Raw genomic sequence first — 115,343 nt, 5'->3', positions numbered from 1 at the left:
GGTTCCTATGAAGAGGCTGTGGAACAGTATGAAAAACGTCTTGTGAGCCGCATGGGCTGGCTGGATAAGCATATAGATGCCCTGTATTCTTACAGCCATGAGTCTGTGAACAAAAAATTTAATGATTAATTATCGTAAATGATAGCCTAAAACACGCTTTAACGGAGGAAACATACTTTGAAGAAATTTTTGATCGGGGCTGTTTCACTGATCATACTGGTTCTCTTTTTGTATACGGCATATTACCAGTGGGGAGTTTATGTTGATCTTCATCCCGGTAAAAAGGCGGATACCTTTACGTCGGTGAAGGGAAAGGAAATCCTGGTAGATGAGGGAAAAGGGATGGAACCCTTTGAGATTAAGGGCGTGGATCTGGGCGCCGGAATCCCGGGACATTTTGCCACGGAGTATGCCATTGATAAGGAAACGTATATGAGATGGTTCGGTATGATCCAGGATATGGGAGCCAATACCATTCGTGTGTACACCATCCTGTCCAGTGATTTTTATGAGGCCGTGTATGAATACAACAGGAATAATCCAAACCCTCTTTATATTATCCATGGGGTATGGGTCAATGATTATATACAGAATTCACACGTGGATGCTTTTGACGATTCATTTTTGAAAACCTTTAAAGAAGACTGCCGGACCCTGGTTGATGTGATCCACGGCAGAAAGAAGATGAATCTGGGATACAGCACATCCAATGCCAGCGGTTCTTATACAAAAGATATTTCACAATGGGTGCTGGGCTATATCCTTGGAGTGGAGTGGGAAGATGTGACCGTGGCTTATACGGACCATATGCAGAGACAAAAAAGCGCCTATCAGGGTGAGTATATGTATACAACAAAAGACGCCACACCTTTTGAGGCCATGCTTGCGGAGGTGGGGGACCAGATCATCATGTACGAGAGCAAAAAGTATAAGGAACAGCGCCTTGTGGCCTTTTCCAACTGGCCCACAACGGACCCCATGGACTATCCGGAGGAGATAAACCAATTGTTTATGAAATGTGCAAAGGTGGATGTGGAGCATATTGCCTCAACAGACAAATTCCTTTCAGGACAGTTTGCGTCCTACCATGTGTATTCCTATTATCCGGATTATCTGAGCCACTATGATTCTTGGAGAGAGGAAATACCATTTGCGGACGATTATCTTCAGGAGGATGGCAGTTATAACACATACGGCATATATCTTGAGATGCTGAACCGCCATCACACGATGCCGGTTGTCATTTCCGAATTTGGAGTGCCAACGTCCAGGGGCAGGGCACAGCTTGATTTTCACACGGCACGTTCCCAGGGCTACATGTCGGAGAAGGAGCAGGGAAATGCCCTGGTGTCCAGTTATCAGGATATAAAAAAAGCGGGCTGCGCAGGGAGTGTTATTTTTTCCTGGCAGGATGAATGGTTCAAAAGAACCTGGAATACCATGGCAAATGTGGATCTGACGAAGACTGCCTACTGGAGTGATTTTCAGACAAACGAGCAGTTTTTCGGTTTGCTGTCCTTTGATCCGGGGGAAGATGAGAGTGTCTGTTATACGGACGGGGATACAGCGGAGTGGAGCGGGGATGATGTTCTTTCAGAAAACGGGGAATACGCCTTATCCATGAAATATGATGAAAAGTTTATCTATTTCCGGGTCCACAAAGAGAATTTGGATCTTGAAAATGAAAAAATCTATATTCCTCTGGATATCACACCCAAGTCAGGAAGCTATTATGCGGAAGGTGAGGATGTAAAATTTAACCGTCAGGCTGATTTTCTGGTGGTACTGGACGGCAGGGAGAACAGCCGTGTCCTTGTGCAGCAGCGTTATGATGTTTTCCGTATGGTGTACAGTGAGGCATACGGGGAGGAGAATCCGTTTTTTGAGCCGCCGGATAAGGATACGCCTGTATTTGACAAGATCTATATGGCGCTTCAGATCGGCAATGTGAATGCGTCAGAGGAGGAAGACAGGATGTCAGAGAAGTTTGAGACAGGAAGGCTTACCTATGGCAATGGTGATCCCTATGATCCGGAGTATAATTCCGTGTCAGACTTTATTGTAAATGGGGATGATATTGAACTGCGGCTTCCCTGGGATCTGCTGAATTTCTCCAATCCATCCCAGATGCAGATCCACGATGATTATTATGAGAATTATGGAATAGAAAACCTGTCTGTCCGGGGAATCTATGCCGGGATCGGAACAGAGAACGGGAAAGACAGCAGGATCAGCATGGAATGGAAAGAGCTGAAGGGATGGGGAAAGAACCCGGCTTACCATGAACGGCTGAAACAGTCGTATTATATGATGCAGAATATCTGGAACAAATAAGAGAACACGGAGGAGCAGACAATGCATGTACTTTCAATTAAGCCGGAAGTGATCCTATATGTCTATATGGCAAGCTGTATTGCTGTCCTTGTGTTTAATATCCTCTATATTTTTATTGATAAGTATAAAGGACGGCGTCTGGAACATCAAAGGCTGGAGATGGTAGATGAAATCACCGGACAGATACAGCAGATGGAAAACGGCAGCCCTGCACAGGAGGACTATTTTTCTGGGTTGGTCCGCAGGCTCAGAAAACTGGAAAAACTGAGAGCCTTTGAATTTTCCATGGAGGAGATACAAAGGCGTATGCCAAATGCGCGGACGGAAAAGTACCTGGAGCATATGCGCAGGGTTTTCCTGGAACTGGTACCTGTATATGAGAAGAGAGATGAGATTGAACAGGCCTATTTTGCCAGCCTGGTAGAGAAATTCGGAATAGACAAAGGCCATGCCGGATATGACGGTCTGATGGATTTTATGATTCGTATGATTGTCAATAAGGGCGTGTATGTCAGGGAAAATGCTTTGAAGGCCCTCTATATGATGGGAAATAAAGAGGCAGTGCTTGCCGCGTGGGAGAAAATGGAGGATAACGAAATCTATCACAGCAAAAAGCTGCTGACAGACGGCCTTCTTAAATTCACCGGTGACAGGGGGGAGCTTGCCCGCCTTTTGTTTGGGCACAGGGACAGATTTTCACCCCGCCTGATACTCCCTGTCATGCAGTTTATCCGGTTCCTGGGTGAGGACTTTCGGGAAGAGTTCCTGGAAATTGCGGGTAAAGAGACGGAAGACAAAGAACTGCGCTTGGAGGCTGTCCGTTATTTCAGAAAATATCCATATGAGCCGGCACGTGAAATGCTGCAGCGCTTTTTGCGGTACCATGAATTTCTGGATTGGGAATATGCCGCAGTTGCGGCTCAGGCGCTGTCATCTTATCCGGGACCTGATACAGTGGATTGTCTGAAGGAAGGACTGAAGGCTTCTAACTGGTATGTCAGGCTGAACAGCGCGGATACACTGATCGTTGGGCTGAAAATACAGAAGAAGGATTTATTTGACGTGTATAACGGACGTGACCGTTACGCCAGAGAGATCCTGAATTACGTCACAGAGAAAATAGAGATCAAAGGCCAGGAAATGGAGCTGAAGGAGACAGATGTTTGAATTTGTTAAATATTTTTATACGGTTGTGGGCGTCTTATTTGTCATTTACCTGCTGGGATATTCTACATTTCTGATCGCCTCTGTGATCGCCGGTTCCCTTGATCTATATAAAGAGAACAAAAAAAGAAGGTTTTACAGTGAGATCAACCATGACTATTATGTCCCGGTGACTATTGTAGTTCCGGCATATAATGAGGAGGTCACGGTTGTGGATACCGTAAAATCCCTGCTTATGATGGATTACAAACTGTATGAAATCGTGGTTGTGGATGACGGGTCAAAGGATGCCACAACCCAGGTGCTTTTGGATGCCTTTCATCTGAAAAAGGTAATGCGGCCCATAAACCGTCAAATCAAATGCCAAAAGGAGCGGAATGTATATGAAGCGGTGGTCAACGGAATCAGTATCACTTTGGTCCAAAAGATAAATGGGGGTAAGGCAGATGCCCTGAATATGGGAATCAACGCGTCCAGATATCCGTATTTTATATGCATGGATGCTGACAGTGTTCTGCAGAAGGACTCCTTAAAATATATTGTCCGCCCTGTTTTGGAGGATGATACCGTTGTGGCAGTCGGCGGCCTGGTAAGGATATCTAACTGCGCGGTGCTCAGTGAGGGGGAACTGGTAGACTACCACATGCCCTGGAATCCCATAGTCGGAATGCAGATATTGGAGTATGACCGTTCCTTCATGGCCTCCCGAATCCTTATGGACAAATTCAACGGAAACCTGATCATATCCGGCGCCTTCGGTCTTTTTAAGAAAGATATGGTTGCCAGTGTGGGCGGCTATGATGCGTCTACCATGGGAGAGGATATGGAATTGGTTGTAAAGCTTCACGCTTTTTGCCGCATCAATAAAATACCTTACGGCATACGGTATATACCTGACGCCATTTGCTGGAGTCAATGTCCCTCCAGTATCGGTGACTTAAAAAAGCAGAGGCGGAGATGGTTTCTGGGACTTTTCCAGTGCTTAAATAAACACAGGAGAATGTTCATGGCACCGGAATTCGGAGTGGTGGGGTATATTTCATATCTGTATTATCTTCTGTATGAATTATTATCACCATTTATAGAATTATTTGGACTTTTGACGATCCTGATGGCATATATGGTGAATTTGATCAATGTGCCATTTATGATAATGTTTTTTTTGATTTACGCCCTCTACGGTGCAGTTTTGACCATTACGGCGTTTTTTGCCAGAATATATACGCAGAACATCAAGCTTTCGGTGTTGGATGTGGTGAAAGCCATCTATCTGTGTCTGGCAGAGAGTGTGTTTTTCAGATTTATACAGGCGTTCACGAGAATGACCGCGTTTTTGGGGTACAAGAAGAAGAAAAATGTATGGGGTCAGATCAAGAGGCAGAAGATACAACTCAACCAGATTGGTGAAGAAAAGGGGAAAACAGGAGATGAGAAGTAGGATGACAGGAAAAATAAGCAGACAGATCAAAATTTGTCTGGCAGCACTTGTGCTGGCTGTGTTTTTTTTCACGCCCTCTGTATGCCGGGCCGGGAATGAGATATACGTGGCCGGTATGCCGGAGTCCTGGCCCTTTGAATTTTATGATGAAAAAGAGGAGACTTACCAAGGAGTGCTGCCGGAGCTTCTGGAGGAGGCCGGTGAAGCTGCGGGTATTGGAGTAAAGTATATAAAGCCATCTAAAAAGGACAGGCGCCTGGATCTGGCCGGGAACATACAGGCAGATGCTGTTTGGACACTGGGCCTTACGGAAGATGAGATAAAGGATGCCGGACTTAAAAAGGGCCGGGATCTGATCCTCTATGAGGAGGACGGAAAAGAGAAATCTATCAGTCTTGCCTATACAAAAAGCATGGAAACAGCAGATATTGAAAAATTGGAAACATCATTTCAGAATATAGATACAGCAAAAATACAGGGTGCATATGCCGCTTACGCCGCAAAGGGTGACAGTTCTGCGGGGAAGGCGAACGGGTATCTTTGGATCATTTTGGGACTTGTCATTTTTTCTGCATGCATTCTTGTGATCTTTCCGGCTTTCTTTTTGAAAAAGAGGCATCAGATGGAGCTGATGGCTTACAGAGATGATGTTACAGGCAGGGATAACCTGACCTCCTGGAAGCAGAAGTTCTCAAAGTATATTGTGGAGGAGAACAGGAACCGCTATGCTGTGCTCTTTCTGTATGCAGGTATTGATGTGGTGAGCCATATATACGGGTACAAGGAGGCAGAAAATGCGCTCCAGCTTATCAGTGACACCTGTGAACCTCTTATCAAACAGGAAAAAGAGGCTTTTACCAGGTTTAATGAATTCTATTATGTATTCTTTGTAGAGTATACTGGAATCGAGAAACTGAAAGAGCGGATCAGGGACATGCAGGAGAGCGTGGCTGAGGAGTTTAAGAAAAAGGAGAAGAAGTATTTTCTGGAGCTGCACACAGGTATTTACAGAATGACCAGTGTGGATGAAGATCCGCTGAAGACCATACAGTTCAGTGAAGTGGCCATGGAATATGCCAGGATGCATGTCCAGGATTATGCCCTCTATGACGAATATGTGGAGAGAGAGACCATATCCGGTTATGCTATGGAACATGAGGCGATCCACGGACTGATGCACCAGGAATTTATCATGTATCTGCAGCCCATGGTTTCTCTGAACAGCGGAAAAATATGCGGTGCTGAGGCACTGGTCCGGTGGCAGAATCCCAACCGGGGACTTTTAAGGCCAAATGAATTCTTAAATGTCATGAAGCGGAAACAGCTCACAGGAAAGATGAACATAGAAATCTACCGCCAGGGCTGTCAGTTTTTAAAACAAGAGGCAGAGAAAGGAAACTGTCTCAGACTGCTGTTTAATTTTACTGTTGAGAATATTGGGGATGAGCAGTTTGCAAATCATCTGGACGCCATAGCGGAACAGTATAAGATCCCGAGAAAACAGATTATAGTTCAATTGAACCAGATGGTAGAGATGAGCCAGTCGGATATTTATGTAAAAACAATAAAACAGCTCAGAAAGTTTGGATTTGACGTATATCTGGCGGGTCTGGAACTGGACCGCGTATTCTTCAATTATCTTTACTGCGGGATCAATGGTATCAAGCTGAGACAGGAAATGATCAGTGAGATCCATAAGCCGGAGGGAAAAGTGGTTGTGAGAAGCGTGGTGGAATTATGCAGAAAGCTGAATTTGGAGGTCCTCTGTGTGGGAGTGGAAAGCGAAGAACAGGAAAAATTTCTGAAAGACCTTGGCTGCACCATGGTCAGTGGATTCCGCTATTATTATCCTGTCAGCCGGGAAGTGTTTTCAGAGCTTGAGGAAGATAAACAAGCAGGATCATGAAGTTTTGCCAGCAGCCATTAAGATACTTAGTATCAAAATGACACCTATACCACTTTTAAGTGCGCTCTTGTGAGAAATAGAAGTGCCGTTTTATAATGAAAGAAAGATAAAGCAGCATTCTCACAGATCAGGGAGTGATCCTTCCCTGTGATACATGCATAGGAGATCGGAGGTGTTTTTGTGGGACTTTTGGAGGCTTTGAACCAGAGGGAAGAGAATGGGGAGGAGCGTCTGTACCGGGAACTGCGAGAAGCAGAATCCGTTGTTATCGGAGCAGGTGCGGGGCTTTCCACTTCGGCAGGATTTGTATATGACGGGAACAGATTTAGGGAAAATTTTCACGATTTTGAGATAAAATACGGATTTCATGATATGTACAGCGGCGGCTTTTATCCTTATAAGAGTCTGGAAGAATATTGGGCCTATTGGAGCAGATATATTTGCCTGAACAGATACAGGGAGTCGCCAAGAGCCGTGTATGCAGATCTTCTGCAGGTTGTAAAGGATAAGGATTATTTTGTTTTGACCACCAATGTAGACCACTGTTTTCAGAGGAGCGGATTTGATAAGAAGAGGCTGTTTTATACACAGGGGGATTTTGGACTGTGGCAGTGCGCTGTGCCGTGTCATAAGAAAACATATGATAATGAAGATGTGGTAAAGCGTATGGCTGCAGAGCAGAAGGATATGCGGATTCCCGGGGAATTGATCCCTCTCTGTCCTGTCTGCGGAAAGCCTATGACCATGAATCTGAGGGCAGACAGTACCTTTGTGGAGGATGAGGGGTGGCATGAGGCGTGCGGGCGGTATGAGCATTTTTTAGAGAAACATAAAAACAGCAGGGTCCTATTTTTGGAACTGGGATGCGGGATGAATACTCCCGGGATTGTAAAGTTCAGCTTTTGGCGCCTGACCAGTGAGTGGCCGGGAGCGTTTTATGGGTGTATCAATCTGGGGGAGGCATATGCGCCTCAGGAGATAGAGAGAAAGTCGGTCTGTATCAGTGAAGATATCGGCCGGGTCCTGGCAATATGGAAAGGAAGAATGGAAGATGAAAAACAGAGAGATGACGCAGGAGGAACGCTTAGATTATCTGATTCGCTACCTGTGTGAGGAGTCTGTCCAATACCGGGGTCTCAGAGTGGAAAAAGCAGAGCGGCGGGCCACATTGCGTTCTCTCATGAATATCCGTATGCCCGGACCGGTTTCACAGAAGTTTCGGGAAATACAGGATGTATTTCTGCAGCAGGAGGCAGCGGAAAAAGGGATCGTAAAGGTGGAGACGATTCCATCTGTCCGGGAGGCATATGGGACGACCGGGAAGAACAGCGGGAGGATTTTCCTTTGGCAGGGAGATATCACAAGGCTTTCCGCGGATGCTATCGTAAACGCGGCAAACTCCCAGATGCTTGGATGTTTTGTACCTTGCCACGGCTGTATTGACAACGCTATACACTCTGCGGCGGGCCTGGAGCTGCGGGAGGAATGCAGTGAGATCATGAAACGGCAGGGTCATGAGACAAAAACAGGAGAGGCGGTGATCACCGGAGCGTATAACCTGCCGTGCAGATATGTACTACATACAGTGGGTCCCATTGTCTATGGAAAACTAACAGACAGCCACTGCCGGCAGCTTGTATCCTGTTACAAATCCTGTCTCAGCCTGGCAGAGGAGAAAGGGCTGGAAAGTGTGGTGTTCTGCTGCATATCCACAGGAGAATTTCATTTTCCCAATGATAAGGCGGCAAAGATCGCGGTAAGAACAGTGGAGGAATATCTGGAGAACAGCCGGATAGAACGGGTGGTCTTTAATGTGTTCAAGGATGAGGATCTTCATATATATGAGGAGATTTTTGGAAAGTTATAGCTTATGGATTGACGGAACCGTCTGCCTGATAAAGGGCAGGCGGTTTTTTGTGAAATAGGGGGGAATTACTTAGTTGTCAAAAATTTCCATAAATTTTTTCTTACTATACGAAAGAAAGAATATATAATATAATTTTTTTAGATAAAAGATTGTAACTATTCAGTAGGTCTGCGCATTTACTGCGCTGACCGTAAGAAAATGTTCAGCAGCCAGGCAAAAATCCCATCGCCAAAGGCGATTTGTACGGATTTTTGCTCGTAACTGTAGGGGTACTGAACAGTTACAAAAGATTTATAAATTTCTAATGCGCATGGAGATTTTTAAATAATAGAAAACTGTTCACGCCCTCAGTAAGTGCCCGGAATCATGATACCGGGAGACAGAAGCGGGGGGCCGGATAATGAAAAAGGAGAAAAGGTATGAAAAAAAGATTTAGCATGCTGTTGGCAGCCGGTACGGCAGTCAGCCTTTTGTTGGCGGGATGCGGTGGAAATTCCCAACAGTCGGAAAAAGAGGATGCAGATGAAGAAGTAAAAACAGAGAGCAGCGAAACAGATAAGAAAGAGGAGGAAGTTAAAAATTCCGGGGAGGCTGCAAAGATCACATTCTGGGATATGATGTGGGGGGAAGCCGGAGTATATGACGTAGCTGCGGAAGCGCTGGTGGACCAGTATAATCAGGAAAATCCTCAGGTGAAGGTAGAGTATCAGAGTGTCCCATGGGATAATTACTACCAGACATTCCTCACTGCCATTACCAGCGGGACAGGTCCGGATGTGGCCACTGCAGGTTCCCAGACGCCAATGCAGTTTGCAACTATGGGAGAGATCATGCCCCTTACCCCCATCGTGGAGAAATGGCAGAGTGAAAAGGACCCTGTACTGGATGATATGATGGAGGGGATTCTGGAAACAAATAAGCTGGAGGATGACTATATCGCGCTTCCGTGGCAGTGTGATACCAGAGTTTTTACATATCGGACGGATATGTTCAAGGAGGCTGGGATTGAAAAGCTTCCCACTACCTGGGAAGAATTTCTGGATGTGCTGCGCACATTGAAGGAGAAAAATCCGGACGTCTTTCCCCTGGTGACAGCCGGGGATCTGGGCGGAGCACAGAATATTATGATGTATCTGACTGTGGGAAATCAGGTGGGGCCTGTAACAGCGGACGGCAAATCAGACTTCACATCTCCTAAGATACAGGAGTGTCTGGAATTTGTTGCTGCCCTTATGGACGAGCAGTTGATTCCTGAAGCGACCATCAGCTATAAAGACGCTGACGCACAGAAACTCTTTTATTCCGGACAGGCAGCTATTTTTTACGGAAGCCCTGTCACAGGATTTTTCGAGGATGACAATCTGAAGGATAACCTCAGTATACTTGATCCTATGCAGGGGCCTTCAGCGGACAAACCACAGACGGTGTATTGGGCCAACAGCATCGCTGCATATAATAAAGACTCCGAAAATGCGCAGGAGACACTGAACTTTGTAGAGTGGTGGGTGAAAAATTCCAAAACTTTATTCACAGAGGGAAAGTGCGGTAAAACACCTGTCTTAAAATCCATCACATCTGATACTTATTACGAAAATGCTGTATTAGAAAAGCTTGTGAATGAAAAGATCATGCCGACTTTTGTACATGCAACAGAGCCGATCCAGAATTTTTATCCGGCCTTTGGACAGATTAATGGAGAGCGTTATCTGGGAAACGCGGCCCAGAAGGTTTTGAGCGGCAGACGGGATTATGAGGCAATCCTGGAGGAGGACAACGGAAATGTGGAAGCTGCACTGGAGCTGCAGGCGGAATAGCCGAGACTAACTGTTCAGCCTTCTGCTGTACTATGAGGTGCTGCCCTGCAAAAGCAGGGCAGCCCTGAGGCAGCCTTTAGTAAAGGGAGTATAACTATGCAAAAAAAGAAAAAGTCTAAGCGTCTTGGCTATCTTATGCTTTTGCCCGCCCTGGCAGTTATTCTGCTGATTCAGATTTATCCGTTTTTAGACGGTTTTAAGCTGAGTTTTACCAACAGCAACCTGTTAAGTCCGGGAAAAGAAAAATTCATAGGGCTGCAGAATTATATTGACATTCTTACAAAAGACAAAGAATTCTACAGTTCACTGGCATTTTCATTTATCTATGCCATATCTATTGTCATATTCAGCTATATTCTGGGAATGCTGATCGCCGCTCTTTTGAATATGAACATGAAAGGACGCGGAATATACCGGGCAGTCATACTGATGCCCTGGGTCATAGCGCCTATGGTCATGGCTGCAAACTGGCTCTGGCTCTTAAATGACCAGTTCGGTCTGATCAACCATGTGCTCATGGAGCTTAAGATAATAGAGAAGCCTATTTTATTTTTAACGACCAGATATATGTCACGCTTTACGGTCACCATGATAGGCGTATGGAAGAACCTGCCATTTATGACTATCACCCTGTTGGCGGGAATGCAGGGAATACCGGGAGAGCTGTATGAAGCGGCCAGGATTGACGGAGGAGGAAAGATAAAAAGCTTTTTATACATAACACTTCCGTCTCTGCGCTCCGTCTCCAAAGTTTCAGTCACACTTCTTTTGATATGGGCCTTTAATGGTTTTGAGAATATCTTTCTGCTCACAGAAGGAGGACCGTCCGGCAATACCATGGTACTTCCCATATATGCCTACAATACGGCATTTTTCAGGTCAAAGATGGGATATGCATCCGCGGCCTCGGTACTGATGCTTTTGTGTATGATCATATTGTGCCTTATCAATCAAAAATTCAGCAGGGATAACGAGTAGGAGGCGGCAGGATGAAAAAAGCGGTTTCAAAGACAATTATGTATCTCATCACATTTGCAGTATGTTTTCTGCTGGCACTGCCGGTCATATCCATGTTTGGCACATCTCTTAAGACAAAGACCATGGCAATGAGTGACCTGGGAATGTTCCCGAAATTTCAGGACGTGTATCTGGGGAATTTTAGCAAGGTACTTCATGTTGAATCCTTTGTGAAAAGTATTTTCAACAGTATATTTGTGTCAGTTGCTGCCATGATATTCTGTGTGTTGATCGCTGCGTTTGCTGGATATGCAATTTCCAGATTCAAGGGAAAGATATTCAGCGGATTTATAGGACTTCTGCTTGTGCTCCAGATGCTGCCTATGATGCTGACACTGATACCCATGTTCATGATATACAAAGGACTGGGACTGAATAATACACATGCCGGTCTGATCGTGGCATATATTTCCTTTTCTCTGACATTTGCCATATGGCTGTTGAAAGGTTTTTTCGACTCTGTGCCCATGGAATTGGAAGAATCCGGTCTTATAGACGGCTGCAGCCAGTTTCAGGCATTTGTGAAAATTATTCTGCCCATATCCAAACCGGGACTGGCCACTGTTGCGATTTTTACCTTTGTGCGCTCATGGAATGAGTACATGATGGCAAGAATATTGATCCAGACAGATGAGCTGAAAACCATCAATTTAGCACTACAGAAATTTGTACAGGAGAATCTGGTGGACTGGTCACTTCTTTCCGCCGGCGCGGTGATAGCAACAGTGCCGACTCTTTTATTTCTTTTGTTTGCACAAAAATATCTGGTACAGGGACTGATGGCCGGAGCAGTCAAGGGATAAGGAGGAAAAGAGCAGGCATGAAAGAGCATTGGAAAAAAGCTGTAAACAGGATGATCGAAGGTGTGCGCAGGATGGGGCTGCAGAAACGATTTCTGCTGCTTGTGGTTTTTGCGGTCATTTTTCCTCTGTTTTTTCTGGAGACAGCAACATTTTTTTCCGTGCGCCGGGTTTTTCAGTTGAGTAATTATGAGAATATGCAGCAGGAATTGGATTCCTATAATGTGCTGGTGAATAACCGTCTCAGAGAGTACAGCTCTGTGGGAAACAAGATCGCAACCAGCCTGTATACCATCAAGATGCTGGAGAAAACATCAAGTGATAAACAGTTGGATGACTTTATACAGGCCAATGAATATGACAAGCTTCTGGATGAGTGGACCGGTGAGCTGGATGATTATATAGCTGTGGAGGTTATCAATAAAAGGGGCTTTATAACTTACAAGCCATATCAGTTTACTGACAGTTGTCTGGAGGAGAGTACACTTTTTTCCCACATCATGCGCCGGGAAGAGAGACAGGTATGGCTTGGAGCATTTAACTGGGAGAATATGGACAAGTATTCATCTCCTCCCAGTAAAAAAAACCTGCAGTACCCCTTGATCATTTCTACAAAAGTAAAAGGTGCGTACTCATCCGATTATCTGGGATGTGTGAATCTGTATATTGATCAGTTTTTGCTGTCGGACTTATTGTCTGAGGTTCTGAATTACAGGGAAAAGACAAGCTCCCTTTTTTCGGAAGAGGAGCTGTTTTTTATTGACAGCAGCGGCAAGATAATCTCCCATAAAGATTCCGGACAGATTGGGAATCAGATTGAAAAAGAGCTGAAAGAAAATCTGGAACAAAATGAAATAGATCGTCCGGAATCCAAGATCGTGTTTTTAAATGAAGGGAGAGATAAAAAGCTTGTTTTTTATTCCGAGTCTGAACTGACCGGTATGCGCATGGTTGCCCTGGTGGACTATAAGGAGTTCTATCAGGTGATCAATCAGATCTTTGAGACAATGGTGCTTTTCAGTATGCTTGTGCTGGGAATCGCGGGTATTGTTTCCTGGCTGTATTTTATCAGTGTCAAAAAACCCATCGATCATATTGTGACGGGGATGAAACAGGTTGAGAAGAACAATTTTTCTGTGGTGGTGGAGGACGCCGGGAAGGATGAATTAAATTATCTCACTCAGAGGTTTAATAAGATGGTAAGCCGGACCGGAGAATTGATCCAACAGAAGATCAGTATGGAGACGGAGAAGAAGGACGCAGAGCTGCGTGTGCTGGAGGAACAGATCAATCCTCACTTCCTCTATAATACACTGGATATGATCAACTGGATCGCATTTGAGAGGAATGACGAAAAGACCTGCCATATCATAGAGTCTCTGTCTGAGTTCTATCGGACCGGACTTAACTCCGGAGAACGGATCTATACGGTGGGACAGGAGATAAAGCATGTGAGTGCTTATATTGAAATACAGAAGGAACGTTATCAGGGAAAAATACAATACCATTTCCAAATCGAGGAAGAGACCTGCCCATATGAGATGGTAAAAGTTGCGCTGCAGCCCCTTGTGGAAAATGCCATTGTCCATGGGATCATTCCAAAGGGGAGCAAGGGTAATATATGGATCACTGTGAAGAAGGTACATAATGAAATCCTTTTTCTGGTAACCGATGACGGCCTGGGACTGGGGGCAAAGCAAAAGGACGGGGAGCAAACCGGAAAAGCAAGTTATGGTCTGCGGAATGTGGATGCCAGGATCAAGATGTACTTCGGTGAGGATTATGGGGTCAGGCTTGAACCCGGAGAAAACGGATGCGGCGCAGTATCTGTTATTAGGATACCTGCAAGAATGGGAGGGGACGGAAATGAAGATTTTATTGGTGGATGATGAATACTATATTTTGAATGGTCTATATCAGTTGATTCATGCACGTTTTCCGGAACTGGAGATTTTTACAGGGGATTATGTGACGAAGGCCAGAGAAATTCTGTACAGGGAAAAGCCGGATATCCTGATCACAGATATCAGAATTGCAGAGGAAAACGGACTGGATTTTATCAAAAGCATAAAAACGGATTTTCCCCAAATGCATGTGTATATCATCAGCGGATACAGTGAATTTGAATATGCGAAGACAGCCATTGAGTTAAATGTGAGATATTACATTTTGAAGCCGATTAACCAGAAGAAAGTGGTGGAGCTTGTGCGGCAGTCCATGGAAGAGATCGTACAGGAGAGGACCCGCAGGGAAAATGAGATAAAGACACTGGTCCTGGCTAAGAAAAAGGTGGTCCTTGACATGATACTTGAGGGTGGCTGTTCAGAAGAACTGCAGGAGGAGGTAAAGAGACTTGGACTTGCATCTTTGTTTGCGGGATATCGTGTGGTAAATATCAGCATCAAGGAATATTGGACGATCGCCACGTATTCCCGTTCTGTACAGTTGTCCAATTTGAAGATGTTTATACGCAACAAACTGGATGACATATTACGGGAGGCAGCAGAGGACTGTTACCTGTGTATAGAGGATGAAACGGGGAATTATACTCTGATCACAGGGGTGGGAGAAGAGATATTAAATGCGGTTCTGGAGCAGATTTACGCTGTGATCTATGAGGATTTCAGACTGTATACAGAATTCCAGGTGAGCAGCAGGTATGAGGGAGAATTGAATTTTTACGCGGCATACTGTGAATCCAGAGGAATAGGAACAAAGGCGTCCAGACTGCTCTTTTACAGCGGAAGTGAGAGCCGGATCGTCAAGGAACTGGAAAAGATCCGGTACAAAGCAGTGGATACCATGGAACAGGAGAACTATATACAACTGGCCTCTCTGATAGAGCTGATGACAGTCCGGTTCAGCAGGGAATATGCAAAGAATCGTGTGGTACAGAATTTTTCCAAAGAATTGTACAGAGACATTGTAAGTTATCTCAGGGCAAAGATGGCAGAAGCTCATATTGATTTTAATTATGAGCCGGCGGATGTGAGCGCTGACAGTACAGAGTATGGAAGGAAGAAGCTTGCGGATGCATACACTGCGCTGGCGGAAAATCTGAGGACCTGCCAGCAGCAGATGAACGCCAGGAAAAACAGGGAGATGATCAAAAAAGTTATCACCTATATGGATGAAGATATCAGCCGCGCATCCCTGGACAGCGCGGCAGATTATGTGGATACAACACCTATATACCTAAGTATTATATTCAAAGAAGTAGAAGGAATCCATTTTAAAGAGTGTCTGATACAGAAAAAAATAGAGAGGGCTAAGAGGCTGCTGGAGGATACGGATCTACATATCTACGAAATCGGTGCGCTGGTGGGATACGCGGATATAAAGTATTTCAGCAGGATGTTCAAGCGTTATGTGGGGATCAGCCCTCAGGAGTACAGGAATCAAAGTGAAGAAAATAAGGAGGAACACAATAGATGAAAACAGGGGTTTTTACAGTGAGTATGCCGGAATACAGTCCAAAAGAGGCTGTCCGGATATTAAAAGAACTGGGATATGACGGAGTGGAGTGGCGGGTGGCGCCGGTGCCGGAAGAAAAGAAGGAAAATATTGCGTATGAGGATCGGTACTGGCAGGATAACAAATGTACTTTGGATATAGAAAAAATAGAGGAGACAGCAGAGAGTGTAAGGCAGATGTGTGATGCTTATCAGATCTCTGTATTTGGACTTACCACTTATCTGAAGCCTCATGAACACAGGAGGATTGAGAGCGTTTTGAGGGCGGCAGCGATTATGGGGTGCAGTCAAGTGCGGGTATTTACTCCTGATTATGACGAGACAAGAAACTGTGAAGAGCTGTTTTGTGAAACCAGGAAAAATGTTGAAATCCTGGAAGCTCTTGCCGGCAAATATCAGGTAAAAATCGTATTTGAAATCCATATGGATAACATTCTGGCCAGTGCAAGTGCGGCCAAGCGGCTTCTTTCAGGATGCAGTCCTGACTATATCGGCGTGATCTTTGACCCTGGAAATCTGGTGTATGAGGGGTATGAAAACTACAGAAAATCATTTGAGATGTTGGGAGATTTCATTGCCCATATACATATTAAAAACGGAAGGCTGGAACCAAGCGGAACAGACAAGAACGGGATACAGCAGTGGAAGAGAACATGGACGCCGTTGAAAGAGGGTAGCGCGGATTTAAAGAAGCTGTTTAGCGTCATGAAGGATATGGAATACAAGGGAAATGTATCAGTGGAGGATTTCTCCAACCAAGAAAATACATATGACAAACTGAGACACAATCTGGAATATCTGCGCTGGCTGATGAAGGAGGAGAAGGTCTGATATATGGGATATGAGAAAATTTCGGGATTTACAGATGAGATCAGCAGCCATTTGGAACAACAGCTTACAGGTGCTGAAAAGGCAGGAATATCTTATCTTGCGCTGCGAAATATAGACGGAAAAAACATCTGCAACTATACACCAAAAGAGGCTGAAAAAACAGTGCTGCCCTTGTTGAAAAAATATGAAATGAAAGTGTCATCCATAGGTTCTCCCCTTGGGAAAATTCCGATCGAAGATGATGAGGCGTTTGAAAAACAGATGGCGCTGGCGGAAAATGCGGCACATATAGCGGAGATATTGGAATGCGGTTATGTTAGGATATTCAGCTTTTATATTCCAAAGAAAGACTCCCACTCCAGGTGGAGCGAATGTGCTGCAGATAAAGTGGGCAGGCTGTCGGAGGTGTTAGGAAAGTACGGCATAACCGCTTTGCACGAAAATGAAAAAGAAATATACGGCGATACCAAAGAACATTGTCTCGAATTGCTAAAGAAAGTGAACAGCCCATTTCTGAAAGCTGCCTTTGATTTCGCGAATTTTGTGCAGTGCAAAGAGGAACCGCTGAAAGCGTATCAGTTGCTGGAGCCATATGCTGTCTATTTCCATATCAAGGATGCAGAGTTTGAAACGGGTGACACGGTTGTGTGCGGACAGGGAGACGGCTGTATTGAGACGATTCTTAAGTCCGCGCTTGAAAAGGGATATAATGGATTTCTTACATTGGAACCTCATCTTACAAGGTTTGAGGGACTGGATTTGCTGGAAAGAAGGTCTGTACGGGAAGTGATCAGAGAAAATAAGGCGGAAAGTGGATTGGAAGGATTTTGTATGCAGTATGACGCGCTGGATCACATCCTTAAGAGAATAAACAGCAGGAAGAAAATAGGGGGAAAGGATTATGAGAGCCGATAAAATATGTGCATATGAAAAAGGGAAGGTCAGACTGGAGAAGTGTCAGGTGAAGACACCGAAGGATAATGAAGTTCTGGTAAAAACATTATTCAGCACAATTTCACCGGGTACGGAGCTTGCGTGGCTGAATCACATGGAGAATACTCCGGGTGAATATCCTTATGATCCGGGATACAGCTGCTGCGGCCGAATAGAGGAACTGGGTAGCAGCGTATCCGGTTTTCAGACGGGGGATTTGGTTGTGTGCAATCAAATACATTGTTCCCGGTTTACCATAGAAGCAGAAAAATGTACGAAATTACCTCAAGGGATAAATCCACGGGAGGCATCCGCGTTCAGACTGGCTTCTATTTCTTTGCAGGGGATCAGGAAAGCAGAGATTCAGTTGGGGGATAATGTGGCTGTTCTGGGTCTTGGGCCTATTGGAAATCTGGCGGCACAGCTTGGATTCTGCGCTGGGGCAGGCCGTATCACGGGCTTTGATTTTGTAGAATGGAGACGTGTGCTGGCAGAGAGATGCGGCATTACAGGGACAGAGGAAAGCGGAGAAAAAGAAGAATTTGACAGTGCTTTTGATGTTGTTATCGAAGCGACAGGGGTCCCTCAGGCTGTCAATACAGCGTTCAAAATGGCAAAGCCTCTTGGAAGGGTGGTACTTTTGGGTTCTACCAGAGGAAATACTGACGGTGTCAATTTTTATCGGGATGTACATAGAAAGGGAATCACTGTTGTGGGTGCCCACGAAATGCACCGGGCACAGAATGAGAGAGATCAGTTCGGTCATTTCAGGAGCCATAAGAGAGATGAGGAGACCATTGTGGAACTTCTTGCACAGAGGCGGATCGTATTGGATCCCCTCATCAGCGAAAATGCAGAACCCGAAAACGCACAGAACATATATGACAGACTGCTCAGTAAGAAAGAACCGCTGATGCTGGCTGCATTTTGCTGGGGAGAGGAATAGGAGGTATCCATGGGAAAATTGGGTTTTGGGGTAATTGGATGTGGATTTATAGGAATGCTTCATGGACAGGTCATTGCCTCACTGGATGGGGCCTGTCTGGCAGCAGCCGCAGACAGTGATGACAGTAAAACAGAGGAGGCGGTCAGAAGATGGGGATGCAGGAGCTACAGGGATTACCATGAGATGCTGCAGGACCCGGAGGTTCAGGTGGTTTCTGTCTGCCTCCCGTCAGGGATGCACAGCAAAGTCACCATAGAGGCTGCCCGGGCTGGAAAGCATGTAATCTGTGAAAAGCCCATTGACACGGATGCTGCCCGGGCACAGGAGATGGTAGATACCTGCAGGGAATGCAAAGTAGAACTGGGGATCATTATGCAGCATCGTTTTGATAAGCCCATCGTGCTGTTAAAAGAAGCAGTGGCTCAGGGAAAACTTGGAAAACTGCTCTGGGGAGCATCCAGAACCATTTGGTATAGGGACGAGGAATATTTTTCAAATCCTTGGAGGGGCACATGGGAATTTGACGGAGGGGGTTCCCTTATGAACCAGTCCATCCATTATATAGACCTGCTGATCGACATTTTTGGAAAGGTGAAAAGTGTGAACGGAAAGTGTAGGCGCCTTCTCCACCAGGAGATAGAAACAGAAGATGTAGGGATCGCAAATATTGAATTTGAAAATGGCTGCCTTGGAACCGTGGAGGGCACCACTGCAGCCTATCCCGGGCTGTATGCGGAGTTGGCTGTTTTCGCGGAAAAGGGAACTGTCATTATACGAAACGATGAACTGCTGTTTTATCAGCTGAAGGACGGGGAGAATAGAGAGTTCAGCTGTCTTTTGAATAAGGAAAAAGCCAACGCACTGCACCAGGATGCGGCCATATCCACAGATGCGCATAAGCGTCAGTACCAGGATTTTGTACAGGCTGTCACGGAAAACAGAAAGCCCATGGTGACAGGTGAGGACGCTCTGGAAAGTCTGAAACTGATAAAGGCGATTTATGAATCATCAGCGGAAGGAAAAGAGGTTTATATGGGTAAGTGACTACTTTTATTTCTATTACTGTTTATTCAGGTGACCGCCAAAATAATCCTTTGATATCTGAATGAAATCCAGTGCGTAAGAGGTTAAATAGGCCCCTTTCCGATAGGCGATAATGGTGCTTGTAAAAGCATCCGGATCATGGAGGGAAAAGCATACCGGAGGTGTCCGAAACGTCATGTTTTGTATGTATGTCTCCGGCGCGAAACATATCCCTTCGTTTTGCTGGACCAGCAGGAGCGCGGCCTGTGTATTCCGTGTGTAAAAGGGCACCTTTGGCTTTATGCCGTATTTTTTCAGCAGCTGTTCTGTTATGGCACCGGTATTCTGTTCCGGAAAATGCAGAATGAATTTTTCGTTTCCAAGCTCTGAAAGATCCACCTGGGGATAAGAGCTGTCCTTACAGGCGGCAGATCTGACTTTTCGTGCAAGGGGGTGGTCGGGGGAAACAGCCAGCAGGATTTCCTCATGGCCAAGGGTTTCATATTCCAGCTTGGGATTCAGGCTTCCGTCGCTGAAGATCGCGAAATCAATCCGGCTGTCTGTGAGAAGACGCTCCTGTATGGCATATGTTTCCTCCAGGAAATTCAGGCGGATATTGGGGTGTATCCGGCGGAAAGCGGGAAGGATCCTGGGGATCATACAGGAGCTTCGCATGAGGGGAAAAGCCACATTCAGTTCCCCGTCATTTTGGGAACGCAGATCCGCCAGTTCCTTCTCCCAGTCACGGGTCAGTTCCAGTACGCCTGAGGCGTATTCCATATAGCGCCTTCCCGCATAAGTGGGAATGTAACAGTTGTCAACCCTGCTGAACAGTTTAATGCCCAGTTCCCGTTCCAGTTTTCCCAGATGCTTGCTGAGTGTGGGCTGGGAGATAAAGAGTTCCTGAGCAGCCTTTGTCATATTCTGATGCTTGGCAATGCAAAGCACATAGTTCAATTCGTGGATATTCATAGATTTCCTTTGACCTTTCCTCAGATAACAGTCCGGATACTTGAACGGTTTCCTGCGCGGATATTTTGGGGGCACTATTCCACTTTGGAATAGAATTCATAGTTAAGATGAATTAGACTTCCGATTACGGATATCATACAATGAAAATGGAAAAGAATCAAGGAGAGTAATTGTTATACGATTGAGAAAGGCAGGAAAAATCTATATGAAACAGTGGTTGGAAAAACAATTTAAGTTATCAGAGTTTCATTCAAATGTCAGGACAGAGCTTCTGGCCGGTCTGACTACCTTTGTGACCATGGCCTATGTTCTGGCCACAGTGCCCAACATGATGGAATCAGCAGGCCTGGACAAGCACGTAATGTTTACTGTGCTTATCTTACTGGTGATCCTTACAACCTGTGCCATGGCATTTTACACGAACAGGCCCTTTGCGCTGGCACCGGGACTGGGAAGTGTGGGTATCGTTACAGCTATGATAGCCAATGACGGCATAGCGCCTGATGTGGCTTCCGGTGTTATTTTCTGGAGTGGTGTATTGTTTATCGCCATATCCTTTCTGGGACTCAGGGAAGCAGTGGTCAAAGTCATCCCCGTCAGTCTGAAACACGCGGTAAGTGCAGGTATCGGTCTTTTTATCGCGCTTTTGGGCGCAAAAAGCTGCGGCCTTATCATCGCCAATGAAGCGAAGAAAAGCCTGGGATTTGGTGATCTGACCGCGCCTACAGTTATTGTTGCAGTTATCGGTTTTGTGATCTTACTGATATTAAAAACGAGAAATGTACCGGGAGATATGATCCTGGCAATTGCACTCACCACCTTGGTGGGAATCCCCTTTGGCGTTACAAAAATGCCGGAAAGCCTGTTTACCATGCCCGCCAATATAGGTGGACAGTTTCTGCATGTTGACTTTCTGGGAGCATTGAATTTTGCTTATATTCCGTTTCTGATCGCGCTTTTTGTGCCGGACTTTTTCTCTACATTCGGAACGGTTTTGGGTGTGGGTGCAAAAGCGGGATATCTGGATGAGGACGGCAATCTTCCCGGAATTGATAAATGTTTCAAGGTGGACGCAGTAGCTACCAGTTTTGGCGCCCTCTTTGGTATGCCGAGTATGACAACATACCTGGAGTCCTCTGCCGGCGTGGAGGCTGGCGGTAAGACCGGTCTGTCTGTGGTGTTTACATCTGTTTTCTTCGGACTGGCTCTGTTTCTTGCGCCCATTGCCCTGATGATCCCCTCTGCGGCTACAGCACCTGTGCTCATGTATATCGGGATCAATATGCTGGGGGCAATGAAAAACATCAAGTTCCACGATTTTACAGAGGCATTTCCGTCTTTTGTATGTATTGCATTTACCATCTTCGGAAACAACATTGCAAACGGTATCTGTGCCGCTCTTCCTACCTATGTGATCATGAAGATATCAGCAGGAAAGATAAAAGAGATCCGGCCGGTTATGTGGGTGCTGGTGGCTGTCTGTCTGCTCTATTTCTACTCAATCATGTAAGACGGGAGGTGCCCTATGGAAAAGGCGGATTTACTGATAAAGGATACGAAGGTTTATAATTCCTACTTGAAATGTTTTATGCCGGCAGATGTATATGTACAGGAGGGAAGGATTTATTATGTGGATACCAGGCAGGAGAAGGCGCTTACCCCCAGTGAGGTGCTGGACGGCAGCGGGTATCTAATGCTTCCCGGATTTATTGATATACACTTGCACATTGAAAGCTCTATGATGACGCCTGTTTCCTTTGGGGAACGGGCAGCTTCCTGCGGGGTTACCACCCTGGTTTCGGAGCCGCATGAGATCGCCAATGTTATGGGCGTACAGGGAATCCATGAGATGATCAACGGGGCAAAAGATTCCCCCATTGACATTTTTTACGGTATTCCCAGCAGTGTTCCCTCTACGAATGAAAGCCTGGAAACAACAGGAGGTGTCATTGGATTTGAGGAGATGAAGCATCTCATGAGGGAGGACGGTGTTGTCTGTGTGGGAGAGATCATGAACTACCGCCAGATCGTCAAGGGCACAGAGATGGAGATCACAAAATTTCTAGACTATCTCAGAGAGGAAGATCCCCAGGCCGTTATTGAGGGCCATTGTCCCTCCCTTGTGGGACTGGATCTGGCCAAATTTCTGTTCAGGGGTATTGACGGTGACCACACAGAGCATACTCTGGAGGAGATCAGACAGCGTTTTGAAAACGGCATGTTTGTGGAGCTTCAGGAGAAAATGCTGAAACCGGAGATTCTGGATCATATTATAAAAAACAATCTCTTTGAGCACTGCTGTTTTGTCACGGATGACACCATGGCAGACGCTCTGCTGGAAAAGGGACAGCTCAATTATATTGTGAAAAAAGCCGTAGAGATGGGATTTCCGCTGAGTGAGGCAGTATACTGCGCGTCCTATACCCCTGCAAGGCGTATGAACCTCAGAGACAGAGGAACCTTGGCGCCGGGAAGAAAGGCGGACTTCCAGTTGGTGAGAGAGCAGGCAGTCTCTGATTTTGAACCGGAGCTTGTGTTCAAAGACGGCAAGGAGATCTATCGTAAAGGAGATGCCGGGAGACAGCTAAAGCCATACGGTTTTCCCACAGAGTTCTATCACTCTGTACATCTGGATCATATCCGGGCAGAGGACCTGCAGCCAAAGGTACAAAAAAGCCGGGGAACGGTACAGGTCCGTGTCATAGAAGTGAGTGACGGACGTACACAGACAAGGGAAACGCAGGTTTTTATGGAAGTGGAAAACGGGCGTTTAAAATGGCAGGAAAGCGGCTGTGCGCTGGCCGTTGTGCTGGAGCGCCACGGTAAAAACGGGGGCCTTGGTTATGGATTTGTCACCGGTGACTGCCTGAAACGGGGCGCAGCGGCAACCACATATTACCATGACCATCATAATCTTATGGTGATGGGCGCCAATCCTGAGGATATGCTCACAGCGGCCAGACGGCTGATAGAACTGCAGGGAGGTATTTGCACCGCCGAGAACGGTAAGGTGATGGCAGAACTTCCTCTGCCTGTGTGCGGTATCCTTTCAGAACTTCCCGCTGATGATATCGGGAGAATGCTGGGAGAGGTAAGAAAGAGCCTAGAAGCGCTGGGCTATGAACACTATAATCCCATTATGTCCCTGTGCACCCTGGGTCTTCCGGTCAGCCCTGCTCTGAAGCTCACAGACAGGGGGCTTATTGATGTGGAGAAAGGGGCAGTGGTGCCGCTGAGGCTTTCCTAAAACGGTCCAGATATTTAAAAATATCTCAAATATCTAAAAACAGTTCATATATCCCAATAAAACAGGAAGAATTTTCCGGCGGATAAATTTCTCCTCTATAGTGACTTTTTTACTCCACAATGTTATAGTGATAGAAACGATCACAGAATGAAAAACATGGTAAAAAAGATTTATAAAACTTAAGAGAAAATAGGAGAAAAAACTATGAATATTTTAGTATTGAACGGCAGTCCTCGCAGCAACGGAAATACGGAAATTATGGCAGATGCCTTTATAAAAGGCGCGTGTGAACAGGGGCATCAGGTGGAAAAAGTAAACCTGGGACATTTGAAAATTGCCCCATGTCTGGCTTGTGAATTCTGTTTTACACATAATGGAGTGTGTGTACAAAAGGATGATATGACGGGTGTATTGGAGAAAGTAGACAATGCGGATATGATCGTATTTGCCTCTCCTGTCTATTGGTTTTCCATCAGCGCACAGTTAAAAGCCGCTATAGATAGACTTTACGCAAGAGCCAGAAAAGGCTTTAACATCCGCTGCGCAGCGCTTCTTTTGGATTCCGCATCAGAGGGTATATACCGCTCGGCAATTGCCGCTTATGAGGATACCTGTGCCTATCTGCGCTGGGAAAATAAAGGGATACTGACAGTGCCGGGAATGGATGCAAAAGGCGATATGAAGAACTCTGAAGGTGTGAAAAAAGCATATGATCTGGGAAAATCCCTGGTTTTGGAATAGGGGAAAGGCAGGTGCTTTAACACATGGAAAAAGTAAAAATTATGACCATCGGTATTGCCGGTGGGAGTGCTTCCGGCAAGACTACACTGTGCAATAGGCTGGCGGAAAAGCTTAAAAATGAGGAGCCAAAAATCTTCCATATGGATGAATATTTTAAGCCGGAAAAGCTGCGCCCCCGCGCACGTGCCCTGACGGGAAACAGGGAATATGTGGATGACAATCATCCCGATACCATGTATCTGCGCAAGCTGTATGAGGATATAGTGAAGGAGAGAGAACGGGGGAATTCCCGGATCATTCTGGTGGAGGGCCTCCTTACCCTGTATGATGATGACATCTGCAGTCTGCTGGATTTGAAACTTTTCATAGACTGCCGTGTGGATGAGCGGATCCTCAGACGATTAGAGCGAAATATGCAGAAGGGGCTTTCCCGTGAGGAGATCACAGATGTATATTTGGATGTGGTGAGATATCGCCATGACCAGTACGTAGAGCCGTCAAAATGGAGGGCGGACTTGATCCTGAACGGTGCCAATCCCTCACAAACGGCGGAGAATATGATAATTGATTACATAAAAAAATATACAAGATAAGGCGGCTGCCTTCTGAAATGTGAATTTTTCAGAAGGCAGTTTTTTCTTGCATAGGAGAGTCCTGCAGGATGAAAATTGTCCGGCAAGGCTCTTTTTTATTTGGCAGTTCTGTCCGGCAGGGGGATTTTTCCGTCAAATATTCCCTTGAAGATCAGAGAAGCAGACCCTATCAGTGGCGCGTTTTCACCGAATGAGGAGGGATAGAGACGAATATTTTGGAAGCCGTGGTGGAACATGTTGGTATTCATATAAGTTTCCATTTCATCCAGATAGACAGGTGCCAGGGTGGGGGGGATTTCCCCGAATATTATGACCTCCGGATCATAGAGATTTGCAATGGTGATAAGCAGTGTTTTCAGCGCGTACCGGCATTCCCTCAGACGTTTCTGTCTCTTTTCATCTAGTTTATCATCCTGTATCATCTGACGCAGGTTCGTCACAGAATCGGCCCCCATGTCATCTAGAAGCCTGGACACACTGGTGTATGTCTCGATACAGCCCTTCTGTCCGCAGGAGCACTGCGGACCCTGTGGATTGATAGAGATATGTCCGATCTCACCGGCAAATCCAGCGCTGCCGTGCAGCAGTTTTCCGTGTATTATGATCCCCGCTCCAACACCGGAACCAAAGCCTACATAGGCCAGGGTATCTGCCGTTTTTCCCACCCCATAGAATTGTTCCGCAATTGCGCTGGCATTCATATCATTATCCAGATAAACAGGCAGCCGGAACCTCTCTTCCAATAGTTCCCCAATATATAAATTACCGATACTGCAGAAATTAGGAGGATAGAGAATCCTCTTTTGTGTAATATCCAAAGGGCCGATGGACGCGATGCCGATACCCGCAATAAAGCAGTCTCCGTGGGAATGCAGGGCTTTTTCCACCAGTGATACCAAGATCTCAGACAGGGAGACATTGTCTGCGTCCATGGGGAGAGGGCAGAAATCGTGATAAAGAATATTTCCCTGTATTTCCGCGATCATACAGTGCACTTCATAACGTTTCAGCAGTATTCCAATGGCGTTGATCCTCCTGGGGACAATAGAAAGCGCGGAGGGCTTTCTTCCGCTGGCGTCTCCCGTATACCAGGTAGAATCCCGGAAGGGAGAATATTTCCTGTCTTCCACATAGCCGTCAGCAACCAGGTCGTTGATAAGGCCGCTGATGGCCATTTTGGACAGGCCAAGATGGGAGGAAAGTTCTACACGGTTGGAGGCCTCCCCAAGTGCCAGCGCTTTAATAATGGCAGCGCGGTTGCTGGTCCTTAGAAACTGCATGTTTTTTGTGGTTCCCATAAAATATACCTCTATCTCGGCTTTGCCGTACTTTTTCGTATGATCAGATGTGGCTCAAAGCTGATGGTCTGCTTCTCCGTCTCAGGACTGCTGATCTCAAGCAGCGCGCGCCTGGCAGCCTCCTGCCCGATCTTATAGGTGGGTTGGTTTACTGTAGTCAGCGGAACCTCAAGCATATCGGAGAAGTCGATATTGTCAAATCCCACGATGGACATATCATCAGGAATTGACAGGCCTTCCTGCCGCAGACAGTGATAGGCGCCCAGGGCCATCAGATCATTAAACGCAAAAATAGCAGTTGCTTTTGTCTCGTTCAGAATCTGTTTTGTGGCGTCATTTCCGCTGTGCCTCAGATAATCACCGTGGAATACATATTTTTTGGGCAGGGGGATCCCCGCATCACGGTAAGCCCACTCATAACCGGCAAGCCGTTCCTGTGTGCTGTCGGAATTGGCGGGGCCGGTAATACAGGCAATATTTCTGTGCCCCAGACTGAGCAGATGGCTGACAGCGTTATACGCTCCTTTTTTATTGTTCAGCTTGAGAGCGCTGCAGTTGAATGCGGGGTTACAGCGGTCTACCGCTATGATAGGGATCGGTGAGTTATCTATGATGTCTTTGTAGGAACGGATATGTGTCTGGTCAACATTGGATGCCATGGCAAGGATGATAGCGTCCACACCCCGTGATTTCAGCACCTGGATACTCTTTAGATCACGTTCCGGGCGGTCATTGGTATTGCTGAGAATGATATTCCGGTCATGTTTCAGCATTTCATCATCTATTCCCAGGGCAAGATTAGCAAAAAAATGATTGCTGATATCAGGAATAATAAGCCCGATCGTCTTTGTCTCCTGCTTTACCAGTCCCACTGCAAGCTGGTTGGGATAATAGTGCATCTTTTCCGCTGTTTTGAGGATCAGGCTGCGGGTGCTGTCGGATACACGGCATTCTTTTTGATTTAAAACCAGTGAGACGGTAGTTACAGATAGATTTGTTTCTCTTGCGATATCTTTTAGAGTTACTCGCATATATATTCACCTCATAAATACTGGTACACCACTCTGCGCGGTCCTGCGCTGTGCTGTACCAGTGTGCTGTCTGTCTGCTGACTCATGCAGCAGTATACGAAAAACGTGTTTGATCTTTGTATTGCATCCTGATTTTAACATGGGTAAATACTGAATGCAATGTATTGTTCCATATATTGCGGGGATTCGGGGAAATGATAAAGCGTTTTAACATTTAACGGGGAACTTTGCCCTTATTATAGCGGCAAAATGATAGGAAAACAATAGTAAAAAAAGTTTATAAAAAATTAAAGTGCACAAAATAAATAGATAAAAAATTAAAAAAGTGTTGACAATGTAGAAAAAGTGTATATAATGAGACTCATAAATCATGATAAAACGTTTTATCAAAAAGCGAAAGGAAAATGGCTTATGGAGATAGGTTATACGGTTTGGGAATGGGGACTGGAGACAGAAAATGACCTGAAGACAGCACTTAACGACTTAAAAGAGCTGGGCTATCACAATTTTGAGAACTTTATTGGCATGGCTGACCTGTATGAAGGACGTGAGGAGGAATTTAACCGGCTGGTAAAAGATTACGGACTGAAATTTATAGCTCTGTACAACTATATACGTGATATGGATGCGGACAATGTGGAGGAGGCGAAAAAATATCTGGAGTTCTGTAAAAAGACAGGTGCCAAGATCATGAACATACAGGCGCCGGCAAGAGATGGGAAGCCTTCAGAAGAACATCTGCTGAAATTATCGGGGATTCTGGATGAAATAGGGAGGATGGCCCAGGACTATGGTGTGGCTTTATGCCTGCATCCCCATTTTCAGATGACAGTGGAGCAGGAGGATGAAATTGATTTTGTGGCAGAACATACCAATCCTGAGTATGTAAAGTTTTGCTTTGATACTGCCCATACCGTGCTCGCCGGAATTGACTTTCAGAAGTTATTTGAGAAATATAAAGGGAGGATCGGCTGCATTCATCTGAAGGATCAGGACACTGAGGTAGATGTAAAGGACTACAGACAAAAATGGATCCACGAATGGGACAGACATCAGAGATTTTACGAATTGGGTACAAAAGGAATTGATTTTCCTAAAGTTTTGAAGCTGTTGGAGAATACGGGTTATGACGGGTACCTGGTGATCGAGAATGACACACCCACAGTCAGCAACTATGAAGGGGCAAAGACAAACCGGGAGTACGCGGTACGGGTACTCGGCCTGTGAGAATTGGGGGGATAGAGAAGTGCGGAAGGAAGGTATTTTGAACACAGATATCTGCTGTGCCATATCGTCCCTTGGGCATACAGATTATCTGGTGATAGCAGACCCGGGACTTCCCATACCGGATCATGTGACCGTGATTGACATATCACTGGTAAAAGGGGTTCCCGGATTTACGGAAGTGTTTGATGCAGTGACGGGGGAACTGGTTATAGATTCATACATCTACGCGGAGGAAATGGAGTCCTCCGGCGCGGAGCTGCTCAAATATGTGCAGGACAGGCTGGCCGGTGTGCCGGCACAAAAAATCCCCCATGAGGATTTAAAACATATACTTCCAAAAGCAAAAGTGATCATAAGAACCGGTGAATGTACACCATATGCAAACGTTATTTTGGAGGGCGGCGTTAATTTTTAGCTGCTGTTCACAGTTATTGACCCGCGGCAGCGGCGCTGTGAACCGTAACCATTTTAGGAGGAATACAGATGGAAAAAATGTTGGCTGCAGTTTTTGAGGATGTGGGTAAGCTGGAACTGAAAATGGTTCCTGTCCCCAGGATCCAGAGAGAGGACCAAGTATTGGTAGAAGTGGAAGCTGTGAGTATCTGCGGAACAGATGTACATATCACAGCGGTGCCTCCCGGATACGAAGCTGTACCGGAAACCATTCTTGGGCATGAGCTTGTTGGGAAAATAATAGAGAAAGGAGAGGCAGTGGAACATCTGCAGATCGGGGACCGGGTTGTGGTAAACCCCAATGACTACTGCGGAGTATGCCGGTACTGCAGAAAAAATCTTCCCAATCTGTGCGAAAACATTATCCCTCTTGGAATCGACTATCACGGAGCTTTTGCAAAATACTGCCTTATATCAGGCAAGGCAGCCTACAAAATCTCAGAATCGGTATCAGCCGAGGCTGCCGCGTGTACAGAACCGCTGGCCTGCGCAATCAATGGATTTCATAAAGTGCGCATACTTCCCGGTGAGAGCGCAGTGATCATCGGATGCGGACCTATTGGGCTTATGATTGCCATGCTTGCCAAGGCATCCGGAATCGGAAAGCTCTTCCTTCTGGAAGCCGCGCCCTACAGGATTGACTTTGCAAAAAAGCTGGGTCTGGGAGAAGTGATAGATGTCAAAAGCCAGAATGCCAAAGACATTATCATGGAGCAGACAGGGATCGGACCGGATCATGTCTTTGATGTGACAGGCTCCCAGGTGGTACAGGCTGTGGATCTGGTGAGAAAGGGCGGGCACGTTGTACTTTTCGGGGTCAATAAAAAGTCCGTCAGCCAGGTAGCCCAGTGTGAAATTACTACAAAAGAGATAACGGTTCACGGAACCTGGCTTGCCAATGCTACGTTTCCGGAAGCGATCCGTGTACTGGAGGATCATCTGGTGGACATGGAAAAGCTGGTCACAGATGTTATTCCGCTTCAGGAATTAAAGGCAGGGATTGATAAGCTGGCAAAAGGAGAAGCAGTAAAAGTTGTAGTAAAACCTTAACCATTTAAAAACAAATATTGTGAAAATGAAACGGAGGAAAAATAATGAAGAAGAAACTTTTAGCAGCGCTTATGACAGCAGCATTGGCGGCATCCATGACCGCATGCGGGGCACCTCAGGCAGTGAACGAAGATAATAACAGCAAAGACACAGAGCAGGCAGAGGAGCAAAAGGACCAGGACAGCGGTGAAGAGGGCAAGGAAAGTACAGGGGGAAAGACAACCATCACCGTGATCTGCCATCAGTCCAGAAGCAATATCGGTGAGGGTGGATTTACCACAGGCTTCTTTGGTGCTCTTGATACCTGGCAGGAAGAACACCCGGATGTGGAAGTAAAAGTGGAAGAAATGGATCAGACTGCATACCAGACAAAGATAAACTCTCTGGGCGCGTCAGGTGATCTGCCGGACCTGTTTATGATGAAGGGTTCCTGGACTAAAACATTTGTGGATAACGGATGGGTAGCGGATATTACCGCAGAACTGGATGCGGATCAGGATTGGAAGAATGCCTACATAAAGGGCGGATTTGATGCCGCGGTGAGAGACGGAAAGACCTATGGCGTACCCCAGGAAAGTATGTCCACAGGTATGGTGTATTATAACTCTGATATGTGGAAAGAGATCGGTTATGAAACTTTCCCGGAGACATGGGATGAACTGCTGGATGCAGTAGACAAATTTAAAGAAAAAGGAATCACCCCCTTTGTTATGGGAAATAAACCCAACTGGCCCGCAGAGTCCTGTTGGTTAAGCACTCTGGGAGATCGTTTCACAGGACCGGACTGGACACAGTCCATATTGGACGGCTCAGGAGCCAAATTTACGGATGAGGCATTTGTAAAGGCACTGACTGCTTTCCAGGATCTGGCGCAGAGAGGCGCGTTTAATGAAGACATTAACTCCATTGATGACACAGAGCAGAACACAGTTTATTTTAATAAAAAAGCAGCGGCCATCGTTAACGGTACCTGGTTTATCCCCACTATTGACAACTCCGCACCGGAGGATGTAAAGGCAGCTACGAAGCTTGCGATTCTTCCGTCTGTGGAAGGCGGCGCTGAGGACCAGAAGACAGTATCCGGCGGACCGGCCTGGTTTATGTCTCTGAGCAGCAAAGTTACGGACCCTGCAAAGCGTGAGCTGGCTATGGATTTACTGAAAGCCTTGACTGATGAGCGCCAGGCCAATGTGACAGCTTCTATGGGCGGCGTGACAGCATGGGCTGATCCGGAATATGACACAGCCAAAGTTCCGGCATTATTTAATGAATACAATGAAATGATCAAAAATATCACGGCTGTTCCTATTTATGATGCCTGCATGGATGCTTCTGTCATTGAGACTATGAATGTGGGACTCCAGTCCCTGCTGATCGGGGAAAAGACGCCGGAAGAACTGGCAGAAGAGATACAGACAGAACAGGAACTTGCACAGTAAAAGTAAGCGTAAACTCGCGGGGATGTACATCCCCGCGATATTAGAAAAGGGGGTACTGGCTTGAGAAAATCCACGCTGAAGCCCAAAACAAGAATGGCAGTTATCATATGCCTGCTGCCTGCGCTCATTGTATATACCTATGTGGTCATCCTGCCTATCATCAATGCGTTCAATTACAGCTTTTACAATTGGTCGGGGGGTCCGCAGGCAAAATATGTAGGGTGGAAAAATTATCAGATCTTATTAAAAGATACATCCTTCTGGCACGCATTCAGCAATAATATTTGGATCGCCGTTCTGTGCATTGCGGGACAGATCGGAATCGCGTTTATTTTTTCAGCACTGCTGACATCCCGGTTTGTCAAATTTAAGAAACTACACCGGGTGGTGGCGTATTTTCCTGCTACCATATCAGCAGTTGTAGTTGGTTTTACATGGTCATTTATCTTTAACTATGACTATGGCCTTATAAATGTTATTTTAAAGGCCTTGCATCTGGGAAATTTGGCAAAACCCTGGCTGGATAATCCAAACACGATTATCAGCGTTGTCAGTATCCCTTTGATCTGGCAGTATATTGGCTACTACATGGTTATAATCATGGCAGCTATGACATCTATTGATCCCAGTATCTATGAAATGGCAGAGCTTGATGGGGCAACAGGAATACAGAAAGCGGTGAAGATAACACTTCCGCTGATCAAAGGCTCCATTGCAGTAGCCGTTATGTTGTGTATAGCAGGTAATATGAAAATTTTTGACCATATTTACGTTATGACAAACGGAGGACCGGGTACCAGTTCCATGGTAATGGCACTCCAGGTATATAAGACCACGTTTATCAAGAATCAGTTCGGTTACGCCAGTGCCATGTCCATTGGTATTTTGGTGCTGAGTCTGGGACTGGTGGGAATCAGCAGGCTGATCATCACCAGGCCTTGGAGAAAGGAGAGTGATTACTGATCATGGCTGAGTTAAAAAATAATGCAGTTCCCGCAAAAAAGGTTGGAAAAAGTATCGGGAAAGTGATCTGTAATGGATTACTCCTGGTGTTTTCTTTCTCCTGCATCTTCCCGATGGTATGGATATTTTATTCCTCCTTCAAGACGCAGGCCGAATTCACCCAGAGTTCAACGGCACTTCCCCAGGCACTGAACCTGAAAAATTACATATCAGTGTTTACACAGACAAAGCTGGGAATGTATATGCTGAACAGCGCAAGGAATACCATTTTGTCTGTTCTGATCATCATTGTATTTTCTTTCCTGGCCGGGTATGTCCTCTCCAGATACCGCTTCAGAGGGCGGAGCCTCATATATAACTATTTTATCATGGGTATGCTGATCCCTGTACACGCACTGCTTGTTCCCATGTATGTTCAGCTTAGGCAGAGCGGGCTTACAAATCACTGGTATACGCTGCTGTTTCCCTATGTTGCTTTTGGACTTCCCATATCCATTATGCTCATAGAGAGTTACATTGCATCGATTCCAAAAGAGCTGGAGGAGGCAGCTGCCATAGACGGATGCGGCTTTTTCCGATGTCTGTTCCAGATCGTATTTCCGCTGGCTATGCCCATATTGTCCACAGTGGCGATCATACAGTTCTTTGCCGTGTGGAATGAATTTTCATTCTCATTGATCTTAGTAAACAGCGACACGCTGCGGACTGTCCCAGTGGGACTGACAATGTTTAAATCTGCGTATACGGTAGACTATCCCAGATTAATGGCGGGTATCATGACAACCACGCTTCCGGTTATGATCCTGTACTTTGTTTTCAGTAAGAGGATCATAGAGGGTATGGTGGCAGGAGCAGTGAAAGGATAACTTTGGAGGTAAAAAATTATGTATAAGACATTGGCACCGGATTGTATCGGACACAGGGTGGGACTGGAAGAGTCCGCACCTCTGGCTGAGAAGTACGGATTTGACGGAATCTGGTTTAATATAGAGCGTGACGCTCAGATGCCTGTGGAAAAGACAAAAGAAATTTTGGAGAGATACCACTTAAAAGCGGCAGGATTCGGACTTCCTGTTGAATATAGAAAAGACGAAGAGACTTACAGGAAGGATATGGAGAAGCTGGAGGAGTATGTACAGTATGCGGCGGCGTGCGGTATGCACCGCTGTATCACCTGGATCATTCCGGCCAGTGACGAATTAACATATGAAGAAAATTTCAATCTGCACAGGGAAAGGCTGGGAGCGGCTGCCGAGATATTGAAAAAATATGATATCTCTCTGGGACTGGAATTCCTGGGACCGCCCAAATTAAGAGCAGGAAAGAAATATGAATTTATACATACCCTGGACCAGATGTTGGAGCTGTGCCGCGCCATAGGAACCGGAAATATGGGGATATTGATGGATGTCTGGCACTGGGATATGGCAGGACAGACTTTTGAGGATTTTGCCAAATTTCCGGATGAATCCTGGGTGGTGTGTGCCCATATTATGGATGCCCCCGCAGGGATTCCCAGAGAGGAACAGGAGGATGTGGTGAGGGCACTTCCGGGGAGCACCGGGGTCCTCAGGATCGGTGAGTTTTTTGAAGGCTTGAAAAATATGGGCTATACAGGGCCGGTCCTTGCAGAGCCTTTCGTTAAGGAACTGGGGGAGATGGAGTTTGAAAAAGCGGTGGCTGTTGTGAGTGAGGCAATTGATAAAGTCTGGCCCAAAGAGGCATAAGGAGGAAAAAGATGAAATCATTAGTTCTGGGAAATAATCGGGCGTATCTGGAAGACGTGCCAGATCCGGTACCCCATGGAGAATGGGTAGTAGTAAAAGTAGAGTCCACGCCAATCTGCGGAAGTGACAGAAAAGCATTTGTCTCACCTACACCTGTCCGTGATGCCGGGCATGAAGGTGCCGGTGTTGTTGTGGCAGTCAACGGCTCCAACCTTCTGAAGGAGGGGGATAGGGTCATATTAAATCCCCTTTCCGGCTGTGGGCACTGTTCTCTGTGTCTTTCGGGTAATTATATTTATTGTACGGAAAAGCCTCAGTATTTCAGTCATTTTGCTGAATATGTGCTGGTACAGGATTTTGTCTGCACAAAGCTTCCCGATGATATAACATATGATCAGGGTTCACTGGGATGCTGTGCTTTAGGCCCTGCGTTCAGCTCTATTAAAAGGCTGAATGTAAAGGGATTTGATACCATACTCATCACCGGTCTGGGTCCTGTGGGTATGGGCGCCATTGCCGTGTCAAAGTTTTTGGGAGCGCGGGTGATCGCTCTGGACAGTGTTCCATTCCGCAAGAACATGGCAAAGGAAATGGGGGCTGATGTGGTTTTGGACCCAACAGACCCTGATATCAAAGAAAAGATCAGAGAAGCGAAAAAAGATGCACCGCTTATCAAGGCTGTGGATGCTTCTGGCAACGGCAATGCGGAAAGGCTCTGCATTGATATGATGGAGCCAAGGGGCAGTGTGGCATTTATAGGAGAAAACCACAATACAATTCCAATCTGCCCAAGTGATGACTTTATCAGAAAAGGACTTACTCTGATGGGTTCCTGGCATTATAACATGGATGACAGGGAAGAAATGTTTGCCATACTCAGGCGTTCTCCTGTGGTACATAAAATTATTACAGATGTATACGGATTTTCAGATGTACAGGGAGCCTTCGAGAAGTTTATGGGACAGGATACCTGTAAAGTGATCCTGAAACCCTGGGAGTGAGGATGAAGACCTATGGAATAACTATGAATGGGGGAATGATCGTATGTTTGAATTAAAGATGAACGACAACTGGAGAATGCATGAGAGCCTTTTAAGTGTGGAGAAGGACCAGTGGGCTTATGTACATGGACTGGAAGATGGATGGTATAGCTGCAGTCTTCCGGCAGATGTGAGAATGCCGCTGATAGAGAACGGGGTGATCAGGGATCCGGTCTTGGCAGATTACTGCAGGGAATCAGAGTGGATAGAAAAGAGAGCATGGTGGTTTGAACGAACATTTGACGGCTGCAGTGTGGATAAGAATGAAGATATCATTGAGCTTATTTTGGAGGGACTGGATTCCAAAAGCGATATTTTCATTAACGGGCAGTATATTGGAAGCCATTACAGTGTGCACTATCCGTTTGTGTATGATATAAAGGACAAGATCAAAGAGGGAGAAAATGTTATCACAGTCCGGGTGACCAGCGGGCTTGAATCAGTGTCGGACCAGGATCTGTCAGAGCTGAATCATGCTGTATGTCTGGAAACAGACAACGGGGGAAAATATCGTGGTGACGCCAGAAGAGCATTTGTCAGAAGGCCTCAGTATACTGTGGGATGGGACTGGGGTCCCAAAGTGATCACCTGCGGAATCACAGGTGGTGCCAGACTGGAAGGGCATAAGAAGATCGCACTCAGGGAAGTCTGCCTCCACACGGAAGAAATAGGTGAGCAGGCAAAGCTGAAATTAATGCTGAATGTGGAAAATCTGGGATTCATAAGCTCCAGAGACGGAAAATACAAAGTCAGGATAAGCTATGAGGGGGACACTGTCTTTGAACAGATTTATGAAGACAGACTTTTTACATCGGGATATAATTATTTTGAAGAGGAGATTCTGATCCCTCACGCGAAACTTTGGTGGCCAAACGGTTACGGCAGACAGCCATTGTATGAGGTACAGGTTGAAGCGGTATGCGAAGATGCTGTGGAGATATATCCGGTATTTCGCTATGGAATCAGAAAACTGGAGTTAAACACAGATGTACTGAAGGGAAAGGACCGGAAATTCCAGTTTGTCATCAACGGAAAGCCCATCTATTGTAAGGGCGGAAACTGGATTCCAAATGATTTTATTTATGCCAGGGTAACTGATGAAAAATACAGGGTTTTGACAGAGGAAGCGGCAGAGGCCAACTTCAATATGCTGAGGATCTGGGGCGGAGGACTGTATGAGAGGGATATCTTCTATGATCTCTGTGATGAAAAGGGCATTCTGATCTGGCATGATTTTATGTTTGCGTGCTCCACTTATCCGGATCATCATCAATGGTTCCGGGAGGAAATGCGCCGGGAATTTGACTATCAGACAAAACGTCTGCGCAGTCATAGCTGTCTGGGATTATTCTGCGGTACCAACGAAGTGCATTGGCTGTTTAATTCCACAGATAATCCCAAGTGGGGAATTGAATTTACATATGAACATCAGTACGGTATGTATATTGCAAATATCCTCTCCAAAGAAGTCATCCATGCAAACTGTCCCTTTATTCCCTATTGGAATAGTTCACCCTATGGAGGGGAGCTTCCAAACGACGATACCGTAGGCGACATCCATCACTGGCAGCAGGCTTATATGAGCAAAAAGATGGAAGAGCGTATTGAAGCAAAAGATTACGATAAGATCAAGGCCAAGTTTGTGAGTGAATACGGCTATGTAGGGCCGTGCTGTATGGAAACGATCCTGGAATATATGGATGGACAGCCTTTGGACAGGACCAGTGAAGTATGGCAGATGCACAACAATGTCTTTGAAAAAGACACTGTGAATACAGCCATAGAGAAAAACTATGTTGACCACGCGGACAGACTTTCTCTGGAAGATTATATTACTTACGCGGGTATGGTGCATGGTATGATGTACGGATACTCCCTGGAATCCATGCGGTTCAGAGAGCAGTGCTATGGCGGTCTGTTTTGGATGTACAATGACGCATGGGGCGAAGTGGGATGGACCATTATTGACTACTATCTGAGAAGGAAAATCGCTTACTATGGAGTAAAACGTGCCCTGGCCCATCAAAAATTTACTATGCGTGCAGAGGATGGCAGTGTCATATTACAGGGTGCAAACGATACTCCCAAACCATTGTCGGTCACAGCAGAGTTCGGTTATGTATCCTTTGACGGAACTATCAGAGAAACAAGAAAGATCCAATTGGAGACAGAGCCGGGAGAACGTTCCTATCTGCTGCGGGAAGCCCTTCCGGACAGGGATTATAAAAAAGGAACTATCATGCTGTATGTCCTTGATGAAAATATTGACAATATCTGGCTCCGCTTAGATGATATGCGGAATCTGGATTTTGAAAAGAGTCAGGTTATCTGCACAGAGGACCGACAGGAGGGAAATGACAGGATCCTCACCCTTCACTCTGAATCCTTTGCCCACGGCGTACATGTAAAAGGAAATTACAGATGTTCGGATAATTATTTTGACCTTCTTCCGGGAGAGACAAAAACAATAATTGTAAGGGGCGCCAAAGAGACAGCTCTGCAGATGGCTTCTGTAAGATAGGAGAACACCATGAAAAAGACAGAATACGACGAGAAAAGAGCCGGAGTGCTGGATTACTTTGAAAAGGCACATATAGTACTCACAGATGAGGAAAAAGAAAATATCGAAATCGCTGATTTTGGTCTGAATGACATAGAACGCATCGGTCTTCAGCTTGTCACCTATATCAATACAGACAGGTGCTGTGCAAAGGAAATGGTTCTCTTTCCGGGGCAGACATGCCCGGAACACAGCCATGTGCCTATCAGTGCCATAGGATATGAGGGAAAGGAGGAGACTTTCCGCTGTAGATACGGAACTGTCTATCTCTATGTGGAAGGTGAAGCCACCGGGAACAGCAGGGGGAAAATACCTGCAGGCTATGAAGGCACTTACACAGTCCTGCACGAGATAATCCTCCGCCCAGGCCAACAGCATACAATCTATCCTGACACCAGACATTGGTTCCAGGCCGGCCCGGAAGGCGCCGTGATCTCTGAATTCAGTACAACCAGCAGAGACGAATATGATATATTTACTGATAAAAATATAAAAAGGCAGCCCGTTATAGACAACTGAAAACCTTGTAACTGCCCGGCACCCTCACACGGGACTTTCTTCCTAATTAAAAATGCGTAAGATGATAGAAACAATCACCTTACGCATTTTTTTTCGCCGCCTTGCTGCACTGTGGCACTGCCGTATCAGACGTCAGGTACCGTTGCTCCTGATTAGGCTCCGCTTTCTCCGATCTTCAGCATTTCAAAACCTTCCCCATGTACTTCATTCGATTCCAGTACAATGATAAAGGCTTCCGGGTCCGTCTCTTTCACAGCTTTCTGTACAAAGTACATCTGCTTGTTATTACAGGCACACATAACTACCTGCTTCTCATCCATCCGGTATCCGCCTACTCCTTTCAAAATGGTGCTGCCCCTTCCGCAGCATGTATCGATCACCTCTGTGACCTTCTGACCATGTTCTGTCACGATAAGGGTCATCTTCCCCGCGTTAATACCGTAAACCACTTTGTCTACCACAAGGGCAAACAGAAAATTAATGATCATTCCATAGATGATCCCATCCATATCACGAAAAATAATACCGCCCAGCAGAATGATCCCCACATCAGATAAAAAAGCAATCTTTCCCAGGGAAAGATAAGGCTTCAGCGCCTTTACCGCCATGATAATAAAATCAGTTCCGCCTGTTGAGGAGTTCTGCATATAGATAACAGCGTAGCCAAAACCGCCAAGCACACCGGTACAGATGGCTGACAGCATCCGGTTTCCTTCATAGACAGGCAGTAAAGGCGCAAGGTAATCGATCATTACGGAAGAAATGATCATTGCCCGCAGGGAACGGAGAAAAAACTGCCTTCCCAAAAGCCGGAAACAGAGTATGGCCACCGGAATATTCAGCACAATGATGGAGATACCGATAGGGAGCTGGAACAAGCGGTTTAAAATCAGAGCGATACCGGAAAAACCTGTCATAGGGAAATGGGAGGCCACCGCAAAGTTATAAATACCAATGGCAATAAAGACACTGCCCAGCAGTTCCATCCCGATATTTTTCGCAAGTATTTTGTAATTATGTTTCATAAATCAAACCATCCTTTCTGCCTGCAAGGCAGGTCATAATAATATTGTTACGCAGAGTAAGGCAGATTTACCCATAAAATAACAAAAAAAGAGCCTATGCAAACGATTATTATAATCCGCATAAGCTCTTTTACAAAATCCAGTATAGCAGAGAAAAATTAAGATTTCAAGCTCATTTCAAAAAATCCCGTCTTTACTCGTAAAGCCTGATCTCAAATCCCAATTCCTCAGCCAGAAGTCTGTCTTCATTAACTGCAACGCCCCCTGTGGTCAGCATATTCTGCGTGATGGCCCCATTTGCGCCTGACTGAAACACACGCCGTCCCTGGTCTCTCATAAGCCCCCGGCCTCCTGCCATGCGCAGGAGACTGTCTGGCATAAGAAAACGGAACACAGCCGCAGTCCGGCAGACTTCATCCTCATCCAGAGGCACACGATGCGCCAGAGGAGTACCGGGAATCGGGTTTAAAACATTGACAGGCACAGAACGGATATGCAGCTTTTGCAGTGTAATGGCCATATCAATTCTGTCCTCCATGGTTTCCCCAAGACCTATAATGCCCCCGCTGCATACTGTGAGGCCCACCTCCTGAGCATCTAAAATAGCCTGTATTTTGTCATCGTATGTATGTGTGGTGCAGATTTGAGGGAAGAAGCGGCGGGAGGTTTCCAGATTGTTGTGATAGCGGACCACACCGGCACTTTTCAGCATCTCAAATTGTTTTTTGGAGAGGAGTCCCATGGAGGCACACAGAGATATACCACAGGTTTCTTTTATCTTCCGAAAACTCTCGCAGACCTGTTCCACTTCTCTGTCACTCAGACGTTTTCCTGATGTTACAATGGAGAAGCGCAGGATGCCGTTTGCTGCATTGGCCTCTGCCTCCCGAACGATTTCATGGGAATCAAGAAGAGGATAAACAGCGGTATCTGCGGAATAATGGACAGATTGGGCGCAGTATTTACAATCCTCCGGACATTTTCCGCTTTTGCCGTTGATGATAGAGCACATATCAAAAGCATTCCCGCAGAAATGCCGGCGTATCCGGTCTGCCGCCTGACAGAGCGGCTCCAAGTCTGCAGAGGAAAGGCGTATTGCCTCTTCTTTGGTGAGAGTGCCTCCGTTTAAAACTTTTTCCATTAACATTGTAATCATTTTGATACCTCGTTTTTGTTTTTTTACTGGGTCAGATTTGATAATACTATAAAATACAAAGAAGATAATGTCAACTTATTTTTAATAAAAAGTTTACAATTTGCGTTTTCTATTTTGCGGTTAAGAAGACTTTTCGGCTGTCCGGCTGGCTTTTGTTTTGCTGGGTACCGGCAGACCGCAGTTGTGTGCAGTGCGGTCACTTATGTTATTGTTATTTCACAGCTCTGCAAAAACCGCAGTCTGGCGCGTGGCTGCCTCGGGATTGCCTTGCAAATGCAAGGCAACACCTCGCGGGACAGTGGAAGGCTGAACTGTTACCGTTATTTCACTTTAGAGAAAATAGAACTTGACAAATCAAACTGAAATAATTATAATTACAGTATAACTGTAATAGAAAAAAGTACAGAATGTATAATCTGCTGAAAATATAGAATCCTATAAAGCAGAGGAAAGGGAACCATATGAAGAAAAATAAGAAATGGCTCTTTGCCGTTATAGCGGCAGGTGTATTGACGGCAGCCTTGTCTGCATGCGGACAGGACAAGACCGGACAGGATACAAAAGCAGCACAGGAGGACACAGTGAAAGCAGAATATAAAAAGATCACGGCAGAAGAAGCAAAAGAGCGGATGGACAAGGATGATAAAGTGGTGATCCTGGATGTCCGCACAGAGGAGGAATATCAGGAAGGCCATGTGCCCGGAGCAATTGTGATCCCAAATGAGACCATCAGCAGCGAACCTTTGGAGGAACTGCCTGATATGGACCAGGAAATACTGGTATACTGCAGAAGCGGCAACCGCAGCGCACAGGCTGCGAAAAAGCTCGCAGAGGCGGGATATACTCAGGTCTATGATTTCGGAGGTATCATTGACTGGCCTTATGATACAGAAAAATAAGATTATATGGATATGAGACAGCTTGAGGTTTTAAGTCAGAAGAATTTATACGGTCGCCTCGGTAGATGCTCTAATATGCTGAATGGTTAAAAACAGCGCACTATGGATTTGCTTCCAAAGTGCGCTGTTTTTTATACGTTCTTATTCAGTTTAATGAAATGATAACTTTCCAGTACCTGAAAAAATTTTGCCAGCCTCTCATAGAGTGGGGCTGCCTCCTCGCCAAAGTGAGCATCCACTTCTTTTCCCAGCTCAATAATGTTTTTCTGACCGTCGATCAGCGGCCAGACGAAACTTCCCAGCTTGTCCAAATGGACATGGGTGTATTTCGGACGATTGAAGCATTTCTGGGCCAGTCGGTTAAAGAAACCGGTATTTTCAACATCCAGGGTCACAATGCCCTTTTTGTCAGTTTTCCAGGTGAGGAGTGAATTTCTCTCAGGAATAAACTCCAGATAGTTTTTATCCATTACATTTTCTTTTTTTTTCATTATTTGTTCTCTTTGCGTTTTCTCCAGAGAGAAAATTTAAGCAGACTCAGAATCACAAGTGCAAATACAACCAGGCTTCCGATATTGGATACCGCTGTGGGAAGATTGAATCTGCTGGATAGGTCAATAAATTTATCAATATTAAATACTGCAAAGACAGCCAGAAGAATGCCCACCAGACCTTCACCGGCAATCATACCGGAGCAATAGAGCACACCGTCATTGACAATGGCATCTTTTTTCTTCTTATCTTTCATATTCATTTTGTCAAACACCAGACGAACAAGTCCACCGACCATAATGCAGGCGTTTAACTGTACCGGAAGGTATACACCGATTGCAAAGGGCAGTACCGGAATACCCAGGATTTCCACAGCGATTGCCAGGAATACACCGATAAATACCAGCGTCCATGGCAGGTTGTTTTCCATAACACCTTCTACGATCATCTTCATGAGCATGGCCTGAGGTGCGCCTAATTCTTCGGAGCCGAATCCCCATGCAGCGTTCAGCAGGTATAACACTCCGCCAATCGCCAGAGCAGCGGCGAATACACCGATAAACTCACCAATCTGCTGTTTTTTAGGTGTGGAACCCAGAAGATAACCGGTCTTTAAATCCTGTGAAGTATCGCCTGCAATGGCGGCTACGATACAGATGATAGAACCGATGGCGATAGCGCCCTGCATTCCGTGGATTCCGCTGTCACCTGTTGCTTTGAGCAGGATAGTTGCGATCAGCAGAGTGGCGATTGCCATACCGGAAACAGGGTTGTTGCTGCTTCCTACCAGACCTACCATTCTGGAAGATACAGTAGCGAAGAAGAAGCCGAAGATTACAACGATAATGGCACCCAGGAAGGTTACCGGAATCGGAGGTGCCAGCCAGATAGCAATAGTGATCAAAAGCACACCGCCCAAAATGACAGCCATGTTCAGGTCCTGTCCTGTTCTGGTTGTATTGGTGTTGGTATTGCCTTTCAGGCTCTTCATAGCATCACTGAATGTACGAATGATCAGCGGCAGGGATTTTACCAGGCTGATGATACCGCCGGCAGCCAGTGCACCTGCACCGATGTAACGGATGTAGCTTCCCCAGATGGCGCTTGCGCCGCCTTCTGCAAACATTTCACCTATGGGGGCAGTTCCCGGATACAGAGTCAGGTCAGCACCGAAAAGTACAACAGCCGGAATCAGAACCATCCAGCTCACCAGACCGCCGGCAAACATATAAGATGAAATACGGGGACCACAGATATAACCCACACTCATAACTGCCGGGTAGATCTGAGTTCCGATTTCACCTGCAAAGCCTTTTACTCTCAGGGAAACTTCACTGGGAACCACTTTCAAACCGTCAATGACAAATTTAAAGATTGCAGCAAATCCCATACCGGCGAATACGGTGGAGGCATTTGCGCCGCCTTCTTCACCTGCCAGAAGAACTTCCGCACATGCGGTTCCCTCCGGATAAGGAAGAATACCGTGCTCTTTTACAATCAGGGCATTTCTCAGAGGTACCATGAAAAGTACACCCAAAAGGCCACCCAGCAGAGCGATCAGTGTGATTTCCAGAATACTCGGGGTTTCCATTTTGCCATCAGCAGCCCATAAGAAGAGGGCAGGTAAAGTAAAGATGGCACCGGCAGCAAGAGACTCACCGGCAGAACCGATCGTCTGTACAATGTTACTCTCCAGGATGGAATTCTTCCGCATGATAACACGGATCACACCCATGGCGAGAACAGCTGCGGGAATGGACGCGGAGATTGTCATACCAACACGAAGTCCCAGGTAAGCATTGGCAGCGCCGAAAACGACAGCCAGGATGATACCCATGATTATGGAGGTGACAGTTAATTCCGGCGTTACGCGCTCGGCCGGAATATAAGGCTTGAATTCTTTCTGTTCATTCATAGTCTTTCTCTCCCTTATTTTTTATGCTCTCCTATTATAGCGAAAAATATAAAAAACTGCAATAAAGAAAAGAGTTCTCAGAGTAAATACCAGTAAATCACGGATAAATATGACAAATAAAGACACAATCCTACAAATTTAATGTATAATATAGAAAAATATGTAAACGCAAAAAAAATATATACAGAGTAGGAGAAGAAAAAAGTGGGGCGGAAAAAGAAGCGTTATGTAGAGGATCATATTTTCAGAATATATCCGGATTATCCGCTGATGGTGCTGGATAAAATTGCATGGGCTAAGGCCGGAGCAGAGGATCCCCTTCATTTTCATTACTATCTGGAGATTGGTTATTGTTATGAAGGGCAGGGGACGATCATTAGTGAAGGGAAAGAGGCCGCGTTTTGTTCCGGGAGTATTAGTCTTGTTGCTCCAAATCTGCTGCATGCTACAAGAAATGAAAATGGTATGTATAACATGTGGGGATACTTGTTTGTGGACCTGGAGGATTTTATAAAACTGTTTTCATTTATTGATGAAAGAATGAATTTGAAAATATGCAGACAGTTGTTTTACGGAGTGCAGATATTAGATGAAGGGGAATACGGACAGCTTACTTTTCTTTTGAAGCAGATTTTTAAGATAGCGGGAAAAAAAAGGGGAACTTATAAGGTGCAGGTGATGAGTCTTCTGTGTACCTTTTTATTTATGCTGTACGATGTATTGGAGCAGAATCACGCCGTGGAGGAAGAGGCAGTGAGCCTGCCGCTTCTGCCAGCTATCGATTATATTTATGATCATTATATGGAGCAGATAAAAGTGGGAGAACTGGCTGGGTTGTGCCACTTCAGTGAGAGCCACTTCCGCAAGGTTTTTCAAAAAATGAAGGGACTTGGGCCAGTGGATTATATCAACTGCATAAGGGTCAGGGAAGCCTGCTGGATGTTGCAGAATACCATGGAGCCAATCAGGATGATAGGAGAGAAGTGCGGCTATCTTTCCATATCCTCTTTTGAACGTAATTTTAAAAAACGCATGGGCGTGCTGCCTGCCAAGTGGAGAGAAGAGAGAAGGCTCTACCGGAAAAAGGAGAGAGGTGAGTATGAAATTAAAAAGATACTGGTAGAGGAACGGGCCGGGAATAAGGAAGAAAATCAGATTTGATTGTTTAAGAATCGAATTTGCTTACTGCGAGGATAGCTTATCCTGTATTTTATATGTATAAATTTGACAATGTGACGGAAATGGGGCGGAATGATGTTAGTCATATGTCAAAATGTACAGGAGGAGCTTTTATGAAAAAAAAGATTGTAACAATTTTACTGACTTTATCCATGGTTTTAAGCAGTATTATTTCACCTTTGGAGATTGAGGCGAAGACAGGAACGACTGATAGACAAAGTGTGGAGTGGAATGGGAAGAACTGTGAGTATGAGGTTATTTTGCCCGCGGGATATAACCCTGACAGCGGATTTCGTTATCCGGTTATGTATCTTCTTCCGGAAGATGGATTAGGGGAATATCCTGAAGAGATGGAGAGAACGCTGGAAGAGACCATGTCTGGTGAAAAGGGGATAGACATGATTTTGGTAAAACCTGTTTTTACCATGGATATGGATGTACGGCAGGTCATGGACCTTGTTGCCGCTGATGTGGACGCTAATTATAATACAATTCCTGGGGCGGGAAACAGGGCGGTAGTAGGTACGGGAATTGGAGGATATCTGGCTTATATTCTGGGTCTGACTGAGACGAAACAGGCAGATGCCGGGGAAGCCGAAGAGACAGTCGGATCTGAAGAGAATCCGGTTGCAGAGACGGAGAAGGAAAGCCGGGAGAAAGCAGAAGGGGAATCTCAGAATCAGCTGAATTCCCAGACCGAGGAAAAAGACTCAGAGGAGGACAGACTGAATTCCCAGGCTGAGGAAAAGAAAACAGAATCGGAACACTCAAATCCCCAGGCCGCCGAAAAAGAATCAGAAGCAGACAGGTCAGATATTAACGTATCAGTAAAGGGTTCAGACGCAGAGCAGCAGGATCTTCCGACTGTAAAAAAAGTTGCCGATACGTTGGAAGTTCAAGCATCTGATAACGAGACAGGTACGGCGGAGGTGCGGGAATCTGAAAAAGGAACAGGTACAGCGGAGGTTCAGGAATCTGAAAAAGGAATAGGTACAGTGGAGGTTCAGGAACCTGAAAAAGGAATAGGTACAGCGGAGGTTCAGGAACCTGAAAAGGGAATAGATGTAGCAGAAACCCAGGAACCTGAAAAGGAAACAGGTGCAGCAAAGACTCAGGAAACTGAAAACGTTTCTGATGCAGATATGTCAAAGAAACAGGAAAAGGAAGAGAATCAGATTACTGAGAAGTCGGGAGAAAATGCCGGTACAAATACCCGGAATCCAGACAGTGGAAATCATGAAAATAAATCGGATGCAGACATGCCCGAGACTCTGGAATCAGACAATAAAGCGCTTGCCGGTACTCCCCTTACACAACCCGGTACATTTGGCATGATTGCCAGTATAAGAGGTGATTTTGTCAGCAGTGACAACCCCTGGTATGAAATCTATGGCGATGTATATGATTTTTTGGTACAGTGCCATGAGGCAGATCCGAAATTCTATACTAAATTCTATACTTATATGGATGCACCTGCAAACGATGCGTGGACAAATATGGCGCATTCTACCAGTGATATGGGGGCACTATTCATTAACTGGGAAAAGTCTATTTCTTTTGACTATCATGAATTTACTGTCAGGACAGGTTCCTATAGCATGGAATATCTGCAGGAATCTCTGGAAAGAGTAGTAAACCGTATGACAAGCCGTTTTATTTCCGGTATGGTATCAGGAAGTGTTACTCTGAAAAAAGCAGCGCTGACAGGAAACGATAAGGCGGCAGAAGTAAACTATTCTATAGAAATCGGGAAGAAATATGCTGAATTTTTCCAGGGTGGGAACAGCAAGATGGATATCACCGTTGAAGTTCTTGATCCTGCCACAAGAGAGATATTGTATGATACAACTATTTCGCAGAACATAAGCGGTCCCGGAACTTATGAGGGCGGCGTAAAAGTTCCAAATAAAGTAAATAACACATCCTCGACGATCCAAATGTACATAAATCTGTTAGGCGTCCGTATGGATCTTGATACTGCTACGTTGATCCGGATTCAGGATACCGGGGAAGCAGAGGATGAACAGCAGATTGATCTGATGGGTGACTGGTATTTTAATTATGTGGGATTGTCAGATCCGTTCCAGGCAGGCACATTGACCGCAGAGGAATATGAGTCATGGTCAGTAGTTCAGCCGGCACTTGCCAACTGGGAACAGGGATTTGGAAATATTACAAAAATCTGGTATATGAATACCGGCTGGGGATGGTATGCCAGAACCTTTGAACTGCCGGAAGATTTTACGAAAGAAAATCTGACACTCCTGATCGGCTATATGGATGACAGAGGTGAGGTTTTTGTCAACGGAAAGCGAGTGGGAGGAACCGGTGTCAATGAGGACGGCAGCAGTACCAAGGAGACAACCTGGGCTGTTCTCAGCAAATTTTCCATTGACCCCAGTATTTTGAACTACGGCGGTACAAATACCGTATATGTTCATGTGTATAATGATCCTCCGTACGGCGGCGGCGGATGGTACAGCGGTCCGGTAGGACTTTATAGCCAGGCTGCGTACAATAAGCTGCAGGGACTTCCCTCCAGAGTACCTGAAAAAGAAGTAAAAGAGTCTGTGACGGATGCGGTAGCGTATCAAAATACCTGTCTGGAAGAAGGAAAATTAGAAGATTATGCCCATACCATTGCGGAGGATTACTTCTCATCAGGAAATAAAAAGGAAGACAGGATAAAAGAGGCAGAAGCACTGATAAAAGAGGGTGATATCAAAGAAATTGAGGATACCGGTATTACTGTATTTGAGACAGAAGATAAAGAGGGAATCACTTCATATTTATATAATGCGGACAGAAAAATTACATATGCAGATGGAAATGTGAAGGAAATAAAATTCCAGGATACCTACATCAGCAGAGATAACCGGATTTATATGTATGGAAACCATTCCAGATTTTTTGAGACATCATACGATTCTGCTTATGCGGCATCTGCGGCAGGAGAAGAAGGAACAGCAGAGGAGAAATATCTGGTATATCTGCCGGAGGGATATTTTGAATCTGATAGAAATTATCCGACTACGTATCTGCTGCACCAGTTTAACAGTGACCATACATCATATATGACAGATAATGTAGACCGGCTTTTTGATGAAGCAATGGAAGAAGGTCTCATAGATGAAATGATTGTGGTAATACCAAACAGTCAGGAGAGCAGCTGGTGGAGAGGCGACTGGGAAAAGATGATTACAGATGAGATGGTACCCATGATGGATGCGCGTTACCGGACCATCAGGGATGCCAGATACCGTCTGACTGCAGGGGCGTCCATGGGAGGACAGGGGGCGTATGGCCTGGCTTTGCGCAATCCTGATTTATTTTCAGGTGCAGTCAGCTTTTTCGGAGCGTTCAGTATGGGCGGTGATTATAGCCCGAATAAAATTGTACAGGAGGTATCAACAGAATACCTACAGTATTTTTCCATGTATTTTATGTGTGGGAACCAGGATCTCTATGGTTTCGGTGTTCCGGCTATTGAGCTGGACGCAGCTCTCACAGCGCGCGGCGTGGAGCATTGTTTCTTTATAGAGAACGGGGACCATAACAGTGAATTTTATATCCCTTACTTCAAATCCGCGTTTTCTTATGTGAGAGACCACATGTATCAGTCAGACGAAGGAGTGACAGATCAGATCAGCGGTTCAGTTGTTCTGGAGGATACAGACGGAAAAGCCATTGTAAAGGCCGGAATCAAGGTTGAGGCCGGTATCAGCAGTTATATGAACCAGATACCGGAATCTGTGTACACAGAGAATGAGAATCCGTCGCTCTCCATACCTGTTACTCTTGAGGTTACGCAGGGAGAAAAGACGGTATATACAGTATCCCAGCGGGATTTTACGACAGATGGAGCTGCGGATGACAGTTTTTCTTATGATATTACGAACAGTATCAATCCGGATGAAGCATATGAAGTGAGCTGGACGGCGGCTGTTTTTGATAAGACGGTGGAATTGGCACATGTAAATGTAGCGAAAAAGGACGAGAGTAAGGACCCATCAGATGGTGGAAAAGATGACGGCAAAGACGATGTAAAGGACGACGGAAAAGATGATGGCAAAAATAATGGAAAAGACGACGGTAGTGGCGGAGATAAAAAAACTCCCGTTACAAAGCCCTCTGATCCGGGGAATGGCACAGGAAATAAGAGTACAAAGACAACAAATGCCGGTAATGCCAAGACCGGTGACGAGACACCGGTTGTCCTTTATATGTTGTTGGCGGCTGCCGGTCTGGGTGGGATCAGTCTTGTGATAATAAAGAAAAAACATATCCGGAAGTCATAAAATTTTAAGTTTTGCCAATATTATATAGGAAGGAAGTGGCAGCCCGACAGACAGATACGTCTGCCGGGCACGTCCTTTTAGACAGGAAGCACTATAAATGGCTTATTTTTTGCCAAAATTTTCGAGAAAACCTGTTGACATGCCCGGATAAGTGTAATATAATATCTCAATGTGACGTAGTGCGAAAATACCTAGCCAAAAGCCCCGGTATGGTATTTTTCATTATAAATTTATGAATTTGAATATTACTGTATATGCTGAAAATTAGGAGGTAAAACCATGAACACTTATATGGCTAATCCGGATAAGATTGAAAGAAAATGGTATGTAGTGGACGCTGAAGGCAAAACCTTAGGCCGCCTTGCATCTGAAGTAGCTAAAGTTTTAAGAGGAAAAAACAAACCAGTTTTCACTCCTCATGTTGATACAGGTGATTATGTAATCATCGTTAACGCTGAGAAAGTAAGCGTAACTGGTAAAAAATTAGACCAGAAAATTTATTATCATCACTCCGATTATGTTGGTGGAATGAAAGAAACCACACTGAGAGAGATGATGGCTAAAAAGCCGGAGAAGGTTCTTGAACTCGCTGTTAAAGGAATGCTTCCAAAAGGACCTTTAGGAAGATCCATGATCAAAAAGCTGCACGTATACGCAGGACCAGAACATAACAATGCAGCTCAGAAGCCAGAAGTATTAACATTTTAATAGGAGGTAGAGAACATTGGCTAGTACAAAATTCTATGGAACAGGAAGAAGAAAATCATCTGTAGCTCGTGTTTATTTAGTACCGGGAACAGGTAAGATCACAATCAATAAAAGAGATATTGATGAATATTTTGGATTAGAGACACTGAAAGTTGTTGTTCGTCAGCCGTTAGCGGCAACTGAGACAACAGACAAATTTGACGTGTTAGTAAACGTTCATGGCGGTGGATTCACAGGACAGGCTGGTGCTATCCGTCACGGAATCTCCAGAGCATTACTGGAGGCAGACGCTGAGTACAGACCGGTATTAAAATCTGCTGGTTACCTGACTCGTGACCCGAGAATGAAAGAGAGAAAGAAATACGGCCTCAAAGCCGCACGTCGCGCGCCCCAGTTCTCCAAGAGATAAGAAACAGAATATATTTATTATATGGAAAACCCACAAACGTCAAGTTTGTGGGTTTTTTTGATGAGATAGCTGTGGTATAATTATTAGAGACTAATTAGTCTCTACAATATATATGAAAAAGAATGAGATGAGGAGGAATTTATCATGCCGGAAATATCATTACTTTATGGAATTAGGGTAACGATGTATTATGATGATCATAACCACCGCATTTTCATGCAGAGTACAATGGAAACAAAGCAATAGTTGAAATAGATGGAGTAAGAGTAATAAAAGGTGCGCTGCCGTCAAAACAATTAAAGTTAATCTTAGCATGGTGTGTTTTACATCAGGATGAATTAATGCAGAATTGGGAATTATCGAAAGATGGAAAACCTTTAAACAGAATAAATCCTTTAGTGTAGTTATGGGAGGTGGTTATATGTTTCCTAAAGTAGTACAGGTCATACCAATGAAAAATTATTCAGTGTATGTATATTTTGAAGATGGAAAGATAGTCTGCTATGATATGTCTGCCATGATTGAAAAAGAAGTATTCCGTCCATTAAAAGACCTCGATGTTTTTATGGATACCTGCACAGTGATGAATGATACTCTTGCATGGGATATAGGCAGGAATCGGGATAACACGATGTGCTTGGATATTGACCCAGATACGCTTCATGAATTACCGTTTGTGAAGGAAAAGATAGCATAAGATATGGTCAGGAGAGATATATGCACATATGAAACTGTATCGGTAAGTGACAGGTAACTGACAAATAACTTTGAAACGCTGTGTTTATGGGGGTTCAGAGTTATGCAAGAGTAATAAGAAACTTTATAAGAGAATTATCAAAACCCTTGAAAATGCAACATTTTCAAGGGTTTCTTTATATTACGTCTTATATTGACAGAGTGTAAGAGATAAAAGATATCCAGTAAAAAATAAAGAATTATATGAATATGGATAATATGATAAAATTCATTTATGGAACAATCGTGTTACAGGGTGTGTTGGCCTCATTCTAATAGAATGGGGGTGATGCCTATGAAAAACCGTTTTGATTTTAAGGATTTCATGACCTTTGGTCTTTTCCTTTTGGCATTGCTTACATTCGTTTTTACGTTTTGTAAGTAGCTATACATAGCAAAAACCACCCTGATACTTGGTCGGTTCGGGTGGCTTTGCTATCTCATTAACCGGTCAACCACCTTGTGGGCGGTTGTTCCTCTTTCTAATTAAAATATACCACCGAAAAGGTAGTTTGTAAAGGATTGATTTTTAAGTTAATTTATCGCGTCTGCTATGATTACCGGCATATATTGGATTTTAACCTCTCAGGACTTGGGCCTTGAGAGGTTTTTGTCTGTACAGCAAAGCTCAGGTCTCCTGGATCTTCAGGGGACTTTTCTTATGCGCAGGTATCCTGTTTGGTACTGCCCTTATCTATCCCACTTTTAACTTTAATTCAATCTTAATACATCCGCTGTTTCCCTTATGCGCATTTATGACGTGACATGATAATATCAGTTACAGCCGAAAGATAAAGGAGGAGACCTGATATGATGGATTTGGCTATGGTGGCTATACTGCTTGCCTGCTTTGGACTGATGAAGCTGTTTGCCGGATGGTGCAGCAGACAGGTGGATACAGGCAGTGCGGAAAATAAGAAGTAAATGTTCAGGCATCTGAACGGATACCAATAATAACAGGAGGAGATAACATGATATTGCTGGGAATAGTAATTCTGCTGATAGCGGCATATTTGTTCTATGCCTTGGTTTATCCCGAAAAGTTATAGAAACATAATCAGTAATGGGAATTTAGAAAATGACAGGAGGATATAAAAGTCATGTTACAGATAGCGTTGACTTTGGCAATTTTCGTTTTGGCGGTCATTCCTATGGGAAAATATATGTATCACATTGCAGCCAAAAAGAAAACATTTGGAGATCCTTTTTTTGACAGGGTGGATAATGGGATATATAAAATCTGCCGGATTGACAGAAAAGGAATGGACTGGAAGACATATGCATTAAGCCTTCTTATGGCAAATGCAGTTATGATTTTTGTAGGATATCTGGTATTGAGACTACAGCATGTGCTGTTTTTAAATCCAAACGGAATCGAGGGAATGGAACCAACCCTTTCTTTCAACACGATCATAAGCTTTATGACAAATACAAACCTGCAGCATTACTCAGGAGAGTCAGGACTTTCCTATTTGAGTCAGATGCTGGTAATTATTTTTATGATGTTTACCTCCGCAGCTTCCGGTTATGCGGCCTGTATGGCATTTTGCCGGGGACTTGCAGGAAAGAGAAAGGATTTGGGGAACTTTTATGAGGATATGGTCCGCATCACCACTCGTATCCTGATCCCATGGTCACTGCTGTTTGGCCTTGTGCTGATCTGGCAGGGATGCCCGGAGACCTTTGGGTCCAACATTACGGTGGAGACCATTCACGGAAAACTTCAGGATTTTGCCATGGGCCCCGTAGCTGCTCTTGAAATCATTAAGCATTTGGGTACTAACGGCGGCGGTTTCCTGGGAGCAAACTCCTCCACACCCTTTGAAAATCCTACTGTGATAACAGATATTGTGGAACTGATTTCTATGATGATCCTTCCGGGAGCCTGTGTGCTCACCTTTGGAAAAATGTGCCAGGAAAGGAAGAAGGAAGAGAGAAAAACAAAAGAAGTCAAGGAAAAGGGAGTAAAAGAGACCCGAGTAAAAGAACCTTTATTCGGAAAACAGGGGAGAACGATTTTTGCGGCTATGTCCATTATTTTCCTGATTGGTCTGACTTTGTGCTTTGTATCCGAAAAAGCCGGAAATCCGGTTCTTGAGACAGCAGGTATCAGTCAGGAAATGGGAAGTATGGAGGGCAAGGAGGTCCGGTTTGGTATTGACCAGTCCGCTCTGTTTACCACAGTGACAACGTCCTTCACTACAGGTACAGTCAACAATATGCACGACACGCTGACGCCCCTTGGAGGAATGGTACCCCTTTTACATATGATGCTCAACTGTGTATTCGGAGGAAAAGGCGTTGGCCTTATGAATATGCTGATGTATGCCATTTTGGCTGTGTTTATCTGCGGACTGATGGTCGGCCGTACACCTGAGTACCTGGGCAAGAAGATAGAAGGAAAAGAGATGAAGCTGGTAGCTCTGGTGCTGATCGTGCATCCGCTGCTGATCTTGGGATTTTCCGCTCTTGCGGTATCCACCCAGGCCGGGCTTGAGGGTATCAGCAATCCAGGCTTTCATGGATTATCACAGGTGCTGTATGAATATTCTTCGGCATCAGCCAACAATGGCTCCGGATTTGAGGGGCTGTCCGACAACAGTTATTTCTGGAATATTACAACAGGGCTTGCAATGTTCTTTGGCCGTTATATAGCCATCATTGCCCAGCTTGCCATAGCCGGTTCCCTGTTGGCGAAGAGAAGGACAAAAGAGTCCATTGGAACTATGCGTACAGATAATGTGGTATTTACTATTTTGCTTGTATTTATCGTATATATTTTTGCCGCATTGACCTTCTTCCCATCGCTGGCATTAGGCCCGATCGCGGAGCATCTGACCTTGTGGTTTTCATAAAATTTGAGAAAGGGATGTAAAAGAGAAATGTCTAAAAAACAACAACAAACAAAGTTCGTGACAAAGGACATTTTAAAGAGTTCCATAATTGGTGCATTTCAGAAGCTGAGTCCAAAATATATGGTAAAGAATCCGGTCATGTTTGTAGTGGAGGCGGGCTTTGTTCTCACTCTGCTGATGACGGTTGTTCCAACCATCTTTGGCGATGACGCATCACTGGGATATCTGAGAATTTATAACGGAATTGTATGCGCGATACTTTTTATAACGGTTTTATTTGCGAATTTTGCGGAATCTGTAGCGGAGGGGCGCGGCAAGGCACAGGCAGCTACTCTGAAAAAAACAAAACAGGATACAAAATCACGTCGTATAGAAAAAAACGGCACAGAGATAATTGTAAATGCTTCTGAGTTGAAAAAAGATGACGTGGTACTGGTAAAAGCGGGAGAGACCATCCCAAATGACGGGGAAGTCATAGAGGGAATCGCATCTGTGGATGAATCTGCCATCACAGGGGAGTCCGCACCTGTGACCCGCGAGGCGGGAACTGATTTTTCATCTGTCACAGGAGGAACCACAGTGGTCAGTGACTGGCTGAAGATCAGGATCACATCAAGACCGGGCGAGTCATTCCTGGACAAAATGATCGCCCTGGTGGAAGGAGCATCCCGCCAGAAGACACCCAATGAGATAGCATTGAATACCCTTTTAGTGGGACTTACCATTATTTTTCTGATCGTTGTTGTATGCCTGTATCCCTTTGCCACTTATTCAGGTGTACAGATTCCCGTCTCCACAATGATCGCTCTGCTGGTCTGCCTGATCCCTACTACCATCGGCGGTCTTCTTTCAGCGATCGGAATTGCGGGAATGGACAGAGTTACAAGATTTAACGTGATCGCCATGTCAGGTAAGGCTGTAGAAGCCTGCGGGGATGTGGATACCATGATCCTTGATAAGACGGGTACGATCACCTTTGGAAATCGTCTGGCTGCGGAATTTTATCCTGTTGCCGGAAAAAGCAGAGAAGATCTCATCGACTATGCCGCCCTTACCTCCATCTGCGATCCCACACCTGAGGGGAAATCAACAGCAGAACTGGCAAAAAGTATGGGTACCAGGATTGATGACAGTGCTGCAGAGCAGATGGAATTTATAGAATTTACAGCCCAGTCTAAAATGTCAGGAGTAAATCTGGACAGCGGGTCCAAAATCAGAAAAGGTGCCGCAGATGCCATCAAAGAGAGAGTTCTCAAAAACGGAGGCATTGTGCCAAAAGATTTGGATGGGATTGTGGAACGGATTGCAGGACTGGGGGGAACACCCCTTGTTGTAGAAGCTGATTCTGTGATTTACGGTGTTATCTATCTGAAAGATACTGTAAAACCGGGACTGGTTGAACGATTCCAGAGACTTAGGGAAATCGGTATCAAGACCATTATGTGCACCGGTGATAACCCACTGACAGCGGCAACTATCGCCAAGGAAGCCGGTGTGGACGGATTTATTGCCGAGTGCAGGCCTGAGGATAAAATCCAGGCGATCAAGAAAGAGCAGGCAGAGGGTAAACTGGTAGCTATGACAGGTGACGGTACCAACGACGCTCCTGCGCTTGCCCAGGCAGACGTGGGGCTGGCCATGAATTCAGGCACGGCAGCGGCAAAAGAGGCGGCCAACATGGTGGATCTGGATTCTGACCCCACAAAAATACTGGAGGTAGTGGAAATAGGAAAACAGCTCCTTATTACAAGGGGCTCCCTCACCACATTCAGTATAGCAAACGATGTGGCAAAGTATTTTGCCATTATACCGGCTATGTTCACCATGGTGATCCCGCAGATGCAGATACTGAATATTATGAAGCTGGCAACACCTATGTCAGCTATCTTATCAGCACTCATCTTCAATGCGATCATTATACCGTGCCTGATCCCCATTGCCATGAGGGGCGTAAAATACAAACCTATGAGTGCGGAGCGTATGCTCCTGAAAAATATGGGAATTTACGGTCTGGGCGGTATCATTGTGCCATTTGCCGGAATTAAGATCATAGACTGTCTGGTGGCACCGCTGTTGGCAGTGCTGGGAATGTAGGGAGGAAGATTCCATGAAATCATTTTTGAAATATTTTAAAAGCGCCCTGGTTCTGACTGTTCTGATGCTGATCCTCTGTGGCTTTGCCTATCCGGCAGCCCTGACCGGGCTTGGGCAGCTCATATTCCCCCATCAGGCTAACGGAAGCCTGATCACTGCGGAAGGGGAAAAGACAGATGACCCTGAAAACGCAGTGGGTTCAGCCATTGTAGGGCAGGATTTTTCCGGGGATTCCAGATATTTTCAGTGCCGTATATCCGGTGTGAATTATAACACTTATACAGAGGAAGAAAAAGAGGACGGCAGCTATGCCGGAGTCGGTTCAGGCGGATCTAACCTGGCACCTTCCAATGAGGAGCTGAAACAGCGCGCAGAGAAATCCGTAGAGGAATTCCTTAAAAATAATCCGGATGTGAAGAAGGGGGATATTCCTGCTGATCTCCTCACTGCTTCCGGTTCCGGCATGGACCCCAATATCACACCAGAATCCGCTGAGATTCAGATACCATCCATTGCAAAAAATACAGGACTTACAGAGGAAGAGATCAGAAAAATCGTGGAAAAGAACACGGATGGGAAAACCCTTGGAGTCTTCGGGCATGAACGGGTAAATGTTCTGAAATGTAATCTGGAGATTGCAAAAGCTATTGGAGAAATATAGGCGGGGAGAGGGCATGGACAAAGAGGAAAGACCAAGTTCCGAAAAAATGCTGGAAAAAATCCAGGCCCAGGAGGAGAAAGTTCGTAGAAGGGAACTGGGACAGCTTAAGATCTTTCTAGGATATGCAGCTGGCACAGGAAAGACCTTTGCCATGATGGAAGCTGCCAGAGAATTGAAAAAGCAGCAGGTGGATGTGGTCGCCGGATATGTGGAACCCCATGCAAGACCGGAGACAGCCGCGCTTTTGGAAGGGATAGAACAGCTTCCTTTTCTGATGATGGACTACAAGGGAGTCAAGATCAGGGAATTTGATCTGGATGCTGCCTTAAAACGCCGTCCCAAGGTGATCCTGGTAGATGAACTGGCTCATTCCAATATTCAGGGCTGCCGTCACAGAAAACGGTATCAGGATATTGAGGAGCTTCTGGAGCATGGGATCAATGTGTATACCACAGTGAATATTCAGCATTTGGAAAGCCTCAATGACAATGTGGCCGGCATTACATCCATCATGGTAAGAGAGACCATCCCTGACAGCGTGTTCGACAGGGCAGATCAGGTAAAGCTTGTGGATATCGAACCGGAAGAATTGATCGAACGCATGAAAGAGGGTAAGATATACCAGGGAATGCAGGCCCAGAGAGCTTTGCAGAACTTTTTTACAAGAGATAAGCTGACTGCTCTTCGGGAAATCGCCCTGCGCCGCATGGCCGACAGGGTGAACCACCTGGCAGAGGAGGAAAAGATGCTGTACGGGGACGGTGGATTTTCCACCGGGGAGCATGTTCTTACCTGTATTTCCCCGGCACCCTCCAATGCAAAGGTGATCCGCACAGCGGCCCGTCTGGCATACGCATTTCATGCGGAATTTACTGCCCTTTATGTGGAGACCAGATATTTGCAGAATGCAGATGAGAAGGTGAAAAAGCGAAGGGATGAAAATATGCGGCTGGCCAGAAGTCTGGGAGCAAAGGTTGCCACTGTAAACGGTGAGGATGTGTCAAGGCAGATTGCTGAGTATGCAAAGGTGAGTAATGTGACCAAGATCGTTATGGGCAGAACAGCCCATAGGATCCTGTTCGGACAGACCAGAAAAACTCTGGTTGAGAGTCTGAATCAATATGCGCCGAACCTTGACGTATATGTCATACCGGATTTGCAGAGCGGGATTGGCCAGAGACCCTATACCGTAATAAAGGCCGGGAAATTTCTGCAGGGACTCAAAGGGACTGATTTCTGGATCATGCTGGCTATGATGACGATCAGTACAGCCGGCGGTTTGCTGTTGGCACATTATCATATGACGGAGGCCAATATTATCATGGTATATCTGCTGGGGGTGATGCTTACCGCAATCTTTACCCAGGGGTATGTGTGTTCTGTGCTGGCTTCCATACTCAGCGTGATCTTGTTCAACTATTTTTTTACCATGCCTGTTCACAGCCTTCAGGCGTACGATGCCAGTTATCCGGTAACATTTGCCATGATGTTTACGGTCAGCCTTCTTACTTCCTGGAATATGTCAAAGATACAGAAGCAGAATGAGGAAAACGCAAAGCGGGCATACCGCACAGAAATTCTTCTGGTAAACAGTAAAAAACTGCGGCGGGCAAAGACCAGGCAGCAGGTCAGTGATGATTTGGCTGTACAGATCCAAAAACTGATGCATTTTACTGTTATCATATATATGAAGAAAGACGATGTGATACAGGTTCCGTCTATTTACCTGAGGAGCGGAATTGAAAAAGAGGAGGAGGAAGCCCTGAGGGCAGATTATACCTCCCGCGCGGAGCAGGCTGTGGTCAGGTGGGTGTTTGAAAATGGGCACAGAGCCGGATGTACCACCCATACGCTTCCCAGTGCAAAGGCTATTTATCTTCCGGTAATGGAGGATGACAATGTATCCGCGGTGGTTGGCATGGTACTGGAGGAGCGAAGAGAGATCGCCGTATTTGAATACAATCTCATATCTGCCATGCTGGACGAGGCAGCCCTTGTGCTGGAGCGTATACAGAAAATAGAGGATCTGGTAAAATCACAGTCCGAAAAAGCGCTTCACCACTGAGAAACAGGGAATTCTACTGCCGGTCGATTGCAAAATCAGACATTTTAAGATAAGCTTTTGGTAAGAAAGCAGGAGGCAGAAAAAATGTTTGAGATTGACAAAGTACAGTTTGGCGTATTTCTCTTGGGGCTGAGGAAAGAAAAGGGCTATACACAGAAGCAGCTTGCAGAAAAATTATTTGTATCGGATAAAGCGGTGAGTAAGTGGGAGCGGGGGCTGAGTCTTCCGGATATTACACTTCTCGGTCCTCTGGCGGATATACTGGGTGTGACAGTTGCGGAACTGCTGCAGACACAGCGTATCAGTGAGGGAAAAACACTGACTAAGCCGGAGGTGGACGCACTGGTTTCGGGTTCTCTTCATTTATCTGTGGAGGAACAGGAAGAAAAAAGGTTAAGGCAGAGAAGGCATATGATCTGTTATCTGCTCTGTACAGTTATGGCCGCTTTGGAAATGTGGCTGTTAATATATACAGGCAATGGAAATGTGATGATTTCCACAGGTTTCTTTACCATTGAGGGATTGAGCCTTTTGTTTGGGGCTTGGTTTTCCCTGTTTGCAAGAGAGTCGCTGCCGGCATTTTATGACGAGAATAAGATCAATTATTACAGCCAGGGGATGTTTCGGATCCATATTATAGGTGTGCAATTTAATAACAGAAACTGGCCTCATGTACTGAGAGCGGGCAGAACTGCCATGCTTGGAATAGCTGTTTTTAATCCTTGGTTAAATTTTTTGCTGTTAAAAATAGTGGGAGAGGATACCTGGGAAAGGTATGGGGGATATGTATGCCTGGCAGTGATGCTGTGCACCTTTATTCCTATTGTGGCAGCGGCTAAGAAAAACGAATAGAGCAGGTTCGGTTATAGAGAATCTCCAGGGACTTTCCCGGGAGGTTCTTTTATGTTATTATAATTAAGATATAACTGTGGATACGGAGCTTTATACGGGAGTGATAAAATGCTGAAACCTAATGAGGTTCAAAAACAGGCAAAATATAAAGAAAATGAGAATTTAAGATTTCGTACTTTTTTAAAATGCAATGCAGATGAAGAAAAATTGGATGCGCAGTTTTTAAAGCTGCATAATAAATTGTTTGCAGATTATGACTGCGGCAAATGCCGAAATTGCTGTAAGCTGTATCATGGGACTATTCCGGCAGAAGACGTGGAAAAAGATGCCAGGCATCTGGGTATTTCAGGAGAAGAGTTTAAAAATTTATATCTGGATAACGATATGATCTCTGGTGCATATGATACAAAGCATATGCCTTGTGATTTTCTTCAGGAAAACGGTATCTGTATGTCCGGTGGCGTTTGAGATATATGAAAGGTTGAAAGAGGAGTACGGTTTTAGAAAGAAGATTAGAAGATAAGGTTAAAAAAAGAGAAAAGTATGGAAAATCATAAAAACCATAGAAGACCATAGAAACTATAGAAGACTATAAAAATCATAGAACAGGACAATCAATAGATGAAAACAAACAAATTAGCGGTCGGCATCCTGGCCCATGTGGATGCCGGCAAGACAACCCTGGCGGAGAGTATTCTCTATCTGACAGGCAGTATCAGAAAACCGGGACGTGTGGACCATCGGGATGCGTTTCTGGACACCTACGATCTGGAGCGGGAGCGGGGAATCACCATATTTTCAAAACAGGCGCAAGTAAATCTGGGGAAAAAGGAAGTGACGCTTCTCGATACCCCCGGACATGTGGATTTTTCCGCGGAGATGGAGAGAACCCTGCAGGTACTGGATTATGCGGTTCTGGTGATCAGCGGAGCGGACGGTGTACAGGGACATGTACAGACTTTGTGGAGACTGCTCACCCGCTATAAAATCCCTGTTTTTCTGTTTATCAATAAAATGGACCAGGAAGGAACCCACAGGCAGAAGCTTCTGGAGGAACTGCAGAAGCGCCTGGATGAAAGGTGCATTGCTTTTGAGGAGGATGAGGATGCATTTTACGAGAATCTGGCCATGAGTGATGAGGCCGTACTGGAAAAATATCTGTCTGACGGCACTGTGGCACAGGAAGAGATCATCCGGCTGATCCGGGAGCGGAAGGTCTTCCCCTGTTATTTCGGCTCAGCTTTGAAAATAGAGGGTGTGGAGGAGTTTTTGCAGGGGTTTGAAGCTTATACGTCCTGTCCAAAATACCCGGATGATTTTGGAGCCAGGGTTTACAAAATAGCCAGGGATACCCAGGGAACACGTCTGACTTATATGAAGATCACAGGCGGCACCTTGAAGGTGAAAAGGATGCTGACAAACCGCCGGCAGGATAATCCGGACAGTGAGGAAATATGGGAGGAGAAAGTAGACCAGATCCGCATCTATTCCGGGGCAGGTTTCTCTGCGGTCAATGAGGCACCGGCAGGGACCGTCTGTGCGGTAACCGGGCTTTCCCGGACGTACTGCGGGGAAGGACTGGGCGCAGAGACAGAATCGGAGCTGCCGCTTCTGGAGCCGGTCCTCACCTATCAGATCCAGCTTCCCCCGGAATGTGATGTGCACCGAATGTATTTGAAGCTTCGTCAGTTGGAGGAGGAAGAACCGGAACTGCACATTGTCTGGGAAGAGCAGTCTGACGAAATCCATGCTCAGGTCATGGGAGAGGTGCAGATAGAGATCCTGAAACGTCTGATCGCGGAACGCTTTGGCACGGAAGTGGAATTTGGCACAGGAAGCATTGTCTATAAAGAGACTATTACAGAACCGGTAGAAGGGGTGGGACATTTTGAACCACTCCGCCATTATGCAGAGGTGCATCTTCTCATGGAGCCTGGAGAACGGGGCAGCGGCCTGCAGTTTGAGACTGCCTGCAGCGAGGATATCCTGGAGAGAAACTGGCAGCGTCTGGTGCTGACACATCTGGAGGAAAAACGCCATAGAGGTGTGCTGACAGGTTCAGAGATTACGGATATGAAGATCACGCTGGTCACAGGACGCGCACATTTAAAGCATACAGAGGGCGGAGATTTCCGGCAGGCTACGTATCGCGCCGTACGTCATGGATTGAAATGTACAACCAGCCTTTTACTGGAACCTGTCTATGAATTCAGACTGGAAATCCCCTCCGACAAGGTGGGAAGGGCACTTTCAGACATCCAAAAGATGTACGGCACATTTTCCGAACCGATCATAGAGGGAGATATGACCATACTTTCAGGTACTGCTCCCGTAGCCGCCATGCGGGATTACCAGACAGAGGTGGCTGCCTATACAAAAGGGCATGGGAGGCTTTCCTGTGCGCTGAAGGGATACGAGCCTTGTCATAATGCGGAGGAGGTTATTGCACAAAAAGCCTATGATTCAGAAAAAGACACGGAGAATCCCACAGGTTCTGTGTTCTGTTCCCACGGTGCCGGCTTTGTGGTTAGCTATGACAAAGTGAGGGAGTATATGCACCTGGACAGCGGCCTTCACCTGGAAAAAAAAGAAAAACCGATTCGTGAAGTATCCTCCCAGTCCTCCCGTTCCTCTTATACGGGCGGCGGATTGGCAGATGAAAAGGAACTGGAAGAAATATTTAACCGCACATATGGAACTGCTAAAAAGGAAAGAAATCAATTCAACAGAAAACGTACCGTAAGTGCGGATAGCGCCTCCGCCAGAGAATACAGGCCTGCAAAAAAGGTGACAGAAGAGGAATATCTGCTGGTGGACGGCTACAATATCATTTTTGCATGGGAAGAATTGAGCGGCCTTGCCAGCGTCAGTATCGAGGCTGCCAGAAATAAACTCATGGATATTCTCAGCAACTATCAGGGCTATAAGAAAAATACACTGATCCTGGTATACGATGCCTACAAAGTGGAGGGCAATACAGGAGAAGTGATGAAATACCACAATATCTATGTTGTATATACAAAAGAGGCGGAAACAGCGGACCAGTACATTGAGAAAACCGTCCACCAAATCGGGAGAAAACACCGGGTTACAGTGGCCACCTCCGACGCGCTGGAGCAGATCATCATTCTTGGACAGGGAGCCAGCCGTCTCTCGGCAGCAGGCTTGAAAGAGGAAATCCAGGCAGCAGATATCGAGATCAGAAGCAATTATCTGAACCAGGGGCAGAGTGGGAAAAACTATTTATTTGACCATATGTCCCATGAACTCCAGGAGCTGATGGAGGATGTGAGGATGGGGAGGAAGAAGCTGTGATCTGTTTAGGGGTGAAAAAGTATGAAACTTAGTATAATGAGAGAATTTGTGCGGTTGGCAGCTGTTCGTAATTACTCCAGGACAGCAGAAGAACTTTATATGGCACAGTCTGCACTTAGCCGTCATATGACATCATTAGAGGAAGAGCTGAATGTAAAACTGATCGACCGGAGCAGAAATTCCTTTGCACTTACCCCAATGGGGGAAATTGCGCTGGAAGGTTTTCAAAAAATTTTAGGGGAATATGAAAATCTGTTGGATAAATTATCAAGACAGAGCGAAATAAACGGCGGTGAACTGCATTTGGGATTTTTATATTATGACAGGGAGTTTTATGTGGCAAAGATTCGGGAAGTCTTTCACAGGAAATTTCCGAAAGTAAAGCTGGTGCTTCATTCTTATCAGCCCATGCAGTTGGAAACAGACTTATTGAGCGGAAAGCTTGACGCGGCCATTATTTATGGCGCTTCGGGATGCTGCCGGGCGGATATCGAATATCTGCCGTTTTTAAAAATCCCCTATTCTCTTATTTATTGCAAAGATCACAGGCTGGCTTCCTTAAAGGCGGTACAAATTTCTGATTTAAGCGGCGAAAAGCTGCTTTGCCCGGAACGCACATTTGAAATAAACCATGCCGGTGATATACTTATGAGCATGTTGGAAGAAGGCGGAGCTCATATAGCGGAGAAAATCATGATAAACAATTATGATGAGGTTCCATGGATTATGGAAGAGACCGGGGCGGTTTATATTTCGCCCATGGTCAATAATAACGCATATGGCAGTAATACAGAATACAGGTTCTTACTTCCTGAATCATACTACAGCGATGTGAGTGCTGTCTGGCTTTCAGAAAATAATAATACAGCAGTGAACATACTTTGTTCTGTCATAAAAATGTGCTATCCCTAAAATGGGTTTTGGTCCTCTTTTTCTAAAATGCCGTTTTCACGCAGCTTATTCCAATAACGGATAAGTTATGTGGAAACGGTATTTTACTTCGCCGGAAATTATAAATATAATTGAATGTATAGAAACAATCCTGAGCAGGGGATGTTTCCAAATTTTATAATGAAAGCGGGGAAATTATAATGAGCGAGGCAGTAAAAAATCAGTTTCTTGATGTGGAGCCCTATTATCCGGAAGTGTATAAGTATGGGAACATCATGGCAAAATACATTACATGGGAAGGAGATCCGTGGTATGAGGTGGGACAGAGTTATTTCAGCAGTTCCTACATTCATGCAGGGCTTTCCGGCCTGGAGGAAACTTTTAAAGGCCCTGATGCCGCAAAACTTCTCTCAGACTGCAGCATCAACAATGTATTTAAATGGAAACCGGGAAAATGTAAGCATTTAGTTGCGCTGACACCGGATGGATTAGTGGCAAACCATGCACTTTTCTTTAAAGACAGCGAAGAAAGCTTCCGAACAACAGCAGGATGTTCTGTACCTTACATTACAGCACTTCAGAGCGGAAATTATCAATGTGAGTACATTACAAGGAACGTGTTCATTTTCCAGCTTTCCGGTCCCTTATCCTTAACTATTTTGGAAAAGACTGCCGGGAAAAACCTGCGGGACATACAATTTCTTGATTTTTGTCCAATTAAATTTCCGGGGATAGAAGAGGAACTGGAAATCTGCCGTATCGGTATGAGCGGCACACTTGCTTATGAGATACACGGTCCGGCAGAGAATGGTCCTGCTGTTTATGACTATATCTATCAGATCGGAAAACCAATGGGCATGAAAAGAATGGGATGGAAAGATTATACCGTAAACCATACATTCGGCGGATTTGCACAAATGACAGTGAACTTTGAAATTTCTCTGTATCAGTATCCGGAATTCTGTGCATCTGCACCGTTTCAGATGGAGTGCAGGGGAAGTGTAGATCCAAAAGACCTCCGTGCCAGGTTCCGTACACCGGTAGAATGTGATTGGGCATGGATGGCAGAATTTGATCATGAATTTACGGGCAGAGAAGCACTGGAAAAAGAGATCGCAGATCCAAAGAGACGATTAGTGACTTTGGAGTTTCTTGCGGATGATCTGGCAGATGTGTATCGTTCACAATTTACGGATGAACCATATAAATACATGGATATGCCCTGCGCAGACCCGCAGCCGGCCGGCGGTCATCAGGATTATGTAACGGACCACCAGGGGAATGTGATCGGCATTTCCGCAGACCCGACTTACAGTTCCCATTTCCACACAATGATTTCCCACGCCATAATAGATGTGAATGAGATTGAAGAGGGAAAAGAAGTATTGGTCCAGTGGGGGGATTATGGAAAGAAAATCAAAAATCTCAGAGCAGTCATAACAAAATTTCCTTATATTCATGGTGTTATGGATAATCGTGATTATGATCTGAGTACAGTCCCTTCAGGAAATGATTAACATAAGAGTTCCATTAATTTTTTAGCGGCAACACTGAGCGGACGCTCCATATCCTGGATCAGGCATATGGAGCGTTTCGGCGGCTCTACATACAGTGGAATCCGGAAAATTTCATTTTTCTCCAAAGCATCTTTGGCAAATTCCTCAGGGAGAAATCCAATTCCGAGCCCATTTTTCACTATCATCAGTACCTGATCCATGGTAGCTGCCTCCAGATCCGGTTCCAGGGTCAGTCCATGTTCCAGGAAAAAGTCTCTGTACAATTCATAACTTCTTGATTTTTTATCCATACATACAAAAGAAAACTGATTTAATTCCTCCAGATGCCATGTCTTTTCTGAAAGCCCGGAAAACTGAGGTCCGCCCACAAGGATTTCCCTGAAATTTTTTAGTGGTATCTCTTTTAATGGCCTGCTGATGCCGGAGGGATTTGTGATGACAGCAAAATCTACGGACCCGCTTTTCAAAGCATGTATGGCCTTGGGTGTGGTCTGATTAGAAATCCGTATTCTTACCCCTGGGTATTCCCTGTGAAACTCCCCCAGTTTATGAAGAAGCAGCCCATGCAGTGCCGTTTCACTGGCCCCGATGGAAACCTGTCCGTTTTGCAGGGACTGCGCTGTCCGCAATTCCGCCTCTCCCGCCTGGATCTGTTCTACAGCCAAGGCTACATGTCTGAAAAGCTTTTCTCCCTCAGGGGTAAGTTTCACTCCTCTGTTGGAACGCAGTAAAAGTCTGCACCCCAATTCGTGCTCCAGATTATTCATAGACCTGGTAATATTGGGCTGATTATTCATTAATACAGAAGCAGCCTTTGTAAAACTGTGGTATTTTGCCACATAATAAAAAATTTTGTAATAATCATATGTTATGTTCATCAAATTAACCTCATCTACCCATTGGGTTCTGCAATCTCTCAGCCATTTGTTTGTCCTTCGCCGGCCATATCCTATTTTATCTGCTGTAATAAACAACACCTGATGTCTGATATATAATTATGATATAAAAGCAATACCATATATATATTTTACATCTTACTTCACAAAAGTATATGATATAAAAGAACAAAAAACAACCCAAACCTGCAGCAGTCAAGAGGAGGAATCATGAAAACAGAAGTAAAAAAAGGCAAATGTCAGAGCAGGCAAATGTCAGAGTCCATGCCCCTTGCCATATTTCTAACCCTGGCCGGTGGTTTTCAGGACGCCTATTCCTATAACTGCCGCGGCAAAGTTTTTGCCAATGCCCAGACCGGCAATATCGTTCTCCTGGGACAGAACCTGGCCCAGGGTCAATGGAAGACAGCGCTTCACTACCTGGTTCCCCTTTGCGCGTTCTTTCTAGGGGTTTATATTACAGAGCGGGTGCACCATCGTTTCAGAGAAAACGAAAAGATACACTGGAGACAGGTTATCCTGCTGATAGAAGCCTTTCTATTGGTCTTGACAGGCCTTCTGCCCCAATCTCTGAACATAAGTGCCAATGCCCTCATGTCCTTTGCCTGTGCCATGCAGGTCAACAGCTTCCGGAAATTCCATGGTCTGCCCTGTGCAACGACCATGTGTATCGGCAACATACGAAGCGCCACCGAGATGCTGTGCAGATATCATATAACAAAAGACAAAATATTAAAGCAGAAGAGTTTGCACTATTATTTTGTTATCCTGATCTTTGCCGTGGGCGCCACTGCCGGAGCCTTGATCACTGCTCACCTGGGTGATCCCTCCATCTGGATAGCTGCCCTTCTTCTTCTGGCAGGATTTATCCTCATGTTTATCAAGGAGCAGCCGGTTTCCCGTCCGTGACCGGAACCATTCCCGGCACCCAGATAACAACCTGGAAGCCTCCGTTTTCTCTGCGCGAAACCTCCATGCCTCCGCCGTGTACCTCCGCGATCTGTCTCACCAGCATCAGCCCAAGTCCATGTCTCTGATTGCCTGTCTCCCGGTCACATACCATATAATGAGGGGCCTTCTGAATCCTTTCAAGCTCTTCATCCGTAACTCCGACACCATTATCCCAAACCGTGATCCTGCAGTTTTTCCCGGCTCTCCCCACGGAGACAGACAAGGTACAGCCATCCGGATTGTGCACCTGGCTGTTTGTGATCAAATTGGATACCGCCCGTCTCAGCAGCCCCTTATCCGCCTTTACATAACAACTCTGCAGCTCCTCCCCTGCGATCCATTGGATCGGATATTTCCCCTCCAGATCTAGATTCAGGAAGTCCACTGCTGTCTGCCGGACAAGAGAAACTAAATTTACAGTGTCCAAATGAAGTGGCTGCACATTATACTCAAGCTTTGACGCCAGATTCAGATCGTTGACCAGATTTTTCATCCGCAGACTCTGCTGCCTAATGATCTGTGCCTTATTCCGTTCTCTTTCCGGCAGGTTCCTGTTCTCCTCAATCTGGCTTGCGTATCCCATAACCATAGAAAGGGGGGTCCTGATATCATGTGACACCCCGGCGATCCAGTTTGCCCGGGCAGTCTCTTTTTTTCGGAGCTGATAATCCTGATTCCGCAGTTTTTCCGCAGCTTTATTAATGGAAATTGCCAAATCCGAAAGCAAACCTTTTTCCTTTACATAAACATTCCTGTCCGACGGAAGCGACTCAATTCCCTGGATGACCGGTCTTACAGAGCGCAGAACGCCTGACGTGACGATCATATATACAAAAAATATGAAGAACAGGTTACATCCCAAGAACAAAAGTATTGTTTTAGGCATGTTTTTGATGAAGTCAAGATCAAATGTATTGGACATTAATTTCCAATAAGAATTTTTCGGAAACCCAAGCAGGATCAAATCATCACCATATCCGCTGGACGTGACAGGATAGTCATTGATATACCCTCTGACTGCCATAGCAATGCTGGCAGCAGAGTATTGCGTGGGTATCCCCTCAGGAAGATTGCTGCTGTTCCAGAGAATATAACCTGTCTCATTATCCACTAAGATAGCCCAGGCATCTGTCCTGGAAAGAACATCCTCTCCCTGTGCGGAGAGCTGATACGTTCCATCTCGGTTCTGAGTAAGAGCAGATGCCACAGTATCCGCGGAGGACCATGCCCCGTGGTTGGCAGCCTGCCTGTAAGAGACAAGAAGGAAAAGAAAGAGATTCAGAAAAAACAGCAGAACGAGAGTAAACAGCATAGTGACAATAAACCGTTTGATCAGTTTTAGAATACTCTTCATCGTCCATCCTCCATGAGCAATTTATATCCAAGTCCTTTAACCGTCAAAAGAGATTCCGGTTTGGATGGATTCTCCTCGATTTTTTCCCGTATCCTCCGGATATGGGCCATAAGGGAATTTTCATATCCAAAAGGATTGTCTCCCCACACAGCCTCACAGAGCATATCAATTGTCACGATCCTTCCCGCATTCCTGCTGAGTACCTGCAGCAGATCAAATTCCTTGGCGGTCAGGGCAATATGTTCTTTGTCCCGAATAACTTCCGCTCGGTCAAAGTCCAGGGTACAGCTCTTTAAATACACAAGGTTTGACTCGTTTTTATAGCATCGTTTTAATATCACATGAATCCGCAGGATCAATTCTCTGGGTAGAAACGGTTTTACCACATAATCATCAGCACCCAGGCCAAGTCCTGTAAATTTATCCTCATCTTCTCCCCGCGCGGTCAGAAAAAGGATAGGAAAGTCAGAAAATTTCCGTACCTTTTGAAACAGGGAAAAGCCGTCTCCATCGGGCAGCATAACATCGAAAATACCAAGCTCGGGACACCATTCACGACAGGCTGTCAGTGCCTCCGCTGCATTTTTTGCTGTCTTTATCTGCAAATAGCCCTCTTCCTGTAAAATAGAGAGAACCATATGAAGCAGCTCCGGTTCATCATCTACGAGAAGAATCCTTTTTCTTTTCAAACGGTCATCTGCCATATTCTGATACCTCCCTGCAAATATATTTTCCGTATTCTCATTATATCAGGAAAATCTTCTGCCTGTTGGAAGAAAAGCAAAATGTAAGGTAAATGTAAGGTTATCAGAATGCAGATGTAAGGTTGGGTTTCTATAATAGAGACAGAAACAAGAAAAAAACAACGATTCAGCAGCCAAGCGAAAATCCGGAAGGGAGACATGAAAATGAATATTATAGAAACATATCATCTGACAAAAGAATACGCTGATTTTACCGCTGTCACAGACCTGAACATGCACATACGCCAGGGCAGTGTCTATGGATTCCTGGGACCAAACGGAGCCGGAAAATCCACTACCATGAAAATGTTTTTGGGACTGACAAAACCCACAAAAGGCCGCTTTACCATTAACAACCACACATTTCCTGGAGACAGGATGAAAATTCTCAGGGAGGTAGGCTCTTTTATAGAGGCCCCTGCTTTTTATGGCAACCTGACAGGTGAGGAGAATCTGGAGATCATAAGAAAAATCCTAGGTCTTCCCAAATCCAGTGTGGCGGAAACCCTGGAGATGGTGGGGCTGACCCAGTACCGCAGCCGCCTTGCCAGAAAATATTCTCTTGGCATGAAGCAAAGGCTGGGGCTGGCTTCCGCCCTTATGGGAAGACCGCCCATTTTGCTCCTGGATGAGCCAACGAATGGTCTTGATCCTGTGGGAATCCATGAAATCAGGACATTGATCCGTTCTCTCCCGAAAAAGTACGACTGCACAGTTTTGGTATCTTCCCATCTGCTTCCCGAGGTGGAGCTTATGGCAGATGATATCGGAATTTTGAATCATGGCCGCCTGCTCTTTGAAGGAAATCTGAAGGAACTGAGACAGACGGCTGATTTTGAAGGATACCCATCCGATAATCTGGAAGACACTTTTCTGGCAATGGTGGAGGAAGATAACAGAAAGAGAGGTGCCGGAAGATGACATCAGCATTGGAGTGGAAAAAGATGAGGCGGACCGGCTTCTTCCCTGCCTTTTTAGCCGGTGGACTTCTGACGGCAGCAGTTCCGGTGGTTAATACTGCGCTCCGCCCGGAAAGCTTTGTGGATCAGCAGGCTCCCCCCACAGTGATCTTGACGGGAGCCAACTGGCAGATTATGTCTATGCTTTTGTCCTTTCTCCTTATTATCGGCGCGTGTATTATGTACCACACAGAATTTGCTGACAATGCCATGCAGCGCATGGATACCCTCCCAAAGCATCAGGAGAATCTGTTCTTTGGCAAATGCAGTGTGCTGCTGGTTTTGACAGCGGGGGTGCTGGTTCTGGGAGGCACAGCTTTTCTGTTCTGCGGATGGAAGTGGTTCTCAGCGGACCGAATATTTACGGCAGAGATAGGAAAGAGCATGGGATTTTCATTTGTCATGTTTCTTCCGCTGCTCATTTTTATGACAGCAGTATCCTCCCTGTGTAAAAATATGTGGATATCACTGGGAATCGGCACCATCTCTCTGTTTATGACTTCCATCCTTCAGAATGGAGGCGGAATACTTTCTTATCTGCCGTTTATGATGCCCATGAAGATATACCTGGCGCTTCAGGATACACAGGCTGTTAAATGTCTTATCATATCTTGCGTGGAAACCGTGGGCATTGGAGTGCTGGAAATCATATGTCTAAAAATAAGGAGGAATTTCACATGAGCTTTTTATCGCTGACAGGAGTAGAACTGAAAAAGATACGCCGCTCAGGTATCCTCTGGATCTTGGTGATCCCCGTATTTCTCATATGGCTGACCAGTGTGATCAACGCGGATATTAATTTTACCATGGGAAATGAGGGGATATCCCCGGAAAATAACTTTTTTATCCAGAGCTTTATGGGATATGCCTGGTTCATGTACCCTGCAAGTATTGTGATCAGTACAGTGATGCTGATACAGACGGAACGCAGGAACAGGGGAATCCTGAAAATGCTGGCTCTGCCTGTATCTGCGGCACGCCTCTGCCTGGCAAAATTTTGTGTCCTTCTTTTGCTGGCAGCAGCACAGATGCTGTTTATGACACTGGCATACTTCCCCAGTGCAGCCATTGCGTCCCATACTCAGGGTTATGATTTTATGCTGCCTGTCATTGACATACTGAGAGAGGCGGGAACAATCTATATTTCTTCTATACCCATGGCTGCGTTTTTTTGGCTGCTTGCCGTGTGTATCCGGACACCTATTTTTTCCATGGGTGTGGGTATGGCGTCTATTGTACCGTCTGTCCTTCTTATCAACACGAAAATATGGTTTGCGTACCCTATGTGCTATCCGTTTCTCATGACTGCGTCCAGAATGCATGAGCTGGCGTCAAATATGGGAACCTTTGCTTTTGAGCTGATACCGTTTATACCTGCAGCAGTGGGAATCACGGTGGTTAGTCTGTTTACCGCCTGTATTTGTTTCGGACAGGCAGAGAGGAGATAGGTTAAGATGAAAGAAAAAATAATTACCGCGGTGAGCGTGATCTTACTTTTTTTCCCGTTTACGATTTTCCCTATCCGGAAAAACCCGTGGGCGTTGGAGCAGCCTATGGCAGAAATTATTATTTTGATATATATTGCAGTGATGCTGCTGGGAGGTGTCTTTACCATTGCCGCTTACACCAGAGGGAAGGTTAAGAATAACCTTATGAAAATATGTCTTACCGTGCATGGCATTTACATGGCAGGTGGTGTGGTAATGCTGGGAATGATGGGAGTTACAAAATTTTCATGAACAGGAGACAAATGCTTTACAAAGAAAAAGATTTCGGATAAGATAGAAGAAATTTTAAGTGATCAGGAGCAGTCAAATGAAAATAGCAGTCTTATCCGATACCCATGGACTTCTTCGCCCTGAGGTGATGGAAATTGTAAATACCTGTGATGCAGTTCTTCATGGCGGAGATATCAACACCCGTAAAATTGTGGATGAACTTTCAAAAGATAAGCCTCTGTATATTGTCAGAGGAAACAATGACAAAGAATGGGCGGAAGATATACCGCCATTCCTGCGATTTGAACTGGACGGTATTACTTTCTATATGGTGCATAATAAAAAGGAGATTCCCCAGGATCTGACAGGTGTAAATGTGGTGGTATTCGGCCATTCCCATAAATATTCGGAGGAACGAAAAGACGGATGCCTTTTTCTTAACCCGGGAAGCTGCGGAAGACGCCGTTTTAACCAGGATATCACCATGGCAGTTCTGGAGACAGGGAAGGGAGGGATACAGGTAAGCCGCATAGACATTCCCCACACAGATGCAGCTATAAAAGCCCGGGAGGAAAGCGGTTTTCAAAATAACATACCGCAGAGTGAACCGCAAAAACCCTCTTGCAAAAATCCCTCCGGTGATATACAATAGCATAAGCATCCGTCTGCCACCGGGTAGACGGAAAAATGCCTGAATACATTCCGGTAGGTCATGGAAGGAATGTATTTGGGCATTTTTTATTTTATTGCATATTAGAAAATACAAGGAGATCAGCTATGCAGAAACAAATAAGCAGAGAATTTTATAAGTACATATCCCTGAATGTCCTGGGAATGCTGGGCTTGTCCTGTTATATTCTGGCGGATACATTCTTTATCTCAAAGAGACTGGGGGCAGATGGCCTGACAGCACTGAATCTGGCTATTTCCGTCTACAGTATCATAAACGGGCTGGGCCTGATGCTGGGAATCGGAGGCGCCACACGTTTTGCTATCTGCCGGGCACAGAATGAGACGCAAAAGGGAAATCAGGTATTTACCGCTTCGGCGGCAGCGGGTATCACCGTGGGACTGGTGCTGCTGCTTGTGGGGGCTGTCGGTTCAGATGCTGTGGCAAAAGTCCTGGGAGCTGAGGGCGTTATACAGGAGATGACAGGCAGTTATTTGAAGACGATCCTGGGATTTGCGCCGTTTTTTATTATGAACAATATACTGATCGCGTTTGTCCGAAACGACGGCAGCCCGCGTCTTTCCATGGCGGCTATGCTGACCGGGAGCTTTTCTAATATTGTGCTCGATTATGTATTCTTATTTCCCCTCAATATGGGAATCTTCGGAGCTGCCCTTGCCACCGGTTTTGCCCCGGTCATCAGCCTGGTACTTTTGTCTCTGCACTTTATCAGGAGGAAAAACCAATTTACCTGGAGCTTTGGATTTAATATGAGAGCATTTGCACGGCAGGTGTCAGATATCTGCAGCCTGGGAATATCCGCGTTCATCAATGAGCTGTCCTCTGCGGTTGTGCTCATTGTGTTTAACCTGCTGATACTGCGACTGGCGGGAAACACAGGTGTGGCGGCTTACGGCATTGTGGCGAATCTGGCTCTGGTGGCGGTATCTGTCTTTACCGGCATCTCGCAGGGCAGCCAGCCCCTGATCAGCCGCTTCTACGGGGAAGGCAGAAAAAGGGAATGTACCGGTGTGTTTTTAAGAGCGGTCCTGCTGGCAGCAGGCGTGGGAATCCTCTTCAGTGCTGCCGCATTTGGGTTTACCGGAAATCTGGTGGGGATCTTTAACAGCGAGGGGAATCAGGAACTTGCGAAGATCGCCTTTTGGGGATTAAGGCTGTATTTTCTGGGCTTTTGTCCGGCAGGGATCAACATTGTGGCAGCAGCTTTTATGGGAGCCGTGGAGAGAGGAAGGGAATCTTTTTCTATTGCCTTTGCAAGAGGTGTTGCTGCCATCTTGTTTTTCGCTTTTGTACTGTCTTTTATCTGGAAGATGGACGGGATCTGGCTGGCTTTTCCGGCGGCTGAGGTTTCAACCCTGCTTCTGACGGCAGGTCTTTGGAGAAATTATAAAAGAGGGACTCTACCGGAGGTTGAATAGTGAGAAGAAATTCAAATATTCCGTTATTGCCCGATAGAAGGCGCAGAGGTATGATTAAAGCATAAAAAGAAAATCCGCAGAGCAGATGAGGAGGAAGTATCATGCTTGACAGTGTGAAAATAGGAGGTTTTATTTCCAGAAAAAGAAGAGAGCTAGGAATGACGCAGCAGCACCTTGCCGACAGGCTGAATATTTCTTTTCAGGCTGTTTCCAAATGGGAGAACGGCAGCACATTTCCAAATGTGGAGTTGCTCCCTGAGCTCTCAAAAGCCATGGAGGTGACCGTGGACGAACTGCTTTCGGGCTGTGAGAAGGACGGGGAGGAGTTGTCCTACAGTAAGGCGGGAGTGGACATTGCCTACACGGATACGATCAAAAAGGAAATGGCAAAGCACCTGGAGACAAGGGATAAAAGGGTTTTGAACGGACTTGGTCCATTTGCGTCTCTCTATGATATTTCTTTTCCGGAGATAAAGAATCCTGTGCTGGTATTGAAATCAGAGGAACCGGGGTCCAAGCAGAAGCTTGCCATGGAGTATGGTTATACGGATTCCATCTGTCATGATATGATAAACCACCTGGTCAATGACATTGCCGTTATGGGGGCAAAGCCACTTGCCGTGCTGGACACGATCGTATGTGGAAATGCCGAAAAGGATACGATCAGCGCACTGGTCAAAGGCGTGTCAGATGCCTGCCGGGAGAATGAATGCTCCCTGGTGGGAGGGGAGACAAGCGTGCAGCCGGCAGTGGTGGAAAAGGGGCTGTATGTGCTTACCTCCAGTATTGCCGGGATCGTGGAGAGAGACAGGATCATTGACGGCTCTGCCATAGAGGAGGGGGATATAGTGCTGGCGCTTGCGTCTAACGGGCTGCATACCAACGGATATTCCTTGGTCCGTATGCTCATGGACCGGATGCCGGAAATTAAGCTGGAAAAGGTGGATGGCATGACATTCACTGAGCAGATCATGAAACCCCATACGCCTTATTATAAAGCCCTGAAGGGGATAATGGAAAAAAACTGTGTTCACGGCATGGCACACATTACAGGCGGCGGCATAGAAGGGAATCTGTGCCGGGTGATCCCGGACGGATTAAGTGCTGTGATAGAGCTGGATAAGATAAGGACACTGCCTGTCTTCCGGTTTATCAGGCAGTGCGGCAATATAAGCGATAAGGAAATGCTCTCCACATTCAACTGTGGTGTGGGATTTATCCTGGTTGTGCATCGGGAGGCGGCAGCACAGACAGCCGCTTATCTGAGCCGATACTATGACTGCTATGAGATTGGGTGTATCCGGGCAAATGAACAGAAGATCGTAATGGAGAATAAGTTAAACTGGCAGTGACAATACAAGACGGACGGTATCTTCCGAAGGGGTAGGAAGGCCGTCCGTCTTTTCAAATTGTAAGAGTATGTCTTTTTAAATCAAAATGCCATGACTTTTCTTCTTCAGCCAGGCAATGGTATCTGCAATGGTCTGAAATAAATCCCTTGGCTTGAAACCCAGCTCAGCAGTGGCCTTTGTGTGGTCAAAACGGTCATTGCTCTGCAGAGTATACAGGGAATAGCGGGTGTACAGGGGGCGGCGCTTTTTCATCCGGCAGATGCCGCCGATGAGAGGTGCCGCCATTTTTGCCATCCACATGGGAAGAACCGGCAGGCGTCTGCCGCCGCTCTGCATCTTAACCATTTTTAGAACGTCTTTTATCTCATAGTGACGGTTTGAGAGAATATAACATTCTCCTTTTCTTCCGCGCTCCAAGGCAGCCAGACAGCCGGACGCCACATCCCGGACATCCACAAAATCATATCCGCCGTTCACACAGGCCGGTAGACGGCCTTCTATATAATCCGTTACCATCTGCACCAGGTGATTGCCTGAGGTATCAAAAGGCCCCAGGATTCCTGAGGGATGGACAACTACAGCATCAAGGCCCTCATCTACAGCGTCCAGCACAGCCCTGGTAGCCTCCGCCTTTGTCTTGGCATAGGCGCCAACCACCAGATCGGGAGAAAATTCTGTTGTCTCATGCAGGACTTTCAGTTTATTCTGTTCCGGGATGGCGTGTACAGAGCTTACATAGAGGAGTCTTTTTACTTTGTATTGCAGGCACAGGGAGATTATGTTTTTTGTTCCGTTTACATTGACATCGTATAGGTCAGGGGTGACATGTTCTGCAATGGATATCATGCCTGCGGTGTGTATGACAGCTAATTCCCTGTGTCCGGCATTTTCAAAAAAGGGCTTTAAGCTTTCTGGATTCCGTATATCTCCGTGGAAATACCGGACACCAGGGATATCCGGTGCGGCCTTTCCGGGGAGAAGCAGTCCTCTCACAGGAAGGTTCTGTTTTTTCAACAGGCGGACAATGGTACTGCCAAGGTGACCGTCTGCTCCTGTAACAAGATATAGTGTTTTCATCAGGAACATCTCCTTTATCCAGTTGAATCTCTTTCTATTATTTATTATAATGGCAGTATAACAGGAAAACAATCGGCAGATTTGAGCCATTTGGATGGTTTTTGAACAGATTAGGGCAAAAGTGTCGGGCATTTAAGAAAGGGGGCCGTCCTATGGGAAAATCAGGCGACCAGAGAACCAGGATGACAAAGCAGCTGATCAGGAAAGCGTTTATGGAACTGCTTCGCGAAAAGCCTATACAAAGTATTTCCATCAGGGAGCTGTGCGGCCTTGCTGGTATCAACAGGGGAACTTTTTATACACATTATAAAGATATTTATGACCTGCTTGAGCAGATAGAGGAGGAGATGACCAGAGAAATTGAAAAAGCCCTGGAACCGCTTCTGTCTGTGGAGAATAGGGAACTGACTCCACTGAAGATCACCACCCACATTTTCCGGTGTCTGAAGGAAAATGCGGATCTGTGTACAGTCACTCTGGGGGATTACGGGGATAAAACCTTTGCTGTGCGGCTGCTGAGTCTTGGCCGTGAAAAATGCGTGGAAGCCTACTCCCGGTTCTTTGCCATGGCGTCCCCAAAGGAGATAGAGTATTTCTATGCCTTTGCCAGTGCGGGATGTATCGGGCTTTTGGAGGAATGGCTCAGAGAGGGCATGGTGACGGGCGCGGAAGAGATTGCGGCCATGGCTGAGGATATGATGATGTATGGGGTCGGGTGTTTGAAAAAATAGAGGAATAGATTACAGAGACTGCAGAGGGGGCAGTCTCTTTTTTGTACGTATTACAATACAATTTTACAACTGTCTTGTCAGATGTAAAGGAAAGTTGTATAATGTTAAAAATCTGTAAAATCGAGGAGGAGAAACCGTGGATTCCATTTACCGGGAAATCGAGGAACTGAAGAAAGAAAAGGACGCAGTGATCCTTGCCCACTATTATGTGCCGGGCGAGGTGCAGGCATGTGCGGATTATATTGGAGATTCTTTTTATCTGAGTAAGATCGCCACAAAGCTGGAAGCCAGTACCCTGGTCTTTGCGGGGGTGACTTTCATGGGAGAGAGTGCAAAAATTCTGAACCCTGGAAAAACCGTGCTCATGCCGGATACCACAGCGGACTGTCCCATGGCTCATATGGCTGCCGCTGAGAAAATTGAGAAAATGAGAGAAGAATATGAAGACCTGGCAGTTGTCTGTTATATCAATTCCAGTGCCGCGCTGAAGACCTGCGCAGATGTATGTGTGACTTCCTCAAATGCGGTGGAGATCGTAAAAAAACTTCCAAATAAAAATATATTTTTTATTCCGGATGAAAACCTGGGCAGTTATGTAGCACAACAGGTTCCGGAGAAAAATGTGATCCTCAATGACGGTTACTGCTATGTACATAAAGAAGTAAAGAAAGAACAGGCAGAAGAAATTAAGCGTCTCCACCCAGGTGTGGAATTCTTAGTGCACCCGGAGTGTACAAAAGAAGTGCTGGAGCTTGCCGATTATATTGGGAGTACATCGGGGATCATTGACTATGCCACGAACAGCGACAAGAAGGAATTCATCATCGGAACAGAAAACGGTGTGTTGTATGAACTGCAGCAAAAGAATCCGGACAAGAAGTTTTATACGCTTCCCGGCGGACAGACCTGTGCATCTATGAAGAAAGTAACACTGGAAAAGGTGCGCGACTGTCTGAAATACAATAAAGGAGAGGTAAGCGTGGATGACAGCCTCCGCGAAAAGGCCAATGTGCCATTGAACCGGATGCTCGAGACCGCAAAGTAGTGGAACCCGCACTGCCCTTTGCATAGAGGCGGACTGCGGATGGAAAGAAGGTTTAGGAGAAAATGAAAAGAGAAAAGACAGATATCGTGATCGTGGGAACAGGAGTTGCTGGGCTTTTTGCAGCTCTTCACCTGCCGAGAGAGAAACAGGTTCTGATGCTGACAAAGGATGATCCGGAGAACAGTGATTCTTATCTGGCACAGGGCGGCATCTGCGTGCTGCACGATGAAGAGGATTATGATTTGTTTATGGAGGACACCCTGAAGGCCGGTCATTATGAAAACAGGAGAGAATCTGTGGATGTGATGATCCGTTCCTCCAGAGAGGTGATAGATGAACTGATCGCCTGTGGTGTGGACTTTAACCACAGAAACGGGGAACTTGCCTATACCAGAGAGGGTGCCCATTCCAGGCCTAGAATCCTGTTTCACAAAGATATCACGGGGAAAGAGATCACAAGCAGGCTGCTGGAAGCGGTCCAAAAACTTCCCAATGTAAAAATTTTGACACGGACAACAATGATTGATATACTGGAGGAGAATAACCGGTGTTACGGTATCGTGGCACGCCGGGAGGACGGCAGTACCTTTGGGATCACAGCCCAGGATACAATATGGGCATGCGGCGGGATTGGCGGGCTTTATGAACATTCCACAAATTTTCCTCATCTGACGGGAGACGCCCTTGCCATTGCCCTGAAACACGGCATTGAGCTGGAGCATCCCGATTACGTGCAGATTCACCCTACAACCTTATATTCCAAGAAACCGGGCCGCAGGTTCCTCATATCAGAATCCGTGCGCGGGGAAGGCGCCAAATTATACAATGCCAATATGGAGCGTTTTGCCAATGAGGTCCTTCCGCGGGACATCCTTGCAGATGCCATACACAGGCAGATGGAGATAGATCACAAACCTTATGTATGGCTGGATATGCGCCCTCTTGGGGAGGAAGAGATCATGTCTCATTTCCCCAATATTTTCGAGCGCTGTCTTGAAGAAGGGTTTGATGTGAGAAAAGAATGTATACCTGTTGTACCTGCCCAGCACTATTTTATGGGCGGGGTAAAAGTGGATCTGGACAGCAGGACCACTATGGAAAATCTCTATGCTGCAGGAGAGACAAGCTGCAACGGAGTACACGGAGCCAACCGACTGGCAAGCAATTCCCTTTTGGAGAGCCTGGTGTTCGCAAAACGGGCGGCCATGCGGATCTCAGCATGTGAAGCGCAGGAGAATGGGAAAATGTGCCGGGAAAAAGCAGCTATGCTTCTGGCAAAGGCAGAGAGGGAAGGTTTTCCGAGACAGGAAGAGCTTCAAAGAATGTATGGAGAGAGCGTTTTAAAAGAAATCGAAAGGGTGAAAAAAGCAGTATGAATCAGATCACAATGAAATTAAATGCAGACCATTTGATCATGCAGGCTCTGCAGGAAGATATAACAAGCGAGGATATCACCACCAATGCGGTGATGCGGGAGGAATGCCCCGGTGAAGTACAGCTCATCTGCAAGCAGGACGGCGTGATCGCAGGTCTTGAAGTTTTTAAAAGAGTGTTTGAACTTTTGGATGAAAAGACAGAGGTGGAATTTTACGTCAAAGACGGAGACCGGGTGGCGAATGGCCAGCTTATGGCAACCCTGCACGGAGATATCCGTGTGCTGCTCTCAGGAGAGCGGGTTGCACTGAACTATCTGCAGAGAATGAGCGGAATTGCCAGCTATACGAGACAGATCGCGGATTTGCTTGAAGGTAGTAAGACTAAGCTTCTGGATACCAGGAAGACGACACCGAATATGCGTGTTTTTGAGAAATATGCGGTAAAGGTAGGCGGCGGATATAATCACAGATATAATTTGTCCGATGGGATCTTATTAAAAGACAATCATATCGGAGCGGCAGGCAGTGTGAGGAAGGCTGTGGAAATGGCTAAGGAATACGCGCCCTTTGTGCGCAAGATAGAAGTGGAAGTGGAGAATCTTGATATGGTGAGAGAGGCTGTGGAAGCAGGGGCTGATATCATCATGCTGGATAATATGACTCCGGATATGATGAAGGAAGCCATCCGCATCATTGACGGAAGAGCCGAGACAGAGTGTTCCGGCAATGTGACCAGGGAGAACGTGGAAAGGCTTGTGTCTATAGGTGTGGATTATATATCCAGCGGGGCCTTAACTCATTCTGCACCGATCCTGGACATTTCCCTTAAAAATCTGCATCCCGTATGCCGCTAAGCTGCAGGAATAGTGGAAGGCTGAACTGTTACGAGCAGTGATACTGCATGGGTTATGAGCACCGCAAAAGGACAGCGAGAAAGGAATTAGTGAGGAATGAACGGCGAAAAACGCAGACAGGAAATTTTAGAATATATCAGGCGCAGCCCGGAACCTGTTTCCGGCACGAAGCTGGCACAGCGGTTCCAGGTCAGCCGCCAGGTGATAGTGCAGGATATTGCACTTTTGCGGGCGCAGAACCAGGATATTCTTTCCACCCATCGGGGCTATGTATTTCATGCGCCGGTGTTTGCGAGCCGTGTGTTCTATGTATGTCATAAGGACAGTGAGATACTGGAGGAACTGAATCTGATCGTGGACTGCGGAGGCAAGGTGGAGGATGTGTTCATACGCCATGAAGTTTATGGGCAGTTAAGGGCAGATTTATCTGTTGATTCCAGGAAGAAAGCCGCTGAGTTTGTAAAAGGCATTCAGGGTGGCAAATCAAGCCCTTTGAAGAACATTACGTCCGGCTATCATTATCATACAGTCCTTGCGGACAGCGAGCAGACACTGGATGAGATAGCAAAAGAGCTTTTTACACGTGGTTTTCTGGCTGAGGCGGGAACCAAGATATCGTAACCGGGAATAGCAGGAAAAGAGGCAGAGTGATATGCGGGAACAGTTGACAGAGAGTGATGTAAAGAAGATCCAGGAGGAAATCGAGTACCGGAAGCTGGTGGTCAGAAAGGAAGCCATAGAGGCTGTCAAGGAGGCCAGGGCACAGGGTGACCTGAGTGAGAATTTTGAATATTATGCGGCGAAAAAGGACAAGAACAAAAATGAAAGCCGCATCCGGTATCTGGAGAGAATGCTGAAGACCGCCGCAATTGTGAAGGATGATTCCGGAAGTGATGAGGTGGGGATCAATAATGTGGTGGAAATTTACTACGAGGATGAGGATGAGACCGAGACCTACAAACTGGTAACTTCTATCAGGGGTAACTCTATTGACAATAAGATCAGTATAGAATCTCCCCTGGGAAAAGCCGTCCGGGGACACCGGGAAGGCGATCGGGTCATGGTGAGGGTAAATGACACAGTGAGCTATCCTGTCGTGATCAAATCCATTGTAAAATCAACAGAAGATGAGGATGACCAGATCAGAAGTTTCTAAGGTCAGTTCCGATTTTTTCCAAAAGTCTGTATGATAAAAGGCAGAACTTGCGGACAGTCAGGCTATTCTGCCGGCTGCTTCCACGGTTCTGCCTTTTTTGGACACTGTGCCTTATAGGACATATAATTTCATCTTCAGGATTTTAGTCCTTTTTCTGGAACAAGAAATGCATTATAATGTAAACTATACAGAGAAGCGGCCTATATGTATCTGAAAAGGCTGACAACGGCGAAAGTGAGGAAAGATAAAGTATGCATCAGGCAGAAGAAAAGTTATTCAGGTGTTTGGAGAGTGTGAAAAAGAGGACTGATTTTAAACCGGAGACAGCCCTTGTTCTGGGTTCCGGTCTGGGCGATTACGCAGATGGTATTCAGATCGTGGATACCGTGGATTATAAGGACATTGAGGGATTTCCCACTTCTACTGTGGAGGGACATAAGGGAAGATTTGTCTTTGGTTATGTGGGCAAGGTGCCTGTAGTGATCATGCAGGGGCGGGTTCATTATTATGAAGGATATCCTATGACAGATGTGGTGCTTCCAATAAGGCTTATGGGACTTTTGGGGGCGAAAAAGCTCATACTCACCAATGCGGCAGGGGGAGTGAATTTTGATTTTGATCCGGGAGATTTTATGTTGATCCGGGATCATATTACCACAGCGGTTCCGAGTCCTTTGATTGGTCCCAACATGGATAAACTGGGGCCGAGATTCCCAGATATGAGTGAGGTCTATAGTGTCAGGATGCGGAATGTGGTGAAGGATGCCGCTAAGAAGCTGGGAATTTCTCTGAAAGAGGGAGTTTATATGCAGTTTAGCGGGCCGAATTACGAGACGCCTGCTGAAATCCGGATGTGCAGAGTGTGGGGCGCTGATGCGGCAGGGATGAGTACAGCGTGTGAGGCTATGGCCGCACGCCACATGGGACTGGAAGTCTGTGGGATTTCCTGTATTACCAATCAGGCTGCGGGGATGGGCAAGAAGCTGGACCATAAGGAAGTGCAGGAGACGGCTGACAAAGTTTCCCGTGAGTTTTCGGAGCTTGTGACAGAGGTTATTGCCGGGGTTTGATCTTAGTGAATGGCGGCGGACGGCGGCAATGCGGCAGGACAGTTGAAGTTCCTGCCTGCTTTGCCGGGCACCCGCCGGGCTGTCAGGGAAGGATTTTGGGGAGAGTCAGAGTGGTTTGTGTGCCTTTTGGGGTGCTGGTTATTTGGATTCCGTAGGCGGGGCCATAGTGGAGGCGGATGCGTTGGCAGCAGTTTTGAAGCCCGTAGCCGGCTGTGGGGACCAGAGTCTGGGAGGCCAATAGGTGATTCAGTTCTGTCAGGCGGTCCGGAGGGATTCCGGGGCCGTTGTCTTTTAATGTTATCTTGAGCAATTCTGTATATTCCACGGTTATTGTAATGGAGAGAGGCACAGGTGATGAAATGAAATCTCCGTGTATGATGGAGTTTTCTACTATGGGCTGCAGTGTGAACTTGGGAATTCCGAAGGCGGAAACCCGGTCGCTGCAGCTTATTTGCCATGTGATCTTTCCGTCGTAGCCTGCCTGCTCAATCTGTAGATAGGCTTCTATCATACGAAGCTCCTGATCTATGGTGATAATGTCTTTTCCTTTGCTCAGGGAGATGCGGTAAAATTGTGACAGGGATTGGATGAGACGGCAGGCGGTCTCTTTTTTATCCATGAGCATACATATGCGTATGGTATCCAGGGAGTTATATAGAAAGTGAGGGTTTATCTGCTCCTGGAGTATGGTGAACTTTGATTTTTCAATTTCCAGCTCGTGCTGCCTTATAGCGGTATTGAGCTGGGTATTTTTTTTGAATAGATTACTAAAGGTTGTAATGATGGAATCAATTTCATCACCGGTGGTGCTGTCTTTAACAAGGGTGTCCAGGATTGCTCCTGCAGCGCTGGAGGATGCCAGATCTTCGTCAGGAATATTGTTGATGGTGTTTGAAAAGTATTTTATGCGTTTGGAAAGGGTGATGGGAAATATGATCACCGCAATGATGCATAAAAGTACAGTCAGTGAAAACACCAGCAGATATCCTGTAAGGAGAGCCTGATTCACTATTTTGGAACTGCCTTTTGAGGATTCAAACAGATAATACCAGTCTGTATAGCTGCTCTTCTTTAATATCCGGAAACGGGAATTTTCAGAAGAGAAGACTTTATTTGTCTCATAGGAATCAGGAGGATCAGGGAGCAGCAGATCCTGTGTGCTGCTGTATAGCAGACCGGATTTGGAATCCAGAAGGCTGAGGGCTGTGGTATCTGTGGTGGGGGAGAGGATACTTTTCATGGTGTTGGGCAAATCGATGTCTATGAAGTAAACTGCAATAACGGTTCCGCTGATATTCTTGATGGCCTTATAGAAACTGGCTGTACTGCCGGTGGATGTGCCGGCAGAGGAGAATGCCTTCAGTCGGTTGACGCCGGAGGATTCGGATGCAATCTGTCTAAGGACAGGGGAGTCCAGGTCAGTGAGAGGGAAAAAATGGAAGCTGTCGCCATTCGTAAAGGGAAAATAATCGGAGTATATTCTTATCTTTTTTACATTATAAACGTACTCCAAACTAGTGACATTGGCACGCAGGGATTCAAAACGTGACAGTGCCAGGGAGGAGATATCTTTTGAGGCATTGTCAGGAGTTAGGGAGGAGGAGAACAGAGAGGAGAGTGCATTCTGCATATCAATGATCTGGCCAAGACGCGCCTCTATCTGCTGTGCCTCCAGGCTGGCATCTGAGAGAAGCTGATTTATAGTTTCTTTTCTAAGATAGCTGTTGATGATAAACATCGCTATGGTGATAGAGAGGAGCAGGGGGATCATGGATGTCAAAATAAAAGCAGCCGTGAGCTTGGAACGAAAGGTAGAAAAATGTTTATTGATCAACTCTTTGAATTTATTCATAATGTCCTCCGGTTATTTCTGTATTGGAAATATTATAGCAAAAATTATGGGGAATAAAAACGATTTATGGAAAAAGGGATATGATATATTAAAAAATAGATAATAAATTGTATGATTTTCATAAATATATGTGATATCTTAATATTAGCTGAACAAGCGGTACTATTTACAGATTCTTTTGCGCAGGAGATTCTAAAAGCAGAAAAAGGAGTATGGTATGAAGAAAAGAAATTGGAGAAAAAAGATGACAGCAGGGACTGCTGTACTTATGACGGGGACTATGCTTTTATCCGGATGTACTTCCGCAGAAGAAGATGCCGGTGCAGGCGGACAGGAGTCAAAGCAGGAGGAGACGACCCAGGATACAGAGATAACTGTCTACACTTCAGCGATCAATGATGATGCGTATGGCCAGGAATTTAAGAAAATGGTGGAGGAGAATCTGGATTTTAAAGTCAACTTTGAGGCAGAACCTCTGCTGTACGCAGATACGGTAAATAAAGCTACTACAATGCTGGCGTCCGGTGATGACTCTGTGGATGTGTATTATATTGATGAAATTATGCAGTTATCATTTATGAGTGCTGATTTTTTGGAACCAATAGATGATGTGATAACTGAAGAGGATCTAAACGAGTTCATGGATGGGTATGCTGACAAGTTCTTAAAGAAAGATGGTCATGTGTACGGCGTACCTGCTGACTTCGGAGGTATTCTTTTCTTTGTGAATAAGAAGATGTTTGATGAGGCCAAAATTGCCGTGCCAACCAATCAGGAAGAATTTATTGAAGCCGCAAAGGCCCTGACAAAGGATGGTAAGTATGGATTGCTGGAGGCGTGGGATAAGGCTTCACACCTCCAGGATAATCTGAACCGCTGGTGTCTCATGTTTGGAGGGAATTTCTATGACTGGACACTGGATGGGACAAAGGAAGCCATTAAATTTATGTATGATCTGGTGCACACCTATGGTGTTACCAGCATTGATAATCTGAGTGTGGACTATGAAACGGGAAACCAGAAGTTTACGGACGGAAACGCAGCCATGTATTTTCAGTGGGCGTCTGCCTCATCCTCCTTTGCGGAAGCAGGAAAATATGGAGATGAAATTATCTGTGCGCCAATGCCTGCATTTACCACCAACAAGACACCAATGAGTTCATGGATGTGGGTGGTAAATAAAAATTCTTCCAAGAAAGAGGCTGCCAAAGAATACGTGAAATTTATGGCATCACCAGAGGCACAGGCTGCTTATATGAAGGCAACCGGAAAATTCTCTCCTACAGCCAATTTAAGTGTATGGGATGATGCGGAATTGACAAAAGGGCTTCTGACTGTGGAAGAACATAAGTCATATGTACAGGACAACGCTTTTGAGGCCAGGACTTTAAGTGAAAGACACAGTGAGTATATGGATACAGTGACGGGAACTCTTCAGGAGTATCTCATGGATGAGATCAGCTATGAGGAATGCCTGGAAAAGGGACAACAGCAGATTGACGAACTTCTGGGCAAAAATTAAGCCAGACGGGAGGCTGCAGTATCTGCGGCCTCCATTAAAAAATACTTGGAAGAGGGGAATGCAATGTTGAAGAAACTGACGCTGACGAAGCGGAAAATTATATTTGCATGGATCTGTATTCTTCCGGTTCTGTTGATCCGGGCATGGACCACCATATATCCTGTTCTGACTATGTTTTATTATAGTCTGCTGGATTATGATTTGATAAGGAGAACGAAAAAGTTTGCAGGCCTGCTGAATTTTAAAAAACTTACCACGAATAAACAGTTTTTGGAGTCCCTGTCTTTCACCGCGGTTTTTACAGTGGTATCTATGATCGCGATCGTTGTATTGGGAATTGGCCTTGCTCTTTTACTGAAACAGAACTTTGGGGGAAGAAAGCTGATAAGGACCATAGCGTTGATCCCATGGGGGCTTTCCATGATCGTTGTGTCCATAGCAGCACTTTGGGCTTTTGATAATACTTATGGGATTGTAAATGATTTAATAAGAAGGATTGGGTTTGCGGGATACCATTTTAACTGGTTGTCTGATAAAGCAGAGGCACAGGTTTCGGTTATTCTGGTAAATATATGGAAGAATGTATCTTTCTTCGGGATTATTATGCTGGCGGCTTTTCAGGGGATTCCTGGGGAATTGTTTGAGTCAGCTAAGATTGACGGGGCAAATGACTGGAAGATTTTAATTCACGTATCACTGCCATATGTAATGAGAACATTTATTATCATGATAATATTCATCGGTGTTTCACAGATCAACAGCTTTGAGATCGTTTATGCTATGACAAAAGGAGGACCTGGGACCTCCACTTCCCTTTTGGCATACAGGCTTTATATGGAAGCTACAAAGAATATGAACTATGGAATGGCATCAGCCATCACAGTGGTCATGTTTTTGGCCACAGCAGTTTATGGTGTTATTGGACTGTCGTTTTACAGAAAAGTGGACTATTAAGGGGGGATGGGTATGAAAATGTCCAGAAAAAAGAAAGCCTTGTTATGGATTTTGACATTTGCAGTGGGATTTATTATCATGTGGCCGGTCTACTGGATCATAAAATCCTCTTTTACTCAACAGGTGGATTTATTTAAGTCACCTATAGAATACAGGCCGATCCATCTCACACTTGACAATTACAGGCAGCTGTTCCAGGCGGCCGGACTGACAGAATATTTGAAAGGAACTGTTATCATTACAGCGGTCTCCCTGATCTTATCTGTTTTCCTCTGCGCTTTAGCCGGTTATGGTTTCGCCAGGTGCCAGACAAAGGGGTTGAATGCAGCATTTGCCTTTATCATGTTCTCCACAATGATACCGGGTACAGTGACGGTCATTCCCCTTATGACCTTGTGGCGCCATTTGGGACTCAGCGATACCTTTGCGGGATTGGTGATTTTATATTTTTCCATCTTGATCCCGTTTTCAACCATCATGTATTCCGGTTTTATCAGCCAGATCCCCTCCTCACTGGAGGAGGCTGCCAGAATTGACGGGGCAACTATGGCGGGGGCATTTGTACGGATCATCCTTCCTCTGCTGAAACCGATCATGGCAACCTTATGTATCATCAATTTTATTACCTGTCTGAATGAATTTTTTACACCCCTTATGTTTACCACTAAAAATGTGAAGGTGATGAGTCTTTTGATGTCCTCCATTCCTAAGATGAACCAATACCAGATGCCATGGGGGGCGATCAGTGCGGCCGGATGTATGATGCTGCTTCCTGCAATTTTGTTTATTGTCTGCTTTGAGAAGAATATTATGGGCGGTCTGATGATGGGGAGTATAAAGCAGTAAAGGATGATGAGTCATGATAAATGTAATGGTGATCGAAGACCGTATTTTAACATTGAATGCGCTGAAAACACAGGTACGGTGGGAGGAATACGGGCTGAATCCCGTGGGATTCTTCTCAGGCTGTCAGGAAGCAATGAAAAATTTGGATGGATTAAATCCAGACGTGATAATATCAGATATTGTTATGCCCGGAATGGATGGGCTTAGTTTTTGCGAGTATATTAACGGGCTGGGCCGCAATATTAAAATTATCATCATTAGTGCCTACAGTAAATTTGAATATGCCAAAAAAGGGATACAGTTGGGAGTATACGACTTTTTGGAGAAGCCTGTGGATTATGAATTCCTTAGTCAGCGTATTTTGCAGGCCGGCAAAGAAAAGCACCATGAGGAGCAGGTACAGCATGTATATGAGAACAATCACGGCATTTACCGGGAAACCTTTTTTCAAAAGCTGTTAAAAGACAGCAAAGAGAGCTGCAAACTGGACAGAGTGGAACTGGAAGAAATTCTGGAGTCAGATTTGCGCAAAATGCAGTTTAACTGCATTATGGTGGCTGTGGAGACAGGAAAGAACGATGTCACAGGAGAAGAAATCTGTTCAGAAATCTGTGGGAATCTGTCTCAATATTATCAGACACAGGAATTCTGGGGACCGTTTTTTATGGAAACGGATGTATACTGCATTGTGTTTGGAGAAAAAGAAAATTTCTTTATGAGTACATTGATACATCTGTTGAAAAAATATATACGTGATCTGGCAGAGAAAAGGCCGGGAGTGTATATCAATATGGGGATCGGATACTGGGTGGATGATATCAGAAAGCTGCAGTACGCTGCAGATACTGCTGTGCAAGCCCTGGAATACCGCTTTGTTCTGGGGAGAAACCAGGTGTTTCACATCCATGATTATGCGGATAAAGACTTATCTGATTACACACGTTTTGATTACTTTGAAAAAAAGCTTGCGGACTGTCTCACAAGCGGTGATTTCGGCGGTATTGACAAAGTCTGCGCAGAGATACGGAATTATATGGAGAACCATGGTATCAAGAGGTCATATCTGCTTTTCTTTGTCACTACCTTTTTGAGCACACAGGTGTGCGGAATGCTCCCCGATGAGAGAGTAAAGGATTTAATAAGTCTGCAGAAACTCAATGCCATGGTCTATGCCTCAGATATATTGGAGTATTTTGAGAAAATTTTGATCACCTTATGCCGGGAGATAAGGAATTATACGGCAAAAGATACCACGCAGACGGTTTCAAAGATCAAACGGTATATTGAAGAGAATTACAGAGAGGAGGACTTGAGTCTGGGTCAGATCGCAAAGGTTTTTCATATGAGTCCTAATTATATCTGCCGTATTTTTAAGGAACAGGCAGGGAGCACATTGGTTAATTATATAAGCAGTCTCAGGATTCTTCAGGCAAAAAAGCTTTTGGTGGAGACTGATAAAAAAATAGGGGAAATCAGCAGTGAACTGGGGTATTCCAGTCAGTATTATTTTAGTATGGGATTTAAAAAGGCAACCGGATATTCTCCAAAGGAATACCGGAAAATACAGGAATAAAGGAGAATGATCATGAGTGGTAAAAAAATAAAGGTGGGAATCGTAGGCCTTGTATTTGGCGGGGCTTTTCCGACTATCTACAGAGACCATCCGGATGTGGAAGAGGTGGTCATTTGCGATAAAAATGAGGAACTGCTGAACAGCTTTTCCAGAAAGTTTGGATTTACCAGATGCTGCAGGGATTATCAGGAGCTGCTGGACAGTGATGTGGATGCGGTACATATACTCACCAACATTCATACCCACGCAGATCTGGCCGTTCAGGCATTGAATGCGGGAAAGCACTGTGCAGTAACGGTACCCATGGCAACAACATTGGATGAGATCAGGGCGGTCATTGAGGCAAAAAAGAAGAGCGGAAAGAACTATATGATGATGGAGACCAGTGTTTATACATATCAGTGTCTGTATGTTAAGTCTCTGATCGATCAGGGGAAGCTGGGGAAAATCCAATATCTGAGAGGGACTCATTTTCAGGATATGGAGGGCTGGCCTGATTACTGGAAGGGTCTTCCGCCACTGCATTATGCAACCCACGCCATATCCCCGCTTCTGTTTTTGAGCGGACAGCGGGCTTCCAGGGTACATTGTTTTGGAAGCGGGACAATGCGGGAGGAATTGGTTCGGAATTATGGAAATCCATATCCTGTGGAGACGGCAGTCTTCCGGTTGGAGGATGGGAGGACCTCTGCGGATGTTACCCGTTCCCTTTTTGAGACTGCCCATGAGTATGTGGAGGGATTCAGCGTCTTTGGAGATAAAATGTCTTTTGAGTGGAATTTTGAAAACGACGCTCCCTATGTATATACCTTTGAGGAGGGTATGACAGAGACAAATATTGGAAACAGAGGCAGAGTTATCAGCAGGCAGGAGGTACATTGTCCAAACAGAGAGGAGATTCTGCCCGAGGCGATTCGGAAGTACACAACAGAATTCGCCATATTGGATCCCGATAATCCTGACATGTATATGAAGCAGGGCGGCGGACATCACGGGTCCCATCCACACCTGGTAAATGAATTTGTCAGCAGCATAATAGAGGAGAGGGAGCCGATGATCGATGTGTATACGGCGGCTGACTGGACTGCCGCGGGAATCTGCGGACATGAGTCAGCAATGAAAAACGGAGAGGAGGTTGTGATTCCGGAGTTTAGATAAGAGGAGTGATATGGTATACAGCAGCACAGAGCGTGTGAGGAGGCACAGCAGCCAGGACAGTTTTTAAAATATGACATACATTGTCATGTTTTATATGCTATACTGTCTATTGTCAAAGCATAATGTATCATTTACAGGGGATCCGAGAAAGGGAAGCAATATGGATATCATTACAATAACCAAGGAAAATCTGGAGAAAGAGCATATCTGCTGTGCCATATCCAACAATAAGGATTGTCAGGTGTCCGCTAAGAAGGCATGGATTTCCCAGCAGTTAGACGCTGGGCTGATGTTTAAAAAATGCGATGTGAGGGGGAAATGCTTTATAGAATATATTCCGGCCCATGAGGCGTGGGTTCCCATTTCGGCAGAGGATTATATGCACATCAACTGCCTGTGGGTTTCCGGGAAATTCAAAGGGCAGGGATATTCAAATCTCCTTTTGGAGGAGTGTATCAAGGACAGTAAGGCTAAGGGGAAAAAGGGTCTGACAGTTCTTTCATCTGCTAAAAAAAGGCCTTATCTCTCAGACCCGGGCTTTTTCAGACACAAAGGTTTTCTTAAGGCAGATTCGGCAATGCCTTTTTACGAGCTGTTATATCTGCCCTTTGAAGAAGGGACTGAAAAACCACAATTCAGGGAACAGGCCAAAGCACCGCAGCTAGAGCAGCAGGGATTTGTCCTCTATTATAGTCATCAGTGTCCGTTTACAGCAAAATACGTTCCTCTCATAGAAAAAATGGCCCGGGACAGAGGAGTACCTTTTAAAACCATACGTTTTGAATCAAAAGAACAGGCACAAAATGCCCCGGCTCCATTTACCACTTACAGCCTCTTTTATAATGGGACTTTTTTCACAAATGAAATCCTGTCAGAATCAAAATTTGAAAAGATCCTATCAGAACAAAATCTATAACACAATGCTGCAAGCCGCTGTCAGATAATCTGCCGGCGGCTTTTCCGAGCCTTTTTGTGAGAAATTTTACACAGATTTTACAAAACCTCTTTAAAAGATTTTACATACCTCCCCTACAATAAGGTTAGAATAAAAGGTAATAAGTTTGCCTTGCTACAAAAGGAAAAGGAGAAAAAGTATGGATTTCTTTAGTATTTTGAGCTTAATCGGCGGTCTGGCTTTGTTTTTATATGGAATGAATGTCATGGGTGACGGTCTGGCCAAGGTATCAGGCGGCAAGATGGAGAGGATTCTGGAGACTCTGACCTCAAATCCCCTCAAGGCCGTGGGTCTGGGCGCTGCGGTAACCGCGGTCATTCAGTCATCATCAGCGACAACCGTAATGGTAGTGGGGTTTGTCAATTCAGGCATTATGAAACTCTCACAGGCAGTGGGCGTTATCATGGGTGCCAATATCGGTACAACAATTACATCCTGGATTCTGAGTCTTTCCGGGATTGAAAGTGATAATTTCTTCATACAACTTTTTAAACCCTCCACATTTTCGCCTGTTTTGGCTATCGTGGGTGTTGCTTTTCTTATGTTTGCCAAAAGTGAAAAGAAAAAAGACATCGGCATGATATTTATCGGATTTGCTGTGCTCATGTTTGGTATGGAGAGTATGAGCGGGGCAGTGAAGCCTCTGGCGGATGTGCCGGAATTTACAGGGATCCTGACACAGTTTTCCAACCCGATCCTGGGCATGATCGCAGGTACGATCCTGACGGCAGTGATCCAGAGTTCTTCTGCGTCAGTGGGTATTCTGCAGGCACTCTGTGTGACCGGTGCGGTCAGCTTTGATGTGGCCATCCCCATCATTATGGGCCAGAATATAGGTACCTGTGTGACTGCGCTTCTCTCGGCCGTGGGAGCCAACAAAAATGCAAAACGTGCCGCCATGGTGCATTTGTATTTTAATGTTATCGGCACGGTTATCTTTATGGTACTTTTCTATACACTGAATTCCTTCATCCACTTTGGATTTATGGGACATGCGGCAAACGCGGCGGGTATCGCAGTTGTGCATACAACCTTTAATGTATTTGCAACCCTGTTTCTTCTTCCGTTCTCCAGAGTGTTGGAGAAGCTGGCAACGCTCACGATCCGGGACAAAGAGGAGGCAAAGCCGGCTGTGCAGGATGTACAGACGCAGCTTCTGGATGTGCGTTTCCTTGACAAACCGGCATTTGCTATGGAGCAGAGCCGTCACGTAGTCGACAATATGGCTAGAGAGGCACAGGATTCCCTGCGCACAGCGCTGTCACTCATTGACAGATATGATGATAAAATGGCGGAAGAGGTGATGACTCTGGAGGACCATGTGGACCGCTATGAGGATGCGCTGGGAACATATCTGGTTAAATTGAGTCAGAAAGATTTAAATCAGAAGGACAGCCATGATCTCTCTATTATGCTTCACTGTATCGGGGATTTTGAACGTATTTCGGACCATGCGGTAAATATTATGCAGTCAGCAAAAGAAATGAATGCAAAAAATATGAAATTCTCTGATAAAGCACTGCAGGAACTGCATGTGATCGCAAAAGCGGTAGAGGACATTTTTGACTCCGCCTACAAGGTATTTGCTGGGCAGGATCAGGAGATGGCAAAAAGCGTGGAACCGCTTGAACAGGTCATTGATGAATTGAATATGGAGCTGAAGAGCCGCCATATACGCAGACTGAGGGAAGGAAAGTGTACCATAGAACAGGGATTTGTCTTATCAGACATTACCACAAGCCTGGAGAGGATTGCGGACCACTGCTCAAACATTGCAGTCTGTATCACCCAGGTGCCTGAGGATGCTTTTGATACTCACAGTTATCTGGAACATATGAAGCGTGAAGATAACTCAGAGTTCCAGAGAGTCATGGAAGAGTCCCGCAGCCGTTACCAGCTCCCGTAAATTTTTTCTTGTGCGCTCCCTAAAAAATGCGTATACTGTCTATAGAATGAGATGGGCAAAGAAGGGAGCGCATATGATTTATTGTGTGGAAGATGAGAGAAATATTCGGGAACTTCTTGTATATACATTAGGGACCACCGGATTTCAGGCCAAAGGACTGAGTGACGGAAAAGAGCTTTTTGCAGCATTGGAGAAGGAAATACCGGAATTGGTCCTTTTGGATATTATGCTTCCTGGTGAGGACGGATATGCCATATTGGAAAAATTAAAAAAGGAGCACAGGACCAGAGATATTCCCGTGATCATGGTGACTGCCAAGGAGGCAGAATATGACAAGGTGAGAGGGCTGGACGGGGGAGCGGATGACTATATCACAAAGCCGTTTGGCATGATGGAATTCGTCTCCCGTGTCCGCGCCGTGCTCCGAAGAAGCAAGAGACAGACACAGGACAAAATCCTGCGCTGTGAGGATCTCTCCGTAAATGTGGACCGCCATGAAGTGATGGACGGGCAGCGGAGAGTGGAACTGACCTTAAAAGAATTTGAAATGCTCCGCTATCTGATGGAAAATCAGGGTATTGTGCTGAGCCGTGACAGACTGCTGGAACACATCTGGGGATATGATTTTGACGGTGAAACAAGGACTGTAGATGTACATATCCGGACACTTCGGCAGAAACTGGGGGACTGCGGTAACCTGATCGAAACCATCCGGGGCGTGGGATATCGGATTGGAGATGGAAGATGAAACAACGTATACTGAACCACGTAGGGATTATGGTGGTTCTTTCCGTGATATTGACCTTTATTGCGGCAAGCGCTGTTATGTACGGAAAATACAATCATTATATGAAGCAGGATGTGAGGAATGAGGCCCAGTACATCCGTTACGCGGTGGAGAATACAGGGGAAGATTATCTGAACAAAACTACAGGAGATCTGACAACAAGCCGTATTACCCTTGCCAGGCCTGACGGGACTATCCTCTATGACTCGGAAAAGAACGCGTCGGATCTGGAGAACCATAAGGACAGGCCTGAGATCATACAGGCAATAAAAAAGGGAACAGGGGAAGTGGTACGGTTTTCACAGACTTTGTCAAAACAGACTTTTTACTATGCCGTAAAGCTGGATGACGGCAATATCCTGCGGGTGGCAAAGACGACGGACAGTGTTCTCTCCACTATGATGTCAAGCTTTACTTTACTGGGACTGCTTCTGATCGCTATTCTGGCATTGGCATTTTTTGTGGTGGAGAAGCAGACACGGAGGCTGATCGCGCCCATCAATGAACTGGATCTGGAACATCCTCTGGAAAATGTGGCATACGAGGAACTGCGGCCGCTTCTGAACCGGGTGGATGAACAGAATGTACAGATCGCCAAGCAGGTGGAAGAGCTGAAGCAGGCGGAAATGGTGCGAAAGGAATTTTCTGCAAATGTTTCCCATGAATTGAAGACACCCCTCATGTCCATATCCGGTTACGCGGAGATCATGCGTGACGGACTGGTACAGCCTCAGGATGTACCGGAATTTGCAGGCAGGATTTACGATGAGGCGAGCAGGCTTACCAGTCTTGTACAGGATATTATTGAAATTTCCAAGTTGGATGAGAGCAGGAATATGCCCTTTGAAAAGGTGGATCTATATGAGCTTACCCAGGATATCTGCCAGACACTTACGCTGCCTGCCAAAAAGAAACGGGTCACGGTCCTGATGGAAGGAAAGAGTGTATCCATACAGGGAGTAAGGCATGTTTTATATGAAATGCTGTATAATCTTGTGGATAACGCTATTAAATATAACAAAGAAGGTGGATACGTGAAAGTTCTGCTGGCCCGGGATAATGACGGCGTGCGGTGGAGCGTGGAGGACAGCGGTATAGGAATCGCAAGGGAAGAACAGGAGCGGATATTCGAGCGTTTTTACCGGGTGGACAAAAGCCATTCCAGAAAGACGGGGGGGACCGGACTGGGACTCTCTATCGTGAAGCATGGAGCGGCACTGCATCATGCCAGGATCGTGCTGAACAGTGAACCGGGAAAGGGCACCAAGATCGTGCTGAGATTTTAAGCGGACCGCAACAGCCTTTTTGCAGGTAACTGAGAGAGGCTGGAACCGTTCGTGGGTATTTATAAATAGATATTTATAAAAAGAGGATTCTGTATGTTTGATTCGGAGCTGTGTCCGTTTTCTTCATACAGAATCCTTTTTGCTGTTCGCAGATTTTGATCAATTTTTTTTGAGAATGGTGATGTCACCGCTGGTAGTATCTATGAGAAAGTGATTCTTGCCGGATTCATAGATACGTTCGGAGCCGGAATCTGTGGTGGGAAAGTCGGTTTCCAGATCGCCGCTCACAGTGTCATAGTCCAGGGTAAAGCCCTGATCATCAGGAAGATTTAAAAGTACACTTCCGCTGGTAGTGTCTGCCTGGATTTTCTGGGGGCAGACCGAAGAGGTTATATGCAGAGATCCGGATACACTGTCGTGCTGTGCTGCATTTATGGAGCCTGCCAGGGTGACGTCCCCGCTGGTGGTGCATGTTACGGCATTATCATTGACGATCAGGTCTGCGGAGATCAGGGACCCGCTGGTGGAATCTGTGGTCAGGCTATCTGTTTCTATGTTCTTCAGGGTGATGTTGCCGGATACATTATCCAAGGACAATTTCTTTGTCTTCAGATTGTCCAGTCCGATATCTGAGGAGACACCGTCCACCATGATTTCCTGAAAAGAGGATGCATATTCGGCGGGAATCTGGATCTCCAGTTTTTTGGAAAGGCTGTTGCCAAAGCCGGAGAATATGTTTTTGGTGGCACCGCGGTATTGGATCAGAAGTGTGTCACCTTTCAGGTAATAGTGAAGCTGCTCCTTGGATGTTAATTTCCTGGAAGAGGTTTCTTTTACGGTTACCTGGCTGACAGCCCCGGCAGTCAAAGTGATACTGCCGTCCAGCCAGTTCACCTTTATATTTTTTATTTTATCCGCAGGAAGATTTGCGGGGCCGGCAGTGTATTTGCTGCTCTCAGGATAGCTCCAGCCTCCGGAGGTGGTGTGGCTCAGGTTCCCGAGAGGAAACAGAGTTGTGTTCCAGCTGCCCAAAAGGCCAAGTATGAGGAAAACTGTCAGGACAACAGCTACGACGGACCAGGATATGATGCGTATAATGGCAGAGGTTTTTCTATTCATGGCTACCTACTTTCTCAGCTCAAAAGCTGCCCGGATAATAGACTGTACAGCAGCAGCGATCAGAAATATGATCCAGGTTACATTCCAGCGCATAGTGCTGAAGCTTATGATAAAATACAGAACTGTGGCGAGTGTCCAGACAGCGCTGTTGACTGCCCGGAAGGTTTGGCGGTTTCCGCTGTTGTACTCCTGCCATTCTCTGAAGTCGTCTACAATGGTGCCGTCATTTGCTGTATAGCGCGGGCGGGTCATATAGTTATAGAGCAGAAGTCCTGTGGCAGATGCTATCATAAGGAACATGAGGCAGACGCCTATGGTGTCATGACCTAAGCTGTCAGCTATAATGACAGGGACTACACACAGAATATAAAGCATGATAGCCGAGGAGAACAGGATGGCTGATCTGTGCTTCTGTTTCTTTTGGGATTCTTCATCCGGGAAGGGGCAGGGCGTATGTCTGTTGGTCAGGCCGGACAGCAGTTCATCTACGTCTCCTACACTGGCCACAGATATATTGAAGGCTGCTTCCGGGCTTTTGCCCTGTGTCAGAAGATCATGATATTTATCTATCAGGTTCTGCAGAATCTCTTCTTTTAGTTCTACTGCCTGTTTGGTGGGGGGAATTTCCCCGAATAAATCATCCATATATTCCCTGAGTCTATTTTCCATCTGCCGTTTCCTCCTTATTTGATCGGATCAGGATATCAATTAATTGTTTTGCTGTATTCCACTCCTCTTTCAGCCCCTTATAAGTCCGTACACCCTCCGGGGTGATGGAATAATATCGGCGGCGGGCACCGGTCAATTCATTGCCCCAGTAGGACGATATACAGCCAGCCTCTTCCAGACGTCTGAATGCGGTGTAGAGGGTGGCTTCTTTTAATTCGTACTGTTGTTCTGTCTTTCTCTGTATCTCTTTATTGATCTTATATCCATAGCTGTCGCCTTCCAGCAGATGTGCCAGAATGATGGTATCGGTATGACCGCGAATCAAATCAGAAGCGATTGACATATAGCATACCTCCTTTTCTTGGTTATATTAAATCATAAATATACTTCGCCTGTCAAGGTATATTTAAAAATGAAAAAACTACCTTTTTGAAATGATTTTTTCTGCGCATACTAACAATGCAGAGAAAAATTTGATGGATATTGTCAAACGATGTCTTTGTATATCGGAAAGGAGACGATGATATGGAGCAGCAGCATTTAGCAATAGCCACCGTTCCCATACAGAGCTGGGAGACGCTTTACGATTGGGATCAGGCATTGGCAACAGGAACCATTTTTCCGGGACTGAACAAGCCATTTTTTGTGCTGGAGGAAAATCCTTTTGAGACAGGGTTTAAACCTGATGAAAATGCATCGCCGGAGCAGCAGGAGAGAGAGCGGCTGATGAAAGAGATCAGTGCGCTGAGCTTTGCCCTGGACGATACCGTGCTGTATCTGGATACGCATCCGGAATCAGCAGAGGCTATGGAGCTGAGAAAAACTCTCATTGAACAGAGAAAAGGCCTTTTAAAAGAATTTGATGAAAAATTTTATGCTTTGACTAAAGATTGTATGGGCTGCTGGGGCGAAGGCCCGATGCCCTGGGAAGGAGCGTGTATCTGATGTGGACCTATGAAAAAAGACTGCAGTTTCCGGTAAAGATCACAAAAACATGTCCGAAGACTGCACAGCTTATTATCAGCCAGTACGGCGGACCGGATGGGGAGCTTTCAGCTTCCATGCGGTATCTGGCACAGCGCTATACCATGCCGGTTAAGACTGTAGGAGGGCTTTTGACAGATATCGGTACAGAGGAACTGGCCCATATGGAGATCATTTGTGCTATGGTTTATCAGCTTACCAGAGATTTAACTGTGGAGCAGGCCCAGGCTGCCGGATTTGACGCCTATTATATTGACCATACGAAGGGCCTGTGGCCTCAGGCAGCGGCAGGAGTACCTTTTACAGCACTGGAATTCCAGTCAAAGGGAGATGCCATTGCTGACTTGACCGAGGATTTGGCCGCAGAGCAGAAAGCCAGAGTCGTTTACGATAACCTTTTGAGAATGATCACTGACCCGGAAGTGAGAGAACCGCTTAAATTTTTGAGAACGAGAGAGATTGTGCATTTTCAGCGTTTTGGAGAGGCACTGGAGAGAACAAAAGAGAGACTGGACTCCAACAATTATTATTATTTTAATCCGGAGTTTGATAAGAAATTTCTTCAGAAATAGTAAGATCTGCTGGAGTGGAAGCACGCCGTGCCCATATTTTTTAACAGTGTAATGTAAAACAGCCGTTATCTGAAAAACAGCGGCTTTTCAGATAACGGCGTGTTTATGTGATGATCAACAAGAAATATACCTTTTTAGAATTTTTTCCAGGTATCTCTGGTAAATAACAGGAGAATAGGGAATAATTCGAGCCTACCTGCAAGCATATCAAAGATCAGGATTAATTTAGCGCCGCCGGAGAATATGGAGAAATTCTGGGTTGGACCCACAAGTTCAAGACCCGGTCCAATGTTGTTCAAAGTGGCGGCTACACTGGTGAAATTGGTTATCAGGTCATGATTGTCAAAGCTTATGAGCAGTGCAGAAAATGCAAATACCAGTACATAGGCGATCATGAATACATTGGTGGAACGCACCACTTCATGCTCGACCAGTTTCTCATCCATTTTTATTTTTTTGATGCTGCGCGGGTGAAGATACTGGCGTAGTTCCTTACGGATGGTTTTCATCAGGATGACAAATCGTGAGACCTTGACGCCGCCGCCGGTACTGCCCGCACAGGCTCCCACGAACATGAGGATGACCAGAATTGTTCTGGACATTTCCGGCCACGAGTTAAAGTCCGTGGTGGCAAATCCGGTCGTCGTGATAATAGATGCCACCTGGAATGATACCTGCTGCAGCGATTCACTGATACTGCCGTAAATGTGATATACATTGAAAGTGATCGTGATTATGGCTATAGCAATGATGGCCAGATACCAGCGTATCTCCTCAATATGGAGAGCCTGTTTCAGTCTGCCGCTGAGGATCAGGAAGTAGGCGCTGAAGTTGACTCCGAATAGTATCATGAATACTGTGACAACCACCTGGATATAAGTGGAATAACTGGCAATGCTGTCATTTTTAATACCAAATCCACCGGTACCTGCAGTTCCAAAGGCTGTGGTCAGTGCGTCGAACACAGGCATGCCTCCGCAGAGCAGGAATACAATCTCCAGAAGAGTCAGTGCCAGATAAATGCCGTACAGGATTTTGGCTGTAGACTGCACTTTTGGCACCAGCTTGCTGACAGAAGGCCCAGGACTTTCCGCTTTCATAAGGTTCATGTGATACCCACCGCCTGTCAGGGGAAGCAGGGAGAGCAGAAATACAAGCACACCCATACCGCCGATCCAGTGGGTAAAACTACGCCAGAACAGGATACAGTGGGAAAGGGATTCCACTTCCGGCAGGATACTGGCACCGGTGGTGGTAAAGCCGGAAACTGTTTCAAAAACAGCATCAATAACATTGGGAATGGAGCCGCTGAATATAAACGGCAGCGCTCCCATGATACTGAGCACGATCCAGCTCAGTGCCACAGTGACAAAACCTTCTTTTGTGTAAAAAATTTTGTTCTTTGGTTTTCTCTGGGTCAGAGGTATGCCAAAGAGGAGGCACAGAAGTATAGCGAGCACAAATGCCCAGCCGCTGGATTCCTTGTATATCATGGCGACAATACAGGGAAGGAGCATAAACAGAGCCTCAAAATTTAATATCCATCCTATAATGTAGGAAATAATAGAGTAATTCATTTCATCCCTCGTAAATTATTTATTTTTCAGTATATCTTTAATGTCGTGCAGTCCTTTTACCGTGGTTACAACGATCACAGTATCTCCCAGCTGAATGCTGTCCTGCCCGCGGGGAATGGTGATCTTTCCGTTTCTGTTGATACAGGTGATCAGCAGATTGTTCCGAATATCCAGGTCTGCCAGAGGAGTATTTAAAAACGGGCAGTCCTCATGCACAGAAAACTCCAGAGCTTCCGCTTTGTTGTCCAAAATCTGGTAAAGGGTTTCCACATTACTGCCAATACTGTTCTGCATGGCGCGCACATACTGCAGAATGTAGTCAGCAGTCAGATACTTGGGATATATAACACTTCCGATGTCCAGTCCTTCAATGATATCATCAAAGGCAATGCGGTTTACCTTAGAAACCAGTTTGGCATTGCTGTTCTTTTTGGCAAACAGGGCCAGCAGAATGTTCTCCTCATCCAGATTGGTAAGTGTGACAAAGGATTCCACACGTGACAGCCCTTCTTCGAGTAAGAGATTTTTATCGGTACCGTCACCGTTGATTATGGTGGCATCCGGAAGGAGTTCACTTAACTGTTCACAGCGGTCTTTATTGGCTTCTACGATCAATACCCGGATTTTCATAGCCAGCAGAAGCTTGGCCAGGTAATAGGAAAGGGTACTGCCGCCTACGATCATGGTGCTTTTAACCTGATGTGTATGGATTCCGATTCTCTTGAAGAAAAGCGCAGAATTCACAGGGGAGGCAATGATAGAGATAATATCGTTGTCTTTTAATACAAAATTACCGGAGGGAATGTATACCTCATCTCCCCGTTCCACGGCACATATGAGGATACTGTTTTTGTAGCGCTCCGCTACCTCCATGACAGTCATCTGGTCCAGATGAAATTCAGGCTTTACCTTGAATTTCAAAAGCTCCACCCTGCCTTTGGCAAATGTATCAATTTTGATAGCAGAGGGAAAACGCAGAAGCCTGGAAATTTCAATTGCGGCAGCCTGTTCCGGGTTGATGATCATGGAAATGCCGAGACGCTCTTTGATAAATCCAATCTCTTTGCCGTATACGGGGTTTCGCACCCTGGCAATTGTGTGACATTTGCTGACTTTTTTGGCGATCAGGCAGCAGAGAAGATTCAGTTCGTCAGAACCTGTTACAGCGATCAGGATATCGGCTGTCTCAATGCCGGCATCCAGCAGGGTATTGATACTGGATGCATTGCCCAGTACCCCCATAATGTCTGCATCTTCAGAGATGTCCTGGACCTTTTTGGCGATTATATCCACCATAACTATATTGTGCCCTTCATTGCTGAGTTGTTCGGCAAGGGTACGGCCCACTTTACCGCTGCCTAAAATGATGATATTCATAACTTCCTCCAGAGATTAAAATTGTATAAAAAAAATATACCTGATATAAAGATTTTATTAAGGGATATCGTCCAATCATTATAACACCACTTGCAGGTTTTTTAAATCATAGAATTATAAATTTTTCTGTTTTTTATGGGGAAAATATAGTGAAATTTGACAAAAAGAAAAGATTCTGCTATACATAACTCAAAAGAAATGGAAAGGGAGCAGAATATGGAGAAAAAGAAAGCAGCCAACTGCGAATACTGCAGTAATTACATCTATGATGAAGAATACGGATATTACAGCTGTGACGTGGATTTGGATGAAGATGAGATGAGCAGGTTCATGAGCAATACATTTAGGAATTGTCCATACTTTCAGATGAATGATGAATATAAAATTGTGAGAAAGCAGATGTAAAAGAGAGGCTGTGCCCCGGCTGGATATTCAGCCGGGGCACAGCCTCTCTTGATCAGCAGCGGGAAATGTCGCTGCCGTATTACAGGTTTTTTCTGTAGAGAATACGGATAGAATTCAGTACACAAAGAATGGCTACGCCGGTGTCAGCGAAAACAGCCATCCACATGGAGGCAAATCCGAACAGGCCGAGTACCATAACTAAAACCTTGATGATCAGAGCAAAGATAACGTTCTGCCAGGAAATGCGGCTGGTGGCCCTTGCAATGGACAGCGCCTGAGGAACAGCCTCCATGGAAGAGTTCATAAATACCACATCTGCAGCTTCTATAGCAGCATCTGCTCCGCTTCCCATGGCGGCACCCACATCTGCGCCTGCCAGTACAGGGGCATCATTGATACCATCGCCTACAAACATTACAGAGCCGTAAGTGCTGCGGAGGCGTATGAGTTCGTTCAGCTTATCCTGGGGCAGGAGACGGGCGCGTACTTCATCAATGCCTGCTGCTTCTGCAACCGCCTGAGCGGTTTCCTGAGCGTCACCTGTGAGCATGGCGGGAGTGATCCCCATATCTTTTATTTTTCTTACCGCAGATTTTGCATCCTCTTTCAGAGTATCGGCAATGACGAGACAACCGATATAATTTCCGTCTTTTGCTGTAAATACTTCCGCGCCAAGGCCGTCTGTGGTGACACTGTCCATAGATATATGGAATTTTTCCATCAGCCTGCGGTTGCCGCAGAGAATGTCCGAACCATTAATGACTGCATGGATACCGCAGCCGGCGATCTCCTCAACAGAATCAGGACGTTTCACTTCCATACCTTTTCCCTGCGCGGCAGTGACGATACTGTTTGCAATGGGATGGGAAGAGGTGGATTCACATGCGGCACAGAGTTCCAGCAGGGAGTCTGCGTCCATGCCGCCGGCAGGGATAGCTGTCTGCAGGACAAAATTTCCTTCAGTCAGGGTTCCTGTCTTATCCATGATAACTGCGTTTACATTTTTCATTGCTTCCAGGGAGACGCCGCCTTTGAAAAGGATACCCCTTTTGGAGCCGGCCCCGATGCCGGAGAAAAATGCAAGGGGAACACTTAAAACCAGTGCGCAGGGACAACTGATGACCAGGAAAGTAAGCGCTGTATAGATCCAGTGATTCCAGTCGCCTGTTATCAGGGAGGGGATCACTGCGGTTGCCAGTGCGAGAAATACCACAAACGGAGTGTAAATTCTTGCAAAACGTGTAATAAAACGGTCAATTTTAGGTTTGCTGGCAGCGGCATTTTCCACAGAATCCAGAATACGTGTTACCATGGATTCCTCCAGTACCTTTTCAACACGCACCTTTAAAAGTCCGGAAGTGTTGACACAGCCGGAGGTCAATTCATCACCAAAACCTGCTTTGACAGGTACAGGTTCGCCTGTAACCGGGGAAGTGTCAATACGGCTTTCACCTTCGATCACTACACCGTCCAATGGGATTCTGTCACCTGGACGGATGAGGATAATATCTCCCACTACGGCATCCTGAGCAGCTATGGTCTTAGTATCGTCACCGATCACCAAGGTGACGGTTTCCGGCCTCATATCAACGGCATCCATGATCTGTGAGCGGCTTCTCTCAACAGCTTTATGCTCGAAGTATTCACCTATGCGGTAGAACAGCATTACGCCCACTGCTTCCGGATATTCCTGTATCACAATGGCACCGATCGTAGCAACACTCATCAGAAAGTTTTCATCAAATACATGGCCTTTTGTCAGGTTGCGCAGTGCAGTGAGTACGATCCTTCCGCCAAGCAGAACATAGGCTGACAGAAGTACCACAAGGGAGGGAATCTCCATCCCCATTTTTTCCAACACTTCCCCGGCAATGAACAGAGCTGCACCTATACAAAGCGCAAGAATGGTTTTCGTATCCTGTGAGAGTATTCTTGTGGCTGGTACAACATCCTGTATAGGAAGTGTATCTGTACTTTTGGGAGTGGTATCCTTTGGTTTGATCTTTACATCGTTTTCAATGTCTGTACAGATTTTCCGAATCTGATCCAGCAGAATATCAGGGTCACGTTTGGCAGTGATACGGAGCTGGTGTGTGGCAAAAGTAAGGGTGGCATTGGAAACATCGGGGAGGGCATTGATCTTTTCCTCCATTTTGGATGCGCAGTGTGCACAGCTGAGGTTATCGATCAAATATGTTTTTGTGATAAATGAACCCGGCATTTTGAAACGGGGCACTACCTCAACCTGAGATTCAATGGAAGTACAGATTTCCTGAATCCGCGGAAGCAAAGAGGCGTGGTCTCTGGCTGAGAGTCTGAGCTGGTTGGTGGCAAACGTAATAGAAGCGTATTCCACGCCCGGAAGTTCTTTGATTTTTGCCTCCATCTTGGCAGCGCAGTTTGCACAGCCTAAATTTTTCAGGATATAAACTTTCTTTTCACAGTCAGCGTCAGGCATATGGCACTTGCAGTTTGCAAGGCTCTCACCACAGATATCACAGTATCCCTCGTGAGGATGACACAATTCACACTGACAGTCAGACGGATGCCCTTCCGTATGATGGGATACCCCGTGCCCATGATCATGCCCCACATGGTCATGTTCGTTATGATTATGTGGATGCCCATGTTCGCATCCACAGCCGCAAGGTTCCTCTGGCTGGTGTTGATGCTCATGTTCGTCATGGTTATGTGCGTGCCCATGCTCGCATCCACAGCCGCAGGATTCCTCGTGTTTGTGTTCATGGTCATGTTCGTCATGATTATGCGGATGTTCATGCTCACATCCACAGCCGCAGGATTCCTCGTGTTTGTGTTCATGGTCATGTTCGTCATGATTATGCGGATGTTCATGCTCACATCCACAGCCGCAGGATTCCTCGTGTTTGTGTTCATGATCATGTTCGTCATGATTATGCGGATGCTCATGTTCACATCCGCAACCGCAGGCTTCCATATAATCGTGATGTCCGTGAACATCTTCTCTTTCATGCCTTTGCCGGCTGCTGGAAGAGTTTTTCTTATCCTGTTTCATAGTCAGTTCCTCCAAATCTATTTTTTACCTGTTTATATAGTATATTAAACATATGAATATCTGTTCATATATTAATATGTTTATGAGAAAAAGTCAATACATATGTAGAAAAAAATTAAAAGAAATGAAAAATACTTTCCATATAAAAAAACTTGATTGCGGCGCAGTCAAAATGGAGATATAATGGGAACTAACATCAGATCATGAAGCCGGAGGGTGTATGAAATTCATTTTTGCACACCGCAGGCATGAAGCTTTTTATGAGATTACAGGAAGGATAGAAGCATGTCATTTATAGAATTCCAACATGTGAAAAAAATATACGGCGGCAAAAACGAAGTGGAGATCAGAGCTTTGGACGATGCCAGTTTTTCTGTGGAAAAAGGTGAGCTGGCGGTGATCTTGGGGGCATCAGGGGCAGGAAAGACCACGGCGCTTAATATTCTGGGCGGTATGGACAGTGCCACTGAGGGAAACGTCATTGTGGACGGCAAATATGTGAATGGGTATAAATCAAAGGATTTAGTCACATACAGACGCAATGAAGTGGGGTTTGTATTTCAGTTTTACAACCTTGTTCCCAACCTCACAGCCCTTGAGAATGTAGAGCTGGCTGTTCAAATATGCGGAGATTCTCTTGATCCGGCTACCGTGCTGGGTAAGGTGGGTCTTGCAGAGCGGACATCCAATTTCCCGGCTCAGCTCTCCGGCGGTGAGCAGCAGAGAGTAGCCATTGCAAGGGCAATTGCTAAAAACCCTAAGCTTTTACTCTGCGATGAACCTACAGGTGCCCTTGACTATAATACAGGGAAACAAATCCTGCAGCTTTTGCAGGATACCTGCCGGAAGGAGCATATGACAGTTATTATCATTACCCATAACTCCGCGCTGGCGCCTATGGCCGACCGCGTTATTCGTTTCAGAAGCGGGAAAGTGACGGAGATAACAAAAAATGACCACCCAATACCAGTGGCCAAAATCGAATGGTAACGTAAAGGAAACTGTTTAACAGATCAGGAGGATATACAAAATGAATATAAAAGAAGCAACCAGGAAAATGAAACAGGATAGTTTCCGCATGGCAGCTCTCAGCGAGGAGCAGAGAAATGCTGCGTTGGAAGCAGTGAGAACAGCGCTGATCGCCAATCAGGAAGCTATATTCCAAGCAAACAACGAGGACATGGAAGCCGCAAAAAAAGCAGGAATCGCCCCTGCTGTGATGAAAAGGCTGAAATTTGACCATCATAAACTCCAGGATGTGACCGCAGGGATCGCTGAGCTTATCAAATTACCGGATCCGCTTTCAAATGTGCAGCTTGCCAGAGAATTAGACGAGGGATTGGAATTATACCGTGTGACATGTCCGATAGGCGTTATCGGTATCATATTTGAGGCCAGGCCGGATGCGCTGGTGCAGATATCCTCACTTTGCCTGAAAAGCGGAAACTGCGCTATCTTAAAGGGCGGAAAAGAGACGGCAGGAACCAACAGGGTTCTCTTCGAGATCATCTATCAGGCAGCCGTAAAAGCAGGTGTTCCAGAGGGATGCATGCTGCAGGCAGAGCTTCACAATGAAATAGATGAGCTGCTGTCCTGCCATGAGACCGTTGACCTGCTCATTCCCAGAGGTTCCAACCAGTTTGTCCAGTATATTATGAATAATACGAAAATACCGGTTATGGGTCACGCTGACGGTGTGTGCCATATCTATGTGGATGAATGCTTTGATGAGGAAAAGGCTGTCCCCATCATTGTGGATGCCAAGACACAGTATACGGCTGCCTGCAACGCTGTGGAGACCCTGCTTGTAAACAGGAAAATCGCAGAGAAGTTCCTGCCGGTTCTAAAAAAAGCGCTGGAGGAAAATCATGTAAAAGTGAGAGGAACCAGAGAAGTGGCAGAAATCATCCCATGTGAAGTGATGGAGGAGGATGCATTCGACACAGAATATCTGGATCTGGTGATCTCTGTGAAACTGGTTGACAGCGTTCAGGAGGCAGTGGAACACATTAATCGGTTCGGCTCCCATCATACGGACTGTATTATCACGGAAAACAGAGAATCTGCTCTTGCTTTTATGCAGCTTGTAGACTCGGCCGGTGTTTATCAGAATTGTTCCACACGTTTTGCTGACGGATTCCGCTATGGGTTCGGAGCGGAAGTAGGCATTAGTACCGGGAAGATCCATGCCCGCGGCCCTGTGGGTCTGGAGGGACTGGTAACATACAAATATAAGCTGTTTGGAAGCGGGCAGACAGTGGGAGAGTACGCGGACGGCACAAAGCAGTTTCATTTTAAAGACCTGGAGGCATAACAAGGAATGATAGAAAAAGCAAAGACATTGCTGCTAAGTCTGACACCCATCGCCCTAATGTATATCATCCAGATTGCTGCAGCACTGGGAGGACAGATACTGATCATTTGGGCGAACCAGTTTATGGCAATGGCTCATGTGTATCAGTCACCGGTTCTTCAGTATGCAGTGGATCAGTATGTGTATATTGTGAGTGCAGCATCCTACGGACTTTTTTTTCTGGTGGGATACTTCTGGTACCGCAGAATCGTGGCAGACAGGCGTGCCGTTTATCTGGAGAGAGGGTATAAGCCGGCTTTGGACTCCGGCGCTATCATAGGAATCTTTTTTACAGCCCTGTTCCTCCAGTTTGCAGTCAGCAGTCTTCTGGATATACTGGCAGTGGTGGCACCGCATTTGATGGAACAGTATATGAAAGTGATGGAAGGTCTGGGAGTGGCGAAACCATCTGTCGTATCCATGCTTTATGTGGTTGTGATGGCGCCTTTGGCGGAAGAACTTCTGATGCGCGGGCTTTGTCTGAAAATATTGGAAAGAAGCTTTCCCTTCTGGGCTGCGAATTTTCTCCAGGCATTGTTTTTTGGTTTCTATCATATGAATCTCATACAGGGGTGCTATGCCTTTGTGATGGGATTGATCCTGGGAAGGCTTGTAAAGAAATACGGTACCCTGAAGGCATCCATACTCTGCCATTTTATTATTAATTTCAGCGGTCAGGTAATGTCTGTGATAAATTTCAGTGTGTTCGGTATATTTATAGGAACATTGGTATGTGCAGGTATTTTGGTGCTCTTGTATATATGGGAGAGAAGAAAAAACGAAGATTTTCTGTATAGATAACGTGGATCAATAGAATAAAACAGTGAGAGACGGTGACTGCGGCTGCTGGCCTTATGAGGCTGTATCGCAGAAGTACACCGTCTTTTTTTATAGACAGTTGACAACTATCCTTGTCATCTGCTATAATCAATGACAAATAAAGTTGTCAAAATGACAAGAAGCTTTGTCACAAAGGGAGGAATGAGTATGTCGCTGCACAACCGCCTGAAGGAATACAGGGCAAAGCTGGATATCAACCAGCAGGAAATGGGGCGGCTTGTAGGTGCGTCCCGGCAGACGATCAGCCTGATTGAGAGAGGAGACTATTCCCCGTCCGTCACTCTGGCTTTAAAAATAGCCAAAGAGTGCAATGCGGCTGTGGAGGATATTTTTTGGTATGTGGAGGACGAGGATGAGTAAGAATAAAAATAAAAGAGAGAAAAAGGGGTATTTGGAATTTTTTATTGTCATTCTGATCAGTGCACTGTTTGGCGGAGTAGGGGCAGTCATTCTGGAGATATATGACAAAGATGTGAAGAGCATTGGCAATTTACTGGAGGATGTGATCGGGCAGGGAGCCTTTTGGGTTATTTGTTTCCTATCTGTTGTGGGCAGCCTTGTCAACATCTATATGGTCTGGGCAGTCAGAAAAAGGTGCCGCACCTGGGATGGAGAGGATGACGAGGCAGCCGAAGAGATTGAGAGGTATAACAGCCGCTGCCAGGGAGTTATAGCGTGCTGTACCACTATTGTGATGGTACTCAGTGGTGTGAATATTGTCTATATATTTCACAGAACAGAGAATATGCGGAATATTGGAATAATGTGCATCCTGTTTGTAAGCTACAGCCTGTGGTCAGCCTTTGCTCAGAATATCCTGGTGGAATTCTCAAAGAAAATGAATCCTGAAAAGAAAGGCAACGCACTGTCGCTGCATTTTACCAGGGACTGGGACAACAGCTGTGATGAACAGGAAAAGGCCAGGATGTACAGAGCCGCTTATGTGGTATACAGGAAGTCCAATTGGCTTTATTCGGGGATTTTTATTTTTTTACTGATGCTTTCAGTGGTTGTGGATATCGGTGTACTGCCGTTCCTCATGCTGGGAATTATCTGGACTTACCAGAATGTTCTATATATATGTAACTATAATAAAAAATGCAAATGATTTTGACACGAGGAGGAGTATATGAGTTTAGTAGTGGAAAATCTGACCAAGCGGTTTGGAGAAAAAACAGCGGTTGACCACATTTCCTTTTCCATGGAGACACCCGGAGTATTCGGACTTCTAGGGACCAATGGGGCAGGCAAGACAACCACGATCCGGACAATACTGGGTATCATGGAGGCTGACGAGGGAAAGGCACAGTGGAATGGGCGAAAGATCAACAGAGAGACGCTGGCTTTCGGCTATCTGCCGGAGGAGCGCGGTATCTATATGAAGACAAAGGTTCTGGAACAGCTTATCTATTTCGGAATGCTCCGCGGCATGAAACGGGAAGCGGCGAAGAAATCAGCTCTGGGTTATATGGAACGTCTTGGGGTGATGGAATATAAAAATATGCCGGCAGAAAAACTTTCAAAAGGAAATCAGCAGAAGGTACAGCTTATCTCTGCGCTTATCCATAATCCCAGACTTGTTTTTCTGGATGAACCTTTTTCCGGACTGGACCCTGTCAACGGCAAGATGCTCAGAGACCTGGTGTCTGAGCTTGTGGAGGAAGGAAAGTACATAATTCTGAGTACACATCAGATGGAGACAGTGGAAGAATACTGTAAAAATCTTTTGATCCTGAACAGGGGGAAGACTATCCTGCAGGGGAATCTAAAAGAAATAAAATCAGCTTTCGGCCGCACGAATCTGTGCGTTACGGTCAATGGGGATGTGGAGGATATGGCCCGGGAGGAAGGGCTTGAAATCTTTGAAAGGCGTGCCGTTGAGACAGAGTATAAATTCCAGGAGGAGGAAATGGCACACAGGTTTCTGAAACGAATGCTGGATGCCGGAATCTATCCCGATAAGTTTGAAATCAGAGAACCATCGTTACAGGAGATTTTTGTCAGAAAGGCAGGGGAGACGGAATGAAACAGATAACAACCGTATTTTCATACACTTTAAAAGAGGCTGCCAGAAAGAAAGCCTTTATTGTATCAACCGTGATCATTATGATAATGGTGCTGGCCCTGTGCCTGGCCCCACGTATCATATCCGCAGTGAAAGGCGGCGGAGAAGAGAAAAATACCGATGCGGGTACAGAGAACGCTTCGGAGCAGATCGCTGCAGATGAAGACGCACCTGTCTGCTATCTCATCGACCAGACCGGCATTTTTGAGAAAGATATGGACACTTTGAGAAGTGTATATATGGACAGGAATTTTAAGACTGCTGCAAAAGAGGAGGAGGAAGACATCCGTGCTCATATCAATGAAAATGAGGAAGATTCTCTGATCGTCATTGAGGAAAAGGACGGTATCCCCTTTATCCATGTCGTAAACGCCAATTTTATGAAGGGAATAAGTTCACAGAAAATATCGGATATCTGCAATAAAATATGGCAGAAGAATATACTACAGGAAAGCGGTGTTGACAGTGAGACTATTGCCAAATCCACTTTATCTTTGCCTTACACAGATGAATCTGTTGGGAATATGGATGTTACAGGCTACATCCTGGGCATTGTTGCAGTCTTTATCATGTTTTTTGCGGTATATTATTACGGATATGGTGTCGCTATGTCCGTGGCGTCAGAGAAGACTTCCAGAGTTATGGAGACCCTGGTGGTATCTGCAAAACCTTCCAGAATACTCATTGGAAAGTGTCTGGCTATGGGAGTTCTGGGACTTTTACAGATGGCTGCCATTATAGTATTTGCTGTGATCTGTTACACGGTGTTTGTTCCGAAGAACTTTAATATAAGCGGAGTGGCAATCAGTTTTTCAAGCATCACGCCTTTTAATGTTTTGATCCTGATGGTATATTTTATTCTTGGATACGCTCTGTATGCGGTGATGAATTCTGTATGCGGTGCGGCTGTGAGCAAGGTGGAGGATTTGAATTCAGCCATGATGCCTGTAATGTTCATCAGCCTGGGCAGCTTTTATCTGGGATATTTTACAGCCATTGCAGGAGGCGGAAGCAGCGCTCTTGCTAAGCTTGCCATGTATCTTCCGTTTTCCGCGCCGTTTTCCGTTCCATTTACTTTGCTGACGGGAGGAATGAAGACAGGGGATCTGATCATTTCCATGGGACTTCTTCTTATCTTTATCATTGTGATCGCCACAGTGTCTATAAGAGTATACAGTGCGTCAGTCCTGCATTACGGAAACAAACTGAAAATGAAAGAACTTTTAAAAATGAGATGATAAATAACGAGGTGATAGAAAAAGGGAGCAGCCGGCAGGCCGCTCCCTTTTAAAAATAAAAGAGGTGATTATTTTACTTTGGAGAGTGCAGCGTTATCAGCAACGATGGTCACATCAGGATGTAACTGCAGAATAGAAGCAGGAACCTGAGGGGTGATAGGACCGTTGATGATTTTGCTGAGGATATCCGCCTTGTCTTCACCGCTTACCACTACAAGGATTTTTTTGGCGCTCATGATGGTGCCGATGCCCATGGTATAGGCCTGTCTCGGTACATCAGATTCCTTTTCAAAGAAGCGTTTGTTAGCCTGGATCGTGCTCTCTGTCAGGTCAACACAATGTGTGATCTTAGGGAATTCCTCTGCCGGCTCGTTGAAGCCGATATGTCCGTTATGTCCAAGACCCAGAAGCTGCAGGTCAATGCCGCCCAGATCATGGATGATCTGTTCATACATCTGGCAGGCTTTGTCACTGTTCTCTTCCTGTCCGTCCGGAACGAAGGTGTGGTCTTTGCGGATGTTTACGTGATCAAACAGGTTAGTGTTCATGAAATAGCGGTAACTCTGGTCATTTTCGGGGCTTAAGCCTCTGTATTCGTCGAGATTGCAGGAGGAGAGGGCAGAAAAGTCCAAATCTCCGTTTTTATACCATTCAACCAGGTTCTTGTATGTGCCTACCGGTGTGGAACCGGTAGCCAGACCGAGAACACAGTCAGGTTTTAATACAATCTGAGCAGCAATGATGTGTGCTGCCTTTTTGCTCATTTCTTCGTAGTCCTTTGTTCTGTAGATTTTCATAACACATTCTCCTTTATTGCGAGCCCCCATTTCACCGTGCTCTTTTTCTTCATTATAATATGAATACTCTTGTAAAACAATGATAAAATCCTGAAAGAAGTTTCAGAATTATGGCCTTTCGGCAAGCAGTTTGATGGATGAGGCATATTCGGATGGGGTCATGCCTGAAAGTTTTTTAAACTGCCTGGAAAAATAATGGATGGAAGTGTAGCCCAGATAGTCTGATATCTGCGTGAAATTGTGGTGGTTCTCCCGGATGAGCTGTTTTGCCAGATCTATTTTGAGCCTGGAGAAATATTCGATCACGCCGCACTGCTGCTGTTCCCGGAAAAGCTTCTGCAGCTGGGAACGCCCGATCAGGTTTGCCCTGCAGATCTCTTCAATGGTGAGATGTTCCCGGATATGTTCTTCCAGATAAGCAGTGATCCGCTTGTAAATGATAGCGTCATTTTTCTGCTTGATGGATTTGACTACAGCCGGCGCGCTGCCGCCCCCTTTTACCTGTTCCCGTACCAGATGTATAAGGAGCTGTTCCAGATAGAGCTTGATGAGCTGTTCTGAACCGAAGGCTGCCTCTGTGCAGCGCTCCATATGGGTGGTATACGGATCATCCAGCGGGGTAGCGATGCAGTGCTTTGCCTCATAGATGATCTGAGCCATGAGATAGCGGGCTGTTTCACTGATATCTGTGATCAGCCCTTCAAAATACTGCATGGCAGGAGCACTGCATTCAAATGAAATGACCACAAGGTTCGGAGCGATCCGGCCATTGGCCTTCAGACTGTGAAATTCATTTGGTTTGTGGAAGGCGATCTGCCCTCTTTTCAGTGTGTGGGGCTTGTCACCGGCTATGATATCCACTTCGCCTTTGTCGACGCAGAGGAATTCCCAGAAGTCATGGGATTCACCGGGAAAGCTGAAGTCACTCATATATTCAAAATAGTGTATGGTGACAACTTTGGAGATACTGATATCTTCTCTTAATTCAAGACTCTCAAATGGCATAGGACACCTCCATAGCATGAATATATTATAAAACAACTTTTTCAGAAAAACCATACAGTTTTGCCAGTTGAACTATTACGGAAAAAAAACAGCAAGAAATGCAGGGCGCTGTCTGTGATCAGGAATATCACCAGGTCAAAACAAAAAACGCATTTGTACAATCAGATTGCCTGTCCAGTAAAAGAATGATGTCTGCCTGTAGGATATATTTTGTCAAAATAGATACGTATACTCTATTTATAGTGTTATATGCATAAAAAAATCGTCAAATTTTGGTGAAAACGGCAAAAGAATATAATTTAAGAATTTATTAAGATAAATAACATATCAAATTGTGTAAAGAACAATTGTACAAATATGCTATACTTAGAAAAAGTGTTGTGACTGTACAGAAACTACACTTTTAGCATACTGTGGACAGTAACAAGTGCTGCGAAAAAATGTTACCGTTCAGCCTTTCTATTTCATAGCAGCAAAAACATACATACAAACTGAACTGATATGAAAGAATATCTTTACATTGCTTTATATGTGGTGAAATAAAAGGATGTGTAGTATAATGATTAACAGGCAGGAATGCGATGGCATCCTGCATCAGGCAAACACATTCGTAAGGAGGAGCAATGAAGATGAAAGAACCGGTATTAGTAGTTATGGCAGCAGGGATGGGAAGCCGCTATGGCGGTCTCAAGCAGATAGATCCCGTCGACGAGCAGGGACATATCATTATGGATTTTTCCATCTATGATGCAGTGAAGGCAGGATTTAAAAAAGTAGTATTTATCATAAAGAGAGAGAATGAAAAGGATTTCAGAGAGGCGGTAGGTGACCGTCTGAGCAGGCATATCCAGGTGGAATATGTATTTCAGGAGCTGGGGAAGATTCCGGAAGGTTTTTCTGTGCCGGAGGGAAGAGTGAAACCATGGGGAACGGGGCATGCGGTTCTGTGCTGTCTGGATGTAGTGGATGCACCCTTTGCGGTGATCAATGCGGATGACTACTACGGTGCCCACGCATTCCGTATGATTTATGATTACCTGACAACGCATCAGGATGATGACAAATACCGCTATACCATGGTGGGCTATGTGCTGGAGAACACGCTTACAGAGAATGGGCATGTGGCGAGAGGTGTCTGTGAGACAGATGAAAACCACTATCTTGTGGGAATCCATGAGAGGACCCATATTGAGAAACGGCCGGAAGGTGCTGCCTACACAGAGGATGAGGGCAAAACCTGGACAGAGATTCCAGAGGGCAGCACAGTGTCTATGAATATGTGGGGATTTACGGCCAGCATACTGAGAGAGCTGAGGGACAGATTTCCTCTGTTCCTTGAGAAAAACCTGCAGAGCAATCCCATGAAGTGCGAATATTTCCTGCCATCAGTGGTGGGTGAGCTTCTGGCTGAGGATAAGGCTACTGTGGAGGTTCTCAAATCAATGGATAAATGGTACGGTGTTACATATAAAGAGGATAAGCCGGTGGTAGTTGATGCCATCAGAAAATTAAAAGAAAGCGGCCTCTATCCGGAGAAACTATTGGAGGAATAACAAGTGAGCGGCGAGGAACTGATACGCAGAGAGGTAATTGAGAACTTTACATT

The 115,343-nt window shown here is 45.6% G+C and carries 103 protein-coding genes (2 of these 103 running past the window's edge); 83 read left to right on the top strand and 20 right to left on the bottom strand.

Annotated features, from left to right (window positions below):
• The 16 genes from BLCOC_RS22680 to BLCOC_RS22605 all read left to right on the top strand — a co-directional run.
• Positions 1-129 carry the final stretch of a CotH kinase family protein gene (locus tag BLCOC_RS22680; protein WP_115623433.1) on the top strand. The gene continues 1,320 nt to the left of window position 1, outside the view, so the window shows 129 of its 1,449 coding nt (coding positions 1,321-1,449); its start codon lies off the left edge, out of view; the stop codon is at positions 127-129.
• Positions 130-177: 48 nt separating this feature from the next.
• Complete coding sequence (locus BLCOC_RS22675) at positions 178-2,334, top strand: hypothetical protein (protein ID WP_115623432.1); 2,157 nt, start codon at positions 178-180, stop codon at positions 2,332-2,334.
• 21 nt (positions 2,335-2,355) lie between these two features.
• A complete protein-coding gene (locus BLCOC_RS22670; protein WP_018595699.1) occupies positions 2,356-3,501 on the top strand; it encodes a HEAT repeat domain-containing protein in 1,146 nt (381 codons plus the stop codon).
• Positions 3,494-4,936 carry a glycosyltransferase family 2 protein gene (locus tag BLCOC_RS22665; RefSeq protein ID WP_115623431.1) on the top strand — a complete coding sequence of 481 codons (1,443 nt, stop codon included), beginning with the start codon at positions 3,494-3,496 and terminating at the stop codon, positions 4,934-4,936. The genes BLCOC_RS22670 and BLCOC_RS22665 overlap by 8 nt, the downstream gene beginning before the upstream one ends.
• A gap of 1 nt (position 4,937) precedes the next feature.
• Positions 4,938-6,842 carry an EAL domain-containing protein gene (locus BLCOC_RS22660; RefSeq protein WP_115623430.1) on the top strand — a complete coding sequence of 635 codons (1,905 nt, stop codon included), beginning with the start codon at positions 4,938-4,940 and terminating at the stop codon, positions 6,840-6,842.
• 180 nt (positions 6,843-7,022) lie between these two features.
• A complete protein-coding gene (locus BLCOC_RS22655) occupies positions 7,023-7,955 on the top strand; it encodes an SIR2 family NAD-dependent protein deacylase (protein ID WP_115623429.1) in 933 nt (310 codons plus the stop codon).
• Positions 7,909-8,709: a protein-ADP-ribose hydrolase gene (locus tag BLCOC_RS22650; RefSeq protein WP_029467877.1), complete on the top strand. Its 801-nt coding sequence runs from the start codon at positions 7,909-7,911 to the stop codon at positions 8,707-8,709. The genes BLCOC_RS22655 and BLCOC_RS22650 overlap by 47 nt, the downstream gene beginning before the upstream one ends.
• Before the next feature lie 419 nt (positions 8,710-9,128).
• On the top strand, positions 9,129-10,523 hold the full coding sequence (locus tag BLCOC_RS22645) for an ABC transporter substrate-binding protein (RefSeq protein ID WP_029467878.1): 1,395 nt from the start codon (positions 9,129-9,131) through the stop codon (positions 10,521-10,523).
• Positions 10,524-10,619: 96 nt separating this feature from the next.
• Complete coding sequence (locus BLCOC_RS22640; protein WP_029467879.1) at positions 10,620-11,501, top strand: carbohydrate ABC transporter permease; 882 nt, start codon at positions 10,620-10,622, stop codon at positions 11,499-11,501.
• A gap of 11 nt (positions 11,502-11,512) precedes the next feature.
• Complete coding sequence (locus BLCOC_RS22635; RefSeq protein ID WP_029467880.1) at positions 11,513-12,343, top strand: carbohydrate ABC transporter permease; 831 nt, start codon at positions 11,513-11,515, stop codon at positions 12,341-12,343.
• Positions 12,344-12,360: 17 nt separating this feature from the next.
• A complete protein-coding gene (locus tag BLCOC_RS22630; protein ID WP_115623428.1) occupies positions 12,361-14,229 on the top strand; it encodes a sensor histidine kinase in 1,869 nt (622 codons plus the stop codon).
• Positions 14,207-15,775 (top strand): response regulator transcription factor, encoded by a 1,569-nt coding sequence (locus BLCOC_RS22625; RefSeq protein ID WP_165907171.1) that lies wholly within the window; start codon positions 14,207-14,209, stop codon positions 15,773-15,775. Before BLCOC_RS22630 ends, BLCOC_RS22625 begins: the two co-directional genes overlap by 23 nt.
• Positions 15,772-16,644: a sugar phosphate isomerase/epimerase family protein gene (locus BLCOC_RS22620; protein WP_115623426.1), complete on the top strand. Its 873-nt coding sequence runs from the start codon at positions 15,772-15,774 to the stop codon at positions 16,642-16,644. Before BLCOC_RS22625 ends, BLCOC_RS22620 begins: the two co-directional genes overlap by 4 nt.
• Before the next feature lie 3 nt (positions 16,645-16,647).
• The gene (locus tag BLCOC_RS22615; RefSeq protein ID WP_115623425.1) at positions 16,648-17,559 is read left to right on the top strand and encodes a sugar phosphate isomerase/epimerase family protein; all 912 of its coding nucleotides are present in this window, start codon (positions 16,648-16,650) and stop codon (positions 17,557-17,559) included.
• Positions 17,546-18,523, top strand: coding sequence for a zinc-dependent alcohol dehydrogenase (locus tag BLCOC_RS22610; RefSeq protein WP_115623424.1), 978 nt, complete (start codon positions 17,546-17,548; stop codon positions 18,521-18,523). Before BLCOC_RS22615 ends, BLCOC_RS22610 begins: the two co-directional genes overlap by 14 nt.
• A gap of 9 nt (positions 18,524-18,532) precedes the next feature.
• A complete protein-coding gene (locus BLCOC_RS22605; protein ID WP_115623423.1) occupies positions 18,533-19,567 on the top strand; it encodes a Gfo/Idh/MocA family protein in 1,035 nt (344 codons plus the stop codon).
• Between the two features lie 15 nt (positions 19,568-19,582).
• On the opposite strand, the gene BLCOC_RS22600 is transcribed toward BLCOC_RS22605, so the two are convergent.
• Complete coding sequence (locus tag BLCOC_RS22600) at positions 19,583-20,518, bottom strand: LysR family transcriptional regulator (protein WP_115623422.1); 936 nt, start codon at positions 20,516-20,518, stop codon at positions 19,583-19,585.
• A 205-nt stretch (positions 20,519-20,723) separates the two neighbouring features.
• Between BLCOC_RS22600 and BLCOC_RS22595 the strand changes: the two genes are divergently transcribed.
• The 4 genes from BLCOC_RS22595 to BLCOC_RS22580 all read left to right on the top strand — a co-directional run bounded on the left by BLCOC_RS22595 (position 20,724) and on the right by BLCOC_RS22580 (position 25,099).
• Entirely contained in the window at positions 20,724-22,028 is a 1,305-nt protein-coding gene (locus tag BLCOC_RS22595) for an NCS2 family permease (RefSeq protein ID WP_029467890.1), read from the top strand.
• A 15-nt stretch (positions 22,029-22,043) separates the two neighbouring features.
• A complete protein-coding gene (locus BLCOC_RS22590) occupies positions 22,044-23,765 on the top strand; it encodes an adenine deaminase C-terminal domain-containing protein (protein ID WP_115623421.1) in 1,722 nt (573 codons plus the stop codon).
• A gap of 204 nt (positions 23,766-23,969) precedes the next feature.
• Positions 23,970-24,506, top strand: a complete 537-nt coding sequence (locus tag BLCOC_RS22585) for a flavodoxin family protein (protein ID WP_115623420.1) — start codon at positions 23,970-23,972, stop codon at positions 24,504-24,506.
• Positions 24,507-24,529: 23 nt separating this feature from the next.
• Positions 24,530-25,099, top strand: coding sequence for a uridine kinase family protein (locus tag BLCOC_RS22580; RefSeq protein WP_115623419.1), 570 nt, complete (start codon positions 24,530-24,532; stop codon positions 25,097-25,099).
• A 95-nt stretch (positions 25,100-25,194) separates the two neighbouring features.
• Here the strand turns inward: BLCOC_RS22580 and BLCOC_RS22575 are convergent, their stop codons facing one another.
• Together BLCOC_RS22575 and BLCOC_RS22570 are read right to left on the bottom strand one after the other, a co-directional pair.
• Positions 25,195-26,397 carry an ROK family transcriptional regulator gene (locus tag BLCOC_RS22575; protein WP_029467893.1) on the bottom strand — a complete coding sequence of 401 codons (1,203 nt, stop codon included), beginning with the start codon at positions 26,395-26,397 and terminating at the stop codon, positions 25,195-25,197.
• 11 nt (positions 26,398-26,408) lie between these two features.
• Positions 26,409-27,428, bottom strand: a complete 1,020-nt coding sequence (locus BLCOC_RS22570; RefSeq protein WP_029467894.1) for a LacI family DNA-binding transcriptional regulator — start codon at positions 27,426-27,428, stop codon at positions 26,409-26,411.
• Positions 27,429-27,839: 411 nt separating this feature from the next.
• On the opposite strand from BLCOC_RS22570, the gene BLCOC_RS22565 reads away from it, so the two are divergent.
• From BLCOC_RS22565 to BLCOC_RS22520, 10 genes are all read left to right on the top strand, one after another.
• Positions 27,840-28,655, top strand: coding sequence for a sugar phosphate isomerase/epimerase family protein (locus BLCOC_RS22565; RefSeq protein WP_165907170.1), 816 nt, complete (start codon positions 27,840-27,842; stop codon positions 28,653-28,655).
• 19 nt (positions 28,656-28,674) lie between these two features.
• A complete protein-coding gene (gene rbsD / locus BLCOC_RS22560) occupies positions 28,675-29,070 on the top strand; it encodes a D-ribose pyranase (RefSeq protein ID WP_018595686.1) in 396 nt (131 codons plus the stop codon).
• A gap of 68 nt (positions 29,071-29,138) precedes the next feature.
• Positions 29,139-30,158: a zinc-dependent alcohol dehydrogenase gene (locus BLCOC_RS22555; protein ID WP_115623417.1), complete on the top strand. Its 1,020-nt coding sequence runs from the start codon at positions 29,139-29,141 to the stop codon at positions 30,156-30,158.
• Positions 30,159-30,202: 44 nt separating this feature from the next.
• Positions 30,203-31,597, top strand: coding sequence for an ABC transporter substrate-binding protein (locus BLCOC_RS22550; protein ID WP_115623416.1), 1,395 nt, complete (start codon positions 30,203-30,205; stop codon positions 31,595-31,597).
• A 60-nt stretch (positions 31,598-31,657) separates the two neighbouring features.
• Positions 31,658-32,560, top strand: coding sequence for a carbohydrate ABC transporter permease (locus tag BLCOC_RS22545; protein WP_115623415.1), 903 nt, complete (start codon positions 31,658-31,660; stop codon positions 32,558-32,560).
• Between the two features lie 2 nt (positions 32,561-32,562).
• Complete coding sequence (locus tag BLCOC_RS22540; protein WP_018595682.1) at positions 32,563-33,426, top strand: carbohydrate ABC transporter permease; 864 nt, start codon at positions 32,563-32,565, stop codon at positions 33,424-33,426.
• A gap of 18 nt (positions 33,427-33,444) precedes the next feature.
• Complete coding sequence (locus BLCOC_RS22535) at positions 33,445-34,287, top strand: sugar phosphate isomerase/epimerase family protein (RefSeq protein ID WP_029467900.1); 843 nt, start codon at positions 33,445-33,447, stop codon at positions 34,285-34,287.
• An 11-nt stretch (positions 34,288-34,298) separates the two neighbouring features.
• Positions 34,299-35,288: a zinc-dependent alcohol dehydrogenase gene (locus BLCOC_RS22530; RefSeq protein ID WP_115623414.1), complete on the top strand. Its 990-nt coding sequence runs from the start codon at positions 34,299-34,301 to the stop codon at positions 35,286-35,288.
• Positions 35,289-35,331: 43 nt separating this feature from the next.
• Positions 35,332-37,848 (top strand): beta-mannosidase, encoded by a 2,517-nt coding sequence (locus tag BLCOC_RS22525; protein ID WP_115623413.1) that lies wholly within the window; start codon positions 35,332-35,334, stop codon positions 37,846-37,848.
• Between the two features lie 9 nt (positions 37,849-37,857).
• Positions 37,858-38,406, top strand: coding sequence for a D-lyxose/D-mannose family sugar isomerase (locus BLCOC_RS22520; protein WP_115623412.1), 549 nt, complete (start codon positions 37,858-37,860; stop codon positions 38,404-38,406).
• Positions 38,407-38,558: 152 nt separating this feature from the next.
• Here the strand turns inward: BLCOC_RS22520 and BLCOC_RS22515 are convergent, their stop codons facing one another.
• Positions 38,559-39,431, bottom strand: coding sequence for a YitT family protein (locus tag BLCOC_RS22515; protein WP_018595677.1), 873 nt, complete (start codon positions 39,429-39,431; stop codon positions 38,559-38,561).
• Between the two features lie 193 nt (positions 39,432-39,624).
• Positions 39,625-40,587, bottom strand: a complete 963-nt coding sequence (gene bioB, locus BLCOC_RS22510) for a biotin synthase BioB (protein ID WP_115623411.1) — start codon at positions 40,585-40,587, stop codon at positions 39,625-39,627.
• A gap of 461 nt (positions 40,588-41,048) precedes the next feature.
• Between bioB and BLCOC_RS22505 the strand changes: the two genes are divergently transcribed.
• On the top strand, positions 41,049-41,486 hold the full coding sequence (locus tag BLCOC_RS22505; protein WP_029467905.1) for a rhodanese-like domain-containing protein: 438 nt from the start codon (positions 41,049-41,051) through the stop codon (positions 41,484-41,486).
• A 131-nt stretch (positions 41,487-41,617) separates the two neighbouring features.
• On the opposite strand, the gene BLCOC_RS22500 is transcribed toward BLCOC_RS22505, so the two are convergent.
• Both BLCOC_RS22500 and BLCOC_RS22495 read right to left on the bottom strand, forming a co-directional pair.
• Positions 41,618-41,977, bottom strand: a complete 360-nt coding sequence (locus BLCOC_RS22500) for a PqqD family protein (RefSeq protein ID WP_029467906.1) — start codon at positions 41,975-41,977, stop codon at positions 41,618-41,620.
• The gene (locus BLCOC_RS22495; RefSeq protein ID WP_018595673.1) at positions 41,977-43,893 is read right to left on the bottom strand and encodes an OPT family oligopeptide transporter; all 1,917 of its coding nucleotides are present in this window, start codon (positions 43,891-43,893) and stop codon (positions 41,977-41,979) included. Before BLCOC_RS22495 ends, BLCOC_RS22500 begins: the two co-directional genes overlap by 1 nt.
• Before the next feature lie 204 nt (positions 43,894-44,097).
• Here BLCOC_RS22495 and BLCOC_RS22490 point away from each other — a divergent pair, with 204 nt between their 5' ends.
• The 16 genes from BLCOC_RS22490 (at position 44,098) to BLCOC_RS22420 (ending at position 65,472) form a co-directional block, all read left to right on the top strand.
• Complete coding sequence (locus BLCOC_RS22490; protein ID WP_115623409.1) at positions 44,098-45,054, top strand: AraC family transcriptional regulator; 957 nt, start codon at positions 44,098-44,100, stop codon at positions 45,052-45,054.
• A 131-nt stretch (positions 45,055-45,185) separates the two neighbouring features.
• Complete coding sequence (locus BLCOC_RS22485) at positions 45,186-49,370, top strand: alpha/beta hydrolase-fold protein (RefSeq protein WP_165907169.1); 4,185 nt, start codon at positions 45,186-45,188, stop codon at positions 49,368-49,370.
• 279 nt (positions 49,371-49,649) lie between these two features.
• Positions 49,650-50,078: a 50S ribosomal protein L13 gene (rplM, locus tag BLCOC_RS22480; protein ID WP_018595672.1), complete on the top strand. Its 429-nt coding sequence runs from the start codon at positions 49,650-49,652 to the stop codon at positions 50,076-50,078.
• 16 nt (positions 50,079-50,094) lie between these two features.
• Positions 50,095-50,487, top strand: a complete 393-nt coding sequence (rpsI, locus tag BLCOC_RS22475) for a 30S ribosomal protein S9 (protein ID WP_018595671.1) — start codon at positions 50,095-50,097, stop codon at positions 50,485-50,487.
• Positions 50,488-50,729: 242 nt separating this feature from the next.
• Positions 50,730-50,891, top strand: coding sequence for a DUF4160 domain-containing protein (locus tag BLCOC_RS27830; protein ID WP_369871137.1), 162 nt, complete (start codon positions 50,730-50,732; stop codon positions 50,889-50,891).
• A gap of 17 nt (positions 50,892-50,908) precedes the next feature.
• The gene (locus BLCOC_RS22465) at positions 50,909-51,184 is read left to right on the top strand and encodes a DUF2442 domain-containing protein (protein WP_029467910.1); all 276 of its coding nucleotides are present in this window, start codon (positions 50,909-50,911) and stop codon (positions 51,182-51,184) included.
• Between the two features lie 1,009 nt (positions 51,185-52,193).
• On the top strand, positions 52,194-52,271 hold the full coding sequence (locus BLCOC_RS27825) for a potassium-transporting ATPase subunit F (protein ID WP_081624793.1): 78 nt from the start codon (positions 52,194-52,196) through the stop codon (positions 52,269-52,271).
• A 51-nt stretch (positions 52,272-52,322) separates the two neighbouring features.
• Complete coding sequence (locus BLCOC_RS22460; protein WP_018595666.1) at positions 52,323-54,077, top strand: potassium-transporting ATPase subunit KdpA; 1,755 nt, start codon at positions 52,323-52,325, stop codon at positions 54,075-54,077.
• Positions 54,078-54,104: 27 nt separating this feature from the next.
• Positions 54,105-56,171 (top strand): potassium-transporting ATPase subunit KdpB, encoded by a 2,067-nt coding sequence (kdpB, locus tag BLCOC_RS22455; protein ID WP_029467912.1) that lies wholly within the window; start codon positions 54,105-54,107, stop codon positions 56,169-56,171.
• Positions 56,172-56,184: 13 nt separating this feature from the next.
• Positions 56,185-56,832, top strand: coding sequence for a potassium-transporting ATPase subunit KdpC (gene kdpC, locus BLCOC_RS22450; protein ID WP_115623407.1), 648 nt, complete (start codon positions 56,185-56,187; stop codon positions 56,830-56,832).
• A 13-nt stretch (positions 56,833-56,845) separates the two neighbouring features.
• Positions 56,846-58,897, top strand: coding sequence for a DUF4118 domain-containing protein (locus tag BLCOC_RS22445; RefSeq protein WP_029467914.1), 2,052 nt, complete (start codon positions 56,846-56,848; stop codon positions 58,895-58,897).
• Between the two features lie 84 nt (positions 58,898-58,981).
• Positions 58,982-59,749 (top strand): helix-turn-helix domain-containing protein, encoded by a 768-nt coding sequence (locus BLCOC_RS22440; RefSeq protein WP_029467915.1) that lies wholly within the window; start codon positions 58,982-58,984, stop codon positions 59,747-59,749.
• 108 nt (positions 59,750-59,857) lie between these two features.
• A complete protein-coding gene (locus tag BLCOC_RS22435) occupies positions 59,858-60,217 on the top strand; it encodes a YkgJ family cysteine cluster protein (RefSeq protein WP_242998991.1) in 360 nt (119 codons plus the stop codon).
• 153 nt (positions 60,218-60,370) lie between these two features.
• Positions 60,371-63,064, top strand: a complete 2,694-nt coding sequence (locus BLCOC_RS22430; protein WP_115623406.1) for a translation factor GTPase family protein — start codon at positions 60,371-60,373, stop codon at positions 63,062-63,064.
• Positions 63,065-63,085: 21 nt separating this feature from the next.
• Entirely contained in the window at positions 63,086-63,976 is an 891-nt protein-coding gene (locus tag BLCOC_RS22425; RefSeq protein ID WP_115623405.1) for a LysR family transcriptional regulator, read from the top strand.
• A gap of 179 nt (positions 63,977-64,155) precedes the next feature.
• Positions 64,156-65,472, top strand: coding sequence for an aminomethyltransferase family protein (locus BLCOC_RS22420; RefSeq protein ID WP_115623404.1), 1,317 nt, complete (start codon positions 64,156-64,158; stop codon positions 65,470-65,472).
• Here the strand turns inward: BLCOC_RS22420 and BLCOC_RS22415 are convergent.
• Positions 65,469-66,350, bottom strand: a complete 882-nt coding sequence (locus BLCOC_RS22415; RefSeq protein ID WP_115623403.1) for a LysR family transcriptional regulator — start codon at positions 66,348-66,350, stop codon at positions 65,469-65,471. The genes BLCOC_RS22420 and BLCOC_RS22415 overlap by 4 nt on opposite strands.
• Positions 66,351-66,578: 228 nt before the next feature.
• On the opposite strand from BLCOC_RS22415, the gene BLCOC_RS22410 reads away from it, so the two are divergent.
• Complete coding sequence (locus BLCOC_RS22410) at positions 66,579-67,277, top strand: YoaK family protein (RefSeq protein ID WP_115623402.1); 699 nt, start codon at positions 66,579-66,581, stop codon at positions 67,275-67,277.
• Here BLCOC_RS22410 and BLCOC_RS22405 read toward each other — a convergent pair.
• Together BLCOC_RS22405 and BLCOC_RS22400 are read right to left on the bottom strand one after the other, a co-directional pair.
• A complete protein-coding gene (locus tag BLCOC_RS22405) occupies positions 67,249-68,673 on the bottom strand; it encodes a sensor histidine kinase (protein ID WP_115623401.1) in 1,425 nt (474 codons plus the stop codon). The genes BLCOC_RS22410 and BLCOC_RS22405 overlap by 29 nt on opposite strands.
• Positions 68,670-69,377: a response regulator transcription factor gene (locus BLCOC_RS22400; RefSeq protein ID WP_029467919.1), complete on the bottom strand. Its 708-nt coding sequence runs from the start codon at positions 69,375-69,377 to the stop codon at positions 68,670-68,672. The genes BLCOC_RS22405 and BLCOC_RS22400 overlap by 4 nt, the downstream gene beginning before the upstream one ends.
• 204 nt (positions 69,378-69,581) lie before the next feature.
• Between BLCOC_RS22400 and BLCOC_RS22395 the strand changes: the two genes are divergently transcribed.
• From BLCOC_RS22395 to purM, 7 genes are all read left to right on the top strand, one after another.
• Positions 69,582-70,337 carry an ABC transporter ATP-binding protein gene (locus BLCOC_RS22395; protein WP_115623400.1) on the top strand — a complete coding sequence of 252 codons (756 nt, stop codon included), beginning with the start codon at positions 69,582-69,584 and terminating at the stop codon, positions 70,335-70,337.
• Positions 70,334-71,056, top strand: coding sequence for an ABC transporter permease (locus BLCOC_RS22390; protein WP_115623399.1), 723 nt, complete (start codon positions 70,334-70,336; stop codon positions 71,054-71,056). Before BLCOC_RS22395 ends, BLCOC_RS22390 begins: the two co-directional genes overlap by 4 nt.
• On the top strand, positions 71,053-71,823 hold the full coding sequence (locus tag BLCOC_RS22385) for an ABC transporter permease (protein ID WP_115623398.1): 771 nt from the start codon (positions 71,053-71,055) through the stop codon (positions 71,821-71,823). The genes BLCOC_RS22390 and BLCOC_RS22385 overlap by 4 nt, the downstream gene beginning before the upstream one ends.
• A 6-nt stretch (positions 71,824-71,829) precedes the next feature.
• Positions 71,830-72,114 carry a hypothetical protein gene (locus BLCOC_RS22380; RefSeq protein ID WP_018595652.1) on the top strand — a complete coding sequence of 95 codons (285 nt, stop codon included), beginning with the start codon at positions 71,830-71,832 and terminating at the stop codon, positions 72,112-72,114.
• A gap of 76 nt (positions 72,115-72,190) precedes the next feature.
• The gene (locus tag BLCOC_RS22375; RefSeq protein ID WP_115623397.1) at positions 72,191-72,745 is read left to right on the top strand and encodes a metallophosphoesterase family protein; all 555 of its coding nucleotides are present in this window, start codon (positions 72,191-72,193) and stop codon (positions 72,743-72,745) included.
• A 125-nt stretch (positions 72,746-72,870) separates the two neighbouring features.
• Positions 72,871-74,202, top strand: a complete 1,332-nt coding sequence (locus tag BLCOC_RS22370; protein ID WP_115623396.1) for an MATE family efflux transporter — start codon at positions 72,871-72,873, stop codon at positions 74,200-74,202.
• 101 nt (positions 74,203-74,303) lie between these two features.
• Positions 74,304-75,554: a phosphoribosylformylglycinamidine cyclo-ligase gene (gene purM / locus BLCOC_RS22365; RefSeq protein ID WP_115623395.1), complete on the top strand. Its 1,251-nt coding sequence runs from the start codon at positions 74,304-74,306 to the stop codon at positions 75,552-75,554.
• A gap of 75 nt (positions 75,555-75,629) precedes the next feature.
• Here purM and BLCOC_RS22360 read toward each other — a convergent pair whose 3' ends face one another.
• On the bottom strand, positions 75,630-76,631 hold the full coding sequence (locus BLCOC_RS22360; RefSeq protein WP_029467924.1) for an NAD-dependent epimerase/dehydratase family protein: 1,002 nt from the start codon (positions 76,629-76,631) through the stop codon (positions 75,630-75,632).
• A gap of 152 nt (positions 76,632-76,783) precedes the next feature.
• On the opposite strand from BLCOC_RS22360, the gene BLCOC_RS22355 reads away from it, so the two are divergent.
• The 7 genes from BLCOC_RS22355 (at position 76,784) to BLCOC_RS22325 (ending at position 82,863) form a co-directional block, all read left to right on the top strand.
• Positions 76,784-77,362: a TetR/AcrR family transcriptional regulator gene (locus BLCOC_RS22355; protein WP_029467925.1), complete on the top strand. Its 579-nt coding sequence runs from the start codon at positions 76,784-76,786 to the stop codon at positions 77,360-77,362.
• A 136-nt stretch (positions 77,363-77,498) separates the two neighbouring features.
• Positions 77,499-78,407: a quinolinate synthase NadA gene (nadA, locus tag BLCOC_RS22350; protein WP_018595646.1), complete on the top strand. Its 909-nt coding sequence runs from the start codon at positions 77,499-77,501 to the stop codon at positions 78,405-78,407.
• Between the two features lie 62 nt (positions 78,408-78,469).
• Entirely contained in the window at positions 78,470-79,783 is a 1,314-nt protein-coding gene (locus tag BLCOC_RS22345; protein WP_115623394.1) for an L-aspartate oxidase, read from the top strand.
• Entirely contained in the window at positions 79,780-80,637 is an 858-nt protein-coding gene (nadC, locus tag BLCOC_RS22340) for a carboxylating nicotinate-nucleotide diphosphorylase (protein WP_115623393.1), read from the top strand. Before BLCOC_RS22345 ends, nadC begins: the two co-directional genes overlap by 4 nt.
• Positions 80,638-80,733: 96 nt before the next feature.
• Positions 80,734-81,258: a transcription repressor NadR gene (locus BLCOC_RS22335; protein ID WP_018595643.1), complete on the top strand. Its 525-nt coding sequence runs from the start codon at positions 80,734-80,736 to the stop codon at positions 81,256-81,258.
• Positions 81,259-81,289: 31 nt separating this feature from the next.
• The gene (locus tag BLCOC_RS22330) at positions 81,290-81,793 is read left to right on the top strand and encodes a GreA/GreB family elongation factor (RefSeq protein ID WP_115623392.1); all 504 of its coding nucleotides are present in this window, start codon (positions 81,290-81,292) and stop codon (positions 81,791-81,793) included.
• Positions 81,794-82,044: 251 nt separating this feature from the next.
• Positions 82,045-82,863, top strand: coding sequence for a purine-nucleoside phosphorylase (locus BLCOC_RS22325; protein ID WP_018595641.1), 819 nt, complete (start codon positions 82,045-82,047; stop codon positions 82,861-82,863).
• An 82-nt stretch (positions 82,864-82,945) separates the two neighbouring features.
• Here BLCOC_RS22325 and BLCOC_RS22320 read toward each other — a convergent pair whose 3' ends face one another.
• Positions 82,946-84,715, bottom strand: coding sequence for a sensor histidine kinase (locus BLCOC_RS22320; protein ID WP_115623391.1), 1,770 nt, complete (start codon positions 84,713-84,715; stop codon positions 82,946-82,948).
• Between the two features lie 217 nt (positions 84,716-84,932).
• Between BLCOC_RS22320 and BLCOC_RS22315 the strand changes: the two genes are divergently transcribed.
• The 9 genes from BLCOC_RS22315 to BLCOC_RS22275 all read left to right on the top strand — a co-directional run bounded on the left by BLCOC_RS22315 (position 84,933) and on the right by BLCOC_RS22275 (position 95,702).
• Positions 84,933-86,237 (top strand): ABC transporter substrate-binding protein, encoded by a 1,305-nt coding sequence (locus BLCOC_RS22315; RefSeq protein WP_115623390.1) that lies wholly within the window; start codon positions 84,933-84,935, stop codon positions 86,235-86,237.
• A gap of 63 nt (positions 86,238-86,300) precedes the next feature.
• Positions 86,301-87,191 (top strand): carbohydrate ABC transporter permease, encoded by an 891-nt coding sequence (locus tag BLCOC_RS22310; RefSeq protein ID WP_115623389.1) that lies wholly within the window; start codon positions 86,301-86,303, stop codon positions 87,189-87,191.
• Positions 87,192-87,203: 12 nt separating this feature from the next.
• Positions 87,204-88,037: a carbohydrate ABC transporter permease gene (locus BLCOC_RS22305; protein WP_165907168.1), complete on the top strand. Its 834-nt coding sequence runs from the start codon at positions 87,204-87,206 to the stop codon at positions 88,035-88,037.
• Positions 88,038-88,050: 13 nt separating this feature from the next.
• On the top strand, positions 88,051-89,610 hold the full coding sequence (locus tag BLCOC_RS22300) for a response regulator transcription factor (RefSeq protein WP_029467930.1): 1,560 nt from the start codon (positions 88,051-88,053) through the stop codon (positions 89,608-89,610).
• A gap of 12 nt (positions 89,611-89,622) precedes the next feature.
• A complete protein-coding gene (locus tag BLCOC_RS22295; protein WP_115623387.1) occupies positions 89,623-90,768 on the top strand; it encodes a Gfo/Idh/MocA family protein in 1,146 nt (381 codons plus the stop codon).
• Positions 90,769-90,928: 160 nt separating this feature from the next.
• Positions 90,929-91,684, top strand: a complete 756-nt coding sequence (locus tag BLCOC_RS22290; RefSeq protein WP_115625470.1) for an N-acetyltransferase — start codon at positions 90,929-90,931, stop codon at positions 91,682-91,684.
• A gap of 178 nt (positions 91,685-91,862) precedes the next feature.
• Positions 91,863-93,629 carry a Na/Pi cotransporter family protein gene (locus BLCOC_RS22285; protein WP_029467932.1) on the top strand — a complete coding sequence of 589 codons (1,767 nt, stop codon included), beginning with the start codon at positions 91,863-91,865 and terminating at the stop codon, positions 93,627-93,629.
• A gap of 73 nt (positions 93,630-93,702) precedes the next feature.
• Positions 93,703-94,377, top strand: coding sequence for a winged helix-turn-helix domain-containing protein (locus BLCOC_RS22280; RefSeq protein ID WP_018595632.1), 675 nt, complete (start codon positions 93,703-93,705; stop codon positions 94,375-94,377).
• Positions 94,374-95,702, top strand: coding sequence for a sensor histidine kinase (locus BLCOC_RS22275; protein ID WP_029467933.1), 1,329 nt, complete (start codon positions 94,374-94,376; stop codon positions 95,700-95,702). Before BLCOC_RS22280 ends, BLCOC_RS22275 begins: the two co-directional genes overlap by 4 nt.
• A gap of 159 nt (positions 95,703-95,861) precedes the next feature.
• Here BLCOC_RS22275 and BLCOC_RS22270 read toward each other — a convergent pair whose 3' ends face one another.
• From BLCOC_RS22270 to BLCOC_RS22260, 3 genes are read right to left on the bottom strand one after another with little or no spacing between them, the layout of a single operon-like run.
• Complete coding sequence (locus BLCOC_RS22270) at positions 95,862-96,821, bottom strand: DUF4097 family beta strand repeat-containing protein (protein WP_115623386.1); 960 nt, start codon at positions 96,819-96,821, stop codon at positions 95,862-95,864.
• 6 nt (positions 96,822-96,827) lie between these two features.
• Positions 96,828-97,490, bottom strand: a complete 663-nt coding sequence (locus BLCOC_RS22265; protein ID WP_018595628.1) for a permease prefix domain 1-containing protein — start codon at positions 97,488-97,490, stop codon at positions 96,828-96,830.
• Positions 97,480-97,833 (bottom strand): PadR family transcriptional regulator, encoded by a 354-nt coding sequence (locus tag BLCOC_RS22260; RefSeq protein ID WP_115623385.1) that lies wholly within the window; start codon positions 97,831-97,833, stop codon positions 97,480-97,482. The genes BLCOC_RS22265 and BLCOC_RS22260 overlap by 11 nt, the downstream gene beginning before the upstream one ends.
• Before the next feature lie 182 nt (positions 97,834-98,015).
• Here BLCOC_RS22260 and BLCOC_RS22255 point away from each other — a divergent pair, with 182 nt between their 5' ends.
• Positions 98,016-98,435: a spore coat protein CotJB gene (locus tag BLCOC_RS22255; protein ID WP_018595626.1), complete on the top strand. Its 420-nt coding sequence runs from the start codon at positions 98,016-98,018 to the stop codon at positions 98,433-98,435.
• Positions 98,435-99,046: a manganese catalase family protein gene (locus BLCOC_RS22250; protein WP_018595625.1), complete on the top strand. Its 612-nt coding sequence runs from the start codon at positions 98,435-98,437 to the stop codon at positions 99,044-99,046. The genes BLCOC_RS22255 and BLCOC_RS22250 overlap by 1 nt, the downstream gene beginning before the upstream one ends.
• A gap of 134 nt (positions 99,047-99,180) precedes the next feature.
• On the opposite strand, the gene BLCOC_RS22245 is transcribed toward BLCOC_RS22250, so the two are convergent.
• Both BLCOC_RS22245 and trkA read right to left on the bottom strand, forming a co-directional pair.
• The gene (locus BLCOC_RS22245; protein WP_029467936.1) at positions 99,181-100,623 is read right to left on the bottom strand and encodes a TrkH family potassium uptake protein; all 1,443 of its coding nucleotides are present in this window, start codon (positions 100,621-100,623) and stop codon (positions 99,181-99,183) included.
• 15 nt (positions 100,624-100,638) lie between these two features.
• Positions 100,639-102,000 carry a Trk system potassium transporter TrkA gene (gene trkA, locus BLCOC_RS22240; protein ID WP_029467937.1) on the bottom strand — a complete coding sequence of 454 codons (1,362 nt, stop codon included), beginning with the start codon at positions 101,998-102,000 and terminating at the stop codon, positions 100,639-100,641.
• A gap of 216 nt (positions 102,001-102,216) precedes the next feature.
• Between trkA and BLCOC_RS22235 the strand changes: the two genes are divergently transcribed.
• Entirely contained in the window at positions 102,217-102,405 is a 189-nt protein-coding gene (locus BLCOC_RS22235) for a DUF6472 family protein (protein WP_026255517.1), read from the top strand.
• 79 nt (positions 102,406-102,484) lie between these two features.
• Here the strand turns inward: BLCOC_RS22235 and BLCOC_RS22230 are convergent, their stop codons facing one another.
• The gene (locus tag BLCOC_RS22230; protein WP_115623384.1) at positions 102,485-104,863 is read right to left on the bottom strand and encodes a heavy metal translocating P-type ATPase; all 2,379 of its coding nucleotides are present in this window, start codon (positions 104,861-104,863) and stop codon (positions 102,485-102,487) included.
• 861 nt (positions 104,864-105,724) lie between these two features.
• Here BLCOC_RS22230 and BLCOC_RS22225 point away from each other — a divergent pair.
• The 7 genes from BLCOC_RS22225 (at position 105,725) to BLCOC_RS22195 (ending at position 111,935) form a co-directional block, all read left to right on the top strand.
• Positions 105,725-106,429, top strand: coding sequence for an ABC transporter ATP-binding protein (locus BLCOC_RS22225; protein WP_029467939.1), 705 nt, complete (start codon positions 105,725-105,727; stop codon positions 106,427-106,429).
• A gap of 40 nt (positions 106,430-106,469) precedes the next feature.
• Positions 106,470-107,753: a glutamate-5-semialdehyde dehydrogenase gene (locus tag BLCOC_RS22220; RefSeq protein WP_029467940.1), complete on the top strand. Its 1,284-nt coding sequence runs from the start codon at positions 106,470-106,472 to the stop codon at positions 107,751-107,753.
• 6 nt (positions 107,754-107,759) lie between these two features.
• Positions 107,760-108,593, top strand: coding sequence for a CPBP family intramembrane glutamic endopeptidase (locus BLCOC_RS22215; protein WP_115623382.1), 834 nt, complete (start codon positions 107,760-107,762; stop codon positions 108,591-108,593).
• A gap of 186 nt (positions 108,594-108,779) precedes the next feature.
• A complete protein-coding gene (locus BLCOC_RS22210; RefSeq protein WP_018595616.1) occupies positions 108,780-108,992 on the top strand; it encodes a helix-turn-helix transcriptional regulator in 213 nt (70 codons plus the stop codon).
• Positions 108,985-109,740: a DUF3169 family protein gene (locus tag BLCOC_RS22205; RefSeq protein ID WP_018595615.1), complete on the top strand. Its 756-nt coding sequence runs from the start codon at positions 108,985-108,987 to the stop codon at positions 109,738-109,740. The genes BLCOC_RS22210 and BLCOC_RS22205 overlap by 8 nt, the downstream gene beginning before the upstream one ends.
• Before the next feature lie 21 nt (positions 109,741-109,761).
• Positions 109,762-110,658 (top strand): ABC transporter ATP-binding protein, encoded by an 897-nt coding sequence (locus BLCOC_RS22200; protein ID WP_018595614.1) that lies wholly within the window; start codon positions 109,762-109,764, stop codon positions 110,656-110,658.
• Positions 110,655-111,935, top strand: a complete 1,281-nt coding sequence (locus BLCOC_RS22195; protein WP_115623381.1) for an ABC transporter permease — start codon at positions 110,655-110,657, stop codon at positions 111,933-111,935. Before BLCOC_RS22200 ends, BLCOC_RS22195 begins: the two co-directional genes overlap by 4 nt.
• Positions 111,936-112,003: 68 nt before the next feature.
• Here BLCOC_RS22195 and nagB read toward each other — a convergent pair whose 3' ends face one another.
• The gene (gene nagB / locus BLCOC_RS22190; protein ID WP_018595612.1) at positions 112,004-112,732 is read right to left on the bottom strand and encodes a glucosamine-6-phosphate deaminase; all 729 of its coding nucleotides are present in this window, start codon (positions 112,730-112,732) and stop codon (positions 112,004-112,006) included.
• A gap of 108 nt (positions 112,733-112,840) precedes the next feature.
• On the bottom strand, positions 112,841-113,737 hold the full coding sequence (locus BLCOC_RS22185) for an AraC family transcriptional regulator (protein ID WP_115623380.1): 897 nt from the start codon (positions 113,735-113,737) through the stop codon (positions 112,841-112,843).
• 629 nt (positions 113,738-114,366) lie between these two features.
• On the opposite strand from BLCOC_RS22185, the gene BLCOC_RS22180 reads away from it, so the two are divergent.
• A complete protein-coding gene (locus BLCOC_RS22180) occupies positions 114,367-115,290 on the top strand; it encodes a sugar phosphate nucleotidyltransferase (RefSeq protein WP_115625469.1) in 924 nt (307 codons plus the stop codon).
• A gap of 3 nt (positions 115,291-115,293) precedes the next feature.
• Positions 115,294-115,343: the beginning of a phosphotransferase enzyme family protein gene (locus BLCOC_RS22175; protein WP_174717625.1), read on the top strand. 1,057 nt of this gene lie beyond the right edge of the window; only the first 50 of its 1,107 coding nucleotides appear in the window; its start codon is at positions 115,294-115,296; the stop codon falls past the right edge of the window.

The organism is Blautia coccoides, from assembly GCF_034355335.1.
Lineage (GTDB): Bacteria > Bacillota > Clostridia > Lachnospirales > Lachnospiraceae > Blautia > Blautia producta.
Note: the sequence above shows the minus strand (reverse complement) of the source record. Positions and strands in the feature narration are given on the sequence as shown.

Coding starts and splice junctions, on each gene's coding strand:
- BLCOC_RS22670 (WP_018595699.1), top strand. CDS start 2,356: ATGCATGTACTTTCAATTAAGCCGGAAGTGATCCTATATGTCTATATG.
- BLCOC_RS22665 (WP_115623431.1), top strand. CDS start 3,494: ATGTTTGAATTTGTTAAATATTTTTATACGGTTGTGGGCGTCTTATTT.
- BLCOC_RS22660 (WP_115623430.1), top strand. CDS start 4,938: ATGACAGGAAAAATAAGCAGACAGATCAAAATTTGTCTGGCAGCACTT.
- BLCOC_RS22650 (WP_029467877.1), top strand. CDS start 7,909: ATGACGCAGGAGGAACGCTTAGATTATCTGATTCGCTACCTGTGTGAG.
- BLCOC_RS22645 (WP_029467878.1), top strand. CDS start 9,129: ATGAAAAAAAGATTTAGCATGCTGTTGGCAGCCGGTACGGCAGTCAGC.
- BLCOC_RS22640 (WP_029467879.1), top strand. CDS start 10,620: ATGCAAAAAAAGAAAAAGTCTAAGCGTCTTGGCTATCTTATGCTTTTG.
- BLCOC_RS22635 (WP_029467880.1), top strand. CDS start 11,513: ATGAAAAAAGCGGTTTCAAAGACAATTATGTATCTCATCACATTTGCA.
- BLCOC_RS22630 (WP_115623428.1), top strand. CDS start 12,361: ATGAAAGAGCATTGGAAAAAAGCTGTAAACAGGATGATCGAAGGTGTG.
- BLCOC_RS22625 (WP_165907171.1), top strand. CDS start 14,207: ATGAAGATTTTATTGGTGGATGATGAATACTATATTTTGAATGGTCTA.
- BLCOC_RS22620 (WP_115623426.1), top strand. CDS start 15,772: ATGAAAACAGGGGTTTTTACAGTGAGTATGCCGGAATACAGTCCAAAA.
- BLCOC_RS22615 (WP_115623425.1), top strand. CDS start 16,648: ATGGGATATGAGAAAATTTCGGGATTTACAGATGAGATCAGCAGCCAT.
- BLCOC_RS22610 (WP_115623424.1), top strand. CDS start 17,546: ATGAGAGCCGATAAAATATGTGCATATGAAAAAGGGAAGGTCAGACTG.
- BLCOC_RS22605 (WP_115623423.1), top strand. CDS start 18,533: ATGGGAAAATTGGGTTTTGGGGTAATTGGATGTGGATTTATAGGAATG.
- BLCOC_RS22600 (WP_115623422.1), bottom strand. CDS start 20,518: ATGAATATCCACGAATTGAACTATGTGCTTTGCATTGCCAAGCATCAG.
- BLCOC_RS22595 (WP_029467890.1), top strand. CDS start 20,724: ATGAAACAGTGGTTGGAAAAACAATTTAAGTTATCAGAGTTTCATTCA.
- BLCOC_RS22590 (WP_115623421.1), top strand. CDS start 22,044: ATGGAAAAGGCGGATTTACTGATAAAGGATACGAAGGTTTATAATTCC.
- BLCOC_RS22585 (WP_115623420.1), top strand. CDS start 23,970: ATGAATATTTTAGTATTGAACGGCAGTCCTCGCAGCAACGGAAATACG.
- BLCOC_RS22580 (WP_115623419.1), top strand. CDS start 24,530: ATGGAAAAAGTAAAAATTATGACCATCGGTATTGCCGGTGGGAGTGCT.
- BLCOC_RS22575 (WP_029467893.1), bottom strand. CDS start 26,397: ATGGGAACCACAAAAAACATGCAGTTTCTAAGGACCAGCAACCGCGCT.
- BLCOC_RS22570 (WP_029467894.1), bottom strand. CDS start 27,428: ATGCGAGTAACTCTAAAAGATATCGCAAGAGAAACAAATCTATCTGTA.
- BLCOC_RS22565 (WP_165907170.1), top strand. CDS start 27,840: ATGGAGATAGGTTATACGGTTTGGGAATGGGGACTGGAGACAGAAAAT.
- BLCOC_RS22555 (WP_115623417.1), top strand. CDS start 29,139: ATGGAAAAAATGTTGGCTGCAGTTTTTGAGGATGTGGGTAAGCTGGAA.
- BLCOC_RS22550 (WP_115623416.1), top strand. CDS start 30,203: ATGAAGAAGAAACTTTTAGCAGCGCTTATGACAGCAGCATTGGCGGCA.
- BLCOC_RS22540 (WP_018595682.1), top strand. CDS start 32,563: ATGGCTGAGTTAAAAAATAATGCAGTTCCCGCAAAAAAGGTTGGAAAA.
- BLCOC_RS22535 (WP_029467900.1), top strand. CDS start 33,445: ATGTATAAGACATTGGCACCGGATTGTATCGGACACAGGGTGGGACTG.
- BLCOC_RS22530 (WP_115623414.1), top strand. CDS start 34,299: ATGAAATCATTAGTTCTGGGAAATAATCGGGCGTATCTGGAAGACGTG.
- BLCOC_RS22525 (WP_115623413.1), top strand. CDS start 35,332: ATGTTTGAATTAAAGATGAACGACAACTGGAGAATGCATGAGAGCCTT.
- BLCOC_RS22520 (WP_115623412.1), top strand. CDS start 37,858: ATGAAAAAGACAGAATACGACGAGAAAAGAGCCGGAGTGCTGGATTAC.
- BLCOC_RS22515 (WP_018595677.1), bottom strand. CDS start 39,431: ATGAAACATAATTACAAAATACTTGCGAAAAATATCGGGATGGAACTG.
- bioB (WP_115623411.1), bottom strand. CDS start 40,587: ATGATTACAATGTTAATGGAAAAAGTTTTAAACGGAGGCACTCTCACC.
- BLCOC_RS22505 (WP_029467905.1), top strand. CDS start 41,049: ATGAAGAAAAATAAGAAATGGCTCTTTGCCGTTATAGCGGCAGGTGTA.
- BLCOC_RS22500 (WP_029467906.1), bottom strand. CDS start 41,977: ATGAAAAAAAAAGAAAATGTAATGGATAAAAACTATCTGGAGTTTATT.
- BLCOC_RS22495 (WP_018595673.1), bottom strand. CDS start 43,893: ATGAATGAACAGAAAGAATTCAAGCCTTATATTCCGGCCGAGCGCGTA.
- BLCOC_RS22485 (WP_165907169.1), top strand. CDS start 45,186: ATGAAAAAAAAGATTGTAACAATTTTACTGACTTTATCCATGGTTTTA.
- rplM (WP_018595672.1), top strand. CDS start 49,650: ATGAACACTTATATGGCTAATCCGGATAAGATTGAAAGAAAATGGTAT.
- BLCOC_RS22465 (WP_029467910.1), top strand. CDS start 50,909: ATGTTTCCTAAAGTAGTACAGGTCATACCAATGAAAAATTATTCAGTG.
- BLCOC_RS27825 (WP_081624793.1), top strand. CDS start 52,194: ATGATATTGCTGGGAATAGTAATTCTGCTGATAGCGGCATATTTGTTC.
- BLCOC_RS22460 (WP_018595666.1), top strand. CDS start 52,323: ATGTTACAGATAGCGTTGACTTTGGCAATTTTCGTTTTGGCGGTCATT.
- kdpB (WP_029467912.1), top strand. CDS start 54,105: ATGTCTAAAAAACAACAACAAACAAAGTTCGTGACAAAGGACATTTTA.
- kdpC (WP_115623407.1), top strand. CDS start 56,185: ATGAAATCATTTTTGAAATATTTTAAAAGCGCCCTGGTTCTGACTGTT.
- BLCOC_RS22445 (WP_029467914.1), top strand. CDS start 56,846: ATGGACAAAGAGGAAAGACCAAGTTCCGAAAAAATGCTGGAAAAAATC.
- BLCOC_RS22440 (WP_029467915.1), top strand. CDS start 58,982: ATGTTTGAGATTGACAAAGTACAGTTTGGCGTATTTCTCTTGGGGCTG.
- BLCOC_RS22435 (WP_242998991.1), top strand. CDS start 59,858: ATGCTGAAACCTAATGAGGTTCAAAAACAGGCAAAATATAAAGAAAAT.
- BLCOC_RS22430 (WP_115623406.1), top strand. CDS start 60,371: ATGAAAACAAACAAATTAGCGGTCGGCATCCTGGCCCATGTGGATGCC.
- BLCOC_RS22425 (WP_115623405.1), top strand. CDS start 63,086: ATGAAACTTAGTATAATGAGAGAATTTGTGCGGTTGGCAGCTGTTCGT.
- BLCOC_RS22420 (WP_115623404.1), top strand. CDS start 64,156: ATGAGCGAGGCAGTAAAAAATCAGTTTCTTGATGTGGAGCCCTATTAT.
- BLCOC_RS22415 (WP_115623403.1), bottom strand. CDS start 66,350: ATGAACATAACATATGATTATTACAAAATTTTTTATTATGTGGCAAAA.
- BLCOC_RS22410 (WP_115623402.1), top strand. CDS start 66,579: ATGAAAACAGAAGTAAAAAAAGGCAAATGTCAGAGCAGGCAAATGTCA.
- BLCOC_RS22405 (WP_115623401.1), bottom strand. CDS start 68,673: ATGAAGAGTATTCTAAAACTGATCAAACGGTTTATTGTCACTATGCTG.
- BLCOC_RS22400 (WP_029467919.1), bottom strand. CDS start 69,377: ATGGCAGATGACCGTTTGAAAAGAAAAAGGATTCTTCTCGTAGATGAT.
- BLCOC_RS22395 (WP_115623400.1), top strand. CDS start 69,582: ATGAATATTATAGAAACATATCATCTGACAAAAGAATACGCTGATTTT.
- BLCOC_RS22390 (WP_115623399.1), top strand. CDS start 70,334: ATGACATCAGCATTGGAGTGGAAAAAGATGAGGCGGACCGGCTTCTTC.
- BLCOC_RS22385 (WP_115623398.1), top strand. CDS start 71,053: ATGAGCTTTTTATCGCTGACAGGAGTAGAACTGAAAAAGATACGCCGC.
- BLCOC_RS22380 (WP_018595652.1), top strand. CDS start 71,830: ATGAAAGAAAAAATAATTACCGCGGTGAGCGTGATCTTACTTTTTTTC.
- BLCOC_RS22375 (WP_115623397.1), top strand. CDS start 72,191: ATGAAAATAGCAGTCTTATCCGATACCCATGGACTTCTTCGCCCTGAG.
- BLCOC_RS22370 (WP_115623396.1), top strand. CDS start 72,871: ATGCAGAAACAAATAAGCAGAGAATTTTATAAGTACATATCCCTGAAT.
- purM (WP_115623395.1), top strand. CDS start 74,304: ATGCTTGACAGTGTGAAAATAGGAGGTTTTATTTCCAGAAAAAGAAGA.
- BLCOC_RS22360 (WP_029467924.1), bottom strand. CDS start 76,631: ATGAAAACACTATATCTTGTTACAGGAGCAGACGGTCACCTTGGCAGT.
- BLCOC_RS22355 (WP_029467925.1), top strand. CDS start 76,784: ATGGGAAAATCAGGCGACCAGAGAACCAGGATGACAAAGCAGCTGATC.
- BLCOC_RS22345 (WP_115623394.1), top strand. CDS start 78,470: ATGAAAAGAGAAAAGACAGATATCGTGATCGTGGGAACAGGAGTTGCT.
- nadC (WP_115623393.1), top strand. CDS start 79,780: ATGAATCAGATCACAATGAAATTAAATGCAGACCATTTGATCATGCAG.
- BLCOC_RS22335 (WP_018595643.1), top strand. CDS start 80,734: ATGAACGGCGAAAAACGCAGACAGGAAATTTTAGAATATATCAGGCGC.
- BLCOC_RS22330 (WP_115623392.1), top strand. CDS start 81,290: ATGCGGGAACAGTTGACAGAGAGTGATGTAAAGAAGATCCAGGAGGAA.
- BLCOC_RS22325 (WP_018595641.1), top strand. CDS start 82,045: ATGCATCAGGCAGAAGAAAAGTTATTCAGGTGTTTGGAGAGTGTGAAA.
- BLCOC_RS22320 (WP_115623391.1), bottom strand. CDS start 84,715: ATGAATAAATTCAAAGAGTTGATCAATAAACATTTTTCTACCTTTCGT.
- BLCOC_RS22315 (WP_115623390.1), top strand. CDS start 84,933: ATGAAGAAAAGAAATTGGAGAAAAAAGATGACAGCAGGGACTGCTGTA.
- BLCOC_RS22310 (WP_115623389.1), top strand. CDS start 86,301: ATGTTGAAGAAACTGACGCTGACGAAGCGGAAAATTATATTTGCATGG.
- BLCOC_RS22305 (WP_165907168.1), top strand. CDS start 87,204: ATGAAAATGTCCAGAAAAAAGAAAGCCTTGTTATGGATTTTGACATTT.
- BLCOC_RS22300 (WP_029467930.1), top strand. CDS start 88,051: ATGATAAATGTAATGGTGATCGAAGACCGTATTTTAACATTGAATGCG.
- BLCOC_RS22295 (WP_115623387.1), top strand. CDS start 89,623: ATGAGTGGTAAAAAAATAAAGGTGGGAATCGTAGGCCTTGTATTTGGC.
- BLCOC_RS22290 (WP_115625470.1), top strand. CDS start 90,929: ATGGATATCATTACAATAACCAAGGAAAATCTGGAGAAAGAGCATATC.
- BLCOC_RS22285 (WP_029467932.1), top strand. CDS start 91,863: ATGGATTTCTTTAGTATTTTGAGCTTAATCGGCGGTCTGGCTTTGTTT.
- BLCOC_RS22280 (WP_018595632.1), top strand. CDS start 93,703: ATGATTTATTGTGTGGAAGATGAGAGAAATATTCGGGAACTTCTTGTA.
- BLCOC_RS22275 (WP_029467933.1), top strand. CDS start 94,374: ATGAAACAACGTATACTGAACCACGTAGGGATTATGGTGGTTCTTTCC.
- BLCOC_RS22270 (WP_115623386.1), bottom strand. CDS start 96,821: ATGAATAGAAAAACCTCTGCCATTATACGCATCATATCCTGGTCCGTC.
- BLCOC_RS22265 (WP_018595628.1), bottom strand. CDS start 97,490: ATGGAAAATAGACTCAGGGAATATATGGATGATTTATTCGGGGAAATT.
- BLCOC_RS22260 (WP_115623385.1), bottom strand. CDS start 97,833: ATGTCAATCGCTTCTGATTTGATTCGCGGTCATACCGATACCATCATT.
- BLCOC_RS22255 (WP_018595626.1), top strand. CDS start 98,016: ATGGAGCAGCAGCATTTAGCAATAGCCACCGTTCCCATACAGAGCTGG.
- BLCOC_RS22250 (WP_018595625.1), top strand. CDS start 98,435: ATGTGGACCTATGAAAAAAGACTGCAGTTTCCGGTAAAGATCACAAAA.
- BLCOC_RS22245 (WP_029467936.1), bottom strand. CDS start 100,623: ATGAATTACTCTATTATTTCCTACATTATAGGATGGATATTAAATTTT.
- trkA (WP_029467937.1), bottom strand. CDS start 102,000: ATGAATATCATCATTTTAGGCAGCGGTAAAGTGGGCCGTACCCTTGCC.
- BLCOC_RS22235 (WP_026255517.1), top strand. CDS start 102,217: ATGGAGAAAAAGAAAGCAGCCAACTGCGAATACTGCAGTAATTACATC.
- BLCOC_RS22230 (WP_115623384.1), bottom strand. CDS start 104,863: ATGCCTGACGCTGACTGTGAAAAGAAAGTTTATATCCTGAAAAATTTA.
- BLCOC_RS22225 (WP_029467939.1), top strand. CDS start 105,725: ATGTCATTTATAGAATTCCAACATGTGAAAAAAATATACGGCGGCAAA.
- BLCOC_RS22220 (WP_029467940.1), top strand. CDS start 106,470: ATGAATATAAAAGAAGCAACCAGGAAAATGAAACAGGATAGTTTCCGC.
- BLCOC_RS22215 (WP_115623382.1), top strand. CDS start 107,760: ATGATAGAAAAAGCAAAGACATTGCTGCTAAGTCTGACACCCATCGCC.
- BLCOC_RS22210 (WP_018595616.1), top strand. CDS start 108,780: ATGTCGCTGCACAACCGCCTGAAGGAATACAGGGCAAAGCTGGATATC.
- BLCOC_RS22205 (WP_018595615.1), top strand. CDS start 108,985: ATGAGTAAGAATAAAAATAAAAGAGAGAAAAAGGGGTATTTGGAATTT.
- BLCOC_RS22200 (WP_018595614.1), top strand. CDS start 109,762: ATGAGTTTAGTAGTGGAAAATCTGACCAAGCGGTTTGGAGAAAAAACA.
- BLCOC_RS22195 (WP_115623381.1), top strand. CDS start 110,655: ATGAAACAGATAACAACCGTATTTTCATACACTTTAAAAGAGGCTGCC.
- nagB (WP_018595612.1), bottom strand. CDS start 112,732: ATGAAAATCTACAGAACAAAGGACTACGAAGAAATGAGCAAAAAGGCA.
- BLCOC_RS22185 (WP_115623380.1), bottom strand. CDS start 113,737: ATGCCATTTGAGAGTCTTGAATTAAGAGAAGATATCAGTATCTCCAAA.
- BLCOC_RS22180 (WP_115625469.1), top strand. CDS start 114,367: ATGAAAGAACCGGTATTAGTAGTTATGGCAGCAGGGATGGGAAGCCGC.